Raw genomic sequence first — 115,087 nt, 5'->3', positions numbered from 1 at the left:
ATCCGCACCTTCGTCAGGGCGCCCTTGACGTCCGGCTCCAACGTCACCGGGGTGAGTCTGACATGGGCGGCGGCCAGCGCCTTCTGGGCAGCCGCGCCGCAGGGCACCTGCTCCGCGCAGAGGGCGACCTTCGTTCCCGGTCTGGTCAGATCGCCGAGCCCTTTCACGTGCTTCGGGTTGCCCTTCGGCACCGCGATCACCAGCTGGTTGCGGACGAACGTGGTCGGGCTTCCGGCCGCGTGGCCCTGCTCGGTGACGTCACGCATGTTGGTCGGCGCGGCTGAGGCGAACACGTCCACGGGCGCACCCTGGTCGATCTGCGTGGCCAGGGCCGAGCTGCCGCCGAAGTTCAGCCGGACCGTGGCGTGAGGATGCGCCGCCTCGAACTCCTTCGCCAGCGTGGTGAACGCCTCGGTCAGCGAGGCGGCGGCGAACACCGTGATCGTCCCGGAGACCTTGGGTGTGGCGGATTTCGCGGCCGCACTGGTGGTGCTCCTGTTGGGGGTGTCGGCGGCTTTGCCACCGGCGGAGTTCGTGCCGCCCCCGCAGCCGGCCAGGCCGACCAGCGTCGCCGTGGCGAGCGCGACCAGGCCGGCCCGCGTCGTGCGCAGCCAGGCACTCACGAGCGGCCCCCGCGCTCGACCACGACGTTCGTCGACTTGATCACCGCGACCGCCACCGAGCCCACCTCCAGGCCGAGTTCGTCCACCGCCTCCCGGCTCATCAGCGACACCACCCGGAACGGCCCGGCCTGGATGTCGACCTGGGCCATCACGGTGTCCTTCGCGACGGCGGTGACGATGCCGCGAAGCCGGTTGCGGGCGGAGGAAAATCCGGCGCCCTCCGCGTCCGGATCACCCGCCTGGGCGCGGGCGAACGCCGCGAGGTCCTGTCCGGCCACCACGCGGTGTCCCTGCCCGTCGCGGTCGGCGGCGAGCCGGCCGGCGTCCACCCAACGGCGCACCGTGTCGTTGCTGACGCCCAGAAGCTCGGCCGCCTCACTGATCCGGAAGACTGTCACGCCCTCACCATAGCGGGCGCAGGTGCGAGGTCGAACCACCAATTCTCCTCGCATCCGCGCCCGTCCAGCCAGGGTTGGGTCGCGCATCTGCCGTACGGGATCTCCGGCCGCCTCAGCCGTGACCGCCGACGGTGACCCGGCCGATCGTCAACGTCGGGTTGCCCTGCAGCACCTCACCCACCCGTCGTACCTGCAGGTCGAGATCCTCGCGCTGGGCCGCGGTCAGGTCCACGACCGGCTCGACGGTGATCGCGATCCGGCGGCCGCTTCGGCGCTGGTGCCACAACCCGCCGACCACCCCGTCGACCAGGAGCACCTGGAAGTTGCCGCCGAGCACCCGGTCGGCGGCACGCCCCGGGTAGAGGTGCTCGGGCGGCTGGTTACCGACCCGGTAGGCGTATCCGTCGAAGTACGGCAGCAGGCGTACTCCGCTCGGCACCTGGCCGGGCACGTCCGGCAGGTACGGCAGGTCCACCTCGCCGGCCGGCAGCCACGCAGCGTTCCCCTCGACGTCGACCCGGCACAGCTCACCGGCCGCGGATTCGAACACCGCACGGGCCCACGACACCGGCGCGTTCAGCCAGTGCGCGAACCGCTGTGGTGTCGACGGCCCGTACGCACGCAGATAGCTGCGAAGCAGCCGGGGCAGCGCCTCCTCCGCCGGGGCGGGCCGGAACGACGGGAGCCAGCGCCGTGGGTTGGTGTAGGTCACGTTGCGGCCGCGGTTCGGCCCGAAGCACAGCGTTCCCCGATGCCCCGCGAGGTGCTGGACCTGGCGCCAACGTGGCCAGTACGTCTGGAACGCCGGGATCACCGGATCCGCCGCCCATGACCCGGCGAGGTCCGCCACCGCCTCGGTGAGTTCGTCCACGGTGAGCTCGGCGTCCAGCAGCGCGGTGCCGATGGCCTCCACCACCGCCTCGGTCTGGTCCGGGCTCATCCGCACCGACTCCGGAAAGGGGCTGATGCCCGGCGGGAGTGCGGACAGCGCGCCGGTCCAGGTGGCGAGCTCGTCCGCGGGCAGGAGGTGAACGGTGCCACGCGGACCGAACGTCTTGATCAGACTGTGGTCGTTCCACAATGCGTGCCGGACGTCGACGCGGGTGGAGCCCTCGATCCGGAGCGCTATCCCGAGTTCGGCCGCGGACATCACCTGGGCGTGCGTACCAGCCATCGCCGTGACGATCTCGGCCGGCCGCACGCCCTTGGCCGGCTGGGACAGGGCGTGCACGTGCAGTCGGCGTGCACACACCTGCTGCCACGTCAGTTGCGGAGGGAGCGCGTTGGTCATGCCCGCAACTGTAGGAACCATTGAGGCCAGTTCATGACCTCAACAGCGGCGGCGCACGCCTACGTGTGCTGGTCGGGGTTGGTCCAGTAGAAGGCCTCCGGGTCGTAGACCGCCGGGGTCGGGTGGGTCCAGGCGTTCACCCAGCCGCCGGCGGCGAGGCTTTCCCGGGCCGGCACGTTGCGCAGGTCCTTGTGCACCACGGTCACCTGGGGCGCGTCGGCCACGCAGCCCATCAGGAACGGCCCTTCCTCGATGTGCACCTTGTAGATCTCCCACAGGAGCCGAATCTGCTTCATCCGGTCGGTCTCGACCCGGCCCTTCCGGTACAGCTTCCACAGCCGGTCGATCGGGGTGTCCGGCTCGGCCAGCAGCCACGGCGGCTGCCGCTTCCACGGGTCCTCGTGTGCCTGCGCCTTCAGCTTGCCCGGATCCGCTGTCTGCAAGGCGAAACCCTGCGCGTGCAGCGGCGCCCAGTGCGCGGGTGGCACCGGTACCACAGGGGCCGGGTAGATGAGTGGGGTGTCACTGACTTCCCAGGTGGTGTACGACATCAGCCGGCCGGCCTCCCAGCGCTCCCCGAACGTGGTCGGTGGGACCGGGTTGAGCTCGGTGTCGATGCCGATGGCGCGCCAGTTCTTCTTGATCACGTCGTTCTTGACGATGTTGGTCCGGTCGGTGTCCGCGGGATAGTCCAGGGTGATCCGCAGCCTGGAACCATCGGGCAACTCGCGCTTGCCGTCACCGTCACGGTCGACCACGCCGAGGTCGTCCAGCATCGACTTGGCCTTGTCCGGGTCGTACGTCAGGTAGGAGTCGCGCCAGCGCGCGTACGTCTTGCGGCCGGTGTCGTTGACGAGATACTCGTACGCCGTGGGGTGGGTGGTGCCGGTGGTCTTCTCGCCGGTGTTGAAGTAGACGGACTTGCGTACCTCCTCCCGGTCGTAGGCGTAGGACAGCGCCTGGCGGAACTTCGGGTTCCGGATCAGGGTGCGCAGCTTCGCGTCGGGATAGTCGTAGTTGAAGAAGAACAACGTGCCGGTGCCCGAACCCGAGTTCCACAGGTGCACCTGCATTCCGCTGCGCTTCGAGGACCGCTTCAGCGAGGACACGTCCGGCAGGCCGATGCCCACGAACGGCCCGTGGCAGTAGTCGACCTTTCCCTCCGTCACCTGGAGCTTGCGCACCTGCGGGTCGACGACCGTGGTGAAGGTGAGCGTGTCCAGGTAGGGAAGCTGGCATCCGTCGGGGGCGACCGCCCAGTAGTAGGGGTTGCGTTCGAACGTCACCGCGCGGCCCTCGCGGTAGGTCGCGAGCCGCCAACCGGTCATCGTCGGGCAGTCCGGATTGGTGGCCCAGTTGGCCTTGTCGTCGTGGGTGTTGAACCACGACTTGCTGGTGATCGCCTTGTTGTACTTCGGGTGGAACTGCGAGACGTAGTGCTTCGGCTGCATCCAGGTGGCACCGTTACCACGGTTCACCCACGCGGCGAGACGTTCGGGCAGGACCGGTGCGGGTGCGTCGAAGGTGAGCACCAGCGTGTGGTCGTCGGGTGCGGTGAACTTCGCCAGCGTGTCCGTGCCCGACCGCACGTCGTCCGGCGGCACCTCCGGATGCTCCTTGTTCAGGACCAGGTCCTGCCACCAGTACATGATGTCGGCGGTGGTCCACGGCTTGCCGTCCGACCAGCGCATCCCCTTACGAAAGTGCAGGGTCCACTCGGTGGAGTCGGCGTTCGGCTCCCAGCTGTGCACGAGGCCGGGGCCGATGTCGAGTCCGTCGTTGAGCCACCGCAGCAACGAGTGGCCGTACATGAATTCCTTGTTCGATCCGTCCTCGGTGCTGGTGCCGATCAGCAGCAAGCCACCGCCGTACTTGCCCGGCGACAACCACCGGTGTGGTACGACGTACGGCTGCTCTGGAGAGCGTTTCGCCAACGGCGGCAGGTCGCCGGACCGCACCCGCTTCGCCAGTGCCGGCGCCTCCTTCAACCTGCGGGGGACCTTCGGTGGTTTCGTCAACGAGCCCTTGCCCGTCGGCGGCGCCTTGCCGGACGCGCGGCCGCCGGTTCCACCCGACCCACCGCCCTCCCCCGCCGACGAGCACGCGGAGAGTGTCACGGCCACCGCCGCCGCGGCGGACAGGCGCAACACGTCCCTGCGGCTTGCTGTGGTGGTGGCCATCAGCGCGCGCGGAAGCGTTCGGCCAGCCTGGTCGTACGGGCGGCGAGGTCGGAGATCCGGGAGCCGTCGAAGCCGAACAGCGCACTGCGCAGCCGGTCCTCCAGCGGGTCGACCCAGTGCCGCGGGATCGCGCCGGCCCCCACCAGGGCACCGGCCACCGAACCGGCGGTCGCGCCGTTGGAGTCGGTGTCCCAGCCGCCGAGCACGGTCAACGCGATCGTCCGCGTGAAGTCTCCGTCACCCCACAGCAGCCCGGCCGCGACCACGGCGGCGTTGTTGATCGTGTGCACCCAGCCGTAGTGGCCGTACCTCTGCCCGATCTCGGCGCGGGCGGCCTCCCAGGTCAGGCCGCGGGAGTGCATGTCCAGCACGTCGCGCAGCGCCTCGGCGAGCCGCGACGCGGGCGGCACCACACCACAGGAGACCTCGAGCGCCTCCCGTACCGAACCCGCGGTGAACGCCGCGGCCACCACCGCGGCCGCCCACATCTCGCCGTAGACGCCGTTGGCGACGTGGGACAGAATCGCGTCCTGGTAGGCGAGCCGGGCCGCCGACGCGGGGTCGCCAGGGAACACGTAGCCGAACGCGTCGCCGCGGATCTGCGCCCCGATCCACTCACGGTACGGGTTGCGGTAGACGGCCGTGGCCGGTGCGCGCAGGCCGAGCGCGAGGTTGCGGTAGGCGACGCGTTCTGCGGTGTAGGTCTGGTGCAGCGGCAGCAGAAGGCGCCACGCGTCCGCCACGTGCTGGGGTGTGAGATCGGTTCCATGGTGTTCGAGAAGATGCAGGCCGAGGACCGTGTAGTCCACGTCGTCGTCGCGTGAGCTGCCGTGCACGTTGCCGCGTGTCGTCTGGGAGGCGTTCGGCAGGATCCGGTATCCCTCGGGCACCGGATCCATCAGCGGGATGTAGTCGTCCAGCGGCCAGGCGCCGGCGAGCTCGAGGTAGGAGCGCAGGTGCTCGGGCGTCCAGTGGTCGCCGGACTCGACCGGCTTGCCCAGCATGTTGCCGGCGACCCGTCCCAGCCACGCGCCGTGGATGCGGTTGGCGAGGTCCTCACCGGTGGGCGGCGCGGCCGGCGCCGGCTGGGTGAGGGTGGCGGCCAGCTCGGTCCAGTCGGTGGGCTCGACGTAGGACCACCCGGATCGGTCGCCGGTGGCCTCCTTCTTCGCCAGGTCGTCCAGCAACGCACCGAGTTCGGCCGCACTGCCGTCGGCGAGCTCGGCCAGCCGGCGCTCCTCCTCGTCCACGTCGAACCCGGTCTCGCGAAGTTGGCGGAGCTCCCACTCGGCGAGGTCGCGCAGGTCGATCGCGTCATGCATCGCTGGCCTCCTGGTGTGGCTGGCGCGGTGTGGCTTGTTTCGTACGGATGTACGGACACCGCGCGTCCACGTAACCCCGGCCCGTGAGCAGCGGTCAAGAAGAACGGGTCCGACCGCCGAATACGGCCAGTCCTCACCTGTCCGGTCCAGCCCCGGTCGGCCTCACCCCAGGAGCGCCGCGCGGTTGGCCAGGACGTACGCGATGTCCTCGCGGTAGCCGTCCGTGTGCCGCTCGTCGCGTTGCCGGTCGTACGCGGGATTGCCGGCCCGGACCTCCCGCTCGATCGTCGCGGCGATCGAACCAAGCCGGACGACCAGCAGGTCCAGCAACCGTGCGGGTGGGATGTCACCGCCGTACGCGATCGCGAACGTCCGCAACCGCGCCGCCTGGTCCGGCACCGGGTCCCAGCCGAATGCTCTCGTGGAGCGCGGAGCGGACAGCGGTACGAAGCGGTGTGCTGCATAGCAGAGGTCCCAGGCCCGGGACGACGGACCGGCGAAATCCCAGTCGATGATGGCGGCGACCTCGGCGCCTCGATAGACGAGGTTGTACGGCCCGAGGTCGTTGTGGCCGATGCAGTCGATCTCGCTCGGAAGGCTGGTGCGGACCTGCCAGGAACCCTCGTCGGGCGGCACGAATCCAGCCGTCGCGTCGTGCATCGCACGGATTGCCAATGCCACGTTGACAAGAGCCTCGCCGGACCGTTGGACGTCGGTCAGTGGGTAGGTCCCGCCCTCGCCCCCGACGAAGCCGAGCGTCTCGATGCGGCCGTCCTCGCTGACTGCCACCGGAGCGGGAGCCTGGCCGAAGCCGGATCGGCGAAGGTGCCGCAGCAGAGCGTGGACCTTGGGCGTCCAGGGCCCGGCGCGCCGCTCGACGACCTCACCTTTACGGACGGGCGCGGAGTGGAACCCGCCGGGCAGGATCTCGTTCACGCTCGCCGACACTAGTGGCGTCGGCAACCCGGCTGATGGCCGCGGCCACCGCGGCGCCCGTTGCGAGCGCCACGACCACCAGCCACGCAATCCGGGGCTGCGTCGCGGTGGCGACCAGACCGATGGCGGCCACGCCGACCGCGGCGCCGAGTTGGGCCGCGGTGTTGAGCACACCCGAGGCAGTTCCCTTCAGGTGTACGTCGACGGTGGTTCCCATGTCGTTCGCGGCCACCGAGGTGATCCCGATCCCCAGACCACCGGCCGCGGCGGCGAGGCCGATCCCGGCCACCTGCGGCCAGGCGGCATACACCAGCGTGCCCGCGGCGATGACCCCCAGGCCGGCACCCATGCTGCGGCTCCAGCCGAGGATCGCGACCAGCCGAGGTGCGAGCGCAGATCCGACCGCGGCGAGGATGCTGAACGACACCAGCAACATGGCCGCGCGCAGTGGTGTCAACCCCAGCTTGTCCTGGAGATACAAGGTGGCCACGATGACGGACGAGCTGGTCGTCGCGGTGGCGAAGAACGACCCGAACGCACCCCAGCGCAGGCCGCGGGTCCGCCAGGCCGCACGCTCCACCAGCGGATGGCGGGACCGGCGTTCGAGCACCACGAAACCGGAGGTTGCCAGCAGGCCCAGGGCGGTCACCACCGCACCGAGCACGCGCAACCTGTCCTCGCCGAGCATCGTCGTACCGGCCACGACACCCATCGCTCCCCCGACGAGCAGCAGCGACGACCGCCAGCCGATGCGTACTCCCGACGAGTCCGCGTGGTCGCGTGGGATCGTTCCCACGATGGCGGCGGCCAGCACGGCGGCGAGCAGGATGTCCAGCCAGAACACCGCCCGCCAGGACATGATCTCGGTCAGCACGCCGCCGACGAAGAACCCCGACGCTCCGGCGGTGGCGCCGGCCGCGCTCCACCCGGCGACCGCGCGCCGGCGCACCGGCCCCTCGGGTACGACCGTGGTCAGCAACCGCAGTGCGCACGGAACCGAGGCGGCCGCCGCGGCACCCTGCAACGCTCTTGCCGAGGCGAGCATCCACACCGACTCTGCCAGCGCACCAAGCACGGACGCGACGGCGAACAATGCGAGCGCCCAGAGCACCACCCGACGGTGGCCGAGGCGGTCACCGATGCGCGAGGCCACCATCAGCAGGCCGCCGAAGAACATCGCGTACGCGGTGACGACGAGCGTGCCCGCCGCGGGCGTCCCGCCGAGGTCGGCCAGCATTCGCGGCAACGCGGTCACCACGACCGTCACGCCGAGAACGTCGACGAACTGGACTCCGCACAAGGCCACGACAGCCGAACCGGATCCGGCCCCGTCCTGCTCGCCTGGACTCCGGACTCGGACCTGGGTGTTACCGGCTAAATTGCTCACACTGGAAACATGCCAGGTGCGCAGGCGACCCGCAACTGGTAAAACTGACTTTGATGGAAACATCATCGACTCAGCTGTCCGGCCCGAGGGAGCTGCCGATCGTCGGCGGCCACCTCGCGCTGGACTTCGCCAACACCGTCGACGACCCGCTGGGGCCGGAGCGGCACGACCATGCCGCGACCTACGACGACCTGCTGGCGTGGTCGACCAGAGTGGGGACGATCAGCGAGGCGCAGGCGGACCGGCTGCGCAGGTCGGCGCGGCGCCGGGCCGACGACGCCGCGCGGACCGTCACGCACGCGCATGACCTCCGCGACACGCTCAACGAGTTGTTCGGCCGGATCGTCGAGAGCGGGCCCGGCGGTACGCAGACCGCGAAGCACTGGGCTCGTCTTCGCCCGTACGTCACCGAGGCGATGGCGGCGGCCACCGTGGTCGAGAACGACAACGGCCACTCGAGCCCGCGCCCCGGATCGCCCGTGCTGCGATGGGCGTGGCCGGCATCCGACGACCTGGCCGTGGTCCTGCACCCGGTCGCCTCCGCCGCGGCCGACCTGCTGGTGAGCGACCAGCTTCACCGGCTGTCGCGATGCGCGCGCTGCCCCTGGTTGTTCCTGGACACCTCGAAGAACCACAGCCGCCGCTGGTGCGACATGAACGACTGCGGCAAGGCCCTGAAGATCGAACGCTACGTCGCCCGCCGCGCCGCGGCCCGCCGCAAGGGCGCGAACCGCGACGGCGCGAACCGCTGAACGGCGTTCCGCGAAACGCTGTCCAGATTGCCGCCCGGCGGCGTACGGGCCGTCAGGTGCGGCGCGGGACGATCGGCCCGAACGGGTTCTGCACGCGTGGGCCGTCGATGACCGGTCCGTCGTCGGTGAACTTCAGCCGGGAAAGCCAGACCAGGCGGCCGGAGGGCTGACCGTCGGGCTCCCACGCGTGGTAGACGTACCACCAGTGCGGGCCGACCTCGATCGGCATGCCGTGACCAGGCCCGGACGCCACCTCGTTGCCGGACAGGATCGGACCGTTCCCCTGCTTGGTCCACGGTCCGGTGACCTTGGGAGCCGTTGCCCAGCAGACGCCGTAGCTGTCGTTCCAGTACTCCCCGGTGGAGTAGAAGCAGTAGTAGGCGCCCTCGTACACGATCACGGAGGCACCCTCGATCGTGTACTTCTCGTACGGCTGGTCCATCCCGATGATCCGCTGCGGCTCACCGCGAAGCTCCAGGCCGTCGTCGGTCAGCCGCTGCAGGTAGATGTACGACGGGAGGCCGACAGCGTTGCCGTCGTTCTTCCACAACAACCACAGTGAGCCGTCGGTGTCGCGGAACGGCGACGCGTCGATGCTGCCGCCCTCGTCGGCCTGGCCGACCAGAGGTGCGGAGCGGTCGTCGACGAACGGGCCGGCAGGTGAGTCCGAGACCGAGACCGACACCGCCTGCTGCCCGTTGTCGGCGCGACGGGCGGTGTAGTAGGAGTGGTAACGATCCCCTATCCGCATCACTTCCGGTGCCCAGTGCCGGCCGGACACCGACCACTCGGCGATCACCGGCATGCCGTTGCCGACCTGGGTCCAGTGAACCAGGTCGGGCGACGTCAGCACCGGCATCGCCCCCATGCTCCCGGCGGTGGAGTACAGGTAGAAGGCTCCGTCGGCGAACAGAACCGCGGGATCGGGGTGGTTCGTCGGCTCGACGGGGTTCTGGTAGCCACGCGACTCGGCGTCGGCGGTGCCACCACCCATGAACGCGGCCGCGGCAACTCCTCCGGAAGCGGCCAGCAGGGCACGTCGGCTCATGGGACCGATGAACGGGGACGAGGGATCCTGCGGCATGCCTTCTCCTGTCAACTTGGCCGGCCCTGAAGGACCGGGCTTGGAGGTAGCGCCCAACTGGCTGCTGGGTGGACTCCGCCGTCCAGGCACCCCGTTATGGGATGGCAGGGACGCGTGACTCACGCCCCGCAGTCCACACGGTCGCGCCCCTGCGGGCGAGGACGCGGGAAGCGTTCCGGTCCGCGTGCGCAACGACGCCGCACGACCGGCATGCGAATCTGGCTTGGGAGATGCGGTTGAGCCGGTCCACGTGGCCGCATTCGGCGCACTCCTTGGAGGAGTAGGCGGGATCCACGAATACGAGCGGGACCCCGGCTCGCCGCGCCTTGTAGACGATGAAGTCTCCAAGCTGGGCGAAGGCCCAGGAGTGGAGTGCGACCCGTTGGGGCTTGCGGAGCCGTACCCGGGTGCGGATGCCCTTCAGCTCTTCGAGCGAAAGTCCGCCTCCGGTGCGTTGCGCCGCGGTCACGATCGTCTTGGCGATGATGTGGTTGGTGTTCTTGACGTGCCGCCGTTCGCGGCGGGCACGCTCCTTCAGCCGCCGTTTGGCGGACTTGGTGCGCCTTTTCTGGAGCTTGGCCCGCAGGGCGAGTTGCCGCTTGCGGTACCGGTTGAGCTGCCGCCCGGCGGCCTGGTAGCCGGTGGAGGTGGTGGCGATGTTGACGATGCCGAGATCCACGCCGATGAAACCGTTCGGCTCGTACTGCTCGGCCTCGGGAACTTCACAGGTCGCGATCAGGTAGAACACGCCGTTGCGTTCGATCAGATCGGACTCGCCCTTGCGGTACTGCCGGAGCACCTTCAACGCGTCCGCCGCGCATGCAAACGACACGTTCTTGATCCGGCCTGCGGTGGTCCAGATACTCACCGTCTGCGTGTCGTACTGCCAGCTCAAACAGCGGTCGTCATACGGCTGCGCGGCGTCGGGCCGGAACGTGATCGACTTGGACTCGGCCTTGATCCGGCGCTTGGAGCCCTTCGGGCCGAGGTTCCCGGCGCGCAGGTTGGCGTGCAGCGTGGTGTAGGCGTCCCGAACTTTCTTGATCACGTGTTGCGCGGCCTGCGCGCCCAGGCCCTGTTCCTTGAGCTGGGCGTAGGTGTGCTTGCGCAGTTCGTACTCACGCGGCACGTCATTGACAAACGCGACCTCGGAGACCCAGTTCGCGGCGTCATTGACCATGCGCAGAGTCGCCGACAGCGCGGATGCCTGCGCGGCATCCGGTATCAGCTTGACCTGCGCCACGATCTTCACGTGCGTGATCATAACATTGCTCTATGTCACCTCGATGGCAGCCAAACCCACATGTCCGTAGCACCGCTCGCCGTGGTGAAGGAGTACATCGAGAACCAGAAACGCCCTGGTTAAGGTCAACAGTGCACACCCGTAAACCTGCCTACGCGGGTCAAAGGTTGAGAAGCGATTCCTCCCGGGTCTGAAGACCCGGGGTTCCTCGCTAGATCCTGCTGAAAGGGACGCGGAGCGTCCGAGCCGTACGAGTGGCGCCGAGCAAACGATCATCACGAAGCTAGGTGATCGTTCATCCCCGCGCAACTTCGCCGGCCAGGTCCCTCCCTTCGACCGCGCGTCGCTCTCCCGCACGGACATCGACCGTGACCCGCTTGTCCCCGGTACGTACGACGATCCGCCGGTCGGTGCCGGCGGTCACGTACACCCACTCGATCGTGCCGTCGGTCCACTCCGCGTCCGTCGATCTGGAACGGCGGATGCGCGCAGAGCAAGCTGCGATAGACACCACCCGGTCCCATCGCCGGGCTCTCCGCAACGTCGTCCGGCATCGACGCGAGGAACGCCCGAAGGGCGGTGTGCGCTCCGTCGCCGTCTCGCAGCCGGGCGCGCAACGAGACCCGCCACGCCAGTGACCAGCCGGTCGAGTAGCCACCGCGCGCGATGAGGGTTCGCAGCGCGGCCTCCGCGAGGTCCGGAGTGGAGTCCGGCCTGATCCGTTCGGCCGGGTAGACGCCGAACAGGTGGGACATGTGCCGGTGCTTGGGCTCGGCATCGCACAGTTCGGTGGACCACTCCGCCACCCGGCCGTCGGCTCCGACCCGTTCGGAAGGAAGCCTGTCCAGGGCGTCGGCCACCCGCTCCCGCCAGTCCTTGTCCTGCTGGTCCTGCGTGTCAAGCCGTGCGTGCAGGTCGAGCGCGCGGTCCAGCAGGCCACGGATCATCGCCACGTCGGCGGTCGTCGAGATAGACACGGCCGCCGGCTCCCCGTCCGCTGCCACGAAATGGTTCTCCGGCGAGGTCGACGGCACCACCGCAAGCGTGCCGTCCGGCCGCTCGACCAGCCAGTCCAGGCAGAACGTCGCGGCGTGAACAGGCGTCCCGGCATCCCGGTGTCCTGGAGCTGGTAGCCGAGCCGCTTCAGCACCATGTCCCGGTCGGTGGTGACGTCCTCCAGCGTGGCGACCGATGCCATCAGGTCGATCACGGGCTTGGCGGCCAGTCCCGGCACGGAGGTGCTGCCCACGTGCTCGACGTCCAGGAACAGCCCGGAAGGTTGTCGACCAGCTCCGCGCGAGCGGTCGCTCCGCGTTCGGGCCAGGAAGGGTCGTAGTCCCTTATCTCGATGGTCATCCGCGCATTTCAGGTAGGACGGGTGACTGCAGGTCTTCCGTTCATGACAGAGAAAGCGGCGACGCCCCTGGCCTCCGGAGAGGACAGGGGCGTCGCCGATGGATGCGCCGCGGATTCCGTGCGGCTCGAAGTAGCGGCTACGCCGTCGCGGGCACGCGCTCGCGCTCCGGCCGCGGCTCCGACTCGTTGACCAGGTCGACGCGCTCGGAGTTGTAGATCGCCTCGTCCAGGATGCCCTCCCGCTTGGCCACCAGCGTCGGCACCAGCGCCTGCCCGGCGACGTTGGTCGCGGTCCGCATCATGTCCAGGATCGGGTCGATGGCGATGAGCAGTCCGACGCCCTCCAGCGGCAGGCCCAGCGTCGACAGCGTGAGCGTCAGCATCACGATCGCGCCGGTGAGCCCGGCAGTGGCGGCGGAGCCGAACACCGAGACGAACGCGATCAGGAGGTATTCCTTGATGCCCAGCGGCACGCCGAAGATCTGCGCCACCGTGATGGCCGCGAGCGCGGGGTAGATCGCCGCGCAGCCGTCCATCTTGGTGGTCGCGCCGAACGGCACCGCGAACGACGCGTACGACTCGGGCACGCCGAGGTTGCGGATGGCGACCTGCCGGGTCAGTGGCATCGTTCCCACCGAGGACCGGGACACGAACGCGAGCTGGATCGCGGGCCACGCGCCGGAGAAGAACTTCAGCGGCGAGAGCCCGTGCGCCCGGGCGAGGATCGAGTAGACGCCGAACAGCACCAATGCGCAGCCGACGTACACGTCGACCGTGAACACCGCCAGCGGGGCGAGGAGGTTCCAGCCGTACGTCGCGATCGCCTTGCCGATCAGGCCGAGCGTGCCGAGCGGCGCGAGGCGGATGATCCACCACAGCACCTTCTGCACGATCTCCAGCGCCGAACGGTTGAACGCCAGGAACGGCTCGGCCTTGTCGCCGACCTTCAGCGCGGCGATGCCGATGGCGGCCGCGACGACGACGAGTTGCAGGACGTTGAAGTCAAGCGACGTGGTGGTTCCGGCATCACCGGTCTCGGTGGTCGCGGTGAGGCCGAAGATGTTGGCCGGGACCAAGCCGCTCAGGAAGTCCAGCCAGGTGCCACTGCCGCCCTTGTAGGACGCGCCGTCGGGGGTCAGGCCGCTGTTCGCCCCGGGGTTGGTGATCAGGCCGATCGCCATCCCGATGACCACCGCGATGAGCGAGGTGATCATGAACCACAGCAGGGTCTGCCCGGCCAGCCGGGCGGCGTTGCGGACCTCGCGCAGGTTGGCGATGCTCGCGACGATCGCGGTGAAGATCAGGGGAACGACGGTGATCTTCAGCAGCTGAACGAAGATCGAACCGATCTGGGTGAGGGTCTCCGCGAGCCAGTTGACCTGGAACCCACGGGCGATGCCGCCGAGGATCAGGCCGAGCGCCAGGCCGATGAGGACCTGCGCCCAGAAGGGTACGGAGATGCGCCGTCTGGGCGCGCTGGTTTCGGTGGCCGAGTCGACCATGGTGCGGAGCCTCCGGAAGTAAAGGCGGGAAGAGATGGCGGGATCGCGGGTACTAAAGCGCTGGGCGTCGACACGCACAACTGGCCTGCCGTCGCAGATCGACGTGCAGGCGCCGCCAGAAGTACCGTCCGGTCATCGGCGGGTCCAACGCCCGCGCCTTGCCGCTGTATTCCGCGAGCGGCACCCGAATGTCCGACTCCGGTCAGTCGCCACCTCGTCACGTCACGGCGCGGTCGAACGCGAGCGTGTCGGTGAGCATGCGGTACGCCTGCTGCCGAGCCGCGGGCGGGAAGGTGTGCGGGCCGTCGAACACCCAGGGGACGAACGACTGCTCGGCCCCGTACGCCGCGTACACCTCGCGCACCTGATCCAGCCAGCGCGCCTCGCCCAGGTCGGGAAAGATCGCGTCCTGCCTGCCGGCCACCACCATCAGCGGTCGGGGCGCCACCAGAGCCAGCCAGTGGTGGAAGTCCAGCGGCATCTGCTCGACCGTCGCGTACAGGCCGAGGCGAGGAATCAGTGCGGTCTGGCGCCACCAGCGGTGCGGCGACGGGTCCCGCCGCAGCAGGTTGAGCCCGCAACTGGCGACGCCGGCCGCGATCCGCGGCTCGGCCAGCATGGCGAACACCGTCCCGTACGCACCGTGGGAGTGGCCGATGCACCCGATCCTGCGTGCGTCGACCTGCGGGAGCACCTCGAGCAGGTCGACCGCCCTGGACACGTCGAAGGCCATCTTCGCCATCACCGAGCCGTCGGGGTGGGCGGTGAAGAACTCCTCGGCCGATCGGTAGCGCGCGTTGGCGTGGCCGGCCTGGCGCTCACCGAACGCGATCGCGTCCGGCGCCAGGACGACGAACCCCCGGGCGGCGAGTTCGGCGGCGTACTGCACGTGGCCGGTGTTGCCGCTGGCCTCCAGCCCGACCACCTCCGCCTTGCCGGACGCCGTGGTCTGGTGCAGGGCGATGGCGGCGGGGCGCGACTCCAGGATGGCCACATCCCTCGGCGTCAGCAGCCAGGCGTATCCCCACTCGTCGTCGGTCAGCCGGTAACGCAGCCGGCGCATCGCGTAGGAGCGACCCGGCGCCGGTGGAGACACGACGAACTCCTCACCGAGGTACTCCCAGCCGACCGTGGCGGGCGGGACGTCGGTCACCGAACCGAGGACCTCGGCGGACACGGCCTGCCACCCGGTGCGAGCGTGCTCCCAGCGCTTCAGCCGCTCCTCCGGAGGGCACCGGTCCAGCAGCGGCAGCGGTTCGGCCGAGCCGGACTGCTCGCTGATCACCGGCTCCCACGACCGGCGCGCCTTCCAGGCCTCGAAGTCCCAGCCTCCGTCCGGCCAGTACCACAGGTACGACATCAGCCAGGTGCCCGTCTCGTCCGCGACCGCCTCAGTGCTCGTGGGGGTTCTTGTACGCCATCTGCTCCATGGCGCTGGTCGCCATGAACTGCAGGCGGTAGCTCAGCACCGCGTCGCTCAGGACGTTCACCAGGTCCGCACTGACCACCACCGGGGCGAACGGCGCGGTGACCGTGCCGATCATCCAGACGTTCTCGTCGTGCGCCCTGAGGATCTGCCGGCCGATGGTGAGGCGCTTCTGGTCGTCGACCTCGCCGGCCATCTGGTCGTAGAGCCGTTGCAGCCGGCGGAGGTGCGGCGGCGGCTCCACCCCGGCCTTGCCCCCGGTCTCGTACCACTCGCCGTAGGCGGGTGCCCAGTAGGAGGCTCTCGACGTCGGCACGTACCAGACGGGATCCACGTCCCACAGCAGCCCGGCGACCGTGTAGCCGGGAATGTCGAGCAGGTTGCCGGTGGCGCGTTCGGACCACAGCGGTCCGTTGACGGTCTGGAAGTTGGTCTGCACTCCGACCTTCTGCCAGTTCGCCTTGACGATCTCGTACGCGTCGGAGGCATCGGCCGTTCCGCCGTACTCGAAGGTGAACGTGGTGATGGAAAGCTCCAGCGGTTTGCCGTCGGGGCGCAGCCGGAAGCCCTTGCCGTCCCGCTTCGTCAACCCGGCCTTGTCGAGGTACGCGTTGGCCTTGTCGACGTCGTACGCGGTGAACCGGTTGCCGGATCCCTTGATGTAGTAGTCGTCCTGCGGCACCGCGCAGGGCTGACGCTTTCCGCCCGCACCCGCGTAGAGGATCTTGTTCATCTCGTCGCGGTTGAGCGCGTGGGACAGTCCGGCGCGGAAGTTGACGTTCTGCATCAGCCCGCGAAGCACCGGGTCCTTGTCGCTCTGGTTCATGTACATCGCGATCCACGGAGCGTCGCTGGCCCACCGCAGCAGCCGGAAGCCGTTCTTCTTCGCGGAGTCGGCGAGCACGGGCAGGTCGCGGACGTTCAGCGTCTCGAACTGGATGTCCAGGTCGCCGCCGATCGCCTGCAGCGCGATGGTCTCCGGGCTCAGCTTGGCCTGGGTGATGGTGTCGACGTACGGAAGCTGGCGCCCCTTGGTGTCGACCTTCCAGTAGTACGGGTTGCGTTCGGCGACGAAGCGAGCGTCGCTCGCGGTGAGCTGGTGGGTGAGCTTCCACGGTCCCATCGCCGGCCGGTCGGGGTTGTCACCCGGAGACGCCTTCGCCGTGAACAGGTCCGTCCACGTCTTCAGTCCGGCCGCCTTCACCAGCTTGTCAAGCTTGGCTTTCGGTGCATGGTCCACGTGGAACTGGCTGAGGTAGTGCTTGGGCGTCAGCAGACTGCCCTGGAACGCGCCCCGGAACGCCATCTGGCGAAGGAGAAGCCCGTGCGGCCCGTCGAAGGCGAATCGCACCGTGCGGTCGTCGATCTTGGAGATCACGCCCGGCTTGCCGTTGATGGTCAGCCAGGTGGGGAAGACGGGCGTGAGTTCCTTGTTGGACAGGATCGCCTCGTAGAAGAAGACGAGGTCGTCGGCGGTGAAGGGATGGCCGTCGGACCACTTCGCGCCCTCGCGGAGATGGAACGTGTAGACCTTGCCGTCCTCGGTGATCTCCCACGACTCGGCCAGGCCGGGTACGACGTCCGTCGAGCCGGGCGCCCACTCGACCAGGCCCTCCCGCGCGATGATGAGGAAGTGCGCGCCGGACTGCACCGTGGTGGCCATCCGGATCGTGCCGCCGTAGTTGCCGAGCTGTTCGAGGGGCTTGACGACGGCGGGCTTCTTCGGCAGCCGCTGCCCGAGCGGAGGCAGCTTTCCCTGCTTGACCTGGGCGGCCAGGGACGGCGCCTCCTTGGCGTCACTGCCTGAACCCGCTGCACCTTTCGAACTGCGTGGCTTCTTTCCCGAAGGGTCGGTCGACAGCAGGCTGCATCCGGACAGCAACCAGCTTCCCAGGAATGTGCCGCCGCCCCACTTCAGCAGGCTTCTGCGTTCGGGTCCTGCCGCGCGTGCCGATGTCATGTCCGATCGACTCCTTCGCCCGTCGCCGGCGGGTTCGACCGCCGGTCTCCGCGGCGAACCGATGATCAGTGTCAGCCTGACCGGCATATCGGTCAAGACCATAAGTAGCGAGTGGCCCCACTCGGACGCGAACCGGCTCGGACCCTACCCGCCTTCACGTCCTCGGAACAGCTTCCGGTAGGCGGTCGGCGTGGTGCTCAACGAGGCCTGGAAGTGCTGGCGCATCGACGTACCAGTGCCGAATCCCGACTCGCTCGCCACCTGGTCGATCGGCAGGGTGGTCTCCTCCAGGAGGGCGCGTGCCCGCTGGAGGCGTTGCCGGGCCAGCCAGCGCATGGGAGTGGTGCCGACCTCGGCCTGGAACCTCCGGTTGAAGCTTCGTACGCTCATCGCCGACCGGCTTGCCAGCTGTGCAAGGGTGAGCTGGTCGCCCAGGCGTTTCATCGCCCACGACCGCGCACCGGCTGTGGACGCGTTCTCGTCGGCGGTCAACGGCTGCCGCATGAACTGCGCCTGACCACCGTCGCGGTGGGGTGCCACCACCGTCGTCCTCGCCACCGCGTTTGCCACCGACGCGCCGTGGTCGCGCCGGATCAGGTGCAGGCACAGGTCGATCCCGGACGCCTCCCCGGCGGAGGTCAGCACCCGGCCCTCGTCGACGTACAGCACGTCGGGATCCAGGTGGACCGCGGGAAACAGACGCCGGAACCGCTCGGCCGACTTCCAGTGCGTGGTGGCCCGCCGGCCGTCGAGGAGGCCGGCGGCGGCCAGCACGAAAGCTCCCGTGCAGATGGACGCGATCCGTGCACCCGGCCTGATCCGCGCGAGGGCGTCGGCGAGGTCCGGGTCCAGGTGGGGGCGTTCGTCGGACTCGTGCGAGGCGGGGACGACCACGGTGTCGGCGCGGGCCAGCATCTCGGGGCCGTACGGGACCTGGACAGTGAAGTCGGCATCGGTTCGCACCGAGCCGGGAAGCGGGGTGCAGGTGACAACCTCGTAGAGCCGCGCACCGTCCGGTCCGGCGGCGTTGCCGAACAGCTGGTGCACCAGGCCCAGCTCCATCGGCAGGACGCCGTGCCGGACGAGCACGACGACCCGGTGCCTGGCACGCCTGGCCAGATTTTTTCGATCACTGTCCATCTGGCCATTGTGGCACCGGAGGTGGCGTCCCAGCATTGGACGCATGAAGGTGCTCTGGTTGTACGCACACCCCGACCCACGCTCGCTGAACGGCTCCCTCCGTGACGCGGGCCTGCGGAAACTCGACGAGCTGGGCCACGACTACCGGGTCTCTGACCTGTATGCCATGGGCTGGAAAGCCACGGTTGACAGCACCGACTACGGCGACCACTCGGCGGGTGAACGGCTGGTGGTGGCCTCGGCCTCGCAGGCGGCGTACCACTCCGGCACCCTCAGCCCGGACGTCGCGGCGGAGCAGGAGAAGCTGCGGTGGGCAGACACGGTGGTGGTGCAGTTTCCCCTGTGGTGGTACGGCATGCCAGCCATCCTCAAGGGCTGGTTCGACCGGGTCTTCGTGAAGGGGTTCGCGTACGGTGTCACCGATCCCGCTCACCCGGGCCGCACCCTCAGGTACGGGCAGGGGCCGCTTTCCGGCAAGCGCGTCTTGACGGTGCTCACGTCCGGAAGCCCGGAGGCGCCGCTCGGTCCGCGCGGCATCAACGGCGAGCTTCACCACGTACTGTTCCCGCTGTTGCACGGCACGTTCTGGTACACCGGCATGTCGGTGCTGCCGCCGCTCGCGGTGTACGCCGCGGATCGGCTCGGTGAACAGGGATACGAGCACTACGCCGCTCTGCTCAGGCGGCGGCTGGAGAGTATCGAGGACATCGAGCCGCTGCCGTACCGACAGCAGAACAGCGGTGACTACGACGACAACCTCGTCCTGCGTCCTGACCTCGCGCCGGGCCGTTCCGGCCTCGGGGTGCACTACACCGGCGATCATCCCGTCGGCGACGGCGGCCACCCCGACGACGAGAGCCAGCGACTGCGGGCCGCGGCAGGATAGGGTCGGACCTTCGTGGTTGGACGTCCCCGGCCACGCCTGTCCACGTCCCGCGGCGGAGGCCCAGCAGTGACCGAAAGCCACCAGCGCGCGGACCGACGTCGCCTGGCCAGGCGGATCGACCGGTTGGCGGCGGAGATCTCCCGCCGGCTCGACTCCGCGGGTGTGACGTCCCAGATCGTCGTACGCCCGGCACCGGCGTTTCCCGACCGCACCGACGTCCTGGTCGAGCTTGCCACCGGCAACGGGGTCGCGATCATGTGTGCGGTGCGGGAGGAACGGACCCTCATCCTCGCCGACTCCGGGGAGGAGTACGACCTCCCGTGGCGCGCCCTCCCGGCGTACGTCCGCGACCTGCTGCTCTTCCACCGTCCGCCCAGGCGGAAGCGGCGACGGCGCGCTTGACCCTCCGCTAGGGGGAGACGCGAAGGTGGGGTCATGAACGACGGCAGGCTCTACACGATCGGCGAACTGGCGCGGCTGACCGGGCTCACGGTCAAGGCCATCCGCTTCTACGCCGATCGCGGGATCGTGCCGCCGACCGACCGCAGCCCGGCAGGCTATCGCCGATACGACGCCGACGCCCTGGCGCGACTGGAACTCGTCCGGACGCTGCGCGCTCTCGGACTCGATCTGCCCACGATCCGCAGGGTCGTGGACCACGAGGTCTCCCTTCAGGGGATCGCGGCGGCACATGCCGAAGCGCTCGCGGCGCAGATCCGGTTGCTCCGCCTGCGGCAGGCGGTGCTGACGACGGTGGCCAGGCGCGGGTCCACTCCGGAGGAGACGAAGCTCATGCACCGGTTGGCCGAACTCACCGAGGACGAACGCCGACGCCTCGTCGAGGAGTTCCTCGACTCGACTTTCGGCGACCTGGGCGCCGAAGGGGAGTTCGCGGCGATCATGCGCACGATGACTCCGTGCCTGCCCGACAACCCCGAGCCCGCGCAGGTCGAGGCGTGGGTGGAGCTGGCGGAGCTGACGGGCGCCCCGGCGTTCCGGACCGGACTGCGCCGGCTGGCCGAACATCATGCGGCCGAGCGCATCCGGGACGGGGACGGCGGCGTACGACCGGATCTCGCCGCGGCGGTCCGGGACCTGGTCACTCCTGCGCTGCGTACTGGCATCGATCCCACCTCGCCCCAGGCGGCGCCGGTGGTCGCGGCGGTGATCGACCGGTACGCACACACGTCCGGCACTGAGGCGGACGATGTTCGCGGCGAACTGCTGCGGTGGCTGGTGGCGGCCAAGGATCCACGACGCGAGCGCTACTTCCAGCTACTCGCACTGATCAACGGATGGCCCGCCCCGGACAGCCTGGCGCCGGTGTTCAGCTGGCTCCACCAGGCTCTGCGCGCGCCGGCGGCCGTACAGCCCTAGGGGTCGGGTCGTTCCCCACCTCAGTCCGCGGTTGGCACTCGTCCGGTCTCGAGCATGCCGACCAGGCAGTCCCGGATCCAGCGGAAGAACCACCCGTCGAAGGCGCGCTCACCGTCACGCTTGTACCAGGTCGACAGCCGATGGGCGGCGCTGACGACGCAGGCCAGGTAGAGCCGACGAGCGTGGTCGTCCGGGAGTGCCCGCACCTCGGCGTACCCCTCCTCCACGAGCCGCAGGAGCTGTGCGGCCGGCGGAGTCTCCTCGACGTTCAGACAGATCGTCGCGAAGTCGAAGGTGTAGTCGGTGCCCCGGATCTCACCGAAGTCGATCAGTCCCGTGTACGTGCCGTCCTGCTCGAAGATGTGACCGGCGTCGAAGTCTCCGTGGGCCACCGACCCGGTCCCCTCGTCGGGACCTGCTTCGACGGCTTCCTGCAGAAGGCGTTCGACGGCACGAACCTGCTCTGCGCCGAACCCGATCGCGGCGAGTGGACCGACGACAGCCGGCGGATCGACGTACTCGGCGTACGTGCCGTGCTCCGCGTGCAGCGGCCAGCCGGGCCGGTCGTGCTCGCGGCGGATCCAGCCGAAGCCGTGCACCGGCACACTGTGGATCCTGGCCAGGTCACGTCCGGCGGAGCGGCCGATCTCGGCAACGGATCCCACGGACCCGGCGGCACTCAACTGTGCGCCGGGCACCTCCGTGGTCACCATGACCGACCGGGCCAGCGACTGGTCGAACGGCTCGTAGTGGACCACCGCGGGCACGCGCACCCCGGCCTCGTGAAGCACCCGATGCAGCTCGGCCTCAGGTGCAAGGCTGGCTTGCTCCTCCTCCGCGATCCGCGCGTAGAAGGTCTCGGCGCCCCGGTCGACCCGGTAGACCTGGGTGGACGAACCCGTCGGAGTACGTCGGCAGGTGAACTCCTGCCCTGGCCCGAAGATCTCGGCCAGCAACGCGTTCAGCGCGTGACGGTCCACGTCCGGCTTGCGCATCACACCTGGTCCCACCGCTGCCTCGGGCTGTTGCTCACGCCACTCGCTCCAGGTGCCACACGATCAGTGCCGGAGTGTCGCGGGCGGCTACCCGCGCAGCCTCGGGGCAGTAGCGCTGCGCGTCCGAACCGCCGTGGCCGCCTGGGACGTCTCCCCACCGGGGTTCGTGACACGCGCGGACCGTGAAGCCGGAAGCGAGCGCCGCCGTGAGGTAGTCCGACGGCAGGAACCGGCTGGCGGGCATCGCGAGCATTCCGTCCGGCCCAGCGACCGCCGCGACACCGCCGAGGTAGAGCGACAACCAGTGAATGTCGGACAGGATCACCTGCCCGCCGGGACGCACGACCCGGGCGAACTCGTTCAGCGCCGTCTCCAGCCGAGGCTGGTGGGTCAGCGCCAACGCGCATACCAGGGAGTCGAAGCTGTCGTCGGGGAACGGCAGGTCGTCAAGGTCGGCTTGCCGGAAGTCACCGGCCGGAACCTTTGCCCGGGCACGCGCCAGCATGTCCGGCGAGGAGTCGACACCGACGACCTCGTGTCCGAGTTCGGCAAGATACTGCGAGTGCCGGCCGGTCCCGCACGCGGCGTCCAGCACCCGGCCGACCTTCAGCGCGCCCAGCAGTTCACGCACCACCGGCTCCTCCCGCGCGATCAGCGGGTTGTCGCCGTCGTCGTAGGAGTGGACCCACTCGGCGTAGCCCTCGCGGGTGCCGATGTGGCCGACCGTACCGCCGGGCCGCGCAGCCAGGTCGGGGTCGGCCAGGATCGCACGGACCTCGTCGATGCGCGCCTGCACGAACTCCCGGCTCGGGCCCAGGTCGTCGCCGGCCTGGGCGCGCAGGAGAGCGACGCCCTCCAGGCCCAGCAGCCATCCGAGAACGTGTGTGTAGTGGGGCACGCGCACACCCTAATGGGAGTGCACCGGCTGGTTTGCCAGTCTGGTGTCCGAGCTGCTGGCCGGTGAGCACTGACACGCCCAGGTCTGTGTTTGAGACCTACGCCTAGATCGTGCCCCGTGCTGGTGGTCGGGGAGCGGTAGGGCTGGTGGGATGTCGTGCCGGTGAGCACTGGTCCATTAGGTCGCCTGGGTTCTCCCCGCGGGCTCGCGTGTGTGTTGGCGAGAGTGAGGGGAGGTACGGCTGGTGTTGTTCGTTGGAGATGACTGGGCAGAGTCTCATCACGACATCGAGATCGTCGATGAGGAGGGGCGGCGGCTGGCGCGGCGGCGGGTGCCCGAAGGTGTGGCTGGGATCGCCGCGTTGCACGGCTTGGTCGCTGATCATCTGCCTGATCAGGGTGAGCCGGTCGATGTGGTCGTCGGGATCGAGACTGATCGGGGCCCGTGGGTGCAGGCGCTGATCGCGGCCGGCTACACCGTCTATGCGGTCAACCCGTTGCAGGCGGCCCGCTACCGGGAGCGGCACGGGGTTTCTGGTGCGAAGAGTGATGCCGGGGACGCGCACGTGCTGGCGGAACTGGTGCGGCTGGACCGCGCCCACCACCGGCCGGTGGCTGGGGACTCCGCGCTGGCCGAGCACGTGAAGGTGGTGGCCCGGGCACATCAGTCGCTGGTGTGGTCGCGTCAGCGGCAGGTCAACACGCTGCGGTCCACACTGCGGGAGTTCTACCCGGCCGCGCTGGCCGCCTTCGACGATCTGGCCGGCCGCGACGCGCTCGCGGTGCTGGCGGCCGCGCCCACCCCGGACAAGGGTGCCCGGCTGACCCGGCGGCGAGTCGAGCAGCTGCTGTCCCGCGCCGGACGCCAGCGCAACGTGACCGCGACCGCCGAAGCGATCGTGGCCGAGCTGCGGGTCCCTCAGCTTCCCGCCCGGGCCGGGGTGGTCGATGCCTACGCGGCCAGCGTGAGCGCCCTGGTCGCGGTGATCGGCGAGTTGTCCCGCCAGATCCAGACCCTGCAAGGGGAGGTGGAGGCGGGTTTTGGCCGCCACCCGGACGCTGAGATCTACCTGAGCCAGCCAGGGCTCGGCACGATGCTCGGTGCCCGGGTGCTCGCCGAGTTCGGAGACGATTCGCACCGCTACACCGACGCCAAAGCCCGCAAGAACTATGCCGGCACCGCCCCCATCACCAAAGCCTCCGGCAAGAAACGCGTCGTCTTGGCCCGCCACGCACGCAACCGCCGCCTCGCTGACGCGCTCTACCAACAAGCCTTCGCCGCCCTGAACAGCTCACCAGGAGCACGCGCCTACTACGACACCCACCGCGCCCGAGGCGCCACCCACCACCAAGCACTACGCACACTCGCCAACCGCCTCGTCGGCATCCTCCACGGCTGCCTACGCCACCAAACCCCCTACAACGAGTCCACCGCCTGGCCCACAACCAGCCAAACCAACCAACAAGCCGCTTGACGCCCTACGACCGTGGGATGTCTAGGCGGAACGCCGACGACCGTCGATCCGGTTTGTTACGGGCCGTGCGGAGCAAACCGGCTCCTAGGGTTTGCTCCTAGGGTCTAGAGCAGGACGCGGTAACCGGAACGATCGAGCAGAGTCCGGATGTAGTCCGGCCTGTCGTGACCGACCGCGTGACGGACGACGAACGACAGCAGGTAGAGGGGAAGCAGGAACTCCCGGTCCTCCTTCGTCACCACGTCGCTGCCGTACCCGTCCAGCACCGCGTCCAGCGCCTCCGCCCCGTCCCACAACGGGACTCGGGCCAGGTCCCAGCGTGGGTCACCGGACTGTGCCTGACCGAAGTCGATGAGCCCTTCGTAGGCACCGTCAGGCGAACGGAAGATGTGCGTGGACATGAGGTCGCCATGCAGCAGACGCCCTTCGGTGACCTCGTCGAAGGCAGCCTGCGCTTCCTCGATCCGGGCCAGTAGGCGATCTCCCTGCGCGGTGGGGAGGTATCCGCCGTCGACCAGCCAGCGGATTCCTTCCGTACGGGCGAACTCGGCGAACGGGCACCACCGATCGGCCTTGCCGGCGGGCTTGCTGCCATCACCTCTGGGAGACAACGTACCGAAGCCGACCAGGCGGACCTCGTGCAGTGCGCGAAGGTCCTCTCCGGCGCGTGCCCAGACAGCCTGCTCCCCCGCTGGCAGCGACGACGAGCGCCGCGGCAGGGATTCCCCGGGAAGCCGTTGCAGGACAAGGCATTCGGGGTCGGCGCTGACGGCAAGCACGCTCGCCGTGCGGATGCCGCGCCGCGCGCATTCGGCGTAGACCCACGCCTCGACCGACGGCGAGCCTGGACTGTTCAGCCACCCAGGTGTCTTCGCCACCACGCGACGGCCGTCAGGCAGATCCGCGAACCACGCGTCCGGGCTGGACGTGCGGTCCACACGGATCGGCTCGATGCCGAGCAGGCGTAGGACCAGTCCCGCGAACCGTCGCTCCTCCGGCGACACGGCGTTGTCCTGTTTGCGGTCGTCACTCACGGCTGTCTCCTTCGTGTGCGGGCGGCGTGGGCTTCGCACACGTGAAGGAGAGCGCGCGAAGCCATGCCGCCGCGGTCCGTCTACGGACTGGGCTGGTCATGGCTCCGGGCGCTGTGGGTGACGAGTCACCGTGAGGCAGTGGTTCTCGAGCCGACCGGGGTGGTTCCTGTTGGGAACGGCCGCCGGCTCCCCGAAGTCCTGTGTCTTGGGTTGTTGGCGTCACGCTAGCAACGACGGTGGAGTTCGGCCATGAGTTTTGACAGGTCGCCGGACGACAGCTGTTGCAGGCGACGTTGCTGAAGCCGGCGTACCACCGGTGATCCGCGCAGCCGGGCAGCGATTCCACGTCGAGCGGAGGGGGATACGAGCGCTGGGCTTCGAAACTCCAGCCGCCACAGGAGTTCCTTCAACCTCGTCCCGCCGTGGTGGGTGAACGCGTCGTCCACCACCGCGTCGATCGAGGCCGGATCATGTCTCGGCATCAGGTGCAGGATGCAGGCCGGGCTGCGGGCCGGTGGGTGGAAGTCCTTCGGTGACAGGGTTTGAACGAGGCGCACCGTGAAGCTCGCCTGGGCCCGCAGGCTGAGTCGCCCGTACCGCGGCGACCCGGGTTCGGCGGTCGCGCTCACGCCGAAGGCGCGTCCCATGACCAGCGTCGCCGACGTCAGCGCGGGCACCCGGCGCAGCCAGTCCAGCAAGTGCTCGGTTGCCCGGAACGGCGGGTTGGCGATCACCTTGGTCACCGCGGGCAGGTCGGTGACGAGGAAGTCGTTCCAGATCAGTCGTACGTCATGAAAACGGCGCAACGGTTCGAGGTACGGCTCGAACCTGCGGTCGATCTCGACCGCGTAAAGCCTCGCCGGCTTGCGGCGAAGGACTTCGCCGGTGATCACACCGGTGCCGGCGCCGAGGTCGGCGACGACGTCGCGAGAGGTTGGTTCGGCCGTGTCGACCAGCGTGTGCACGGCTTTCGGGTTGCACAGCAGATGCTGGTCCAGGCGTGCGGTGTCCAGCGGCGGGTCGTTCGGAAAGAGGGCAGGGTCGAGCCGTTCATGCGGTCGCATCGGTGGCTCCGGGGCAGCGAGAAGTGACGCCGAGACCGGCGAGGGGTCGGTTCTCGCGAAGGCATCCACCAACGCCCGGCGGCGTCGTCTCGCGACGCGGCCGGGTGGACGCGGAACGGCTACACGACCAGCGGCCGCGACCACCGTGAGTGGATACCTACAGGCTCATGGCCCGGATGTTAGACAGCCTCGTGATCGCGGCGCGACCGGTTTCTGCTCGCTGACTGGTCTCTGCTCGACGACCCGTCCCTGCCCGGTGACCGGTCCCTGCCGGGCGAGCGGCGAAGTGCCGACTCGATCGCCCTGCGGATCTCGGCCTCGCTCGCCCCGAGCAGGCGGGCCTGTGCGACAGCGGCCGACGCCACCTCCCCCAGCCGGGCCCGCCGGTCCGCGCCCGACAGCTCCGAATGCCGGGCGGTGACCGTCGTACCCGCCGCGCGGCGCGACCGCACCAGCCCTGCCTTCTCGAGTTCGCGGTAGGTGCGGGCGACGGTGCCGGTGGCCAGCGCCAGGTCCGCGGCCAGTTGGCGTACCGGAGGCAGCCGGGTTCCGTCGGCGAGCGTGCCGGTCTCGATCAGGTCGGCCAACTGACGACGCAGTTGTTCGTACGGCGGAGTGGGATCGTTCCCGTCGACCCGCAGTTCGACGGTCATCCCCGCGCCCGCTCCCGCCCGCCGGTGAGCGGCGAGGCAGGCGGAGAACGGCGTCCCGGACTCGCCGCGCCGGCGCCGGGAAGCAGGAGCACGACCAGGCACCACACGAGACACACCAACGCGACCAGTCCCACCCCGAGCAGGCTCCAGCCCGCGACTTGCAGCGCGACCGGACCTCGGTTTGGCCCCAGGCCCGCCAGCCGGGCACCCGACAGCAGTGCCGTACCCGCGAGGCTGCCGGTGAACGCGACGCCCACCGCGGCGAGTACGGACTCCACCGAACGCCTGCGCACCACGTCGTCGACCGCGACGATCTCCGGCGAGGCACCGTTGCGCGGCCGCCGTACCGTCACCCGGACGGCGATCGCGGCGAGCACCAGCACACCAAGCAACGCGGCAGCCATCGGGACCGAGTAGTACGAACCCGGCCACGGACCCAGCGTCCCGTGGTCGCAGCCCTCCACGCACGAGTAGGTCAACGCACGGCCGGGCCGCCCGAGATTATCGGGCCCTGCCACCGCGCCCGCCCAGCCGAGGAACACCGCCAGCACCGCACCCGCCGCGGCGACGAGCCGGACCAGCCCGGCCGGCACGAAGTCGCGTACCCGCCGGATCTCCAGCCCCGCCGTACCCGGCGTCCTGGCGTCGTCGCGGGCGAGAAGATCAGCGGCCAGCACCCCGACGATCTGGACGGCCCCGAACACGGTCGGCGCCAGCGCGAACCCGCGGCCCAGCCCACCGGTCGAGGCGGCTACCACCGCGGCGATCGCGCCTCCCGCCAGCGCCAGCCACCGCCCGAGCAGGGTGGAACGGCGAAGTCGCGCGAGCCCCGGATGCGCGGCCTCGTCCACCGCCACCAGCGCCCGGCGGCGCGGCACCGCCCACAGCGCCACCGCCAGGCAGGCCACCAACGCCAGCAGCGGAAGGGCGAACGCGAAACCACCGGCCATGGAGGCGCTCCTTGTGTCAGTCACTTGATACAAGCGGAGCATAGACCCGGCCTTGGCGCTTGTGTCAAGCAGTTGACACAAGCGAAACCGGCTCGCGCCATGTCGGTGGTGGCGGGCAGGATCGGCGCATGACGACCACACGTGACGACGTACCCCCCGCCCTCGACGAGCGCTCGACGCTGCTGACCATGCTCGACTACACCCGCAAGACCGCCATCGCGAAGGCCGAGGGCCTCTCCGACGCCGACGCCGCGAAGGCCCCGCTGCCCACCTCACCGCTGATGACGGTCTCCGGGCTGATCAGCCACCTGCGCTGGGTGGAGTACTCCTGGATCCAGTGCCGGCTGCTCGGCCACGAGGACGAGGGCCCGTGGACCGAGGAGGACCCCGACCGGGAGTTCCACTACCGGCTCACCATGCCGCTGGCCGAGGTGATCGCCGACTACGAAGCGATGGCCCGCGAGCACGACGCCCAGATCGCGGGCTGGGATCTCGACATGAAAGCCGCTCAGCGGTTCCGCGACGGGCGGGAGTTCAACCTGCGGTGGATCCTGCACCATCTGGTCGAGGAGAACGCCCGTCACAACGGGCACATCGACATCGTCCGCGAGCTGATCGACGGCACGAAGGGCGACTGACTGCCACCGGCTGCGCACTGTTCCTCTTCTACCCCGAGGGTGAGGGCGGCTCAGGACGCGCGGCCGGCGGCGAACGCGACGATCTCCTCCAGGCTCGGGTCGTAGCCGTCGGTGGTGTCGACGGTGATCGTCGGCACCGGCAGGGACAGTCGTACGAACGACTCGTAGTGCTTCGTCGCCTCCTCCAGCGTCTGCGGCCCCTGGGCGTCGGCGTGTGCGCGCCGGGTCGGGGTGTCGGCGAAGCGTCGAAGGTTCCTGGCGTGGGCGGCCTCCACGTCCGCCGTGCACTGCACGATGCGGATGTCCGCGATCCCCTGCAGGGGCTCCAGGCCGCGCTTCCAGTTCCAGTCCTGGAACGCCGCCTCCGCGACCACGGTGACGCCGGCCTTCAGCAGGAGTTCGAGAACCTCGAAGAACAGCGGGAACGTCCGCCGGGTGAGTGGATCGCCAGGTGTGGCCCCGTCGAACTCCGGGTGGGCGTGCACCATGCCCTCCTTGATCTCGTCCCGGCAGATCGCCGGGCAGCCGACCGACCGCGCCACCGCGTGCGCGAGGGTCGTCTTCCCGAAACCGGCGGGGCCACTGATCACGATCAGGGTGGGGGTGCCCGCGTACTCGTGCTCGTCCATCTCAGGCTCGTCCATGGCCCCTGAGTCTGGTCCAGTCGATGCGCAAAAATAAGTCTTGTGTTGGCCCCTGCGCGCATGCGAGAAATAAGGGGTGGGGACAGGTCCGCGTCCGCGGACCCAGGCGAAAGGAAGATCCGGTGGCAGCTCCGGTGACGGAGGCGGCGATCGAGAAGGTTCGCCAACTCATCATCGGCGGCGAACTCGGACCGGGCTCCCGCCTTCCCCCCGAGGGGACCCTGGCCGAGCGGCTCGGCGTTTCCCGCAGCAGTACGCGGGAGGCGGTGCGGGCGCTGGTCACCGCCAGGGTCCTCGACGTACGCCGCGGTGACGGCACCTACGTCACGAGCCTGCGACCGCAACTTCTCCTTGACGGCATCGGATTCGCGGTCGAGTTGATGCGCGACGACTCCGCACTGGAGCTCATCGAGGTCCGGCGGGTGCTCGAGCCGGCGGTCACCGCGCTGGCCGCTGACCGGGCGACCGCCGACCAGCTGCAGCAGATCGGCGCCAGCCTGGGCCGGATGCGCCAGGCCAACGGCCACGAGGAGTTCGTCCGTTTCGACGCGGAGTTCCACGACCTGGTGGGCGAGGCGTCGGGCAACGAGACGCTGGCGTCGATGGTGCGGGGAGTGTCCAGCCGGTCACTGCGCGCCAGGGTGTGGCGCGACATCCTCGAGGCCGACGCCTCCGAGCGCACCATGGCCGAACACGAACGCATCTACGCCGCGCTCCAGGTCCATGACAGTGCGTCCGCACAGGCCGCGGCCCTGCTGCACGTGCGTTCCACCGAGATCTGGCTGCGTCAGGTACTGGACACCGACCGGCCGCAGACCTCTTGACACCCTCCTCGCCGACGTTACGGTTACGAAACATCCGATCTTTCCGTGCCGTAGGCAGGAGCGCCGTTCCGCGATGTCCACCGACAACTCCGCCGCGCCCTTCGCGGCCACCTTCGACTCCCTCCGTCAGTTCGAGTGCCCGGAATGGTTCCGCGACGCCAAGCTCGGCATCTGGTCGCACTGGGGCGCCCAGTCGGTCCCGATGTACGGCGACTGGTACGCGCGCAACATGTACATCGAGGGCCACGACCAGTACCGCCACCACCTGCGGATGTACGGCCACCCGTCCAAGGTCGGCTACAAGGACATCGTGGCGCGGTGGCGGGCGGAGAACTTCGACCCCGAAGGTCTGATGGACCTCTACGTCGCCGCGGGGGCGAAGTACTTCGTCGGTCAGGCCACCCACCACGACAACTTCTTCAACTACGACTCGCGAATCCACCGGTGGAACTCGGTCCGGATGGGCCCGAAGAAGGACATCACCAGGCTGTGGAAGGATGCGGCGGAGGCGCGGGGGCTGAAGTTCGGGCTCACCGAACACCACGGTGCCGCGTTCTCGTGGTCCAACCTGAACAAGGGCGCGGACAAGTCCGGCCCGTACGCCGGAGTGCCGTACGACGGCAACGACCCGGCGTACGAGGAGCTCTACCTGCCCAACCGCGAGCACTACGACCCCGAGCGCGGCGGGAAGCTCGACCTCGCCAACTGGTACACCGGCAACAAGCGCTGGCACCAGCACTGGCTGGAGGTGATGAAGGAGATCATCGACCTCTACCAGCCGGAGTTGCTGTACTCCGACGGACCGGTGCCGTTCGGTGAGAACGCCGGCTACGACATCGGCCTGCAGGCGATCTCCTACCTCTACAACGCCAGCGCCGCCCGCAACGGCGGAGTGAACCAGGCGGTCTACAACCAGAAGGACCGCCGCCCGGAGATCTACTCCGTCGGCGTCATGGACATCGAGCGCAGCCAGGAACCCGACATCAAACCCGAGCCCTGGCAGACCGACACCTCGGTGGGCGACTGGTTCTACAACGTCCGCGACGTCTACAAGACCGCCGGGCACGTGATCGAACTGCTGGTCGACATCGTGTCCAAGAACGGCAACCTGCTGCTGAACATCCCGCAGCGCCCCGACGGCACCCTCGACGACGAGTGCACCCACATCCTCACGTCCATGGCGCGCTGGATCGACGTGTGCGGCGAGGGCATCTACGGCACCCGGCCGTTCCGCGTGTCCGGCGAGGGCGTCAGTGCGGTTCACATCGAGGGCTTCCGCGAGGACGCGGTGAAGTGGGCGAGCACGGATTTCCGCTTCACCCGTAGGGGAAACACGCTCTACGCGTTCCAGATGCGGTGGCCGGAGGACGGCCGTACGGTGATCCACAGCCTGCGGCCGGACGACCGGGCGCGCTCGGTGCGGCTGCTCGGCGGCGGGGAGGTGCCGTTCGAGCAGGCCGGCGGCGTGCTCGTCGCTCAACTTCCCGAACTCCGGCCGGTGGACGAGGTGAACTGCCTCGCGATCGAGTTTGATCACCTGGGCGCGTAGGCCGCTCGCCCACTGACCGACAGACCCGGGCAGACTGGGGCGTCGAAGCCACTCGGAGCGCGTTTTCCGGCGAAGGAGAACTTCGATGTCCCAGCCTGAGTCCACTCGACCCGGCGCCACCCGTCCCAACGTCGTCGTGATGCACTGCCACGACCTCGGCCGGTTCCTCGGCTGCTACGGCAACGAGACCGTCGCCACGCCGCATCTGGACGCACTGGCCGCGGACGGCGTGCGCTTCGACCGGTCGTTCACCACGGCACCACAGTGCAGCCCGTCGCGGGCGTCGCTGTTCACCGGCCGCTATCCGCACGTCAACGGCGTGCTGGGACTGACGCACCAGGACTTCGCCTGGGACCTGCACCCCGGCGAACGCCACCTGGGGGGTCTGTTGCGCGACCAGGGATATCGCAGCGTGCTGATCGGTGTGCAGCACGAGTCCCGGGCGCGCTCGGACGAGGAGCTCGCCGCCCGGCTCGGCTTCGACCACGTGGACGCCGGAACGACCCGGGCGGAGCCGGTGTCGAAGGCCGCGGTCGACCAGCTGGGGCAGCTCGTCGAGGGCGACCGGCCCTTCTACCTGCAGGTCGGGTTCCTCGAGCCGCACCGGATGGCCGGGGACCGCGACGAGCCCGGGGTGATGGGCTTCCTGGGCAACCACCTGGAGCCCGACGACAGCCTGGGCGTGGCGATCCCGCCGTACCTGCTGGACACCCCGTCGGCGCGCACCGAGCTCGCGGAGCTACAGGGAGCGGTCCGGCACATGGACGCCGCGGCCGGGCGGGTGCTGGCCGAGCTGGACCGTCTGGGCGCGACCGACAACACGATCATGGTCTTCACCACCGACCACGGGCTCGCACTCCCCCGGGCGAAGTGTTCGCTGTACGACCCGGGGCTGGAGACCGCGCTGATCATCCGCTATCCCGCCGGCGGGTGGACCGGCGGGCAGGTGCACGATGCCCTGGTGTCCCACGTCGACCTGCTTCCCACACTGCTGGCGGCCACCGGCGGGGAAGCCGCTGACGACGTGCACGGCCGCAGCTTCCTTCCCCTGCTGAACGGCGAGGACTACTCCCGGCGGGAGGAGATCTTCGGGGAGATGACCTACCACGACTACTACGACCCGCGCCGGTGCGTCCGGACCGAACGCCACAAGCTGATCGCCAACTTCAGCTCCGCGCCGGCGTTCATGGATCCCAGCCAGGGCTGGATGCGGCGCTGCCGGCCGAAGGTGCAGACCGAGGGCCTGGCGTCCTACCACCCGTCGCTGGAGTTGTACGACCTGGAGGCGGATCCGGACGAGCTCACCAACCTGGTGGGCGAGCCCGACCAGGCGGCGGTCGTGGCCGAGCTGTCCGCGAAGCTGGCGGAGTGGATGACGCAGACCAAGGACCCGCTGGTCGACGGCGCGGTGACCTCACCGCTGCACACGAAGACGATGAACGCCCTGCTGCAATCCTGACCGGTGTGCCGTCAGTGTGGCGAGCGGCGGATCAGCCGGCCTGCCGCTCGCTACGCAGATGGTAAGCGGGCTTGGACAAACTCGGTACGACGAGCACGCGGGCGTCGGCCCCGACCTGGCCGCGTGCCTGCGCCAGCGCCTCCTCGACGGAGGGGACTGGAATCGCTCCCATACCCCGTGCGTGGCCGGGGCTGACCGCGCCCGCGACGTAGACCGCCTCTGCGTACTCGCGGGCCAGCCCGCCCATGTAGGCCATGGAGAACGCGTGGAACGGGTGGTAGCCGTAGGCGTTGCGGTAGCGGTCGAGGTAGCCCGCGTCGGTGCACAGCTCGTGCTCGTACTCCGCCAGGTCGGCAGGACGTCGCACGGTCTGCAGGAGTTCGTAGGTGCGTTCGTACGAAGGGAACTCCGCCTCGTTGAACCACCCGTCACACACCGACGCGGCGATCACCACCGGACGCGGTGTCAAGGCCGCCTTGGCACGGGCCACCGAGGCGCCGATCGCCTGCATCATCAGGACCGGGTTGGAGCCCATGCCGTTGCCGTAGTGGAAGCTGCGCGGCATCCCGAGGACGAGTACGTCGGCGGGCTCGCAGGGCAGGGTGAGCTCGGTCCGGCGGGTGGCGGGCGGCCAGGACGCCTCCTCCACGGCGGGGATGCAGCCGGCGAGCACCGCGACCTGTTCGGACCGGGCGTTCAGCACCGCGTCGACGGTGAAGAACGGCTGCGGCAGTGCCTCCTCGATCCGCGCCCCGATCGCGGCGAGCTGGTGCCGGAAGTGGCTGTGCGGCGAGATCGGCACGAAGTCCTCGCGGTGCAGGCTGGCCGGTGTGTGGTGACAGCGGATGGACCGCCAGGTGGTCAGCCCGGTGGCGGGCATCTTGTAGCCGCCGGAGAACCCGCCGTACGGGTTCCCCGCGGCGTGGCTGATCAGCATGGTCAGGTCGGACTCGACGACCCGGCGGTTTACCTCGACCACGTCGCCGAGCGCGGAGGGTTCGAGCGCGACGATGCCGTCGAGATCCTCGGCGTCGTGGTTGACGATCTGGCCGGGCTCGAAGAGATCGAGCACGTCCTGGCCGAGGTAGGCCGCGAACTCCTCGCGGGTGTTCTTGCGGTGCAGCCCGGTCGCACAGACCAGGGTGATGTCGGCTCGGCGTACGCCCGCGCGTTCCAGCTCCTCGACCACCACCGGGATCGCGACCCTGCGGTGGGCCGTGGCGTGCGCGCCGCCCTTCACCCGGTCGGGAAAGGCGATGGTCACCCGTGAGCCGGGCCTGACGAGCTTCGTCAGCGGCTCGGTGCCCAGCGGGTTTCGGACCGCCTCCCGGGTCGCGGCGACCGGATCCGCCAGGCCGGCCGGCTCGTGCGCCGCACTGCCGGAGTGAACCACCGTGGCGTGGTTGGGCAGGTCGACCTCGACGTGGCCGTCGCCGTACTCCAGCCGTACGCGTTGCACCTGATCCTCCTCACCGGGACTTCGTGCACCATAGTGGGCTCGTCCACGAGGAGGGCACGCATGGTCGAGGAGACAGGCGGCATCGGCAACACTCACGGCATCGGCACCGTAGGGATCGTCGGCACCGGCACGATGGGCGCGGCCATGGCCGACGTGCTCCGCCCACACCACCGGCTGGTCGTGTGGGACGTCGACGAGGCGAGCGTACGGCGGCAGGAGGCGGCCGGCTCCGCCGTCGCCACCGATGTCGCCGAGCTCGCCGCCGAGGCCGACGTCGTACTGCTGTCGCTGCCCGGCCCCGACGTCGTACGCCACGTGGTGACCGGCGCGCGCGGCGTCCTCACGGCAGCGGCCCCGGCCGGCCCCGGCCCACGGGTGGTCGCCGACCTGAGCACCGTGGATCCCGGCACGGCCAGGGCGATGGCAGCCGCGGCCGCCGAGGTCGGAGTGGGCTACCTCGACGCGCCCGTGCTCGGCCGCCCGCACCGGTGCGGCGCGTGGACCCTTCCCGTCGGGGGTACCGAGGCCGACCTCGCCCTCGCCCGGCCGGTGCTGGAGAAGGTGGCGTCCCGGGTGATCCGGGTCGGGGACGCCGGCGCGGGCAGCATCCTCAAACTGCTGAACAACCTGATGTTCGGCGCCATCAACGCGATCACCGCGGAGACGATGGCGGCGGCCGAACGCCTGGGCCTGGATCCACAGACGTACTACTCCACCCTCGCCGACTCCGGTGCCGCGTCGGTGAGCGACCTGTTCCGGGAGATCGCGCCCAAGATCGCCAACCGGGACTGGGCTCCGGCGTTCACCGTCGACCTGCTCGCCAAGGACAACCGGCTCGGGCTCGCCGTCATCGAGGAGGCCGGCATCACCGCTCCGGTCGCGCGGGCCGTGGTGGACCTCAACGAGGAAGGCCGCGCGGCCGGGCTCGGGGCGCTGGACACCAGCGCGCTCGTCCGGCTCTTCGAGGAGGGCGAGCGGCGGGATTGAGCCGGACGCCCGAGGGGCTGGCTCCTGCAGCCATGAGCCCCGACACCCCAGCTGTTGTCACTCGTTGCGAGCAGTCAGCGTAGGAGGTTTCCGGGTTTCCCGCTGCGGCAATCCACTCGCAGGCGGGAAGCCCTGGAACTCCGAAGCGCCAAGTCGTCAGGTCGTCGGGGAGTCCAGGCTGGCGACGGGCTCGGTGTTCGTACGCGGTGTGTCGGTCAGCAGGTGCCACTCACCGGTCTGCGCGTCCAGCCACCGAACGTCCTCGCGGTGGTACTGCAGCGCGTACGCCACCCGCGGCTGGTCGCTGTGGTTGGGCCCGGAGCCGTGCACGGTCCAGCGCGAGAACGCGACCGCGTCCCCGGCCCGCATCCGGATCGGCAGGGCGGTGGCCGGGTCGACGTCCACCTGGCGGTGGGAGTCGCCGTCGTCACTACCGCGCGCCTGCAACTGCTCACCCAGGTGCGACCGCGGCACGATCTGCAGACAGCCGTTGTCCGGCGTCATGTCGTCCAGCGCGACCCAGATGTTGATCGATCCCATCGCCGGGTCGTGCCGGGTGTAGCTGTTGTCCTGGTGCAGGTGGAACGTTCCGCCGCCGCCTCCGGCCTTCACCGCCGTGAACGGGAGATAGCGCACCGCGCGGCCTCCGACGAGCCGCGATGCGAGGGCCAGCGTCGCCGGGCAGTTGATGAGCTCGTCGAGCGCCGATCCGGCGACGTACGCAGAACACTGCCGCAGCTTGTCGCCCACCCCGCTGGCCCGCTCGAGCGAGGTGCGGGAGACGCCGTTGGCGTCGAGGACGTCGAGCGTCTCGGTCCGGAGGGCCTCCACCGCTGCCGAGTCGACGAAGCCGGGCAGTGGGAGGTAGCCGAACTGGTGGTAGAACGCGACCTCGCTGTCGGCCAGCGTCAGCTCCCGCACCACGTTTCCTCGTACGCCCGCAACCGGTGTGTTCATCGCCCAATCCCAGCACGCGAATCCCGCCGGTGCCGCATCTGCGACCAGTCCTGGACTTCGTCGATCACTCCGGACAGCAGCCCGTGACAGGGTGGGTAGCCATCCGCACGCGGGGTACACACCACCGAGATCGGAGGCTTCGTCATGGCCGCACATCGAGGCCGGAGGGCCTGGCTCCTGCTGACCGCGCTCGCGATGCTCGCCGCAGGCTTCGTGGGTACGGCGACCGACCGCGCCGCGCAGGCCGCGACCGGCGCGAGCGGAACACTCCTTCGCCCGAACGTCGGCCTCTACCCTCGGCTGGTCCGCCTGCAGCACTCGGGTCCCGCCAATGGAACCATCCTGGCCAGTGTCGTGACCTTCGACGGCAACACCGGTCTGGGCGCCGTCTACGCCAGCAAGGACGAGGGCCGGTCGTTCGAGCAGGTCGGTACGGTCGCCGACCCCGCCAGCGCGAACGGGAAGGGACTGTGCTGCGCGACGTTGTACGAACTACCACGGCGGGTCGGTGACCTCGCCGCCGGCACCCTGCTGTGGGCGTCCTCGGCCGGGCAGTCCACCGACCCACGGCAGATGAGCATCCGGATCTGGGCCAGCCGGGACCACGGCCGCACGTGGTCCCACCTCGCCACACCGGTGGTCGCGCAGAACACCGGTGGCCTGTGGGAGCCGGAGTTCACCGTGACCGAGGACGGCCGCCTCATGGTGTTCTACTCCGACGAGACCGACCAGCCGGCGCACAGCCAGCTTCTCGTCGCGCAGTCGTCGGCCGACGGCGTGCACTGGACCGGCCGGGTGCCGGTGGTGGCGAGCAGCGACCCGGCCGCGCGCCCCGGGATGTCCATCGTGCGGCGGATCGGCGGCGGCCGATACCTGATGACCTACGAGGTGTGCGGACCGTCGTACGACTGCAAGGTGCACTACCGCGAGTCGCGGGACGGGGCGCGGTGGGGCGACCCCGCTGATCTCGGCCCGACGGTCCGGGCAGCCGATGGTTCGTACTTCGAGCACACTCCGACGATCACCTGGGAGCCCGGACCGACGCGGGACGGGCGACTGTTCCTGACCGGTCAGATCCTCTACGCCGCCGACGGCACGGTCGCCGAGGGCAACGGGCACACGGTCTTCGTCAGCGACCACGGACCGGCCGGGCCGTGGCGGGCGATCCCAGCCCCGGTGAGCGTCCCCGATCCCTACAACAACTACTGCCCCAACTACAGCTCACCCCTGCTGACGGTGCCTCACGGCACCCGGCTGCTGGAGATCGCCACCGCCTACGACAGCGACGGCGTCTGCAAGGCCTACTACGCGACCGGTTCGGCCGCCGTTGGTCGCTGACCGGGCTGGGACACCGAGCCGGAAGCCTTGATTCGTTTCCGCGACGACAGTCAACTACGAGCAGGACCGACGTGGACAGCTTCAGGAACGAGGCTGGGGGTTGCCGTGGCCGAATCTCACGAGGAACCAGAACGCGACCGTGCCAGCACCGGTGGCACTGCCGGCCTGGCGTCGAACCTGGCGGCGGACATCGCCTCGGACCTCGCCTCGGGGGCGACCGCGGTGAGCCGCGCGCTGACCGGGACGTCGGCGAGCCGCATGTTGGTACGCCGGGGCTTCCTCCTCCGCAAGCTGTACGCGGATGTGGTCGGCGCTGACGGCGAGGTGCTGGTCGCCCACCTGGCGTGGCTGCGGGTCGCCGGGATACACACGCCCTACGCCGTCGTCGAACGCTACCCCGCCGGAGGAGGGCGGGAGGTGCTGCGCGGACGCCCGATCGCGGGCTCGCCCAGGCGGCGGCGGGACGGCGGGATGGAGTACTCCATCGGCATCCGGGACGGGCGAACCCTTCGACTGGTCCACCACGCACCGGTGCCCGCCTGGCACCCGTCCGACCCGCAGATCGGTCCGCGGGTGCACTGGCATGTGGCGGTGCCGTACGCGCGGGCCGACGTCTCCTGGGAAAGCGGTGGTGCTGGAGGCACCCGCATTTCCGGCTCTGTTTCCGGGGCCGGCTACGCCGACTGGGTGTGGCTGCGGCTGCCGCCCCGCCTGCTCGGGCTGCGGCGGCTGTGGTGGGGCCGAGTCCATCTGCCGGACAGGGCGGTCGTGTTCACCAGCGTCGACCGGGCGAACGGCGAGCGGTGGACGAGGGTCGCCGAGTGGCGGGTGGGCGGGGATGGAACCGGCGGGGATCCGGTCGAGGTCGTCGCGGACGGCGCGCCCCCGATCGCCGGACCCGGCGAGGACTCGGGCATTTGGACCGTCCCCGCTCCGCGCGGCCCGGTCTCCCTCGAACCACTACGGGTGCTGCACGAGGGCGAGCCGCTGGACGTCGACCGGTTCCCCGACTCGTTGGAGCGGTGGGGCAGCCGGCTGGCCAGCGGTGCGACGTATGAGATCCGCTGCCTCAGCAGGGCGCACGACGAGGCGGGCGCGACCGGCATGGCCGTGCACGAGTCGATCCGGTTCGGTCGCTGAGGGGCCGGGGCAAGCCTGCCTTGACACCAGCACGCTCGCGCTATCCGTAGGCACCCGTGGGCAGGAAACCGAGCAGCCGCCGTAGCCGCGGGTCAGCTCCGGCGTACACGTGGTCGGGCATCTGGTAGTTCATGAACGGGAAGTAGCGGTGGCCGATGAGGCGATGTGCGTACGAAACCTGGCTGACGTATCGCGTCCGCTCGCTGAGGTTGGGGTGGCCACGATGCCACACCTGGCAGCTGAACATGATCGCCGTGCCCGCCTTGCCGTACGCCGTCACCACGTCCTGTTCCCAGCGCGTTCCCTCCACGGTCGGCGGGCAGTGGGCGCCGAACAGGTGTGAGCCGGGCACGAACTGCGTCGGTCCGTGGCGCAGGTCGGTCACGTCGGTGAGGTAGTAGTTGCAGGTGAACAGGAGGACGGGCAGGCGCACGTTGGCCGGCGGCTCGCCGTGGGTCACGAGGTAGTGCGGAGGATCGTCCTGGTGCCAGGTCGAGATACCTGCCTGGGTCGGTGTCCGGAACGCGTTGTTGTGCACGACGTGGACGTTCTCCGGGCCGAGGCCGGGGCGGTCGGAGCCGATGAGCCGTTCGGCGAACGTGACGATCGGTTCGTGGTCGAACAGCCGCAGATGCGCCTTGCTGCGTTCGAACATGCGTACCTGGATCTCGACCTGCCCGGCGTTGTTGGGCGCGGCGCCGATCGCGTCGTCGAGGTCGGTACGAAGCTCCCGTACAAGATCATCCGGCAGGGCGTTCTCGACCACCAGGAACCCGTCGCGGTGGAATCGCTCGATCCAGTCGTCCAGCGGCGGATCAGCGTCCGCGCGGACCGGTGAGACGGCAGTGGTCATGATGCCGTCCCGAGCTGGTCCCACACACCGAGGACGTAGAGCGCGGCCGGACTCAGCCGGTTCCGCGTGCGTACGCGGAGGTACTCCGCCTGGTCGAGCTGCTGTGGCTGGTCGCGCCTGGTGAAGTAGGAGTGCAGCGCGCGCCGGGGCCGGTCGCTGTTGTTCTGCGTGCCGCCGTGCCACAGATGACTGTTGAACACCACCACCGTGCCGGCCGGCGCGAGCAGCTGGATCTCGTCCGGGTGGGTGGCTCGCGGGTCGCCGTTCAGCTCGTCGGCGGGACCGACGCCACGCTTGCGGTGCGAGCCCGGCACCACCCTCGTGGCGCCGTTCTCGGCGGTGAAGTCGTCCAGCAACCAGATCGAGTTGCAGACCTGGTAGCCCTGCCCCTCCTTCAGGACACCCCAGTCCGCATGCAACCCCTGGTGACCCTGGCCGGGCAGCGCCGCCCTGCTGTTGAGCGAGGAAAGTTTGAACTCACCGAGCACATGAGCGACGGCCGCGAGCACCACCGGATGGGTGAAGCACACCTCGAACATCGGGTCCTTGTTCACCAGGTCCGACAGCCGGTCGGTGCCCGCCTCCTGGTGCACCTCCGCACCCGCGCGGCTCCCCTCGATCCGGGACAGCTCGGCCAGCCGCTCCCCGAACGCGGCCACCTGCTCCGGCGACAGGATCCCGGGGAGCGGCGCGAACCCGTCGGTGTCGAGTTGCGCCTTCGTCTTCGCGTCGAGCAGGTCGTCGGTCACGCCGAGTTCCCTCAGCGCCGTCTCCATGTCCATGGCGTCCTTGACGTCCTTGCCGTTCATGCCCTGCCGTCCTCTGCACTCACGCCCGGCGGCTCATCCCGGCCCCTTCTTCGAAGCCTGCCGCAGGACGAGCGCCATCACCATGCACGAAACACGTATTCCCATGCACATTTCGAGCATCGAATCGGCAGCTCGACGGCACCACCGGCATGTGACGCTCGGCCGCCCGATCAGCGGTACTTATCCCAGCGGCTTGGGTCGGCCTCGAGCGCGGCGCGGTCCCAGTTGCCGCGTTCGGCCGCGGCCGCGTACGTCGTGTGCAGGAACCGCAGCAGGGTCTCGTCAGGATCGTCGGCGGTCCGCACCGCCTCGTACGGCAACAGGAACTGCTGGAACTGCGGGTTGTAGTGGGCCGCCGCCGGCTCGACGGGGTAGTCGGCGAAGCCGTCCGGCTCGGGATAGGCGTACGCGTAGAAGGCACCTTCCTCACCGCCCCCGGGCCAGAAGCCGCAGCTGCTGAGCTCGCGGGAGTACCCCTCCACCATCACCCAGTCGCCACAGTTGGGCGCACCGCCGGGATGCTCGGGTGCGGGCCGCCCGGAGAAACGGGTGCACGCCAGGTCGAGCGCACCCCAGAAGACGTGCACCGGGCTCACCTTGCCGACGAAATACGACCTGAAGATCCCGATGACCCGGCTCGCCTGGACGAGCTGGCGCCAGAACAGGTGAACGGCGTCCGCGTCGTAGGCGGAGTGCTGGGTGTCCTCGGCGAACGGGATCGCCGGCTCGACCTCGTTGGGCCGCGCGAGGATCTGGATCTCGAAGCCCAGCCGGCCAAGGGCCTGCATGGTCTGGCGGTAGAACTCCGCGACCGACTTCGGTTCGAGAGCGACGGTCTCCACGCCGCCGTCACTGGACCGGATGACGAGCTGGTGCGCGCAGAAGTCGAACTCGATGTCGAAGAGTCTGTCGCCGTACGGGATGCTGCCGGTCGTCAGCCCGCGCGGGCTGACATAGAGGGTGACCTGCCACCAGTGGTTCAGCAACGGCGCCTGTGTCAACCTGATCTTGCCCACGATCTGGGTCCACATGTGCAGCGTATCGCGGGTGTCGGTCCAGTCGTCCACGCGCAGGCTCGGCCACGCCTCGTGCTTGGCTGTCTGCGTCTTCTCCATGTCGCCGATCCCCTCGGCTCTCGTCCTCTGCTGGGCGTCTGCGAGACACGATAGGGCGGCCCCACACGTCCGCGTGTCGCAAAGAGCGTTCCAGCGCATCTTCTCGCGATGTTCTCGGAACGACAAAGCGCCGCTCCGCATTGGAAACGCGCAGACGCTGCGCCGGGCTGCCGGTCAGCGGACGGTCAAGAATTGCCCAACGTGGGAGCCGCGGGCCGAGTGTGTCCGTTGAAGTGATGGCGCACCCCGCGCGGTAAGAAACGGAGATCATCATGGGCCTGACCGGTGGCGGGTTCCTCGCTTTGTCTGTGACGGTCGCGATCGTCGTGATCGGCCTGGCCCTGTGGGCGCTGTCCCGGATCAACGGCCGGGGGCTTCGTCCTCTGCTCGCCCGGCTCGGCGTCCTGGTGGCTGCCCAACTGGCGGCGATCCTGGCACTGGGGGTCGTCGTGAACGACAACTTCCAGTTCTACACGTCGATGTCCGATCTCCTTGGTACGGCGAACAACCAGGCCGCCGCCGGCGACACTGTGGTCAAGAATGTCGACCCCCAGACGCCGGTCACGAGCGGAGCGGGCCAGAAGGGAAAACCGTACGACTCCGTGCAGATCCGTTCGGGGATTCTCCCGGCAGCGACGGCCAGGGACTCCGGTGAGATCCTCGACGTCACCGTTCACGGTGCCAGGTCCGGACTGAGTTCCCAGGCGTACGTCTACCTTCCTCCGTCGTATTTCTCCGCCACCTACGCACACAGGCGGATGCCCGGCCTGATCGTGATGCCCGGTTACCCGAGCACCGCGTCCAACCTGATCATGCGGATGGCCTACCCCTGGGCGTTGGAGTCGCAGATCAAGCACCACCACGCCCGGCCCATGGTGCTTGTGATGACGAACGAGACGGTCACGCCGCCGCGCGACACCGAGTGCACCGACGTGGAGCACGGTCCGAAGACGGAGACGTTCCTCGCCCGGGACCTCACCGACGCGATCTCGGCGAAGTTCCGCGTCGCCCGGCCGGGCGCCGGATGGGGGCTGATGGGTGACTCCACCGGCGGCTTCTGCGCGGTGAAGATGGCGATGAACTACCCGCACCGGTTCACCTCGGCGGTGTCGCTGTCCGGCTACTACCACGCGATCATGGACTTCACGACCGGTGACCTGTTCGGACGCAACCGGAACCTGCAGCACATGAACGACCCCGAGTGGCTGCTGGGCCACCGCCCGGCCCCGCCGGTCTCGGTCCTGGTCACGACCAGCAGGACGGAGAGCCGGGTGCTGCCAGACACCCGGAAGTTCCTGTCGATGGTCAAGCCGCCGATGCGGGCGTCGTCCATCATCCTGCCGTCCGGCGGGCACAACTTCGGCGCGTGGAAGGGCGAGATGCCGCCCTGCCTGGACTGGCTGTCGACACATCTGTGGACGGTCGCGAACGCAGGTCACCCGGCGACGTCGCCCAAGCGGTCACTGGTCAACCCGATGATCACTCGGCACCGCGCAGCTCCCCACCAAGGCAGTCACGCGTAGGAGCGCTGCCCGTCTGCCTGGCCGCTGCGCGCCGAACCGCCTACGGTGTGCTGGATGACCGAGCACGCGGTGCTGGCGGAGTCGGCGTACTGGCAGATCCTGCGTCCCGGGCACGCACTGACCGACGGCCACGTGGCGCTGCGACTGAACGACGGCGCTTCGCTCGACGAGGACGGGGTCGCGGCCGACCTCCTGCGCACCTACCGCACCGTCCGGTCGGGCCTGCGCTCCGGACTCGGGTGCGACGGGTTCGGGGTGAGCTTCGCCTGGACGTGGGTTCCGTACGGTGACGGGATCGGCGAGCCACGGACGGAATGGCCCCAGCCGGCGGTCCACATCTTCGGGCGTGCGCCGAACGAGCGGGTGAAGCCGGTCAGGATGATGGCACTGCCGGTCCACGAACGCCGTGCGGTCACGCCGGAGTCGGGGCGGGAGCACCTCGACCGCCGGCTGGCCGATGCGTTCGCCACCGATGCCGGCAGATCGCCGCTCCCCGAGTTGGGGGCGAGCCCGGCCGACTGCGACGGCTGCAGGCCCGAGGTGGCCCGCGACCAGGAACTCTGGCGCGCCGACGGCGTCCGCGTCATCCGCCCTCGCGTCCCGCAGACAGAAGCGAACGTCCTGGTACTCCCCACGCGTCACGTGGTGAGTCCGGCATCCCTGCTGCCGGCGGAGATCGTGTCGTACGTCAGCCGGCTGCGGGAGGTGCGCGCGTATTTCGCCGACAGGTTCGCAGCGACCGGGCTGAGCTGCTTCCTCAACGACGGCGCCCGCGCCGGCCAGGAAACACCCCATGTCCACGTTCACGTCTTCGGGCGTTCGGTGGACGAGCCGCGGAACCCGTTCGAGGTGCTCGCCCGGCGCATCGGAGTCGCGCGACCGTCGTGAATCACGCCCGGGCGGGCATCGCGTCTCCTAGCATGAGCGCGTACTGATCACCTTCGCAGTACGGGCCGCGCGCAGGGGGTGCGCCGCCGATCCCTTTCCGGAGGACATCGTGCGTGGAGTTGTGGAGCACATCGTCGGTGGAGGGCGTCGTGGGTGAACCACGCGTCCATCCGGGCGCGGACGTCGACGAGCGCTCGACGCTCGGCGAGGACACCACCATCTGGCACCTGGCGCAGGTACGCGAGCACGCCGTCCTCGGCACCGACTGCATCGTCGGACGCGGCGCCTACGTCGGGCCCGGCGTGCGGATCGGTGACCGGGTGAAGCTGCAGAACCACGCGCTGGTGTACGAGCCCGCCGTTCTGGAGGACGAGGTGTTCATCGGCCCGGCCGTGGTGCTGACCAACGACCTCTACCCGCGCTCGGCCGACGTCGACGGCAAGCTCAAGCGGCCCGACGACTGGGACGCACTGGGAGTCACGGTGCGCCGGGGTGCGTCGATCGGCGCTCGCGCCGTCGTGGTCGCCGGTCACACCATCGGCCGTTGGGCACTGGTGGCCGCCGGTGCCGTGGTGACCAGGGACGTGCCGGACTTCGCCCTCGTGGTGGGCGTGCCTGCGCGACGGATCGGCTGGGTGGGGCGAGCGGGCGAACCGCTCAGCCCGCTTGACGATTCCGGGTCAGGCGTACGTCACTGGCGCTGCCCTCGCACAGGCGAACGCTACCTGGAACGCGACGGATACCTGACGTACGACCAGTCGTGACCCGAACGCGGGAAGGTGGCCTGAGTCGGCCACCCCTGCGGTGGCGCACGACATCCCGCTGACACTGCTCTGCGTGACGATTCGATCCGATTCCACGAAAAACGCCCCAACGGGGCGAACGGTGTCCGAAGATCGTCGCAGTACCCCGGCAGTCGATCCTGACCCGGCAGGTTCACCTCTCACTTCGCGACGCGGCGAACAACGAGTGTGCCCGAAGCATGCCCGACAACACGACCAGAGCACCTCGACACGTCACCGCGGCGCGTCCCACGAACGACCCACGTACGACTGAGACTGCAGGAAGAGAAGGGACTCCGATGAATCCCATCGGCCTGGCCGTGATCGGCGCCGGCTACTGGGGCCCCAACCTGGTGCGCAACGCACAGGCGACTCCGGCCCTCCGGTTGGAATGGCTGTGCGACCTGGACACCGACCGTGCCCGGTCAGTTCTCGGCCCCTACTCCACGGTCGGTACGACCGATTCCTACGACCAGGTGCTCGCCGATCCGAACGTCGGGGCCGTGGCCATCGCGACTCCGGCCGCCACCCACTTCGACCTGGTGCGCGCAGCGCTGGAGGCCGGAAAGCACGTCCTGGTGGAGAAGCCGCTCACTCCTTCGTCCGCGGACGCGGCCAAGCTGGTCAACCTCGCCGAGGAGGCGGGGCTGACGCTGATGTGCGACCACACCTACTGCTACACACCGGCGGTACGCAAGATCCGCGAGCTGGTGCACGGCGGTGAGATCGGCGAGGTGCAGTTCGTCGACTCGGTACGCATCAACCTGGGCCTGGTACAACCCGACGTCGACGTGCTGTGGGACCTCGCGCCGCACGACCTGTCCATCCTGGACTTCGTGCTTCCGCCGGGGATGCGGCCGGTCGCGGTGGCAGCGCAGGCCGCGGACCCGATCGTCGCCGGGCGCGCCTGCGTCGCCTACCTCACGGTGTGGTTCGGCGGGGAGACGATGGCGCACGTCCACGTGAACTGGCTCAGCCCGACGAAGATCCGTACCACCGTGATCGGCGGATCGCGGCGCACCATCGTGTGGGACGACCTGAACCCGCAGCAGCGGGTCTCGGTGCACGACCGCGGCGTGGACCTCACCCCGGCAAGTCACCTGGATCCGGAGGAACGCCGCGCGGCCCTGATCTCCTACCGGGTCGGGGACATCCAGGTTCCCGCGCTGCAGGAGCGGGAGGCACTGCGGTCTGTGATGGAGGAGTTCGCCGCGGCCATCGGGGAGGGCAGGCCCGCGTTGACAGACGGGCGCGCCGGCCTTCGGGTCGTGCGGTTGCTGGAAGCCGCGTCGCGAAGCATCGCGGCCGGCGGATCGAAGGAACTCGTCGAGGGGGACGACTGATGATCGAGGGAAGCCGCTGCCTGGTCACGGGGGGCGCGGGCACGATCGGCTCGACGATCGTGGACCATCTGCTGGCGGCGGGAGCTGCCGACGTCGTGGTGCTGGACAACCTGGTGCGCGGCCGGCGGGACAACCTCGCCACCGCCCTGGAGTCGGGCCGGGTGACCCTCGTCGAGGGCGACATCCGCGACCGGGCGCTGCTGCGTGCGTCGATGGCCGGCACCGACCTGGTCTTCCACCAGGCGGCGATCCGGATCACCCAGTGCGCGGAGGAGCCACGGCTGGCGCTGGAGGTGCTGGTCGACGGCACGTTCGAGGTGATCGAGGCGGCCGCGGATCTCGGCGTACGCAAGGTGGTGGCCGCCTCGTCGGCGTCGGTGTACGGGCTGGCCGAGCAGTTCCCGACGCCGGAAACCCAGCACCCGTACGACAACGACACCTTCTACGGCGCGGCGAAGGCGTTCAACGAGGGCATGCTGCGCAGCTTCCACGCGATGCGTGGACTGGACTACGTGGCCCTGCGCTACTTCAACGTGTACGGCCCGCGGATGGACATCCACGGCCTCTACACCGAGGTGCTGATCCGCTGGATGGAGCGCATCGAGTACGGCAAGCCGCCGCTGATCCTCGGCGACGGCCTGCAGACGATGGACTTCGTCTACACCGACGACATCGCCCGGGCCAACCTGCTGGCCGCCCAGGCCGACGTGACGGACCAGGTGTTCAACATCGGGTTCGGCGCCGAGACCAGCCTGCGCGAACTGGCCGAGGCGCTGATGCGGGTGATGGGCGCCGAAGACCTCGGCCTGGAGTTCGGTCCCGCACGCGCGGTGAACGGCGTGAGCCGGCGGCTGGCCGACATCTCCCGTACCCACCAGGCGCTGGGCTGGAAGCCCGAGGTCGACCTGGACGAGGGTCTGCGCCGGCTGGTGGCCTGGTGGCGGGCCGAGCGGCGGGTCCCTGCATGATCGTCTTCTTCGCCGGTACCGCGTACGACGGGTTGGCGGGCACCGACCGGCACCTTGCCGACGCGCTCGCCGCGCTGGCGCCGGTGTTGTACGTCGACCCGCCGTGCTCGGTGCTCACGCCGTTGCTGCGTACGCGGCCGGCGGCGGCGATGCGCGCCCGGTCGATGCTCGGACCTGCGCTGCGGCAGGAGAATCCCGGCCTGTGGCGGCTGGTGCCGCGGGTGCTTCCTGGGACCAGGCGCCCGGGAATGCACCACGTCACCACCAGGTGGACCCGTGCCAAGGTGCGGCGCGCGGCGGCCCGGCTCGGGCAGCCGGTGACGGCGGCGATCGCCACCGTGCCCGACGACCTGCTCCGCGCGGTCGAGGGCGTGCCCACGATGTACTACGTCACCGACGACCTGGCGGCCGGCGCGGAGCTGCTGGGGCTGCCGCGTCGACGGCTGCTTGCGGCCGAGCGGCGTCAGGCACGGACCGCCGACACTCTCGCGGTGGTCTCGCCGGTGCTGGGAGAACGCTTCGGCGCCATGGGACTGGACGCGGCAGTGGTGCCGAACGGCTGCCTGCCCAGCGCTTACGAGGGGGTCGAGGAGGCGGCGTGGCCGGACGACGTACCGCGGTTCGACCGTCCGGCCGCGGGGTTCGTCGGCACCATCAACGGCCGGATCGACCTGGACCTGCTGGAAGGGGTGGCCGACGCCGGGCATCCTCTCCTGCTGGTCGGCCCGCGGGACCCGTCCTGTCCGGCGGAGCGGTTCGCCGCACTGACCGCGCGGCCGGACGTGGTGTGGACGGGAATGCGGCCGCACACGGAACTCCCCCGCTACCTGCGGGCGATCGCGGTGGGGTTGACGCCGTACGTCCTGAACGATTTCAACCGGGCGAGCTTCCCGCTGAAGACGTTGGAGTACCTCGCCGCCGGGCGCGCGGTCGTCTCGACCGCGCTGCCCGCGACCGACTGGCTGCGCGAGGACACCGAGGGCGCCGCCCTGATCAGGGCCGAGTCCTCGCGCGAGGCGTTCGTGAAGGCGGTCGGTGACGAGCTGGCCGCTGCAGCCTCGGCCGAGAACGGCGAAGCCGAGCACAGCATGGCCGGACGTCGCCGCGCGTACGCCGCGCGGCACGACTGGAAGCATCGGGCCCGCGAGATCGCGGACCTGCTGGACCAAGTGGGGGGACCACGTGATTCCGGTGATCAGGCCCGTCCTGGGCGATGAAGAGGCGGCGGCGGTCGCTGAGGTGGTGCGCTCCGGCTGGGTGGCGCAGGGCCCGCGGGTGGCCGCGTTCGAGGAGGCGTTCGCGGACCGGATGGGCGCCGCGTACGGCGTTGCCACCTCGTCCTGCACGACCGCCCTGCACCTAGCGTTGCTGCTGGCGGGGGTGGGGCCCGGCGACCACGTCGTGGTCCCGTCGCTGTCGTTCATCGCCACCGCGAACGCCGCCCGCTACGTGGGCGCGGAACCGGTGTTCGCCGACGTCGACCCGACCACCGGCAACCTCACCGGCAAGACCGTCGAGGCGGTGCTCACCGAACGGACCCGCGCGGTGATCGCGGTGGACCAGGCGGGCGTCCCGGTGGACCTGGACGAGCTCCGGGCGGTGTGTGACCCGCGCGGCATCCCGGTGGTCGAGGACGCCGCGTGTGCGGCCGGCTCGAACTATCGCGACCGCCCGGTGGGAGCCGGAGCAGAGTTGGCCGCGTGGTCGTTCCACCCCCGCAAGCTGCTGACCACCGGCGAGGGCGGCATGCTGACGCTCGCGTCGGAGGAAATCGCCCGGCGGGCCCGCCGGCTACGCGAACACGGCATGAGTGTCAGCGCCGCGGACCGGCACGCCAGCGGCAAGGTCGTCATCGAGGAGTACCTCGAGACCGGCTACAACTTCCGGATGACCGACCTGCAGGCGGCGCTGGGCCTGGTCCAGCTCACCCGACTGACCGAGGTGGTCCAGCGGCGCCGTGACCTGGCGGCTCGCTACCAGCGGCTGCTCGCCGACGTGCCCGGCGTCCTCACCGTGCGCGACCCGCTGTACGGGCGGACCAACTACCAGTCGTTCTGGATCGTGCTGCCGGAGGACTTCCCGGTCGGCCGGGACGCGCTCCTGGAACGGCTCCTGGCCGCGGGTATCTCCGGGCGGCGCGGGATCATGGCCGCGCACCGCGAACCCGCGTACTCCACCTCGACTTCGGGGCGGGCAGCCGACCTGCCGGTGACCGACCGGCTCACCACCCGCTCGCTAATCCTGCCGTTGTTCCATGAGATGACCGAGGAAGAACAGGACCGCGTGGTGCACGTCATCGCCACCGCGGCCGGCCGATGAAGATCCTCGTCTACCCGCATGCGATGGAGCTCGGCGGCAGCCAGCTCAACGCCGTCGAACTCGCCGGGGCGGTCCGCGACCTCGGCCACCAGGTGACCGTGATCAGCGATCCGGGACCGTTGGTGCAACGGGTGGTTGACACGGGCCTGGAGCACATCCAGCTGCCCACCGACCGTCGGCGTCCCTCCCCCGCCACCGTGCGGCGGTTGCGTTCCCTGGTGAAGGAACGCGGGTTCGACGTCGTGCACGGGTACGAATGGCCGCCAGGGGTGGAGGCGTACTTCGCCGCAGGTCGTCGCCGCGACGTCGCCGCCACCTGCACGGTCATGTCGATGTCGGTCGCGCCGTTCCTGCCCGCGGACCTGTCGCTCGCGGTGGGTACGGCACAGATCCGGCTGTCGGTGCTGGAGCAGCGCTTCCAGCGGCGCCGTGGCGGCCGGCACTCCGGCCGTGGCTTCGGCTTCGACCCCGGCCTGGTCAACCTGCTCGAGCCACCGGTCGACCTGGCGGCCAACCGGCCCGGGCACCCGACCGACGCGTTCCGCGCGCAACACGGGCTTGACGACGCCGAGGACGCCGGCCTGCTGGACGTGGTGGTGGTCTGCCGGCTGGTGCCAGAGCTGAAGCTGGAAGGCGTTCTGACCGCTGTCGACGTGGTGGGTGAGCTGGCGCGCGAACTGCCGCTGCGGCTGGTGGTCGTCGGCGACGGGTCCGCGCGCGAGCAGGTGGAGGCTCGGGCGGCCGCCGCCAACGACCGGGCGGGCCGCCGTGCCGTCGTACTCACCGGTGCCCTGGACGACCCGCGGCCCGCCTACGCGGCTGCGTCGGTCACGCTCGGCATGGGTGGTTCCGCCCTGCGTGCACTGGCGTTCGGGCAGCCGCTGATCGTGCAGGGCGAGGAGGGGTTCTTCGAGCTGCTGACCCCGGAGTCGAGCAGAACCTTCCTGCGCCAGGGGTGGTACGGCCTGGGCGGTGACGGCGCGGCCACGCTGGCACGGATCCTGCGTGTGCTCGCCGCCGACGAGGCTCGGCGCAAGGAACTGGGCGACTACGGCCTGCACCTGGTCGCCGAGCGGTTCAGCCTGGAAGGCGCCGCCCTGCTTCAGGAGGCCATCTACCTCGACGCGCTGGAACGCGCGGGCAGTGGCAGACGACCGCGGGCCACGCGGGAGGCGGTACGCACGGTCGCCGGCGTCGTCGCGCACAAGGTGCGCCGCCGGCGAGAGCGACGTCGCGGAACCCTGGCCACCGACGACTTCAACGCGCTGGCCAACCGGGAGACGCAGCGGTGAGCAGGTTCGCGATCCGCGACGACGACCCGTTGTTCGCCAGGGCATTCCGGGCAGCCGGCTGGAGCTTCGTCAACACCGCCGTCTCCCGGCTCGGGACGCTCGCCATCGGCATCGCGCTGGCCCGCATCCTCGGCCCACAGGAGTTCGGGACGTTCGCGGTGGCGATGGTCGCACTGCTGGCCATCCTCAGCTTCAACGAGCTCGGTGTCTCCCTGGCGATCGTCCGCTGGCCGGGCGATCCGAAGGAGGTCGCGCCGACCGTCGCGACGATCTCGGTGGTCACCAGCGTCGCGATGTACGTGGTCTGCTATCTCGGCGCACCGGCGTTCGCCGCGGCGATGGGTGCGCCGGACGCCGCGGGAGTGGTTCGCGTCCTGACGTTCAACGTCGTGATCAACGGAGTGGTGGCGGCGCCGGTCGCCCTCGTGCAGCGCGCGTTCCGCCAGGACCGCAAGATGATCGCCGACCAGGTGAACAACTGGCTGGGCACAGCCGTGTCGATCGCGCTCGCGCTGGCCGGCATGGGCGCGATGAGCCTGGCGGTCGGCCGGCTCGTCGGTGCGCTGACCTCCGGAGTGCTGTACGTGCGCTTCTCGCCGGAGCCGCTGCGGCTGGGCTTCGACGCCGGCGTGGCCCGGCGGCTGCTGCGGTTCGGCCTGCCGCTGGCGGGATCCAGCATGGTGATGTTCGCGGCGGGTAGCGTCGACCAGTTCGTCGTCGGCAAGGTGCTGGGCGCGACCGCCCTCGGCTTCTACGTCCTCGCGTTCAACCTGTCCAGCTGGCCGGTGCAGATGTTCTCCCAGCCGGTACGCGGAGTCGCACCGGCCGCGTTCGCCCGGCTGCAGGGAGACCTGCCCGCCATGCGGCGTACGTTCCTGTCCACTGCCGGGCTGCTCGCCGGCCTCACGCTGCCGGTGTGCCTGTTGCTGAGCGGATCCGCGCAGCCGCTGATCCACTTCGTCTACGGCGCCTCCTGGTCCACCGCGGCGCACGGACTGGTGTGGCTCGCGCTGCTCGGCGCGTTCCGCATCCTGTTCGAGCTGATGTACGACTACTTCGTCGTGCTGGCGCGCACGCGGGCGGTGTTCACCATCCAGCTGCTCTGGTTGATCGCGCTGGTGCCCGCCCTGGTGGTCGGGGCCCGGCTCGGCGGCATCGCCGGGGTCGGTGTCGCGCACATCCTGGTCGCCGTGGTGCTCGTCCTACCCCTGTACCTGTGGGAGCTGCACCGCCACGGCATTCGCCTCGCTGCCGTCACCAGAGGGCTCGGCCTGCCGGTGCTGGTGGCCGCCGGGGTGGGCGCAGTCGCGACCCTCGCCCACCGGGTGATCCCATTCGACCTGCTGGCACTGGCGTTGGCCGGCGTGGTCGCGGTGGCCGCGGTGGCTGCCCTGCTGTACCGCATGCGCGGTGTGTTCGCCGACCTGAAAGCGATGGAGCAACCCGATGCCGGCACCTCGTGACCTGTTGATCGTCGGCAGCGGCGGCTTCGCCCGCGAGACGGCACAACTCGTGGGCGTCCATCCCGGCTGGCGCCTGACCGGCTTCTGCGACGACGCGCCGTCGACCCACGGCACGGTCGTGGACGGAGTGCGAGTGCTCGGCCCGGTCGACGACATCGTCGAGGAGACCGTCCGGCGTACGGACGCACAGCTCGTGGTGTGCGCCGGCAACCCGCGCGACTACGGCAGCCGCGCCCGGATCGTCGCCCGGCTGGAGCGGCTGGGAGTGCGACCGGACCGGTACGCCACCCTCGTCCACCCGGCGGCGTCGGTCGGGCCGTCGTGCACGCTCGGGCCCGGCTGCGTGCTGCTGGCTCAGACGGTGCTCACCGCGTCCGTACGACTGGGTGCGCACGTCGCGGTGATGCCGCACGTCACCCTCACCCACGACGACGTGGTGGAGGACTACGTGACCCTCGCGTCCGGCGTACGCCTCGGTGGCGGCGTCCGGGTCGGCGCCGGAGCCTACCTAGGTGCGGGCGCGATGGTACGGGAGAAGCTCGCGATCGGGACCGGATCCCTGGTGGGGATGGGATCTCTGGTCCTCGCCGACGTTCCGGCCGGGCAGGTCTGGGTGGGTTCTCCAGCTCGCTTTCTGCGTTCCACGTAAGCAACATCTCTGGGGGGATGACATGACAACTGTTCCGTTCGTCGACCTGCGTGCCGCGCACGCCGAGATCGAGACCGAGGTCCGCGCGGGCTTCGACCAGGTGCTGGCTGCCACCGCCTTCGTGAAGGGGCCGGACGTCGCGGCGTTCGAGGAGGAGTACGCCGCGTTCTGCGGAGTCTCGCACTGCGTCGGCCTCGGCAACGGCACCGACGCGATCGAGCTCGCGCTGCGAGCCGCCGGGGTGGGTCCGGGCACCGAGGTCGTCGTACCCGCGAACACCTTCGTGGCCACCGTCGAGGCGGTCGTGCGGGCGGGTGCGCAACCTGTGCTTGTCGACGTCGACAAGGACACCTTGCTGATCGATCCCGAACAGGTGGCGGCTGCGATCGGCCCGAGGACGCGGGCGATCGTGCCGGTCCACCTGTACGGGCGGCTGGCGCCGGTCGCCGAGCTGCTCGACCTCGGGCCCACCGTCGTGGAGGATGCGGCCCAGTCACAGGGCGCGGTCCGCGACGGCCGCCGGACTGTCGGCGCGATCGCGGCGACCAGCTTCTACCCGGGCAAGAACCTCGGCGCCTACGGTGACGCGGGCGCCGTGGTGACCGACTCCCCCGAGCTCGCCCGCGCCGTCCGGCTGCTCGCCGACCACGGCAGCGAACGCAAGTACGTCCACGAGACGCTCGGGTTCAACTCCCGGATGGACACCCTGCAGGCCGTGGTGCTGCGGGCCAAGCTGCGCCGGCTGCAGAAGTGGAACAGCCAGCGTGCCGATGCCGCCACGCGCTACACCGAGATGCTGGCCGGGCTGCCGGGACTGGTGCTGCCGGAGGCCGGTTCGGACGGCGAGCACGTCTGGCACCTGTACGTGGTGCGGGTGCCCGACCGTGAGCAGGTGGCGGCGGTGCTCGGCGAGCTCGGTGTGGCGTACGGCATCCACTACCCGGTGCCGGTCCACCTGACCCCGGCGTTCCGGTCGCTCGGCCACGAGGCGGGCGACTTCCCCGTCACCGAGGAGGCCGCCGGGCACATCCTGTCGTTGCCGATGTTCCCCCAGATCACCGTGTCGCAACAGGAACAGGTCGTCCAGGCGGTCCGCAAGGCTCTCGGGTGACCTGACGCCCTCGCGTCGGCCGACCTCGGCCCTTGTAAACCCGTACAGGCCGCGACCGTGGTGCCACTCACCACGGTCGCGGTCTGTTTGTTGGCGACGGCTACCTGACCAGGCCCGCCAACTCAGGCCTTGCGGTGGCGGCCCTCACGTTGCTTCGCCGGACCTCGCGTCGTCCGCTGCGCAGAACGCCGTGGCCCCCGTCTCGCCGCCCTGCGCGTCCGCTGCAGTTCCCCCTCCGGAACGCCCGCCGGCCCGGTGTGCGGTCCGGTGTGCGATCCCGTGCGCAGCCCGGTGTGCGGCTCGGTGTGCGGCTCGGTGTGCGGCTCGTTCTCCGGTTCGGTCTTCGGCCAGTACTGCCCCTCGGCCGACGACGCGATTCGGGGCCGGACCGGTGTCGTGGGAAGCGAGCCTGGTGTTTCGGTGAGGCGCGGTTCGATCCCGGGTGCGGCCGTCGCCGACAACCCGGCCGCGGGATCCTCCCTGGCCAGCCGCCACAGGGCGGCGCAGCAACCCAGCACGAGGAACGTCAGGTTGGTGACCATCGGGAAACTCATTGCGTCGAACGTCCCGAACGAGAACGCCGCGACCGCCACCGTCGCCGCGAAGCACTGCGCCAGGTGGCGGACCTCGGGGTTGGTGCTGGCCCGCCGCGCGCCCCGTGCCAGCAGCCAGCCGGCCGCGAACAACGTCAGCAGCGCCGCGACACCGACCAGCCCGGTCTCGATCGCGGTGCCGAGGTACTGGTTGTCGAGGATGCGGTACGTCTGGGGCAGGTAGGTCCCGAGGCCGCGGCCGAACCACGGCTGGTGGGTCACCGACGCCAGCACGGCACCGTAGTCGTCGGTACGCGCGGTCGTGCTGGAGTCGTTCCCGATCGAGGTGACCAGGTTGCGGATGGTGCCCATCAGTCCGGGCACCACCGCCTGCATGGCAACGGTTCCACACCCCAGCACCATGAGCGCCACCACGCGCACCTTCCCGGGCCAGACCGGGACCATCACCACCGCGGCGACCACCATCCCCAGGATCGCCGAGCGGGACACCGTCATCGGAATCGTCGCCAGCAGGAGGAACACCTGCAGGCGGTGTCGCCACACGGTGCCGGGCCGGGCGTGCAGCAGACCGTGCACTGCCAGGGGTAGCAGCATCGTGAGCACCACGCCGAGCTCGATTGGGTGCGTCGCGGTCGCCATCGGCCGGTTGAACTCGTCTCGGCGCAGGACACTGGAGAAGTCGGCGTTCGCCGTCAGGCCGGGCACCGCGAGGTAACCCGCGATGTCGATCCCGGTGAAGAACTGCAGAAGTCCCAGCGTGGCCACGACCGACCCGCCGGTCACCAGCCGGTGCCGCAACACCTCCAGGCGTTCGAGCCGGGGAATGCCGTCGGCGGCCAGCAGTGCCAGGCCCGCCCAGCCCGCCGTGAGGATCAGCCCGCGGTCGGCGGCGTTCACCTCGAGGGCCGCCCTGGGCTCGACGTGCATGACCGCATAGCTGGCGAGCACCGAGACCACGAAGAACATCACGACCGTACGCAGAGGCTGCCGGCCCCGCACCGGTGTGGTGTTCGGCGTGATCAGCGCGCTGAGGTACCACAGCAGGCACGCCACGGCCATCAGCCCAGCAGGGGTTCCGGCCCCGCCGAGCGGGCCGACGACGTACCTGCTGGGAAGCAGCATGAGAATGGCGACGAAGACACTCAGCACCGTGACCGGGTCGATCCGGCCGTTCGCAGCCCGGGCCCTCCGGTCGACGCTGCCGCGCTCGGTGCCGTCCCGCTCGGTGCCGTCCCGCTCGGCGCCGTCCCGCTCGGCGCCGTCCCGGTCGGCATCCGGCCCGTGACCGGTCGGCGGGACGAAGAGCGGGCTGGTCACCGCCCGGCTCAAAGGTCCTGCTCCGGGGAACCGGTTCTTGGCGGAACGATCTGCGCCCGGCCCGTTCCTACGAGATGGTCGGCACGTGACCCGTGGTCGGCGCGCGGGCTGCGCGCGGGCTGGGTCGTGCGGTGGCTGCGCCTGGTGGGGTCGCCGTCGAGCGCGTCGGCGGGCCCCGCCGGGCGACTCCAGGCGTCGGGCGACTGAGCTTCTCCGGGCGCCGAGGACACCGGTGTACGGACGTCCACCGGTGTGCCGGGCGAAGCCTGTGGCCTGCGCCGCCGCCTGGCCGCCATCGCCTCCACCGACAACGGCGTCACGATCGTGGTGACCAGCCCCGCGAACAACGCCATCGCGAGCGTTCGGAGCTTGCCCCTGGCCTGCCGGGTGGGTGGTGCCGTGGACACGTCGGTGATCCGGATGCGCGCGTGGCTGTCCACCCCCTGCTCGGACTGGATCTGGGCCAGCCGCTGCACCACCAGTTCGTTGACGGCGGCCTGGGTGGCGCGGACGTTCGCCCGATCGGACCCGGTCACCACGATCGACAGGACCGGTCCGGTGGAGTCGAGCGGCCGCGCCACCTCGTACTCGGAGGTGAGTTTCCTGGCCTTCAACTGCTCGGCGACGCCCGGTGCCATCACCTCCCGGCCGACGACCTCGGCGGTGACCGCCAGGGAGGAGTCGAACAGCAGGTACGGGTTTCCGCCCGCCTGCTTGGACTGGAACTGTGAAGCCAGCAGCACGACCGAGGACTGCGCTTCGTAACTCCACGGAAGCACGACGTATCCGGCCGCCACCCCCGCGATCGTCAACAGCAGAAGCGGAACGGTCAGCATCCATCGTCGTAGCAGGATGTTCACCGAGTCGAGCAGATCCACCGGGCCCCCTAGTTGTTGCCCGTGTTGTCGATCCACCGACAAGATCGCGGGCCATCACCGATGATACGAAGTACGCGGTTCACAACTGGGCGAATAGGTAATTCCGGGTGTGAATCGTGGTCTTACGAACGGAGCCCTGGGGGGGCCATGACCTTGCGCGACATCTGGACGGCTGCGTTCCGCCGGCCCTTGCTGGCTCTTGCCGTGGCCGCTCTGTGCGGGCTGTGGAGCTTCCACCAACTCTCCGCACCGACGGTCTACGAGACGCGGGCCGTGGTCACCCTGCTCAGCCCGAAGGCCACGTTTCCTCGCAACGCCTACGCCGGCTTCACTCAGGGCCTGGTGATGCTCGCGGAGGCCTCCGCGCTGTCCGCTGCGAACCCCGCCACGCGCGCGCAGATCCGCCGGGCGGGTGGCACCGGTGACTACGCCGTGGTGATGGCCAACCGAGGCAACGAGGAGCTCCCGATCCACGACCAGCCCGACCTGTGGGTGTCGGCGCGATCCACCGACGCAGCCGAGGCCGAACGAACCCTCACCGCAGCGATGCGGGTGCTGCGTACGCAGCTCCGGGAGCGCCAGGAAGACGCCGGGGCCACCACCGCCTCACTGGTCACCTGGCGGGTGACCGGTGGCACCGGCGGCCCGGTGGCGTTGCATGGCAGCCGGAGCCGGCAGCTCGCCGGGCTGGGACTGATCAGCATCCTGGTCAGCACCTACACCGTCGTGCTCGCCGACCGGAGGAACCGGTGGTCGCCCCGGTCGCCCCGGTCGCCCCGGTCGATCTGGCCGTTCGGGTCGCCGGGCCGGTCAGGCGCCCGCACCGCAGCGCGTAGAAGTAACCGCAGCCACGCGACCGCGGGTTGAAGTAACCGCAGCTGTGTGACAGGCGCATAAAGTAACCGCAGCCACGCGACCAACGGGTTTAAGTAACGGTGACATCACGCCGACGGATTCCGGTCGGGCAATTATGGGGATCCTTTGCCGGCTGCTTTGCATTGCCGCGTGAATGGTCAAACCCCCGAGTACCTTGGAGCGACGCGTGATCTTCTGCAATCACGAGCACGGACCGCGCTCGACAACCCATTTCGACGGGGCGAGCGGCTCGTGATTGTCGGCATTTGGAAGGCGGTTCCCATGCGACACCCACTTCGCGTCACCCTACTTGTCCTGATTCTCTCGATGACAGTGGGGCTGGCCTTCCTCCTTGCGCCGCCACCCGCATCAGCCGACACTCTCTTCGGATCCCTCGTGCCGGTGACGGACGCAGATCCCGACACCGCCGCCGTCGAACTCGGCGTGCGCTTTTCGTCGTCAGTGCCGGGCACGATTACGGGAGTCCGCTTCTACAAGTCCACGGTCAACACGGGAACTCACGTCGGTTCGTTCTGGAACAGCGCCGGGCAGCGGCTCGCCCAGGCCACCTTCACCAACGAGACCGCCAGCGGCTGGCAGTCGGTCACCTTCACCACGCCTGTCGCCATCACCGCCGGTGCGCTTTACACCGCGTCCTACTTCGCGCCACGCGGTCGCTACGCCGCGACCGTCAACGGGTTCGCCACGCCGTACACAAGTGGGCGGCTGACCGTCCCCGCGGGCGGCGGCAGGTACAAGTACGGCGGTGGCTATCCGGTGGACAATTACCTGAACACCAACTATTTCGTCGACATCATGTTCACGCCGTCGTCGACACCATCGCCGACTCCGACTCCGACGCCGACTCCGACGCCGACAGTTCCCGGTGAGACGACGCTGGCACTTCCACCCATTCCGTGGGAAGGCGGGCCCGCGTACTGGAGGAACTTCCCGAAGGCCAACGCCGCCGGCTGGAGCAACCCGAGCTTCTTTCCCATCGTCGTCTGGTTCAACGGCATCAGCAGCAATGCAGAAGCCATCTACGACAAGAGCATCGGCATCAACTCCTACATCGGCATGTGGGAGGGCACGCCCTACAGCCTGTTCGCCGACAACGGGGTCTTCTGGCTGGGCGGGAAGCTGAACAGCAGCTTCAACGACACGAGCCGGAACTGGGTCGGTCAGTTCCTCGACGACGAGGTCGACGGCCGCTTCCCGCCGACGGAGGGCCTCGCGCTCCTCAAGTCGCTGAGTGACCAGGTGATCGGCACCGGGCGCTTCCGCTACGCCAACTTCACCCAGATGATCATCAGTAGCGACATGCCTGCGGCGACGGCCGCGCAGTACGTCAACCCGTACACCGATGTCGTCTCGGTCGACATGTACTTCTACACGGTTCCGTACTGCGACTGGCGGCCCTATCGGGACGTCTACATCACCCCGATCGACCAGGCTCACTGCCGGACCGCCTCCAGCTACGGCAAGACGGTGAAGTCACTTCGCATCCGGGACACCGCAGATGGCAGGCTCCAGCCGATGTGGCAGTTCGTCGAGAACCTCAACGGCGGCCCGGGCGGAGGGCCCTTCGTGGCCGACATAACGCCGGCCCAACTAAGGGCGGCTGTCATGAACTCGGTCATCAACGAGGCCCGTGGGATCGTCTACTTCAACCAGAGCTTCACCGGCCCCTGCCAGGGCAGTGCGATCTTCCGTCAGACACAGGTCAACCCGTCGTTCTGCGCCGCGCCCCAGGTCGATGCGGCAAGAATCGTGAACGGCCAGATCAAGGCCCTGGCCCCGGTGATCAACACTCAGTCCTACTCCTACTCGTTCGGCTCGGGACTGAACACCATGCTCAAGGCCTACAACGGGTCGGTCTACATCTTTGCGATGATCGACGGCAGTTCGAGTCCCGGTACCCGGACCTTCCAGCTGCCCGCCGAGGTGAAAGGCAGGACCATCACCGTACTGAACGAGAACCGCACGCTGACCGCGTCGTCCAGCGGGAGCTTCACCGACTCCTTCCCGGCGGAGACGACCTACCACATCTACAGACTCGCGAAATGACGATCCCGCACACAGGCGGGGCAGACCGACGCAGGGGGAAATGAAGAATGGTCGTGGAAACAGCCCGGATCGCGCACGCCGTGCTCACTCGGTTCAACCTACCTTCGGCCGGAATCGAGGGCACCGTGCGCGCCCGGGAGGGCTGGCTTCGATCGCGTCTGGAGTTGTTCGAGACCTACACACTGCCCGCGATGCGGGGGCAGATCGACCCGCCGGACACGTGGCTGATCTATTTCGACCCGGAGTCGCCCGACTGGTTGAAGAGCGCGATCGATCGACATGTCGCCGAGGGCCGGTACGTCGCGCTGTTCCGCGAGTCCGTTCCCAGCGAACAGCTCGCCAAGGACCTGGCGTCGCACCTGCCCGAAGCAACGATGCTGTTGACCACGAACCTCGACAACGACGACTCCATCGCCTACGACTTCGGCAAGCGCCTGCACCAACTTGCCCCGGTGTCCAGCGCACACGCGGTGTTCTTCCGCGACGGCCTCATTCGTGCCGGCGCGCGAACGTACCTGCGCAGGGACCCGGACAACGCCTTCTGTTCCGTCCTCGAACCATGGTCGCAGCAGCCGTCGACCTGCTGGCTGGACTGGCACAATCTGCTCAGCTCACGGATGCCCACGATCGTCCTGGACGGCGATCCGGCCTGGCTGCAGATGATCCACGACGGAAATGTCAGCAACCGGGTCCGCGGCCGGGTAGTGGATCCGACGCGGTTCCAGCCGTTGTTCGGTCACGGCCTGAGCGGAGCGCAGGCGCCCCGACTGCGCCGGAGGGCGGCGGACTTCGCGATTCACCGGCCCTTGCGCAACTCGCGCGACGCCGTTCGAACGCTGGGAAAGAAGATCGTCCTGCAGGCGGGGGGCAAAGAGCAGCTGGATCGCCTGAAGATGATGACAAGCCGACGGGCCAGATGATCCTGAATTGATGAGGACCTCCGGGTGAGGTGTGGAACTGCCTCGGCTGTCCGCACCGCCCCTGGAGGTCCTCGACGGGCATCGCGCGTGCTTGCCTGCGGCTGACCGCGCACGGCCGCCGGGGACAGTCAGCGAAGCGCGTCCAGCTCGTCGAAGGCGCGATGGCCGCGCTCGACCAGCCCTGGAACCGCGTCGTGGCGTCCGTGACGGATGGGAAACTCGAGGCTCACGAGGATCTTGGTCGCTGCGAGCACCGCCGCCCCCTCCCAGCCGGCGAGGTCGAGGATTCTCCTCCACAGCCGCCTTCGGACACCGTCCAGCGGATCCTGGAAGGATTGCCACACGAGGTCGATGAGATCAGTCGCTCGCGTGCCGCTACCGGCGTTCCCGATATCCACGACCGCCACCACGGCTCCGTCGCGGACCAGGACATTGCCGGGGTTGAGATCGGTATGAACCATGTCCGGTGCCTCTCGTGGTGGTGGGATTTCGGCACACACGAGCCGCAGGCGCTCGACCAAGGCCGACACCACCGAGGAGTACCCCGAAAGCCCGGCGACAGCCCTCGACAAACTCGGAGCCAGGTCTTGGCCGTGCTCCTGACCGGTGGCCAGCCGCCAGGCGTACGACCAGTGGTCGTAGGGCTCGGAGGCCTGGCCGGCCTGGAGTTCGATGATCTCCATCAGCTGCTCGACAAGGGATGAGGTCAGCTCTGGCACGGGAGCCGCGTCAACGAAGTCCATCAGATGCCACACATGACTGGCCGTGGCCCCCACTCCGAGCCAGGCCGGGGTGGGATAGCCGCGCCTACGCATGTGCTCGACCACTCTCTGCGCTCGCAACCACTCGTCCAGTTGGTTGGGGTGCCTTTGTGCCCGGGGCACTGCCTTGAGCACTGCAGGTGCCCTTCCGGCCAACTGGACGCGTATGGCACCCACATCGAGGCCGCCGGGTAGGCGACTGAGAAGAGTGACTTCCGCCCCGACCACCCTGGCCACGTCGTCCAGGACCTCGACCGGCAGCTCTTCGGGGCGGGCGCCCTGGTTCATCGACTCATAGGGGCGGCGGCAACGGCGGGAGCGCAGCACATGCACAGCACCTTACGGCCGCGGCGCGTTTCGACGTGACCCACCATGAGCCCCGCGACGTTCCCGGTCACAGCACTAGGCAGCAGCTACCCGCTGGGTGTCGTCCCGCTCCCACGACCGGTCCGGGCCTGCTGCCTGCGCGGGCTGGACGCGCGCCAGCAGGACGAACCCCGCGTAGGCAACGGCGTCGGCCAGCATTCCGAGGCCGCGCACGGAGGTCAGCAGGACTCGCAGGCCACCGACCTGGACCGACGACGCCTCGACGACGCCCGTCGCGGCCAGCTCGGCCGGCCCGCGGCGGACCCGGCGAAGTGTTCGCAGCAGCGCCCGCGCGGTCCGTGGACACCGCACTGCCGTGCCACCCGTCGTCCCGAAGGTGATCTCGGCTCGATCGAACTTGCTGTCGACGTAGACGTCGTCGGCCACGACGTCAGGGAACCGGCCGACCCGGGCATGCCCGGCCTCGGTCAGCGCGTATGCGCCTGCACCCCACAGGTGGGCCGACAGCTCCGGCATTCGTTCCCGGGCCCGGTAGTAGGCCCGGACGAGCGCGGTGCAGTCGTCGGTCAGATACCGGCTGCGCGGTCTGCCGGCCAGTGCACCGGGCTCGGTGAGTCGTTCGAGCAGCTCGGCCACCGCGTCGGTGCTGATGACGATGTCGGCGTCGAGATAGAGCCGGGGCCAAGCCGTTGCCGCCTGGTCCCCGGCGTTGAGCGCGGCTGTCTTCGAACCCTCGGACAGCTCGATCACCTCCACGCCCGGGATCGAGCGGACCAGTTCGGCCGTACGGTCCTTGCAGCCGTTCGGCACGACGATCACCTGCAGACCCCGGGACATCAACGGGCGCAGGGGTTCCAGGGTCCGCAGGATGTTCGACTCCTCGTCGTGCGCGGGGATGATCACAACTCCCCGCGCCGTACGGCTCACCGTCCGGCTCACTGTCCACCTCCCCGGATGTCGCCGACGAGGCCGGGCCAGGACGAACGGTCGAGCAGATACCGCAGCGACGTCCGGTGCCGGCTCTGCGAGAGCCGGAGCAGCGACGCCAGGACCAGGGTCGCGCGAAACGCCGTCGCCGGCGCCGCACCGTGCCAGGCCTCGTAGTAGCGCACCTTGTTCACGGCGAGGAGAGCCTCGAGCCGGTCCGAGGCACCCGAGCCGCCGCGCCTGTGCTGCATCGTGGCGTCCGGCTCGAACCACACCTCCGCACCCAGTTCGCGAACCCGGCGGAGGAAGTCGACCTCCTCGGAGTACAGGAAGTACGACTCGTCCCAGCTGCCGACCCTCCACGCCAGGTCGGCGTCGACGAGCATCGCCGCACCGGTGCCCCAGTCGATCGCGTGCGGCTGCCGGTACCGGCGCGGATCGAGCTCGATCTCGCTGAACAGTCCGGACCGCCCGCGCAGCCGCTCCCCGAACAGGCTGTCACCCACCACGCGCGCCAGCGAGGGCTCGCGACGGATCGAGGCGTAGAGCTCCCCGTTCGCCTCGAGCAGCCGCGGCAGTACGACACCGACACCCGGACGAGCGAGCCGATCACGAAGCGTACGTACCGATTCGGGCGCCAGCTCCAGGTCCGGATTGACGACGAGTACGGCATCGGAGGGCCGGGCGTACTTCAGCGCGACGTTGATCCCGCCCGCGTAACCGAGGTTCGCGCCGGTGGGAACCGCAATCACGTCCGGGTGCCGGCTGAGCCGGTCCAGCGTGTCGTCGGTCGAGGCGTTGTCGACCACGATCATCCGCATCGACTGGTCGTCGAGCTGGCGGCGTACGGAACTGATCAGCGGCTCGATGTCGTCCGCACTGTTGTGCGTCACGGCGATCACGGCGACGTCCACGTGCGAATGCGCCGGTGCGAACTCCCCGGTCGGCACCGTTCGCGGCAGCACCGGGTGCTTGGACATCGCCGGCTCGGAGAAGTAGGTCGTGGCCATCTTCACGTAGCTGTCCCGTCGCAGGGACACATACGCAGGCGGCCCCTGGATCAGGTATCGCCGGGTCAGCCGACGCGGTTCGTTGGCCAGCCGCCAGGCCCACTCCAGGCCGTGGTCGGCGATCCAGTCCGGGGCCCGGTTGACCCGGCCGGCGAGGAAGTCGACCACGGCACCGAAGGCCAGGCAGACCGCGGCGCCCGAGGCGTGGGCGTGCGTGGCGATCCAGCGCTCCTGGCGTGGCTTGCCGAGACAGACAGCGAGGATGTCCACGCCGGCCGCCCGGATGTCGCGCGTCAGGGCGGCCGCGGCGTACTCGTCGTCGAGCTGACTCCGCGTCGGCGCCCAGTAACCTCCGACCCGCAGCGTCGGCCAGCGTTCGGCCATCACCGGCGCCAGGGCCTGGTGGGTTTCGGGCGAGCCGCCGAGGAAGCCGACCGAAAGCCCCTGCCGCTCGGCCTCGTCGAGCAACGGCCAGATCATGTCGCTGCCTGCGAGCCGCGGCCACGGCCGTCCGGTGAGCTCGCCGGCCCGGCGGACCAGCGGTGCCCCGTCCAGCAGGGTCAGCCACTCGACCCGGCCGTCGATCGACAGGTTGATCACACGTTGCCGCTGGCGCCGAGCGGAGGTACGGCCGGAACCGAAGTGATGCAGGTGGTCGAGATTCGCCGAGACGACGGCGAGCACTTCCTCGTGAGGAGTCATCGCGTGGTCGATGATCAGCGAGACCGCATCGTTCTCGTCCAGCAGGTCGGTGGTCACCCCGGCCAGCTGCACGCGCGGCCAGCTGCTCGGCAGCGGTCGCGATCCGTGCTCGACGCGGCGCGCCGTACGGATCTTCACACTCGGTTGTGCACCCATCGAAAACACCCGATCTCTGAGTTGCTCGAATTCCTGCTGCCCGGACCGAACGGTCGTCCGTGCTCTCTCCCGACCGCTGTGCCCACCGCCGGGCCGGCCGGTACGCCCGATACCGCAGGGAGTGGTCAGGCCGACGGGTTCGGCGCGGTGGCGCCGTCGCCCGAGTACCCGGTCGGCGGTCCGTCGAAGACCAGCGGACGCACCGGGGTGAGGAGGCTGGGAACTGCTCGGGACCTGCTGGGACCTACAAGGACTGTTCGGGGATCTCGACCCGTCACCTCGTCGGTAAGAGTGGCCCGAAGGGCTCGCGCACCAACGTAATGGGAACGTTCCCAGTCCGTGCGGGAACGACGAAAGATCGGCTGCCGTCGGGCGCTCGAAGCTGCTGTTCAGCTTCACGGACGAGACGACGGACGGCAGGACGCCTTGTCAACATGGGCCTGCGCGCCACCGGACGACGAGCCGACTCGCGGGCAACCGCTGGTGCCGGATGCTTCGCCCGGCGGCACTTTCGAAGTGAGGTCATAGCGCTCCCCCCAGATCGCTGAGGCGAGCATAAGCGAGAATTCGATCAGGGGAGGCGGAATCGGCACAAGATCGGAACTTGCTGACCTACTTCGACGATCTGGGCCGAATCACCTCGCGAAGCGCCTTGTGACACTAGGATTTCGCGGGTACTCCGACTGCCCGGAGCCACTGCGGCGCGGCCTGGACCATGCGCGCGACGTCGGCAACGTCGCGGCCGTCGGTGTCGACGCAGAAGTCGGCGATGTCGTCGCGTTCGAACTGTGCCGACAACTGCACGGCGCGTCGCGTGAGCTTGTCCAGGTCGGCTCCGTGCTCCCTCCCGCGGCGGACGATGCGAGCAGTCAGCTCCTGCTGACCTGCCCGCAACCGGCCCAGCACGGGAACGGCGTGCGGAACGGCGTCCGCGTACAACGCGAGATGGTCCCGCGACTCGATGACCCCGGCGGCGAGCACACATCGCGCTCCTGCGGCCTGGTAGTTGCGCCACACCGCGCCGAGGTTGCGGGCCTTCATCCGTTCGTTGTGGGGGTCGTCCTCGGGAACGGGCCAGCACGCGCCGAGCAGATCCAGGTCCACCAGCGCCGGATGGTCTCCGCTGTCGACCAGCTGCCCGAAGATCTCCCATGCCACCGTCGTCTTGCCCACGCCGGGAGGACCGGAGAGGAGCAGAATCGGCACCGCTTGAGCGCGCATGGCCACGACGTTATCCACTTGCCGCACCTCCGCACGATCCGTTTTCACCCTCCTCTCTCAGAGGGAGTGTCCGATCAACTGTGGATCCTGGTCTGGCATCACACCCGGACGGCAGCAGATGATCTTCCGCCGTTCTGACGGAGGGACCGGCGGTGCGACCCCCCACGGGCCGCACCGCCCGCACCCCTGCTCCCTCCCGTCGGCAGGTCAGCTTGCCCAGTCGGCGACCCTCGTGTCGGCGCGGAACCGCAGCGCCGGATCGACGTACCGGGCCTCGGCCACGTCGTACAACGCGTCCGTGGAGGCACGCTGGCCGGCGTACTCCCCCGCGAGTATCGCGATCTCCTCCTCGCTTGCCGGGAGTCCTGCCGCCGCCAACATCACCTTGACGTCGACGCGGCTGCCACCCACGACCTCGCCGGTGTTTTCGATCGAGTCCATCAGTCCACTCTCCGTTCGTTCAGGCAGTTCGCTCGGGAAGCACGGTCGCCGCCCACCCTCAGGCGGCAAGCGTCTCGGTCCGTGTGGGCGTCCGCAGGTGCCAGTCGGTGGACCGCTGGAACGCCGCGCCCACTTGCAGGATCCCGGCCTCGTCGAACGGCCGGCCGGCGAACTGCACCGACAGCGGCAGGCCGGTCGCGGTGAAGCCGAGGGGTGCGGCGAGCACCGGGTTGCCCACGCAGTCCCAGTACGGCGTGAAGATGTGCCCGAACATCGCCTCCACGTCGAGCCGGCCGCCCTCGTCGCCGAGGTCGTTGTATGCCGGAGCGCCGATCGCCGTCGTGGGCGCGGCCACCACGTCCACGTCGGTGAGCAGCCGTGCCAGGGCGTTCTGCGCCACTCGGCGTACCCGCTGCGCCTGCACGTAGTCCGCACCCGACACCAGCGCTCCCCTGGCGATCGTGCTCCGGGTGGAGGCGAAGTAGTCCGCCCAGCGGCCGGCGAGATCGTTGCGGTGATACGCGAGCGCCTCACAGCACATCGTGACCAGGTTGGCCGACAGCATCTCGTCCCAGTACGGCAGAACAACCTCGACCACCGTCGCGCCCAGACCGGAGAGCACGTCCAGCATCGCCTCGAACGCGCCCGCGAGCGCCGGGTCCGCCGAGTCCGGAAAGTGATGCACACGGTCCACACCGATACGCACACCGTCCAGGGCACCGCCGAGGCCATCCAGTTCTCCGAGGTCGCCGAGGTTCAGCGGCCGGTCGACACAGTCCGGGTCGGATGCGTGGTAACCCGCGATCACCTTCAGCACCGATGCGCAGTCCTCGGCGCTGCGCGCCAACGGCCCCACGTGGTCGAGGCTGTAGCCCAGCGGGACGCACCCGGACTTCGGCACCCGGCCGAACGTCGGCATCAGCCCGGTCACGCCGCAGAACGCGGCCGGGATACGGATACTGCCAGCGGTGTCCGTACCCAGCCCGGCCAGGAACGCGCCCGCGGCCACGCCGTTTCCCGTACCCGAGCTCGAGCCACCGGGCCAGGTACGCGGATCCCACGGGTTGCGGGGCACCGGAAAAGGCTTGGCCGGGTCGACCATGCCCACGGCGAACTCCATCGTGGTCACCTTGCCGGTGATCACCGCGCCGGCGGCCTTGAGCCGGGCGACGACGGGGGCGTCCCGCCCGGCACCCCAGGCCGGGTCGTGCACGAGACTCTGCGCCGTCGTCGGTCCCTCGGCCATCGCCAAGATGTCCTTGACACCGAACGGCACGCCCTGCAAGGGCCCGCGGTCGACACCCGCCGCGAGATCCGCGTCGGCCCGGGCCGCGCTCTCCCTGGCCAGGTCGTCGAAGCGGGTGAGATAGATGCCCAGCTGTCCGTCCACCTCGTCCGCTCGGGCGATCGCGGCCTCGGTCAGCTCCGCACTGGTCACCGAACCCTCCCGCAGCGCACGTGCGGCGTCGGTGAGCGTCGTCGGCAGGTCGGTGCCGAGTTCCGCTGGTTGGGTCGACATGGGTGTCCTCCGGTTCGGATGTGACGAGAGTGGTTCAGGCTCGGCCGGCGCGGGAGAGGAACAGGAACCGGTCGCCTCTGGTGTGGATGAAGGCCAGGTCGAACGCCTGTCCGTCGCAGTCTCTGATCAGTTGCTCCATCGTCAGCAGCGGCGCGCCCACGCCGACCCCCACCGCTGGGGCGGTCACCTCGTCGGCGAGCGAGCAGCTGATGACGAACTCCGACTCCCCGAAGGCGATGCCGGCGTCTGCCAGCAGGGCGTACCAGTCGGAGACGAACGGCGTGACCCGGATCCGTTCGGCATACGGGAAGAGCACGTAATTGGTGGCGATCGCGCCAGGCTCCTCCCCGAGCAGCGCGATGTAGTCCAGGCGAAGGCACGGCGTACCCGGAGCAACCTCCAGCCGGGCGGCCACCGTGTCCGGAGCCGGAATCGTCGACACGTCCAGGACACGTGGGCGCATCCGCCGGTTGAAGATGCTTTCCTGCGTGGGTGTCCCGGCCCCATGCGCCTCGCTGAGCTGGGTCATCACCGCGTCCACCACGACGTAGGTGCCGACTCCCTGGGTGCGCGCGATCAGCCCCTCCGAGCGCAGCAGCCCCAGCGCCTGGCGGACCACCGCCCGCCCGACCTTGTGCCCTGCCATCAACGCGGCCTCGCCGGGAAGCTGGCCGTCGGGGTACGCATGCCGGAGAATCGCCGCGCGCAACAGGTCCCGCAGGCGCCGTACCTCGTGTTCTGGTGCGGACCCCCGACGATGTGGATACCGAGCCGCCGGCACGACACCAGAACCTACGAACGCCTGATGTACGCCGAATCTCGGCGCCGTCACCGCCCTGTTACACCGTTGACCGGGCTCGACCGCCGGGTCGGGGATCACGGTGGTCACGGGGCCACCTCGGTCGCCGTGACCGGGACCTGCCGGCCGGGCATCCCCAGCATCGTCGGGCCCGAGACAGGCCGCCACGCATTCGGCTTGCACTGGTCGTGGCAGGCACCCTCGGTGGAGCAGCACAGGGAGCAGATGGCGCCCTCGTGGAACGGGCAGGTCGCCATGTCCACGACGTCGTATGTGCCCTCGCACACCGCGCAGGTGAGCTCCGCGGTGCCCGCCGGGAGGTCGCTGGTACGGGCGACGTACCAGCGCCCCCTGGTGGCGGCCGCGACCACCGGCGGCAACCCGAAAGCCAGCACCAGCGCGAAGAACGGCGAGACAGCCTGTGCGAGCGTGCCGAACGCGCCGTAGTAGGCGGCCATCGCCACGCCTGCCGCGACCACCATGGATCCGAAGCCGACCGGGTTGACGTTGAACAGATGTGCCCGGTGGAACTCCACGTGTGGCGGGCTCAGTTTGAGCAACCGTTTGTTGACAACCAGGTCGGACACCATGGCCGCGATCCAGGCGATGCCGACGTTGGCGTACCACGCGAGCACCGTGACGATGTGGGTGAAGATGTTCACCTCCATCAGCACCAGCGCAAGGCCGACTTGCAGGAACACCCACGCCGCTCTGCCGGGATGGCGGTGCAGTAGCCGAGAGAAGAAGTTCGACCACGACAGCGAACCGGAGTAGGTGTTCATGATGTTGATCTTGACCTGGGAGAGCAGGACCAGGACGACCGCGAGTACGAGGGCCAGAGTGTGGTTGCCGGTCAGGCGTTCGTACACGACGGTGAACAGGTCGACGGGTACGGCCGCCTGCTCCGGGCCGATCCTGGTCTCGGCGTACCCCACCAGCAAGGTGGAGGCGAAGAAGACGACCACGAAGACCACCGACAGTCCCGGGCCACCGAACAACACGGCCAGCCGCCACGGCCAGCGCCGGCCCGGAGCGGGGTCGGGCATCAGCCGGAGGTAGTCGCCCTGCTCGCCCACCTGTGCGGCACCGGACAGGTTGGCCGCCGCGATGGCGAAGACCGCGATCAGGGAGATGCCCGCACCCGCGACCGGCAGGTGGGTGTTCGGGTGCACCATGTTGTGCACGCTGTCCGGCGCCGTCACCGCGGCCGCGATCGCCGCCACGACGAGGGCCACCCAAAGCGGCCAGGTCCATGCCTGGAACTTCGAGGTGAACGTCATGCCGTACAACGTCAGCGGAATCATCACCACCGACACGAGGACGTACGACAGGTGGATGTCGAGGTGGGTGGCGGCTGTGACCGCCTGCCCCATGATCGCGCCCTCGTAGGCCAGGAAGATCAGTGTGTACGTCGCATACACGAGGGACGTCAGGGTGGAGCCGAGGTAGCCGAACCCGGTTCCGCGCGTGAGCAGGTCGATGTCGAGGTGCTGCCGGGCGATGGCGAACGCCACCACCACCGTCAACGGGAACGTGCACGCCATCGCCACCAGGAAACCGATGAGCGCGTTGCCGAACCCGAACTCGTTGACGAACGCCGCGTCCAGCGCGTAGCCGGCCATCGCCGACATGCAGACGAGGCAGCTCAGGAAGACCATCCACGGTGACCACGAACGAAACGACTTCGGCGCGTAGCGCAGCGAGTAGTCCTCCATCGCAGGGTTGTTGGCGAGGTCCATGTGCCCTCCGGGTGCGGGATGTTGGTGCCCCGAACGCTAGGAAGCGCGGATTGCCGCTAGATCTCGCCGAGCTTTGGGCCTGGTTACGCCAGCGCTGTGACCTGTCGGCCGTTCCTGGCCTGGGACGATGCGGCACCGCCAGGCCGATACGCCGGATCGCGGGAGAGTTCGGCCGTCGCTGCTCCTCGGCTCCTCGGCTACTCGGCTACTACTGTGATGGACCTGCCGCCCCCGACGGGAGGACCCGCCATGAGCCACCGCGACGAGAGTCGTGCTCCTGCGAAGCCAGCGCGGCCGGCCCGGTTCGGTCCGATCCGTGAGATCCCACCGTCCGGCGTGTTGCGGGCGATGCCCACGTCCGCCGCGGTGACCAGGTGGCAGGTCGACCGGTTCGGCGGCGACGAGGAGCACTATCCCAACGGCGGCATCTGGCGGTTCACGGCGCACGCGCCGAGCGTCGGCACGTCCGGCACGTCCGGCACGACGTCGGCCGGCGGCAACCCCTTCGCCACGATGGTGAAGCGCACCGGGGCCGAACACCTCGGCACCGACCCAGTGTGGCGTGGCCGCCCAGAGCCGGAGGACCCGCAGTGGTGGGGACGGGAGGCGACGTTCTACGAGTCGGACCTCGCCACCTCCGGATGGACTTCCGGCGTACGAGCCGCGCGGTGCCATGCCGTCGACGACCACGACGGCTGCCGCGACGTGTGGCTGGAGACGGTGGACGTCCCGGCGAATATCGACGTCTGCGAACGCGCCGTGGCCGGTCTGGCCCGGTGGCAGCTCGCCACGGCCGGCGCGCGGCACCCGTGGCTGTCGGAGGACTGGATCCCCACCCACGTCCGCCGGCGTGGCCTGGACAACGCCCGCACGCTGGCCCATCCGGCCTGGCCGTCGGCGATCGAGCGTGGTCTGGACCCGTGCCTACGCGAGGCGGTCGCGGACCGGATCATCGACCCGGTGGAGATTCGTCAACTACTGCAGGGATTCCCCCCTCTCCTGACCCATTACGACTTCCACAATGCCAACATCGGCGCCGTCGGGGACGAGGTCGCGATCATCGACTGGGCGTACGTCGGCTGGGGGCCGGTCGGTCACGACGCGGGCCACCTGGCGGCGGACGTCGCGGATCGCGAGCTGCCCCCGGACAAGGTGTGGGACCTCCTGCGGTCGGCGTACTGCGACGCCCTGACCGAGGCGGGGTGGCCAGGTGACCTGGCAACGGTTCGTCGTTCCATGACCACGTCGAACGTCCTGCGCCTGGGCTGGCAGATCGACCACGTACTGAACATCATTGGCGACCTGCCCGACGAGGCGATTCCCTCGGTGAACGCCCGGCTTCGCTTCTTCGCCGAGCTGCAGTCCTCGCCGGAGATGGCGCGGTGAGCCGACGCAGCCGGCCGCCGCGGTGTGTCCCTCCGCTGTCAGCGACGAACGATCCCGGTCGACCGTCCAACGTGCCGTCGCAAGCCGTGGTTGACGACGCCTTGTCAAAGCGCCGTTGACAGGGGACGCGTCATGTTCAGGGACGTGTCACAGCCTGTCCTTGGCGTCCTTCGTCCCCACCACCATCACCAGCGCGGCGACGACAAGCGCCACGGTCATGAGGGTTCGGTGGTGCGCCTGGAATGCCCACAGCGCAAAGGCGAGAGTCGCGATCCAGTAGATTCCCCACCGTGTCATGTCAACTCCAGTGTTCATCTTCCTCGCATCGTGACACTGGGTGGGGACCGCCGCCACGTTTTTACCGAAGTACGGAGACACGGCGCGCTCCCCGCGATTTCGTCGGTCAGTTGCCACATGCCTGACCGCCCCGCGGTGCGGTCGGCCCTCTCTCGCAGCCTGTTGACAGCCTGGGACCTCGAGGCGTATACAACTGCCTAGTTGTACAACCGAACGGTTTATCGTCGACAGGAGTCCCATGCTGATGGATCTGATCGCCGCAGAGCGCGGTGCGCTGGCCGACGTCCTCGGCAAGCTCGACGCCGGTCAGTGGCGGGCACCGTCGCTGTGCACCGGGTGGACGGTGAGCCACGTGGTGGCCCATCTGACGATGCCGTTCCGGATCTCCGAGCAGGAGTTCACCGACGCGATGCGACGGGCAGGTGGCCGGTTCACGGTGGTGTCCGACGAGATCGCCGAACGCGACAGCCGGCTTCCGCCGGCGCAGTTGGCCGACGCGTTGCGCGACAACGTGCACACCAACTGGAGCCCGCCCGGCGGCGGGCTGGCGGGGGCGCTCAGCCACGACGTCATCCATGGCCTCGACATCGCCCGGCCGCTCGGCATCCAGTACCCCATTCCCGACGCCGCGCTCACGACGGTGCTCGACCTCCTCACCGGCCCCGAACACGCCGGCGCCGACGGAGCCAATCCGTTCGGCTTCCGGCTGGACGGCCGCCGCCTGTCGGCCACGGATCTGGACTGGTCGGCAGGGTCCGGTGAGACGGTGGCCGCGCCGGCCGGGGACCTGGTGCTCCTCGCGGCCGGCCGGCGACTGCCATGACGGCCACCGACGACCTGACGGCCACCTTCGCCGCGCTGGCGGACCCGACCAGGCGAGCCATTCTGAGCCGCCTTGCCGACGGGGAGGCCACGGTCAACCAGTTGGCCGAGCCCATCACCCTGACCCAGCAGGCGGTGTCCAAACACCTCAGGGTACTCGAGCAGGCCGGTCTCGTGTCGCGTACGCGGGTCGGGCAGTCCCGGCCGTGCCGGCTCGAACGCGACCGGTTCGACGCCGCGGCCGACTGGATCGACCGTCACCGCCGGATGTGGCGGGACCGCTACGACCGGCTCGACGAGCACCTCGCCGCGCTACGGGACGACAGCCAGGAGTCCGACACATGACCCGGCCCGGCGAGTTCACCTACCGGCGTGTCCACCGGGCCGGCAGGGAGCTTCTCTTCGACTGCATGACGAAACCCGAGCACCTGGCCCGGTTCTGGGGACCGGCCGGCACCTCCACGCCGGTCGACGGCATCACCGTCGACCTTCGCCCCGGTGGTGTGTTCGAGACGGTGATGGTCAACGACAGCGACGGCAGCCGCTACACGATGCGCGCCGTCTACGTCGAGGTGCGCCGGCCGGAGAAGCTGGTGTGGACCGAGCCCGACGTCGAGGGTGGCATGACGACCACGATCACCTTCGTCGAACTCGACGACGAACGGACCGAGGTCGTCACCCATCAGACCAACGTCCCGCCGATGTTCGGCCGGCCCGAAGCCAGGGACGGCTTCCTCACCAGCCTCGACCGCTTCTCGGCCTACGTCGAGACACTGTCCGGAGGTTCCTCCGGCTGACCACATCCGGTCTCGCCACCGGGCCGCCGATGAGCGTTCATCCCGACGTCGCCCCGCCGCGGCGAACGCGGGCGTCCACCGAGCACAACACCACCAGCGCACACCTGATGTGGGGCGACCACGCCACCGACGACCTGCTGATCGTCAACGGCGAGGAGATCACCACCCGGTCCGGGCACTGGGCGGCGATCGGCCTGCCTGGCGGCCAGTGGATCGACTGGCGCTACCGAGCGGGCGACCCGCAGGACTTCCGCAGGTTCGTGGACGAGGTGCACGCCAACGGCGGCCTGGTGACCGCGGCCCATCCGTTCGCCAGTTGCTTCGCGTGCAGCTACGAGTTCAGCTACGAGCTCGCCGACCTGGCCGAGGTGTGGAACGGCCCGTGGGACCTGGAGGACGACCGGTCGGTCGCGACCTGAGACGGCCTGCTGCGGACCGGGCGGTGGATCCCGGCCATCGGCGACTCCGACGCGCACAGCCGAACAACATCGTGGGCCTTCCGCACACCGTCGTACTCGCCGACAGTCTGCGTGCCCGCGACCTGCTCGCAGGGTTGAGGGCCGGCCGGTCGTACCTGGTCGAGTCCAAGGACGTCGAGGTGACCTTCACCGCGAAGGCGGATGGGCGTACGGCGAACATCGGCGGCCGGCTGCCCGTCGACATCGGAACGCCGGTGGCGGTGGAGGCAGGTGTTTCCGGAGCCCCGGGCACGACACTCACCCTCCACGACCAGAACGGCCCCAAGCGGACCCTGACCGTCCCGGACTCCGGCACCGCCACCCTCGCCTGGACGACGTACTCCCGTTACAGCCAATGGGTTCGGGTCGAGGTACGCCGAGCGTCCGGGGGCGTCAACACCACGGTGCCGAACGCCATGGTGGCGATGACCAACCCGATCTTCCACGGCAGGGACTGAGGGCTGGCCTGCTACGCATGGCTGCCTTGCATTCCGCTCGCGCAAGGCAGCCTTGCCTCCTGCGTGGTCGCCCAGCGTGCACCGGACGCCGGTCAGCCCTGCTCCGCGTCCAGGAACGCGAGGACGGTCGTGGCCCACAGCGGCGAGTCGACGATGTTGTAGTGGGTGAGCCCGGGCAGGATCGCCAGCGCGTGCCCGCCCTTCGGCCGCCCCTCCCCCATCCAGCCGCCGTCGCGCAGACCGCCGTCGAGGAGCTTGAACACCTCGACGTAGTGGCTCGGCGGGGCCATGTCGGCGTCACCGGCGACGAGCATCGTCGGCACCTGCAGACCGCGTACTTCCTCGGTGTAGTCGAAGTCCTGCGCCATCGCGACACCGATCTTGTCCAGCAGCCGGCCGAAGTCCTCAGGACGGGGCGCCACCCGCTGGTAGAGCTCGTACATCGGGGTGTCCTTCATGAACTCCGCCGCCGCCGCGTTGATCTGGCCCTGCTGGGCCAGCATCTCCGCCGGAACGGCGTCCCGGCGTACGTGCGCCGAGGTGGCGACCAGGCGGCCCACCTTGCCGGGGTACTTCGCGGCGGTGTGCAGGGCGACACCGCCACCGAGGGAGAAGCCCACGACGTCCGGGCGGTCCAGGCCGAGGTGGTCGATCAGGGCCGCGATGTCGTCGGCCATCAGCGGGATCTCCAGCGGCCGGTCGATGTCCGCCGTACGACCGTGCCCTTGCAGATCGGGAAGGATGACCTGGTGGTGCTCGGCGAGCGAGGGCAGGACCGACCCGAACATCTCGCCCGACCCGAGCCCGCCGTGCAGCAGGATCATCGGGCGTCCGGCCCCGTGTGTCTCGTAGTAGAGGTGGAGGCCGTTGACGTCGGCGTACTCACCCTTGCCGCTCGACTGGGAGGTCCATTCCGTGCTCACAGGTGTGCTCCTCACGCTTCCGTTGGGTCGGTTGCTTCTCAGTTGCTCATCAGACCGGGCACCCACCGCGAACTCATCGGTGAATCGCCGGACAGTTTCACCGATGTGTGAGGAGTTCGGGGAACGGCTGGGGCGTGGGCGGCTTCCTCGTGGCGAAGGGCCCGCCTACCCGCCCGAAGTCAGGCTGACCGCCGCTCGCTCCGGCGACCTGTGCGGCGCGCGCGCCAAAGGCTCCACGGCAGCACCAGCCCGACCGCGACCGGCATCACCCACCAGGCCGGTAGGCCCGAACGCGCGACCACGGCCGTCACCCCAAGCGCGATGACGACAGCCACCGCGACCCGCCAGTCGTCGCCGACCACGAAGTCGTACCAGAACGCGCCGAACGCTCGCAGTCGGCCGATCACGGCTCGCTCACCTCCGCCTGTGCGGTGACCGGAGCCGCGACCGGTCCGCCCACGGTGCGCATCACGAACACCAGCCCGATCGCTAAGACCGCCACTGCCGGTACGACGACAAGCAGGGCCGCGTCCTGGCCGGGCCAGCGCGCACCGGCCCCCTCGCTGCCCCAGAAGATTCCGAACGCCGTCAGCATCACGCCGACGGCGAACTTCAGGGTGTTCTCCGGAACCCGTGCGAGCGGGGCATGGACGGCGAAGCCTGCCCCGGCAACCACCACGATCGCCGACAACGCGGCCAGAGCGGCCAACGGAACGTCGTGCTGGTTGCTGCCGAACGTGACCGCGATGAACGCGACCTCCAGTCCCTCGAGCAGGACCCCCTTGAACGAAAGCGTGAACGCGTACCAGTCGCCGACCAGGCCACGCCGTTGAGCCTGCGCCGACCGGGCCGCCGCCAGTTCGGTCCGGAAGATGGCCGTCTCGTCGTGCAGTGCCTTGTGACCGCTGGCACGCAAGACCGCCTTGCGCAACCACTGCAGGCCGAACACCAGCAGCAGGCCGCCCACGACGAGGCGCAGCCCGGTCAGCGGGACCACGGACAAGGCCGGGCCGAGTACCGCGACCACGGCCGCCAGCACCACCAGAGCGGCGCCGACGCCGTAACCCGCCGATCTCCACTCCCTGGCCGTTCCCGCCGCCAACACGATCGTCAGGGCCTCGACGGCCTCGACCGCGCAGGCGAGAAACACCGCGAGGAAGAGGGCCCCACTCGTCACAGCGACCTCCGGCAGGTCGGCAACATTCACGCAGTACGCCGAGATCGTAGCTACGGTCAGCTTCGATCGGTGACGTGCCGAGTAAAGGTTTGTCCACGGTCAAGTCGGCCTTGGCAGGCTGGGCGCGCAGCCACCTCCCGTACGGATCCGGCATACGATCGGTTGTGGGTGACGAAACTGATGCGTTGCCCGGTTGCTGACGTCGGGAGGTCAGCATGCTTCTCGCAATAGTGCTTGTTGTCGCGTTTGCCCTGGTCGCGTTCTTCGCGAGCGCCCGGGTCGTACGCCAGATCGAGCGTGGTGTGGTCTTCCGGCTCGGCCGGGTGCTCTCCCCCGCACGGCAACCCGGCTTCACGATGATCATCCCGTTCGTCGACCGCATGCGGAAGGTCAACATCCAGGTCGCGACGATGCCGGTGCCCGCCCAGGAGGGGATCACCCGTGACAACGTGACCGTACGGGTGGACGCGGTGGTGTACTTCAACGTCGAGGACCCGATCCGGGCGACCGTGAACGTTCAGGACTACGACTTCGCCGTCTCCCAGGTCGCGCAGACCTCCCTGCGTTCGATCATCGGGAAGAGCGAGCTCGACGACCTGCTCTGCAACCGCGAACGCCTGAACGAGGGACTCGCGTTGATGATCGACAGCCCGTCGGTCGGGTGGGGAATCACCATCGACCGGGTGGAGATCAAGGACGTCGCGTTGCCGGAGACGATGAAGCGGTCCATGTCGCGGCAGGCCGAGGCCGAACGCGAGCGCCGTTCCAGGATCATCACCGCCGACGGAGAGTTCCAGGCGTCGAAGAAGCTCGCCTCGGCGGCCACGGAGATGGCGGACACGCCCGCGGCCCTGCAGCTGCGCCTGCTCCAGACCATCGTCGAGGTCGCCGCGGAGAAGAACTCGACCGTCGTCCTCCCCTTCCCCGTCGAGTTGCTGCGGTTCCTCGACACCGCGGCCGGCGGACTGGTCCAGCAGCTGTCGACCGCGACGTCGGCGCGCACCCCCGACAGTGACTCGGCCGAGGTCGAGTCGTCCGTTCCGTCCCGGCCGGCCGTGCCCCGCCAGACGCGTTCGGACGAGGTCGAGCGGCAACCTCACCGCTGACCGCCGCGCCACTCAGGCCTGGCAGGATCGTCCGGCATGAGCCGGGCAGCGTGGGGCACGCATGCGGTCGAACTCGCCGGTGACCAGGCGACCAAGCGGTTTCCGGAAGCCGACGGAGGATGTGGCGAACGAGAGTGGCGTGCGCTGACACTGTTGCACGAACACGCCCCCGGCCTCGCACCCGAACCCGTGCGGGCCACGCGTGACGTCGACGGATCGACGGTGGTGATGTCCCGGCTCCCGGGCACTCCACTGCGCGGCCTCCTGTTGAGCAGCGAGCAACTTGCGGCCCTGGCGACGGCCATGCACACGGTCCACACGGCAGTGCCCGTCGACGTTCTCCGGGGGCAGGTCCCGATCCGGCCCAACCAGCAGGCAGGACTCGTCACCCACATTCGTCGGTGGGCGGCCACACTCCAGGTGCCCCTCGGCGGCCCGCTTCAGGCTGCCATGAGTGCCGGGCTCGCCTGGCTGGATCGGTCGCGGCTCGTCGCGGACGGTGCTCCTGAGGTCCCGCCGGTCTTCGGGCCAGGAGACGGCAACCTGGCCAACTATCTCTGGGACGGCAGCCGGGTCCGGATCGTCGACTTCGAGGACTCCGGCCGCAGCGACCGGGCCTTCGAGTTGGCGGAGGTCACCGAGCACGTCGGTAGCTGGGTGGAGCAGCCGCTGGACGTCGCCGGGTTGCTCGGCCAGTTCGAGTTGACGCCCGACGAGTCCGCTCGGCTTCGCGAATGCCGTCGGCTCCTCGCTCTCGTCTGGCTGTTCCTGCTGAGCTTCGACGTCGACAACCTCCGCAATCCCCCAGGCACAGTGGAACGCCAGGCCGAACGCCTGATGGCACTACTCGACTGATCACCGTCGGCGTGCCCTCGACTTGATCAGTGGCACCTGACGTTCCACGACACCTCCGGCATGAAGCTGGGGCCGGAGTGCACGCTGAGCAACGGCGCCACGAAGACGCTCTCCTGCGTCTGAGGCCGGCACGACAGAGAGGCTCCGCGAGGGGTGTCAGTCGATCGGCGCGCCGTGACGGCGTAGGAGGTCGTCGACGCGGTCGTCGCCGGTCGGCTGGCTGACTGCCTCCACCCGCGCGCCTGCCGCCAGCAGGCGCTCGACGATGGTGAGACCGTAGGGATGCGTGCCGTTGCCGACTGCCCAGGCTGCGCACCCCAGCACCGTGGCGTGGTGGTAGTTGTCACTGTCCTCCAGCGGTGCGCCGCGGGCGAGCAGGACAGCCACCGTCTCGACGTGGCCGTTGACGACCGCCCAGTGCAGGGCAGTGAGCCCGGCCATCGCGCGTACGCCCGGGTCGACGCCACCCCGCGACAGGAGGTCGACGACGCGAGTACGCCCCAGCGCACCCGCGACCACGAATGCCCAGGCGAGGTTGGCCTCCGGGCGTCGCGCCAGCTGGGGCCGGAGCCCGACGAGCCGGACGTCCGACCGCAGCCGGCCGTCGTCGTCCAGGTAGGCGCGCACGAGATCCTCGCGGCCGAGGCCGGCAGCCGACACGATGTCGTCGATCCGCGCGCCCCGGCGTACCAGCGCCTCGGCCGCTGGCGGGTACTGGTGTGCCAGCGCGGTCAGCAACGGCCGGTTGTCGTCCCCCGGACCGTTCACCGCCGCACCGAAATCGACCAGCGTGTCCACCAGCGGAACCTGCATCCCCGCCTGCGCCGGATGGACGCTGGACACGAGCATCTCCATCGTGGTCGCGTCCTCCGCCCCGTACATCGACGCGCCCGCATCCGCCGCGGCGCCCCGTCCCAACAGCAGCCGGGCGACCTCGACCGCGTTGGCCGGAGTCTTCTGCCGGTACGTCTCCACACCGTTGGCGGCGACGTAGTGCAACAACGTCGCCCGGTGCGTACGCGTCGACCGCGCGCGGACCAGACCCGGGTCGGAGTCCACCAACTCCGTCAGGGCGCCGAGGTCGCCGGTGATGATCGCGTCCACCGCGGCCTCGTACCTGCCGACTGCACCGTCAACCAGCCCTTGCAGGTGGGCGGCGAACCGCGGCCAGCTCGCGAAGCCGTGTTCCCGGGCGATCACGAACTGCGCGTCGGTGAGAGTGGGACCGGACCTGTCCCGCGGACGACCCGAACCGCCACCGGCGGGCAACTCACGGTTGACACGGTCGATCGCGTCCGGATCACCGGCCCGGTAGGCCCTCAGTAACTCCTTGGCCTGCTTGCGGTACTGCTCCAGGCTGGGACGAGGCGGGAGCGACCAGGCATGGATGACGTCCATACGAACCTCTTTCGTACGTCGCCTGGGGTCCGCCCGGGTCAGGCTGAAAGAAGGTTCGCCACCTTCGACGCTTCGGGTGGGTGGGCACTGCCCTTTCCGCGGACCGGTCGCGCCCCTCGCGCGTACCGGCACGCTAATCTCCGAGCCCCGGCCCCGTCAACCACCGTGCACGGCGCTCACCTCCTGGGTCGCCCGGGCCGGGGTCCGGGACAACAGAACGGCCCCGGCGGCACAGACCACCGCCGGCACGAGCAGGCTCCAACCGGGTCCGTACGTCGTCATGATGCCGGTGGCGGCGGCGGCGAGCGCCACCATCACCAGCAGTTTCGCCCACCAGCGCTGCGAACCTCAGCGGGGATCCTCACCGACCAGGCCGTCCACCGACTCCCGGATGAGGTCCGCGTGGCCGACGTGCCGGGCGTACTCCTCGACCATGTCCGCGAGAAGCCTTCGCAGGTTGGGTGTTCGGCCGTCCGGCCAGGTGAAGGAGGCCAGGCGGTCCAGGCCGCCGTCGGCCATCGCCTCCGCCACCAGGACGCGGGATCGGTCCACGGAGTCCCGCCACAGCGCCATCAGGGGCTCGGGGCTGTCGTCGGCGGCCGTACGCCACTCCCAGTCGGGGTCGGCGTCCCAGTCGACGGTGTTCCACGGCGACTGCGGGGGCCGGCCGTGCAGCTTGACCGAGAACATGTCGTCCTCGACCGCCGCCAGGTGTTTCAGCAGCCCGCCCAGGGTCACCGTGGACGGCCCGAGGGTTGCCCGCAGGCCGGCCTGGTCGAGGCCGCCGCACTTCCACGCCACGTACCCGCGAAGTCGTTCGAGAGTGCCGAGGAGGGTGTCGGTTTCGTTGCCGGCCACGGGGGGTTCGCGCAGGATCGCGCCGCTGTCGGTGGTCATGGGCCCGGACGCTACCGTGGGTCCCGGACGTTTCGCTGCCGGGACCGGAGCTGGTGATGAGCAAGCGATGACCGACGACCTGAGCCCCACCTCCCGCGCCCTGCTGGCCCTGGAGCTCATCCAGAACAGCCCGGGCATCACGGCCCAGCGGCTGGGCGAGCGGCTCGGGGTCACCGAACGCGCGGCCCGCCGCTACGTCGCGATCCTGCGGGAGGCGGACCTCCCGATCGAGTCGGTCAGCGGTCCGTACGGCGGTTACCGGGTGGGGCGCGGCCTTCGCCTCGCGCCGTTGATGTTCAGCGCCGCCGAGGCGGCCGGGCTGGTGATGGCCGTCCTCGAGGGTCACCGAGGGGCCGCCGACCCGGCCGACCTGGTGGGCAGCGCTCTGGCCAAGATCGTGCGGGTGCTGCCAGAGCGGGTGGCCGAGCCGGTCCGCGGTCTTCGCGACACGCCCGCTCCCCGCCCCACCGACGAGCCGTCGGCCAGCCCGGAGCTGACCACCCGGCTGGTCGAGGCGTGCGCGGCTGGGCGCCGGCTGCGACTGATCTACCGCCTGGGCCGCGACAGGGACCGGACGATGGACGTCGATCCCTGGGCCGTCGTACTCCGGCACAGCCGGTGGTACCTCCTGGGCTGGTCCCACACCAGGTCGGCGCGACGTGTGCTGCGGGTGGACCGGATCGTGTCGGTGGAGTCGCTGGCCGAGTCGTTCACCCCGCCGGCGGACCTGGATGCCCTGCGTACGTTGGAAGAACACCTCTCCCAGGGATGGACGTACGAGGTTGACGTCGTGGTCGACGCGACGGTCGAGGAGACCTCGCGCTGGGTACGCCGAAGTCTCGGCCGGGTCGAGGCAGACGCCGACGGGCGAACCCACCTGCGCGCGACGACCGACGAACCCGAGTGGTACGCCCGCCAGCTCGCGGCCATCCCAGCGCCGTTCCACGTCCTCGCCTCCCCGGAACTGCAGCGAGCCGTCACAGCTCTGGGGCAGCGCCTGACCCAGGCCGGCGGATGACCCAGGCCGGCGGCTGAGCGGGCGGTCCCGCTACCGCGGCTGACGTAACCCCGCGACGAGCAGGCCGACCAGTCGGCGCGCGTCGTAGCGGGGATCGTTGTCGGCGCCGATGCAGAGGTTGCCGACCCCACGCATGAGCTCGTACGCCTCCACTCCGTCCTCGATCTCGCCGGCCGCGGCCGACGCGTCCAGCAGTTGCCCGCACACGGGCAGCAGCCGGTCGAGGAAGTAGGCGCCGAGAGTCTCCAGCCCGGCGGTGTCGGACCGCATCACGGCGGCGAGTCCGTGCTTGGTCACCACGAAGTCGACGAAGAGGTCGATCCACTCCGACAGTGCGGCGTAGGGGCTCTCGCCGGACTCCAGCAGCTTCGGGCCGGCCTCGGCGCAGGCCTCGACCTGGTGCCGGAAGACGGCGATGATCAGGTCCGCGCGGGTCGGGAAGTGCCGGTAGATGGTCCCCGTCCCGACGCCTGCTCGGGCGGCGATCTCACGTACCGGCGCCTCCACGCCGGACGCCACGAACACGGCGGCGGCCGCGTCCAGCAGGGCTTTCTCGTTACGCCGGGCGTCCGCCCGCTTGGACCGGGTCTGTCCGGAAGCGGCGCCCGGCCGCTGCCCGGCATCGGTCTCCCGCCCCTGCCCGCCGTCGCTCACCGAACCGCTCCCTTCCACCACGCACGTCCGGAACCACTCCGCCCGCCGACCTTGCAAAACGGCACGTCGTTCCGTATCTTTACCGGAGCAATGTTCCGCTTGCATCATGATGCCACCTCGGCCACTCAGTGGAGGAGTCCCCCATGCAGTACCGCACCTTGGGCCGCACCGGAGTCCAGGTCAGCACCCTCGCGCTCGGCGCGATGAACTTCGGCCGAGCCGGACGTACGACCCAGGACGAGGCCACCGCCATCGTCGACGCCGCTCTCGAGGGCGGCGTCAACCTGATCGACACCGCCGATCGATACGGCGACGGCGAGTCGGAGGAGATGGTCGGCAAGGCCATCGCCGGCCGCCGTGACGACATCGTGCTGGCCACCAAGGCCGGCCTGCCGATCGGCGAAGAACGCAACCACCGTGGGAGTTCGCGTCGCTGGCTGGTCACCGAACTCGACAACAGCCTGCGCCGGTTGGGAGTCGACCACGTCGACCTCTACCAGATCCACCGGTGGGATCCGACCACCAGCGACGAGGAAACCCTGTCGGCGTTGACGGATCTGCAACGCGCGGGCAAGATCCGCTACTTCGGCAGCTCGACCTTCCCGGCCTACCGCATCGTGCAGGCGCAGTGGGCCGCCCGCGAACACCACCTGAGCCGGTACGTCACCGAACAGCCCAGCTACTCGATTCTGCAACGAGGGATCGAGACCCACGTGCTGCCGGTGACCGAGCAGTACGGCCTCGGCGTACTCGCGTGGAGCCCGCTGGCCTCGGGCTGGCTGTCCGGCGCGGTCCGCGCGGGCCGGGAGATCACCACGAACCGTTCGGAACTGATCCCCGAACGCTTCGACACCTCGATCCCCGCCAACCGGGCCAGGCTGGAAGCGGTCGAACGCCTCGCCGAGGTCGCCGCCAAGGCCGACTTGACAATGATCCAACTGGCGCTGGGCTTCGTGACCGCGCACCCCGCGGTGACGAGCGCGCTCGTCGGACCCCGAACCCTGGACCACCTGCACTCACAGCTCGCCGCGGCCGACACCGTGCTCTCCGCCGACGTCCTCGACGCGATCGACGAGATCGTCGCGCCCGGTGTCGACCTGGCACCACAGGAGAAGTACGACACACCGCCCGCACTGCTCGACCCGTCCCTGCGCCGCCGCTGAAAGGCGAGTGTCCTGATGCCACGCACCCAGCCCACATCCCCACCCAGCTTCGGGATCATGACCGCACCCTCCCAGGTCGACTACGCCGACATCCTCCGGGTCTGGCGGGAGGCGGACGCGATTCCGCAGATCGAGCACGCCTGGCTGTTCGACCACCTGATGCCGATCTTCGGCGACCCGAACGGACCTACGTACGAAGGCTGGACACTGCTCTCCGCACTCGCCGCCCACACCCGGCGGCTGCGGCTCGGTGTGCTCGTGACCAGCAACCGTTTCCGCCCACCCGCCATGCTGGCCAAGATCGCGGCCACCGTCGACGTGGTTTCCGGGGGACGGCTCGACTTCGGCATCGGTGCCGGCTCACGGCCCAACCATCCGCTGGCTCAGCGTGAGTACGAAGCACACGGGCTGCCGTTCCACGACGCCGAGCACGCCGTCGGGAGTCTCGCGGAAGCCTGCACGGTGATCCGGCGGTTGTGGACCTCCGAGCAGCCCTTCGACTTCGACGGCACGTACGTCCGACTCACAGGTGCGTACGGAAACCCCAAGCCCGTCCAACGTCCCCACCCCCCGATCATGATCGGCGGGCGCTCGTCGGCGACACTGCGCGTGGTGGCCGAGCACGCCGACCTGTGGAACATCCCCGGTGGCGGTCCCGTCGACGACCTCGTTCGACGAAGTGCCCTGCTGGACAAGTACTGCGCCGAGATCGGCCGGGACCCGGCCTCGATCGTCCGCTCGATCCACCTGCCGGTCTCCTACGACCACCCGGCCCTCACCCGCGACGCGATCGCCCAGGCTGTCGGCGCCGGCTTCGGGCACGTCATCCTTGGGCTGTCGGCGCCCTACCCCACCGACGTCGCGCGGTGGGTCGCCGACGAGCTCATCGGCTGACAGGTCAGCGGTCGTTCGGTGCGCGCCGGGCGAGGCTTTGCAGGCGGGCGTTGTACTCCGCCAGTTCGGCGTCGTCGTCACGGGCCGCGGCCCGGTCGGTGCGCCTGGCCAGGCGCTGGTCGCTGCGCCACCAGTCGAGGAACACCACCACCAGGACCAGCGCGGTGGGCACCTCGGTGAACGCCCACGCGATGCCCCCGCCGGTGGACTGGTCCTGCAACGGCGAAACTCCCCACCCGGCAGGCGGATGCGCGAAGTAGCCGGCGATCAGGGACGAGGACATCATCACCGCGATCCCGAAGACGGCATGGAACGGAACGCCCACGAACAACTCCGCCAGCCGAACCGGATGGCCCACCCGGTGCGGGCCGGGGTCGACGCCGAGGATCGGCCAGAAGAAGAGCAGGCCGACGGCCAGAAAGTGAACCAGCATGAGGTTGTGGCCGGCCCAGTTCGACATCGCCGCGTCGAACACGGGCGTGTAGTACAACCCGTACAGGCTGACGAGAAACAACGGCAGGTTGAAGAACGGCGACGCGAGCACCCGCGCGACCCTGCTGTGCAGTACGACCAGCAACACCTCGCGCGGACCGCGGCGCCCACGCCGGGCGGGTTGCAGCGCGCGCAGGGCGAGCGTCACCGGTGCTCCCAGAAGGAGAAGCACCGGTGACAGCATGCTCAGCACCATGTGCTGAACCATGTGCACGCTGAACAACCGCATGCCGTACCCGCCGATGCCTGTCCCGGTGACGGCAACGACGGTGAGCAAGCCGGTCACGAAGACGATCCACCTGCCGACGGGCCAGCGCACCCCTCGACGCCGCGCGGCCACCATGCCGACGGTGTACGCCAGCAGGGCGACCGCGCAGCCGACCGGAAAGACCGGGACGGGTTGCGGATGCCAGGCGAGCAGCCGGGAGAGCGTCGGCGCGAGCATGGGCATCCACATCGGCCCGCTCATGCCGCCGCTCATCCCGTCCATGCCCCTCACCTCGATCAGACGTGCGCCGCCGGTCGCGGAGCGAGATCACCCAGCCGGTCGGCGTACTCGGCGGGCACCAGCACGCTCAGCCGGTCACCGCTCTCCAGGACCGTGTCGCCGGTGACCGGCACCGCGGCGTCGTCACGGCGGATCGCCATCACGCGGGTGGTGGGCGGCCAGTTCACCTCGCTGATCCGCAGCCCGGCAAGGTCGGCGTCGCCTCCGGCGCTGCCGTCGAGGGTGAGCCCGACCACCCGGAAGCCACCGAGCTTGCGCGGCTCGGAGCGGGCGTCCTCGGCGACGTCGGCGAGCCGGCGCCGGTACCTCGTCAGCACCTGCCTGTGGTTCAGCCAGCCGACGAGTTCGGTCCCGTCGTCGGCGAGCACCGGCAGGCCGTCGTCCTCGGCGTTGTCGAGCATGCTCAGCGCACTGGCCAGGGTCTGGCCACCGGACAGGGCGGGCACGGCGGAGGCGAGGTCCCCGGCCGTCGCGTCGAGTTCGTTGTCCCGGGCCGCGGCCTCGGCCTGACGTACCGAAATCGTCCCCCGGTAGGCGCCCTGGGCGTCGACGACGGGCACCGCCGGATCGCCGCCCTCCGCCAGCCGGGACAGTACGTCGTCCAGCGGAGCGTCGACGGCGAGCGGTGCCGGCACCGGCCGCATCGCCTCCGCGACGGTAAGCGTCTCCAGCAGGCTGGCCGAACGCCCGCGCAGGATGTCGATGCCCCGGCGGCGGAGCTTGAGCGTGTACATGGTGTCCCGGGACAGCCGCTTGGACAGGGCGGTCGCCACCGCGACCGCGGCCATCAGCGGAAGGATGATCGAGTAGTCGCCGGTGAGTTCGAAGATGATGATCACGGCGGTGATGGGTGCCTGCGAGGTCGCGGCGAAGACCGCGCCCATGCCGACCAGTCCGTACGCGCCGGCCGATCCCACCAGCCCCGGCAGCGCGGCGTGCGCGGCCAGGCCGAACGCACTGCCGGCCATCGCGCCGAGGAACAGCGACGGGGCGAACACTCCGCCGGAGCCTCCGATCGAGATGGTGAGGCTGGTGGCGACGATCTTGCCCACCAGCAGCACGAGCAGGAACCACACCACGTAGTGGCCCTCGACGGCGCCGGACAGCACGGGGTAGCCCACGCCGTACATCTGCGGCAGCACGAGCAGCACCCCGCCCAGCAACAGGCCGCCGACCGCCGGGCGCAGCCACTCCGGTCCCCGCCAGATCCGGTCGGCGAGATCCTCGAAACCGTAGAGAATCCTGACGAACGCCAGCCCGACGAGCGCGGCGAGCACACCGAGCAGGACGTACGTCACGAACTCCGCGGGCGAGGTGAGGTGGAACGCCGGCAGGTGGAGGAACGGCGCGTCGCCGAACACCGCGCGCCCGATCACCGCGGCCGTCACCGAGGTCAGGACCACCGCGCCGAACGACTCCGCGCCGAAGTCGTTCAGGATCAGTTCCATCGCGAAGAACACCCCGGCGATCGGGGCGTTGAAGGTGGCCGAGATGCCACCGGCCGCGCCGCAGGCCACCAACAGGCGCAGGCGTTTCTCCGGCAGACGTACCAGCTGGCCCAGGGTGGACCCGAGCGCCGAACCGATCTGCACGATCGGGCCCTCCCGGCCGACCGAACCACCGGAACCGATGCACAGTGCGGAGGCCAGCGCCTTCACCACCGCGACCTGCGGGGCGATCCGGCCGCCGCGTTCGGCGACCGCGAGCATCACCTCGGGGACCCCGTGCCCGCGGGCCTCCCGGGCGAACCGGTACACGATCGGCCCGTAGATCAGGCCGCCGACGACCGGGGCGAGAACGACGAAAGACATGCCGAGGCGGGGTAGGAGGTGGTTGGCCGCGTGTCCGGCGCCTGCGTAGTCGGCGTGGCCGCTGAAGAGTTCGGTGAACCACACGATCAGGTAGCGAAAGGCGACGGCGCCCAGTCCGGCGCCGACACCGACGGTCAGTGCCAGCGGCACCAGCCCGGCGGGCGTTCCCCGCAACCAGTCGAAGCCGCGACGCAGCCGGCTGGACGGACGCCGGACCACGACAGGTGAGATCGATTCCACACTCACAGGCGTTGCTCGCCCTCCACTTCTTCGTTCTGTTCGTTGCGCTCGAGCTGTTCGAATCCCAGCCACCACTGCTGCTCGGGCACCTCACCAGCGGCGTTCGCCAACGCACGGAGTCCGGCCACGGCGCCGGTCTGCTCCTGCGGCGACATCCGCTCGACGATGCGGCGGATCTCGGCACGCCGGCGACGGGTCACCTTGGCGACATAGCGCCGTCCGGCCGGTTTCAGCGTCACCTCGACCGCGCGACGGTCACCGGGAAGGGGCTGCCGGTCCACCAGGTCCGCCTTCACAAGGCGGTCGATCAGCCGGGTGGCGGTCGAGGGTGTGACGCCCAGCTCCGCTGCCAGGTCGACCGCCCGCTGCGGCCCACGGCTGGCCAGAACGACCAGCGCGCGGTACTGCGGAAGCGTCACGTCACCGAGATCGGCCACCGAACGGGCGGCCACCGCCACCAGCGCACGGCTGGCCGTGATCAACGCGTCGACCACACCCTCGGGGTCCTCGGCTGATTCATGCACTGGGCGATTATTGCATTCCGCAATGATCCGGTTCGATCCGGCTCCCCCGGCTCTGCGCTGCTCAGGACCTTCGAGGCAATCAGGGCCTTCAGGCGCTCAGGAACTGGTGCGATGAGCTTTCCTCGTTCAGTAAGGTCGACACGGAGCCGAACGGCGTGATCGGGGAGGTCGCTGCACTCGTGGTGACGGAGATTCCGGAGGAGCTACGGCGGGCGACCATCCCGCGCGAGGGCGGAACCGCGTGGCTGGCGTCGTTACCTGCCCTGCTGGACGAGCTTCTGCAGCGCTGGAACTGCGTGCCCGATGGCCCGGCGGTCGGCGGCAAGGTCGGCATCGTGCTTCCGGCCAAGTCCGGCGCGTACGGTGACGTCGTACTCAAGGTGTCCTTTCCGCACCCGGCCAACGTGCACGAGCCGGAGGCCTACCGGACGTGGCGCGGCCGCGGAGCCGTGCAGCTGTGGGAACGCGACGACGAGCGGTTCGCGCTGTTGCTGGAGCGCGTGGGCGCAGAGCGGCCGTACGAAGTGCTACCGGTCGACGACGCGATCCGGCTCGCGGGAGTCCTCGTTCGCCGGCTCGCCGTACCCGCTCCCCCGGACCTGCCGCGCGTCTCCGACTGGGCGCCGGAATGGGCCGAGATCGTCGACCGGGCGGCGGGCCGGCTCCCCGCTCGCGTCGTGGACACCGCCCGCGACACGGTGCGGGACCTCTGCCATGACCAGCCGGACACGATGGTGCACGGCGACCTGCACCTGAACAACGTGCTGCGAGGCGTACGGGAACCCTGGCAGGTCATCGATCCCAGCGGGTGGGTCGGCGACCCGGCGTTCGACGCCTCGACCCTGCTCCGCACCACCGCAGTCGGAGGCCGCGAGGTGGGGCTCATCGCCCCGGAACACTTCGAACCAGCCGTGCACCGGTGGTTGGCGATCTTCGCCGAGGCGGCCGAACTCGACCGGGAGCACGTACGCCGGTGGGCTCAGGTCCGTGCTGTCGTCCGGGCCCAGCAGCACTTCGAGTGGAAGACCCCACGGCACGACCAGGAGACCAACGACGAGTTCGCGAGCATCCTGACCTGAGCCGGCCCGCTCACGCGGACCGCTTCGGAGGCTGGGGCCGGCAGCCTTTCACCGGACGGGAACCGGAGATCATCACCATCGCGAGACTGACGGAGGCCGCGTCGTGACCGTCAACCAGAGCTTTCTCCTGCGTCAAGCGCTGCCTGACGATGCGCCGGCCATCGCCGAGATCTGGAACGCGGGCTGGCACGACGGCCACGACGGGCGGGTGCCCGAGGAACTGGTCTCGGCGCGTGACCCGGAGTCGTTCCGCACCAGGGCGGCGCAACGAGTAGCTGACGCCACGGTCGCCGAATCCTCGGGCGAGGTCGCGGGGTTCGTCATGGTGGTATCCGACGAGGTGGAACAGATGTACGTCGCCGCTCACCATCGGGGAACCGGCGTGGCCGGTCTGCTCCTCGACGAGGCCGAACTACAGATCCGTGCGGCCGGGCACGAGGAGGCCTGGCTCGCCGTCGTTCCCGGAAACGCCCGGGCGCGCCGTTTCTACGAACGCCACGGTTGGCGCGACGCCGGCCCGTTCGACTATGCGGCCGCCGGTGAGCACGGCCCCATCCCCGTGCCCTGCCGCAGGTATGTCAAGCACCTGACAACCGAACGCTGACCTCGGAGCACGCGGACGGAGTTCGGCCCTTCACGCCCACAGCTGGCTCACCTACTGGGAACACCACCCATAACCAGGAAACGGTCGAGCAGTACAGGAGGCGCCTTGTTTTCTTCTCTAGGTAACGCGACAACCATGCACCGACCAAATTTTGGCCGATTGGGGACGGACGACTTTTGTCGGCGGACAGGCGACCACGTTTCCGAGGAGTCCTTTCGACAAGTAGCCGTTGACACCCAATTCGCTCGGCCGTATCTTTCTCGCACCCAGAGAATGAGGCAGACAGAGAATGATTGACCCATTCCGAAGCAGCGGTCTGAACGTCGTCTCTCGCAAGCGCCTCACCGACCAGACCGCAGCAGCCCTTCGCGACTACATCCTGACCAACCGCCTTGCGGTCGGCACCCGCCTTCCAGCAGAGCCCAGCCTCGCCCAGTCGCTCGGGGTCAGTCGCAACGTGCTCAGGCAGGCGGTCGCATCACTGGAGGCACTGGGGATGCTGCGCGTAACGCAGGGCAGCGGCACCTATGTCGCCGACGTCGCCGACACGGAGGTGTTCGCGCAGATCGCCGCCTGGATGGGCTCGGACGACCTGACCGAGCAGGACTACCTCGAGGTCCGCTCCATCTGGGAGCGCGGAATCTATGAGCTGGTCATCGACCGGGCATCCCCGTCCGACCTGGACCGTCTCGACGAGGTCAGTTCGGCGATGGTGAACGCCGAGGACACCGGCAAGGCCGCCGCGCTCCACGAGGAGTTCCACGACGTTCTGCTCCGTGCCACCGGAAACCAGTTCCTGGTAACGATCGGGACCATCCTCCACAACTTCTTCTGGGAGTTCGGTTACCGGCGGGCGCTGGTCCGAAAACCACCGGTGGAAAGGCTTCTCGAGAGTCACCGTTCGATAGTGCAGCTGCTACGGACGCGTGACCCAGGAAACATCCGTCAGATGATCGACCTGCACCTGTCGCCAGATGACGGCGACGAGCGCGCCGAGGAGAAGGAGGGGCGCGCCACCTAGCAACGGTGGAACACGGGGTGCTCATTCACTTCCTGGCGTCTTCCAGGACGTGGTCGGGGGTTGAGGTGACTGCTCGCGGATTCGAGGTCTGCCACGTGTGGCCTCGGACCACAGAAATGATGGAGGTACGGCAATGAGCGATCTATCGAGCGGACAGTCCGCACGCCTTCCACACCTGACCCGCCGAGGGTTCCTGGTAGGTGCCTCGGCACTGACCCTCGCCGCCTGTGGCAACACCCAGAAGGCCACCAGCGGCGCAGGAAGCAAGAACGCACTCGGCCTGAAGCTTCCCGCCGGTGCGGCCTCCGCCGGCGACCAGTACTACGTCCTGCCGTTCGATTCCACGGGCGCCAGCTACAAGGCCCTCGACTTCTACGAGAACGTCTACTCTCGCGCCCCGCTGGCGGACCAGTTCAACATCCCCCTGGTACGGCTCAACCAGAACTACCAGATCGTCCCGGGCGCGGCCGGCGGCTGGGAGCAGTCCGCCGACAAGAACAGCTGGACGTTCCATCTCCGCAAGGGGATCATGTGGTCCGACGGCAAGGAGCTCACCGCCACCGACTACGTCGAGACGCTGCGGTATTCCGCCGATCCCAAGCACGCATGGGACTTCAGCTGGTTCTGGTCCGGTGTCATCAAGAACTACACCGACGCGGTCGCGGGCAAGGTGCCGACCAGCTCGATCGGTGTGAAGCAGGGGAAGGACAAGTACACCCTCGTCATCGAGACCGAGGGACCCGTCGCCTACATCCCGTCCGCCTGCCTCTACACCACGCCGCTGTCGGCCGCGGCACTGCACAAGTACGGTTCGGGCAGCTACAACATCAACCCGGCGACCTGTGTCACCTGTGGGCCGTACACACTCACCAAGTTCGACCCCACCGCCCAGGTCGTTCTCGGGCCGAACAAGAAGTACACCGGCCCCTTCAAGCCGCCGATCGACACCCTGGTGGGCAAGATCTACGCCGGCGGCGACATGCTCCCGCGCTTCCAGACCGGGCAGGTCGACCAGCTGAGCGTGACTCCGCTGGACCTGAAGATCGCGGCCAAGAACCCGAAGACGAAGGCCCTCCACCTCTACAAGAACCCGAACGACTTCGAGATCTGGTACACCTTCTTCGACACGAAGAAGGCACCCTTCGACAACGTGAAGGTCCGCCAGGCCCTGGCACACAGCGTCGACCGGGACTCCCTGATCAAGAGCCTGCTCGCACCTCTCGCCACTCCGGCGTACGGCTACCTCACACCGGGCTACCCCTTCGCTGTCGAGGATCCGCTGAAGCCCTACACCAACTACGACCCCGCGAAGGCCAAGTCCCTGCTCGCGCAGGCGGGATACCCCAACGGCAAGGGCTTCCCTCCGGTGAAGTTCTACTGGTGGGCGAACGCGGTCTCCAACACCGAGGCGGTCGTGCAGGCGCTGACCCACACGTGGAACTCCACACTCGGCATCAACATCCAGCTCCAGCAACTGGACAAGACCACCTTCTACGCAAGGATGAACAAGAAGCCGACCGAGATCCAGATGGGCTTCGTGTCCTACGGCATGGACTACTTCGACGCGTCGAACATGCTCAGCGTCTACAAGAGCGACGGCCGGCACAACTGGAACAACGCGCAGTACGACAAGCTGCTGGCGAAGGGCGCGGCCGAGAGCAAGCCCCCAGCGCGCCAGGAGATCTACACCGAGGCGCAGGTCCAGTTGACCAAGGAAGCGCCGGGAGTGTTCATCTTCCACCTGCTCTACGGCTACTACTACGCCCCTTACATGCAGGGCAAGGCCCTGTCGAAGAACAAGAACGGCTACGACGGCATCCAGTGGCCCGGGTTCGGCGCGACCAGCGACTCCCTCCAGGGGCTCTACGTCGCACAGAACAAACAGAACTGGCCCCGCCAGAAGCCGAGTGGCATCTCCTGACCCGTCGCATCGACCGCGGAAGGTGGTGCGGCCTTGGTTGCCTATCTCGCCCGAAGGTTCCTGACCCTGCTACTCGTTATGTTCGTCGTGACCATGCTCATCTTCGGACTCATGCACGCCGTGCCCGGTGGACCGTTCGACCAGACCCAGCAGCCCCTTCCGGGTCCCGCCATGGCGAACGTCATGCGCAAGTACGGACTGGACCAGCCGATCTGGCGGCAGTACCTCAACTGGCTGTGGGCCCTCCTGCACGGCGACCTGGGCATTCCGTTCGAGCAGCCGACGATGACGGTGACCGGGCTGATCGCCAAGGCCTGGCCGATCACGCTCGTCATCGGCGGCCTCACGATCCTGGTCTCCTACGTCGGCGGCCTGGTGATGGGTTGTGCCGCGGCGTTGCGGCACAACACCTGGCTGGACTGGCTGCTCACCTCGGCGGTGTCGACCGTGGGCGTGGCGCTGCCCAACTACGTCGTCGGCTTCCTGCTCATCTCGCTGTTCTCGGTCAAGCTCGGGTGGTTGCCCGTGGGCGGCTGGGGCCAGCCGCAGGACCTCATCCTTCCTGTCATCGCGTTCTCGCTGTATCCGATGGCGCTGATGGCCAGATACACCAGGGCAAGCACCCTCGAGGTGACCTATGCCGACTACGTACGCATGGGACGGGCGCGCGGGTTGTCCGAACGGCGACTCACCGTGCGCTACATCCTGCGTACCGCACTCATCCCCCTGATCACGATCATGGGCCCGAACATCCCGAACATCCTCACCGGGTCGATCTTCATCGAGGCGACCTTCGCTCTTCCCGGGCTCGGGAGCTACTTCACCACGGCCAGTCTGCACCGCGACTATCCGCTGATCCTCGCTCTGGTGCTCATCGTCGCGGTGCTGTGGGGGACCTGCTACATCCTGAGCGACGTCGCCTACACACTCGTCGATCCTCGGGTGCGACTGGAGGGACTCTCCCGATGACCGTGGCACTGGAACGCTCGACCGCACGGCGCTCGAAGTCCGGATTCTGGCACGCGGCGTGGTACCGCTACCGGCGCAACCGGCTCGCGCTCGTCAGCGGCGTCATCGCCGTGCTCATCCTGCTGGTCGCCACGCTGGCACCACTCATCGCCCCGTACGGCTACGCCGCCCAGGACCTCAGCCAGTCCCTGGTCGGCCCGAGCCTGCACCACCTGCTGGGCACCGACGAGTTGGGCAGGGACCTGCTGAGCCGGGCGATCTACGGCGCGCAGACCTCGATGACCATCGCCGTCGGCGCGCCGCTCGTCGGCGCACTGATCGGAATCCCGATCGGAGTCGCGAGCGGGTGGTTCGGTGGGATCGTCGACGCGATCACCCTGCGGGCCTTCGAGATCTTCACGATGGTGCCGCAGATTCTGCTGGCCCTGTTGCTGATCGCGCTGTTCGGGTCCGGCGTACTGAAGCTGCTGCTCTTCCTCGGGGTGACGGCGTGGGTCGGGTTCGCCCGGCTCGCACGCGCGCAGTACATCGCGCTGCGAGACCGTGACTTCGTGGTCGCCGCCAGAGCCATGGGTGTGCCGACGTGGCGGATCATCACCGTGCACGTGCTGCCGAGCGCGGTCGGGCCGCTGATCGTCTTCTTCGTTCAGCAGATCCCGGCCACCGTCTTCGCCGCGGCGGGGTTCAGCTTCCTCGGACTCGGTGTGCAGGATCCGATCGCGGACTGGGGAAAGATGATCAACGACGGTCAGCAGTACCTCACCATCAATCTCACCGTCGCCCTCCTGCCCATCGTCTGCATCGCGCTCGCGACCCTGACGTTCAGCTTCGCCGGGGACGGTCTGCGCGACGCCCTCGACCCGACCTCGAGGTAGCCGGACATGCGCGACGACCAGCAACCACAAAGCCTCGACAGCCGGCCGCTGCTGGAGGTCAAGGATCTACAGGTCTCCTTCCGCCTGGAGCGCAGCACCATCTACGCCGTACAGGGACTGGACCTACGGGTGGGCGCCGGTGAGCGGCTCGGCGTCGTGGGTGAGAGCGGCTCCGGCAAGAGCGTCACGGCCCAGTCCGTCTTGCGCATGGTGCCCTCACCCGGGCGAATCACCGGGGGTGACATCGTGTTCGCCGGAGAAAGCCTGCTCGCCCAACCCGAGCATCGAATGCGGCACATCCGCGGCCGGCAGATCGGCATGATCCCGCAGAACCCCATGACGTCGCTCAACCCCGTACTGACCGTGGAAGACCACTTCGACGAGGTCCTGTCACTGCATCTGGGCCTGTCCGGGGCCGAACGCCGCGACCGGACGGTCGAACTCCTGCGGTCGGTGGGGATCCCCGACCCCGCGACCCGCATGCGCGAGTACCCGCACCGCCTGAGTGGTGGTCAGCTGCAGCGGGTGATGATCGCGCTGGCGATGGCGTGCCGGCCGCGGCTGCTGATCGCGGACGAGCCGACCACCGCCTTGGACGTCACCATCCAGGCGCAGATCCTCAAGCTGTTCGACGATCTGGTCGCGGAGTCGAATGTCGGAGCGATCCTGATCACGCACAACCTGGGCATCGTCGCCGGGCACTGCGACCGGGTCGTCGTGATGTACGCCGGCAGGGTAATGGAGACCGCCACGGTCACCGATCTGTTCGCTCACCCCGCTCACCCCTACACGCTGGGTCTGCTGCGGTGCGTGCCGAGGCTGACGGCGACCAGGACCCGTAAGTTCCATGCCATTCCCGGCCTGCCTCCCCGCGTGACCGAGCGAGTCGACGGCTGCCCGTTCGCCCCGCGTTGTGAGCGCGCCACCGACACCTGTCGTACTCGGACTCCTCCCCTGGACGACATCCGGCCGGGTCACTCGATCGCCTGCTGGCACCCGGTCACCGACGCAACGGAGGTCGCGTGATGACGTCGACACCCACCACCCCCACGACCGCGGCAACACCGGTGCACACCGTGCAGAATCCGCTGCTGGAGGTGGAAGGGCTGGTGGTCCACTACCAGGTCCGCGGTGCGGGCACGGTGGTCAGACGGCGGGAGACCGTCCACGCGGTGGACGGAGTCGACCTCTCCCTCGGCACGCACCAGACACTCGGCCTGGTCGGTGAGAGCGGTTGCGGGAAGAGCACCACCGGCCGTTCGGTCCTGCTCCTCGAACGTCCGACCGCGGGTTCAGTCCGGTTCGAGGGGCGGGACCTGACGAGCATGAGCCGTCGAGAACTCAGCGGACTCCGCCGGCGGATGCAGATCGTCTTCCAGGATCCTGTCGGCTCCCTCAACCCACGGCACACCGTGGGCCAACTCCTTCGTGAACCTCTCCACGTACACCGTCTTGTTCCCAAGGAACGCCAACGCGAACGCGTGGAGGAGCTCCTCGACCTCGTGGGCCTTCCCACGGATGCGGTCTCCCGCTTTCCGCACGAGTTCAGTGGCGGGCAGTGCCAACGGATCGGGATCGCGCGGGCCCTCGCGGCCGAGCCGTCCTTCCTCGTTCTGGACGAGCCGGTGTCCGCCCTCGACGTGTCGATCCAGGCGCAGATCCTCCAGCTGCTGACAGATCTGCAGGACCGGCTGGGTCTGTCCTACCTCTTCATCGCCCACGACCTCGCCGTCGTCGGGCAGATGAGCGACCGGGTGGCGGTGATGTACCTCGGGAAGATCGTGGAGATCGCCGAGCGCGACTCGCTGTACGCACGACCTCATCATCCCTACACACAGGGCCTCTTCTCCGCCGTCCCTGTTCCCGACCCGATGCTCAGCCGGAAGCACGGGGACACCGTCGTGGGTGGTGAGGTTCCGAGCTCGCTGGCCCCTCCCGCCGGCTGCCGGTTCCACACCCGGTGCCCGCTGGCCCGGGAGCGCTGCCGTACCGAGGAACCGCCGCTGGAGCAGGTCGCGTCCGGCCATCGGGTCGCCTGTCACTTCGCTGACGAGGCCGTACGCAACAACCCGTTCGACGTGGCACCCACAGTCGAGCATTGAGTCCGAAACGCCGTCGAATCATCGCAAACAGGGACGGTGCGGCCTGGCGGATCGCGGGGCGGCGTCAGGCGTGCGACGCTGAGAGTCACAGCCCAGCCGTACGCACGAGATCCCGAGGGAGCCGACCGTGACGCAGACGCTCCTTCGGGGCCGCTCGGCCGAGGTGGACACGACGCTGCGGGTGCTCGCGGAGACGGCGACCACGGGCCGGTCCACCGTGCTGGTCGTCAGCGGCGAGGCCGGGCTCGGCAAGACCGCCCTGGTGGAGAGAGCGCGCGCCCAGGCCCAACGCGACGGCTTCACCGCCTGTGTGGGCAAGGCCGAGGAGTTGGACCGTATCTCACCGATGGCCACGCTGCTGCTGGCGCTGCGGGGCGGTCGCACACCATTACTGTCCGAAGGCGACCTGGCCGCGGTCGGCCCGCTGCTGGACCAGCAACTGTGGCTGGTCGACCGGATCGCCGCACCACTTGAGGAACGCGCCCAGCAGACGCCGATCCTCATCGCCGTCGACGACGTGCAGTGGGCCGATCCGCTCACGTTGTTCGCCCTGCGGCTGCTGCCGCCCCGGCTGTCCTCCTCGCCCATCGTGTGGCTGCTCACTGCCCGCGACACGCCGGCGACGAGTACCGAACTGTCCCAGGTGATACCGCGCGACCTGCCCGTCCATCAGATCACCCTGGAACCGTTGAGCCCGACCGCGATGAGGGAGCTCGCGACCGACCGCCTCGGCACCGAACCAGGTCCCCGGTTGGCTCGTCTACTCCAAGGCACGGCCGGAAACCCGTTCCTGGTGACCGAGTTGCTCGAAGGCGTGCTGAGCGAGGAGATGGTCGAGGGAGGCGACGTCACCGAGTCGGGTCCCGGCGTACCCACCAAACTTCGTACGGCGTTGCGAAGGCGGCTTTCCGGACCGTACAAGGACGTGTGGAGCCTGCTCCAGGCCGGCTCGGTCCTGGGCGGTACCTTCTCCATCGACGACGCGGCCGCGCTGCGGCGCGTACCCGTCTCCGATCTCCTCCCCAGCCTGCACGGCGCACTCGCCGAGGGCATGCTCGTCGACACCGGGCTGCACGTGACCTTCCGGCACGACCTGATCCGGGAGGCCGCCTACGAGGACCTGACCCCGACCGCGCGCCGCGTGCTGCACCGTTCCGCGGCCGAGCACCTGCTCGCCACCGGCCGTACTCCCGTCGACGCCGCGCACCATCTGATGGCGGGTGCATCGGCCGGTGACCGGGATGCCGCGAACGTCCTGCGCCGCGCGGCCGCCGAGGTGGCGCCGCAGTCTCCGACCACGGCGGTGAGCCTGATCACCCATGCCTACAACCTGCTGCCCCGTCGTGATCGGCTCCGCCTTGAGGTGGGGCAAGAGGTGGTTGACATCTTCGTCCGCGCGCGACGGGTGCAGGACGCCATCTTCACCGCCGACGAGCTTCTGCGTACGTCACCGGACGCAGAGACCGCCGCGCGCATTCATTCCCGGCTCGCCCGCCCGCTGTGGGATCTCGGTCTCGACGAGCGACTGCTGGACCGGGTCACCGAAGCGCTGGAACTGGACGGGATCTCCCCGCAGGTGCGTGCCCTGCTACTGGCGCAACGGGCACTTGCGCTGTCCCGGTCCGACGAACCCGACGCGGCCGTGCGCGCCGCTCATGTGGCCCTCGCCGACGCCGACGAGGCGGGAGACGTCGACGCGCGTACGACCGCCCTGCGGGCGCTCGGGCATGCCGCGGCCACCGACGGCCGGTACGCCGACGCGCTGGACTTCTTCCAGCAGGTACGCGCGGTCCACGGCGGACCTGCTCACGCTGGCGAGCTGCGCGCTCTGGCACTGCTCGACCGGTACGACGAGGCACGCGACGGCCTCAGCCGGTCCCGGCGCGAGGCTGAGGAACACGGCGGAACGTGGGAGGTGCCGGCGTTCGGCTGGTTGGAGGCGGCCGTCGACCTGGCTGCCAGCCGGTTGGACGAGGCGGAGGCCGGTGCGCGCACGATCGTACGACTGGCCGAGGACCTGCAGGAGTACGGCTACCGGCTCCAGGCGTACGCCCTGCTGACCCGCATCGCCCAACTGCGCGGCGACCTGCGGCAAGCCGGAGAGTACGCGGCCGAAGCCAGGCGGTGGACGAGGTCCGACGTCCGGCTGGCCTCTGCCCAGGGGACGCTGTCACACGCTCAGTGGCTGGACGCGTCCGGTGACGCCGCCGGCGCGACCCGACTACTCGCGGCGGCCGCGGACTCACCAGCCGCGCTCACCCGGCACACCGCCGCGGGTTACGCCGACCTGCCGACCGTCGTCCGCATCGCCTTGCGGGGCAAGGACACCGCACTCGCCCAGAGGGCTGCCCTGCTCGCCCAGCAGTACGCCGACCGCAATCCAGGGGTCGCGACCGCGGCAGGAAGCGCCCTGCACGCCAAGGCGTTGCTCGAGGACGACGTGGATCTGTTCGGTGAGGCGGTCGCCGTGCTGCGGGACAGCCCCCGGCTCCTCAGCCGCGCCTCGGCTGCCGAGGACCACGGCCGGGCGCTCGTCGCGCACGGACGCCGCGAGCTGGGTGTCGCGGAACTCGACCGGGCATGGGACGCCTACGTCGCCCTCGGCGCGACCGGTGAGGCACGCCGGGTCCAGCGCCGCCTCCAGTCGACCGGTGCACGTCGGCGCCGCTGGATGGCGACGACCCGTCGTCCCAGAACCGGCTGGGACGCGCTCACCGACACCGAACGCCGGGTCGCCTCCCTGGTGGCCGAGGGGCGTACGAATCGTGACGTCGCGCAGACACTGAGTCTGTCGCCGAACACCGTCGGCACCCACCTGCGCTCGATCTTCGGCAAGCTCGGCGTCAGCTCCCGGGTCCAGCTGACCCGGGAGGTCCTGAGCCGGCCGTGACCTGGACATTCCTCTACGAACGCGGATGATCCTCGCGGTCACACCCTGCGCAACACCGTCTTGACATAGGCGTACGAACGCGGACCATGCGCCGCCCCCGACGGGTTGGCCTCACCCGAACACGTGAGGCGGATGCACACCTTGCCGCGATCCCGGCGGTTCGGCCCTCACTCATTTGGCTCGAACTCGTGATTCACCCGATCACCCTCGCGCGCTTTCCTGGGTTGTGCAAGCAGAAAGCCCCACCGCACCAGGGACTTTCGACCCCAGTACGTAGTCCATCGCCCGCCCGTGGCCCGGGCCAGTCCCAGGCCGCCGCCCGACGACGAAAGCAACGCCGATGATCGTTACCATCCTGAGCGCCGTGGCCACCTCGATCGGCCTGGCACAGGCATGTGCCCTGCTCGACCAGACCCGCAAGCTGCGCCGCGCGGGCAGCGCGGACGAGGTCTCCGTCGCCTTCCTCACCGCATCGCTGGTGGGGAACGTGGTCTGGTTCGCGTACGGCGCGTTCCAGGTGGACCTCGCACTGTTGGCCGTCAACAGCGCGGGGCTGCTCGGCGGGGCCGCCACCCTCGGTACGGCGCTGCGGTTGCGCCGTCGTTGTCGGGCGGCCGCCAAGGCCTACGTGCGCGCTCGCGAGCCGCACCCCGTGCGAGTGACCGCGCGTCCCGCCGTATCCGCGGTCGTGAGCCGCAACGTCCCCAAGCCTCGCCGCGCGCAGGGGGTGCCCGCGCAGAAGCGGCAGAACTGCCGGATGGCCCCCGCACGGATCCCCGCGACGTCCGCACGCACCGTGTCAGCGCGCACCCAGACCCCGCACGACCAGCCGAGCCGGACCACGGCCGTCCCGGCGACAACGATCCCGGCCGAGGCGCCGTCTCCCGTCCTGGCCACACCGCACACGCACCGCTGGATGCGGCAGATGTGCACCCAGGTCGCCGCGGCCGTCTCGGCCTGACCAGCCGGCTGCCTGGCCCGTGAGGCTCCCGGGCCAGGCAGCCTCCAACCGGGCATCGGCCGGACCGCGACCAGGTTGGGATACTCGTCGGATGCCGGAACTGGTGACGACCCTCGCGGATCGCCCCGAACTCGAGGCGGCGATGTGGGCCATGCCTGACACGTGGCCGGTGTTCATGGGGCACGACGAGATCGCAGCCGCTCTGTTCCATCACGTGCCGTCCACGTTCCCGCATCTTTGCTTGGTCGCCACCGACGGCGATGAGGTGGTGGCACGGGCGTTCGCGGCTCCGTTCGCCCTCCACGCGGAACGCCGTGGCACGCTGCCGACGGGCGGCTGGGACCGCGCCCTGACCTGGGCCTTCCGCGACCATCGGGAGGGCACGAAGCCCGACACCGTGACCGCGCTGGAGATCGCGGTACGCCCGGACCACCTGGGCGCCGGGATGTCCCAGCACATGCTCGGCGCGCTACGGACAGCCGCGGCGGCCGCCGGCTTCGACGAACTCGTGGCACCGGTCCGCCCGAACGGCAAGCACGCCGAGCCACACACCCCGATGGCCGAGTACATCGCTCGTACTCGCGACGACGGGCTGCCCGTGGATCCTTGGCTGCGCACGCACGTACGCGCGGGCGCGACGATCGACTCGGTGGCCCCCAGGTCGATGGTGATAGCCGGCTCGCTCCGCGAGTGGAGGGAGTGGACCGGACTGCCGTTCGACGAGAGCGGCGAGGTGACGGTGCCCGAGGCGCTCGTCCCGGTGCAGTGCCAGGTCGAGCACGACTACGCGGTCTACGTCGAGCCGAACGTCTGGGTCCGCCACCGGCTGTCGGTCTGACCGGCGCCGCTCCGGTTGACAGTGTGCACTCGCCCAATCACGCTGACTGAAGGTTTGCAGCGACAGTGACGCCTCTGCGGCCGGGCCACTGTATGAGAGGGCGAGCCTCGGGTTTCAGAGCCTCCGAGCCTTAGCCCAACGACGCGGAGATCGACGTCATGGGGGCGCAGAACGGGGAGGTCCCGTCGCCGGAAGTTCCGTGCGATAGGCCCAGCGGCATATCGATGGACCGACTACGGACATGCATTGAAAGCGGCGCTGGTCTCGTAGTCGGTGAACACCTGCCCACGTGGACTCCACTTGACGGAAGTCCGCCTCCACCGGAACTGATTGTCCACGCCGACGGCCTCCGGCAGGTACTGCTCGACCGAGCGCTCAGTTCGCGAGCCGATCCACGCGGGCTCACGATCTACGGTGCCATCATCGTCGGCGAGATCGACCTGGACTTCGCCACGGTCATCTTTCCCCTTCGACTGATCTGTTGCCGAGTCACCGGGGTTGTCAAGCTCAGCTACACACACCTCTGCGAGCTGGCCCTCAGCGGGACCCACCTTCAAGGAATCGACCGACAAGGAAGGTGTCTGGCTGGTGACGGACTGAATGTGAGCCACGATCTCCGCCTGGACGAGAGATTGACCGCGGCCGGCGCCATCGCACTGCGGGGGGCGTACGTCGGAGGCCAGATCTATCTGGACGCCGCCGTTCTGAGAGGAGCAGACCGCGAAGGTAACAGTCTGCGCGCCAACGGGCTGCAAGCGATGAACAACGTCCTCGTGCGCAACCTATTGACTTCTGCCGGCGGGGTCATGATCGCCGGTGCACATGTCGGTGGCAAGCTGGACTTCAGCGGTACGACTCTGAACGGCTGCGACATTCAAGGAAACAGCCTGTCCGCCGACGGCTTGCTGGCGGACAACACCGTCGCGCTAGGAGCGGGATTCTCAGCGGCGGGAGCCATCCGTCTCCCCAGAGCCCGAATAGGCGGGTATCTCGACTTCAGCGACGCCTCGCTGAAGGGCACCGACCGGAACGGCGACAGCCTTGTCGGTGAGGGGCTCCACGCGAAGAACGCCGTGTTGCTCACCGGCGGGTTCACCGCGGTCGGTCGGGTGAACTTCGCGGCGGCGAGGATCACAAGTCTCGTCGTCGGAGCAAGTCGTAGTTCACTCCCGAGAGTCGGCGACATCACCGGCTGGCGGTTGGGAGACGTCCACGGTGTGATCCGTGATGACCGAAGCGCGGCGGCCGCGTGGCTGAGCCAGCAGTCCGCAGCGCAACCCTGGCAGGAACTCGCGGATATCTATGCACGTAACGGCCAGCCGACCGACGCACGGTGGATCCGCTACCGGTCCGCGGTGAACTCGACTCGGAACGCGAAGTTCTCGGCGAAGATCTCCCGGCAGGCCTACCGGTGGACCACCGGCCACGGCTACTACCCGGGCGTCGCCCTGGCCTGGCTCGCAGTCATCTTCTGCATCTCGTTCACCATGGCGCACTTCTGGGATGACGCCTTCACCACAACCCCGACGGCTGCGATCGAAGCTGATCTCGCAGCGCGTCGGCTGCCTCAGACCGGTCTCGCGCCGAACGCCCTGTGCAGGCCGCAATGGAAGCTCGACTGCCTCGACCCCGTGACCTTCGCGCTGAGCTCGACCTTCCCCGGCGTCGCGGAGGAGTCCGCGTGGGACCCGCCCGACAACGGCTGGATGCCGCCGCTGTTGTTCCTCCTGCGCCTGGCTGCCTGGGTGTTCACGGCCCTGCTGATCGCCGGCATAACCGGACTGTTGCACAAGCAGACCTAGTGGCGGCGCTGGTTGCCCGGCACCTTGCGTCGCCCGCGTCCACAAGCGGAACGGCCCGACCCGGACCAGGTCGTTGACCGGACCAGGCGCCGACCATAGCTTGCAGAACCGTGACCAACCGAAGGATCTCCCGTAGGTCGGTGCTGGGTGGTGCCGCGGCAGTTGCGGCGGGCGCGGCCGCGTCGTCGATGGCGTCACCGGCCCAGGCCTCAACTCGGCCTTCCATCGTGGAAGCGGTGCCGGTCACCGACTTCCTCGACTCGATCTGCGCCTGTGCACACATGGGGCAGGGCGTCGACGATCCCGCCCGCCTTGCGGACGCCCTGGCCTACACCGGCATCCGCAACATTCGCGACAGCGACAACGTGTCGGCAGCATTCGTGGACGAGCTGATCTCGGTGCACGAGCGGACCGGCGCCAGGTTCGTGATCGTGCGCAGTGGTCCTGACGAGGCGTGGCTGGCCGACCAGCTCGAGGCGTCCCGCCGGCTGGCCCGCGCCGGAGCCCTGCTCGCACTGGAGGGCCCGAACGAGCCGAACAACTGGGCGGTCACCTTCGACGGCGACACGTCCGTGTGGGACCAGGACTTCACTCCCGTCGCCCGCTGGCAGCTGGAGCTCTACCGACGCGTGAAGGCCGACCCGCTGCTGCGGCGCTTCCCGGTCCTCCACTCCAGCGAGGCCGGAGGCTCCGAGCCGAACAACGTCGGCCTGCAGTTCCTCACCATCCCCGAGGGTGCTGGAACGCTCATGCCTGCCGGTACGCAGTACGCCGACTTCGCCAACGTACACAACTACATCTGCCGCAAGCCCGCGATCATCGACAACATGGCGTGGGAGAACGCCTCTCCAGACTTCGAGGACTGGATCGACGGTATCTACGGCGAGTACGGCGTGACCTGGCGGGAGGGCTTTCCCGGATACACGGCGGCGGCGGACCGGGCAGCGCTGCCGAAGGTGTCCACCGAGACGGGCTGGGCCACCCAGGGCACGAACAGCCTCACCGAGGACGACCAGGGACGGCTGCTGCTCGCGCTCTACCTCTCGCAGTACTCCCGCGGTTACCAGCACACGTTCGTCTACATGCTTCGCGACGATCCCGCGCAGGGCTATTGGGGATTTGTCGACCCCGACTACCAGCCCAAGCGCTCGGGCATCTACCTGCACAACCTCACGTCGGTGCTGGCGGACAGCGCCGACTCGGCGCCCGCGGGCGGGCTGGCCTACTCGATCAGTGACCGTGCGCCCACCACCCACGACCTGTTGCTTCGCAGAAGTGACGGCGACTTCTTCCTCATGGTGTGGAGCGAGCGAGCCGCCGGCTCGGAGTCGGCCACCGTGCACCTCGCCGGCCCTCCGCGGCAGGTGCAGGTCTACGACCCGACGGCGGGTACGACACCGATCCAGACCTTCGCCGGGACGAAAACCGTGCCAGTGACGTTCACCGACTACGACGTCCGGATCCTCAGGGTCCAGGGCGGTGTTGCGGTCAGACGGCAGTCGTAGCCACCGCGGAGAACAGGCGTACGAGCCACACGCACACCTCCAACCGGCCCCGAGGAAAACGCCAGGAGGCACGCCCGACCACTGGCTGTGGCCTGGCGCGCCTCCGCTGCGACTGGGATCGATCTCACCTCCGGTGTGGGAGCGCTACCGCACGGATGATCTCCTGGGTCAGCTGGTTGCCGTTCGCGTCCTGTGCGTGGACGCGGAACGACAAGTAGCGGGACTTCGCCGGCGCGTTCGGCGGCAGGTCGACCGAGTAGCGGCCGTCGCCGTGACGGACGGTCCGCAGGTGCCGCCACCGGCCGCCATCGTCGTAGGAGACCTCGAACGTCAAACGGTTCACAGGAATGTTCACCCCCGCCTGGTGGCCGACCCTCACCTTCACCTGGTTCGACCCGCGCGCCGGCGGTGTCAGTTCGTTGCGCAGGTCGACCCCGACGTCGTACCCGAGGGTCAGCAGCGGCACTGGCTCGGCCGCGTCGGTGGCCGCGGACCGGAACGTCCACTCCGAGCGGCTGCGGGTGGACAGCTTGGCCCACCGTGCGCGGTTGGCCACGTCGAACGACATCCGGTAGGTGTCCTCGGACCCGGTGGGAAGTGTCACGTAGCCGAAGAGTCCACCGGGGATGTGTTCGGTCTCCCACACCGTCTCCTCACCCCGCGAGAGCCTGAACATCGTGGCGAAGCCGTCGTCGCCCTCGGTCGACGCCGCCACCGAGGGGTGGTTCGCGCCGTCCACCATCCCGACACCCTGGAACAGCGACGGGAACGACTCACCGAGCACCAGCCGGTCGCGGTCGCGCACGACCGGGAAGTTCGGGTTGAGGCCGGTGGCGACCGGTGCGCCGAGCCACGACTGGGTGGCGTGTTCGCGTGGCGCGTAGGTCGTCAGCGGGGTGTTCAGCTGGAGTTGCGCGACCTCCGGGTGCGGTTCGTGGTAGCCGTACGGCTGTTCGGGGGTCGTCATCACGTACGACCATCTCGTCGTGGGGTCCGACGTGTGGTAGACGACGCGCGAGCGCGGCGCTTCGTACAGCGGGCGCTGGAAGGTGATCGACATCTCGTCCTGCGGCCGGAAGGCGAACGCTCCCTCGCTGTAGGTGATCTGGTCGGTCGCCAGGCTGTGAATGTCCTCGTCGACGCGCACCAGGTCCGACCGATCGGCGCTGTAGTGCGGTCGCGCGGGGATACCGTGCCGCTCGGCGTAGACCAGGTCGTAGACGTAGGGGCTGGCCATGGTTCCCGTCGCCCGTACTGTCAACTTCCCCTTGCCGAGCAGACCGAGCAGCGCACCGCCTTCGGCTCCGGTGAGGCGTACCGTCGGCACCTTGAGCGCGAGGTCGGCGTAGCCACCTGGGTTGCCGTTGGCGCCGGGACTGTCGTTGTAGACCGCCACCATCCGCGCACCTGCATCGGCCGCGGCGTTCGACTGTTCGGCCACCGGCAGGTCGTCGCTGCGCCGGACGAGCGCCAGGGCGCCCTTCAGGTCAAGGCCGGCAAGGTCCTCGGGCCGCCCCTGACCCGCGTCGACCACGCGCAGGTTGGCCGAACCGTCGAGCACCGGGAACTGCTCGCTGAAGTCGCTGAACCAGTTCATCGGGTAGTACTGCGGGTCGAGCTTCACGTCCTTGGCTCCCGGCACCGACAGGGTGACGTTCGGCGCCTCCAGCCGCCACCTCGAGGTGGCCTCGAAGGACCCGAGCGACGGGTCACCCATCGGCTGCACGAAGAAGCGTTCCTCGCCCTGCGACCCGGGTGCGTTGAGGACGGCGTCACTGGCGACCGTGCCGTCGGGAGCCGTGCGGTACCACCTGAGTTCGACGGCGCCGCCGAGGTTGGCCCTGGCCTCCGGGTTCGCCGGGGTGTCAACCTTGACCTCGACCGCCTTGCGAGCGTCGAGGGTCAGCGTGGTGTCATCGGTGATCTTCAGCTCCGGGTCGCCGACCAGTGATGTGTCGAGGCCGTCGCCGTAGCCGTTCGACGGTACGTCGGCAGGACGCGTGTGGACGAAGGCCAGCACCGAGTACGTACCGGCCGGCACCCGCACACAGACCTCGATCGTCGGATCCTCGGCCCTGCACGTCTTCGTCATCGTCTCGCCGGTGTCGACATCGACGACGGGCGAGCCGTTGAGGGAACCGACCCAGGCCAGCGCGGGCCGGCCGTCGCGGGCAATGCCCTTGAGCCGCAGGTCGAACAGCTGCGGCTGGCCCACGAACCCGGTCGGCGTGTGCAGCGACTGCGCACCCGGAACGTCCGCCACCAGGACTCCGGTGTAGCTGCCGGGCTCGGCGGTTCCCGGGTCGACGACGACCTTGGCCGTGCCGACCGTGCCGGGCTGGACGGTCAGCTGGGACGGTTCCACCGACGCGTAGCCGACCTGGGCGCCGGTCTCGTCCCGAAGCTGGACGTGCAGGTTCAGCGTCACCGGCTGGCCGGAGACGTTGCGGTAGCTCACGTCGCGGTCCACGGGGGCGGTCCCGCCGCCGGCCTTCAGCGCGACGACGCCGAAGTCAAGCGACCCTTGCTCGGCGAGCACCGGACTCTTCAGCACGCGGGCCACGTCGACCCGGCCGGCGCCCTGCTGGTACTCCCGCAGCCCCGCGGTGGGCACGGCGGTGGACATCAGCGCGGCCTTGAGTTCCGTGCCGGTCAGCTCGGGACGGGCCTGCGACAACAGGGCCGCGGCGCCGGCCACGTGCGGGGTCGCCATGGACGTTCCGGACAGCTCGAGGTACGGCCCCGATCCGCCGAGCTGGGCGTCCTTGGCACGGGCGGCCCAGATACCCACACCGGGCGCGGTGATGTCCGGCTTGAGGGCGAGGTTGACGGGACCGGGACCGCGGCTGGAGAAGTCGGCGAGTTGGTCCTGCCGGTCCACCGCACCGACCGTCAGCGCGCTCGGCGCGTCGCCGGGCGCCAGCACGCACGCGTCGCATCCGTTGTTGCCGGCCGCGACGACGAACAACGTGCCGTCCTCGCTGCTCAACCGGTCGACGGCCGCCGTCACGAGGTTGCTGCCGTACTCGGAAGGATCCGAGCCGAGGCTCATGTTCACGATGTCGGCATGCTCGACGCCGGCGGCCCACTCCATCCCGTCGATGATCCAGGACGTGGCGCCGTAACCGTCGTCACCCAGGACCTTGCCGTTGACAAGGTCCGCGCCGTACGCGACGCCCTTGCGGGCACCGTCGGAGGCCGCGCCCGATCCACCGACGATCGACGCGACGTGCGTGCCGTGCCCGAACCTGTCGCCGGCGTCCCCGGTGTCGGTGAAGTTGTGCGAGGCGCTGACCCGGCCGGCCAGATCCGGGTGGGTGGTGTCGCTGCCGGTGTCGAGTACGGCGACCTTCACCCCGGCGCCGGTGTAGCCGGCGTCCCAGGCGGCAGGTGCGTCGATCTGCTTCGTACTCCGGTCCAAGGCCACCCTGACCCGCGCGTCCAGCCAGATCTTCCGTACGCCCGCAAGCGGTCCGGCCTGCGCAGCGGTCAGTGACGACGTACGCCGGCCGGTCTTCTGCGCGGCCTCGGCGAGTTCGAACACCGCCTTCCCCAGCTTGGCCACCTCGTCCTTGGCGACCTCGGTGGCGACGCCGTCCACACTGTCGAGCACGCGACGCTCACGGCCCCCGGGGACTGTCTTCGTGCGGTAGGTGCGCGGCGCGTTCTTCGGATAGGTGAGGATCAGCGGAAGAGTCCGGCTGGCCGCGTCGTCGTAGCCCTGCTTCGCCAGCGCCGTCACGTCGAACAGCGCCGGGTCGAGTACGTCCGACCGCAGCAGAGGGCCGATGTCGGTGGGGATGACGGACGTCCGGCCGTCCCTCGTGCTGACCTGGAACTGCGGAACGACACCGCTGGGCCGCGGCGCAGGCTCCACCGTCGCGGTCGTCCGTCCACCCCCGACCGAGCGGAGCCGGACGCGGTCCCCGGTGATCAGGGTGACGGTCGCGGGCTCCGAAGACGCCACGGGCGGCGTACTGGCGTTGGTCGCGTTGGTCGCGTTGGTCGCGGTCGCCGCCGTCGTGCTCGTGGTCGTCGTAGCCGTGGCGGGTTCGACCGAGGTTGCCGCCGCGGCCACCGTCCCGGGGTGCCCGGGAGATCCGGCCACCGCGAGCGCGACCACCGCCGACGCCGCGAGCACTCGGGGAAGGACGCGGCGAAGAGCTCCGGAACGGGCACTCGGACGAAGACGGAGAACGACCTGACGGCCGAGGGCCCGACCGGCCATGGCATGACCTCTTTCTTGCGTTGTCACAGGGGTTCGAAGCTCTCGTCGTCGGCCGACTCGTCGTCGATGTACGACGGGGCGGGGTCGGCATCAGCATTCGGCGAAGGAGCATCGGGCTCGGGCGGATCCGTCCACGGCAGAGCGCGCCGCCCGCTCGGGTCCGAGGGCACCGGCGTCACCGAGTCGCCTGAGGCCGAGTCGCCTGAGCCCGAGTCACCTGCGCACAAGTCACCTGCGCCCGGCTCGTCGTGCCGGCCCTCGTACTGCTGGTTTTTCTGATCGTCACCCTGGTCACCGCCCACCCGAACACGATGGGGTCTGGCTGAACTTTCAGCGACCGGGCAGATGACCTATTGGTTGTCCGGTTCCGGCAGCGGCACCTGCGGACGAGCTACCGTACGGCCGGCCACACGGTCCACCGCGATCAGGCCGGCCTCCGAGGCGGCGATCGCCGCAGCCGTACGCGTGGACACGCCCAGCTTGCGCGTCGCGGCGCGCAGATGATGGCCGACCGTACGCGGCGACAGGAACAGCGTCTCGCCGATCTGCCGGTTCGTCAGCCCCCGGGCGACCAGGCCGACCACCTCCAGCTCCCGCGGCGACAGCTGGTCGCCGTAGCCGCGCGGGCCCCGCCGCCAGGTCCGGGCCACCTCGACTCCGTGGTGACGTAGTAGCCGCGCCACCCGGTCGGCGTCCCATCGCGCACCCAGCGACCGCAGGTCCCGCTCGGTCTCGGTCAACCGCGCGAGACCCCGGCGTTCCTCGCCCGCGGCGACCAGGCACCGGCCCTCCCCTTCCCTGGCGAGAAGTTCGTCGTACGGACGGGGCAGAGCCCGCCACGCCGAGCCGGCGTCGGCGAACAGCGCGGCCGCCTCGCCCACCCGCCCTCGCGCCTCGGCGACGACCGCCCGGCACACCGTCAGCGCGGCCGCCGGCGCGGGTCCTCCGCGGCCACCCAGTCCGGCGTCGAGCCTGCCCACCATGTCCGCGGCCCGATCGACCTGACCGCCGCCGATCAGCGCGGCCACCGCCACCGGTGCGATGTCGGTGGCCCACCACCACACGCCCTTGCGCTCGATCGTGGTGACGTCCCCCGCGAGCACCGCCAGCGCCTCGTCGTTCGCGCCCTCGGCGACGTGCAGCCGGGCCAGCGCCGCCGCGGCCGGCATGGCCAGCGGGTCGACCACCCCGAGCCGGGCGTACTCCTCCGTGACCTCGGTGAGGTGCCGCCGTGCGGTGTCGCGTTCGCTGCGGGCGAGGGCCACCAGCCCGAGGATCTGCCGTGCCTGCAGCTGGTCCAGCGTCACCGACGTCTCCGAGGTGGCCAGCTCGTTCGCCACGGTGTCGAGGTCGCCCCAGTTGCCGGTGTGCCAGTCGAGGAACGCTTCGGTGACGCGGACGGTCGCCCGCAGCCGCTGGTAGTCCGCGGCCTGCAGGTGTTCCAGGGCGGACGCCAGCCGCGGGCGTACCTCGTCGTAGCGCCCCCACACCACCGCGAGCTGGGCGGCGTTCAGCAGACCCCGCGCGACGACCAACCGCTCCGGAGGGCTGGCGGCCTCCCGCGGAAGCTCCGCCACCGCCTGCCATCCGGCTTCCTCGCCCAGCAGCAGCAGGCAGCTCGCACGGTTGACGGCGAACGACAGCCGGTCGACCTCGGAGGTCGACGCGGGCAGCGCCTGCGTCCCGCGTTCCAGCCATTCCAGGTGACGAGCGGCCGGCCAGTCCGGGACCAGCGGCATGGCCAGGTTGAGCATCGCGCGCATGGCGAGGTCGGGACGGTGCCCGAGGTCGTCGACAGCCGCCTCGATCACGGCGTAGGCCTCGGGTTCCTCGCTGATCTCGCGCAGCATCCGGCCCAGCAGCAGCCGAAGCTCTCCTCGTGCGGCCGGCGTGGCGACGCCGGCGGCCAGGGCGTTTCGCAGCGCGTCGACGACCTGTGCCGCGAGGTCCCCGAGGGCGGCGGTGCCCAGGTGGGCCGCCTCCCCGAGCTTGCGGGCCAGTCGGGTACGCCGGTCGACCGGGTGGTCGCCGGCCGCCAGCAGCTCGAGCAGCACGGTGACGGCGAACCGGTCGTCGCCGGACTCCAGCGCGAGGTCGGCGCTCGCCTCCGCGTACTCCGTCCACGCCTCGTGCTCCCCCGCCTCCCGGAAGTGCCGGGCCAGTCGCGCCACCGGCGGCGGGTCGAGGCGCCGCAGCCGCTCGGCCGCCTTCCTGTGCAGGTGGCGGCGGCGCGAGACGGGGATGGCCTCGTCCACGGCCTGTGAGGCGAGTACGTGCCGGAACACGAACCGGCCCGGCCCGGCTTCGCGCAACAGACCCGACGTCAACGCGGCGGCCACCCCACGCCGTCCGGCCTCCGCGTCCAGCCCCGGCACCTCGGTGAGCGTCGGCTCGTCGGCGGGGGTGGCCAGGACCGCGGCCGCCTCCAGCACCGCGCGGGTCTCCGGGGCCTGGCGTTCCACGCGTTCGAGTACGGAGTCGCGCACGGTCGGCGGCACCTGAAGCTCGTCGAGCACCCGGCGGGTCCACTGTCCGCCCCGCTCGACGATGTCCCGGCGGTCGCGCAGCAGGTGCAGGCACTCCTCCAGGGCGAGCGGCAGACCGTCCGTACGCGCGTGCAGGAACTCCGCGAACTGCTCCGACACCTGCTCGGTGGCGAACATCGCCGCCACCAGGTCCCGCGTACCGCCGACGTCGAGAGGCTGCAGGTCGATCCGCAGCTGGGCCATGCCCACCGGTCGCCTGGTCACCAGCCGCCGCAGCAGAGAACCCGCCGGCACGTCCGCCGGCCGGTAGGTGAGCACCACAGGGATGCGGGTGTGACCGGTGGCGTACGTCGTCAACAGCCACTCCCACGTCGCGGTGTCGGCCCAGTGGACGTCCTCCACCACCAGCACGTCCACCCGCAGGCACTCCAGCAGTTCGGCGAACGCGCGGAACAGCCGGTGCCTGGTGGCGATCGGATCGGTGAGTACGTCCACCGCGGGTGGCAACCGGTCGGCGAGCTCGGGAAACACCGGGCGCAGCGCGCCGCCCAGCGGGCTCAACCCCAGTGGGCCCTCCGGTGGGATCAGCCGTCGTACGCCGTCCACCACCGGTCCCAGCGGGAAGGGCTCCGGCAGCGGCGGGCAGGCCGCGGCCAACACGACCCGACCACTCAACGCGGGCGAGGCCAGGCATTCGCGGACCAGGCGGGACTTGCCGACGCCGGCCTCACCCCCGACCAGCACCATCGCGGCCGGTCCCCGCAGTGCATCGACGAAGGCGCCCACCTCGGCCGTCCGCCCGACGAACGCCGAACCCGGCGTGGCCAGCAGTGAGGTGGGTGCCGCTGCCGACGTCGTTGTCGAGGCTGTCGGCGTCGTGGCTGTCGGTTTCGATGCTGTCGACGCTCTCGGTGTCGACGCTGCCCCGGTCGGCCGTACCGCACACATCGCTCGAACGTACTACGGCGATGGCCGCGCCCGGCACCCTAATCCGGTTGCCTCCCGCGTGCGGCCTCGACAGACTCCGCGACGTGGAGGACGACGAACTGACGCGGTTACTGACGAACGAGCGCTACCCCCGCTCCGGGCGCTACTCCGCCCGCTGGATGGTCGACAACGCGATGGGGCCGAACCCCGTGTGGCTGGCCGAGGCCTTGGCGGAGGTCATGCCGCTCAAGCCCGGCATGCGGGTTCTGGACATGGGGTGTGGGACGGCGCTCACCTCGATCTTCCTTGCCCGGGAGTACGACGTGCGGGTGTGGGCCACCGACCTGTGGATCGACGCCGCGCAGAACTGGTCCCGCATCGAGGAGGCCGACCTACGTGGCCGGGTGCATCCGGTGCACGCCGAGGCACACGCACTTCCTTTCGAGGAAGGCTTCTTCGACGCCCTGGTCAGCATCGACTCCTATCACTACTTCGGCACCGACGACCTGTATCTCGGCTACTACGCGGGGTTCGTCAAGCCCGGCGGTGCGATCGGCATGGTGGTCCCCGGCCTCGCCGAGGAACCCGCGTCGTATCCGCCGGCACATCTGGCGCCCTACTGGAAGTGGGACTTCTGCTCCTTTCACAGCCCGGACTGGTGGCGCCGGCACTGGGAGAAGACCGGCCTGGTCGACGTCGACCTCGCCGACCGGCTGCCCGGCGGCTGGGCGGACTGGCTGCGCTGGAACGAGGTGTGCGACCGCGACTGGGGCGAACCGCGTGAGGATGCGGAGATGCTGCGTGTCGATCAGGGACGGCTGCTGGGCTTCAGCCGGGTGGTCGCGCGGCGACGTTGAGAGCTCCGGGGTGCGTCCAGCCGTCAACCGGAGGTTGGCAGCGACGAGGAAACCGCGGGCCTGGCTGGGATCGTTCCCACGGCCGGTGCCGCCTTCCCGAGAGTACGCAGGGCAGCGTCGGCCCAGGGGCCCTGCACGAGAACGACCACGTGGTCCAGACCGAGTTCGGCCAGGGCCGCGCAGCGTTCGGCGATCTGGTCCGGCGCCTCCTCGGCTCCGAGCCGCGTGCTGACGGTCTTCTCGATGTCGCCATAGGGGCGTCCGATCTCGGCTCAGTGCTCGGGCGTTCGAGTTGGTGATGGCGTCCGTCGAAGGCACGCTGGTCGCCTGCCCACATCTGCAGTGCGAGGCGCAGCGTGTGCTCCAGATGCTCGAAGCGTTCCCTCGTCGGCGGTAGCGGCAGCCCCATCCAGCACGCCTCCTCCTCGTGGTAGCCGGCTCCGATACCGAGCCACGCCCTGCCACCGGAAAGGACGTCGAGGGTCGTCACGGCCTTGATCAGCAATGCCGGTGGCCGAAAGGTCCCGGCGGTGGCCGAAGGTCGCGGCGGTGACCGCCGTGCCCAGGCGCACCCGGCGTGACCGGGCAGCGAGGAACCCGAGCGTAGGGCGCGCCCGGCATCTCGTCCTCCGGCGAGGTGCCGGGCGCGCCCTGGAGCAGGTGGTCGGGCACCCACACGGTGTCCAGGCCGAGTTCGTCGGCGACGTGCACGACCTCACCCAGATGGCCGGCCAGCCGGCTCGGCCCGTCGGGCCAGGTGTCGCCCGGGCCACCGATCGGCCTGCAGCTGACCAACACCTCGTGCGCCGTCAGCCGGGCGTTCGACGCTGCGCTGGCCGCTGCCGGTGGCTCGCTGCCGACCTGGCAGGTCCTGCTGGCGTTGAAGACGTGATCGACTGCGAACCAACGTGAGCTCGCGGCCGCCGTGGGCATCCAGGGAGCGACCCTGACCCACCACCTCAACGCCATGGAGTCCGACGGCCTACTGACCCGCCGACGCGAGCCGTCCAATCGGCGGGTTCACCTTGTCGAGCTCACCGACGAAGGCGAGGCGGCGTTCCACCGGCTCCGGGATGTCGCCGTCGCCCACGACCGTCGGCTTCGAGCCGGCCTGGACGATCGCGAACTCGACGTCGCACGGGACGTCCTGGCTAGCATGTTGGCGAACGTCACCGAAGCCGCTTCGGCCGGCGACCACTAACCTCTGGCGCCGTCGACCGGCTTCACGTCGGCTTACGCGGGCTTCATGGGCGAAGGATGCGCTGCTGCGGGTCCACCCACTCCGGCGGCACGTACTCCGGGTGGCCGTGGGTGCCCATGCGGACTTGCCATCCTTTGTGGTGGACGGTGACGTGGTGGTAGCGGCACAACAGCACGCCGTTCGCGAGATCCGTCGGGCCGCCGTGGTCCCAGGCGGTCATGTGATGGGTGATGCAGCGTGGTTCGGGGATGTTGCAGCCGGGGAAGTGGCAGTGGCTGCCGTCGCGGATCGCGAGGGCTCGCCGCTGGTGTTCCTTGAAGAACCGGTCGGAGCGGCCGAGGTCGAGGACGTGCCCGTCTCCTGCGAGGACGACGGGGATGAGGTCGGCCTCGCACGCCAGCCGTCGCACGGTGGCGGCGGAGATGGGTGTGCCGTCGGTGCCGAGGTAGCGGGCCGATCCGCCGCCTCCGCATTTCGGGCACCCGTCGTGCGGGTCGATATTCGGTTGTGGGCTTTGGCCGGGTGTTCGGGGTGGTGGGATCCCGTCCGCGAGCGAACCTGTGTCGGGTGATGGCTGTTTCGGCTTACCTGCTTGTCCTCCTGGGCCTTCGTCTTGGCCTGCTGCCTCCCGCGGTGTCGGTTCACCGGCGTGGCCAGGCTTCTTGGCCGCACTCCCAGCGGTGTTGGTCGCCTTCGCAGTCCCGTACTT

At 69.5% G+C, this 115,087-nt stretch carries 106 protein-coding genes (1 of these 106 cut by a window edge); 52 read left to right on the top strand and 54 right to left on the bottom strand.

The window, feature by feature from the left end; translation table 11 throughout:
* From modA to ABZV93_RS00500, 7 genes are all read right to left on the bottom strand, one after another.
* Positions 1–623: the 5' portion of a molybdate ABC transporter substrate-binding protein gene (gene modA / locus ABZV93_RS00530; RefSeq protein WP_354928014.1), read on the bottom strand. 223 nt of this gene lie to the left of the window's left edge; 623 of the gene's 846 nt are visible here — the first part of the coding sequence; the start codon lies at positions 621–623; the stop codon falls past the left edge of the window.
* Positions 620–1,021 carry a TOBE domain-containing protein gene (locus ABZV93_RS00525; protein WP_354928012.1) on the bottom strand — a complete coding sequence of 134 codons (402 nt, stop codon included), beginning with the start codon at positions 1,019–1,021 and terminating at the stop codon, positions 620–622. The genes modA and ABZV93_RS00525 overlap by 4 nt, the downstream gene beginning before the upstream one ends.
* 112 nt (positions 1,022–1,133) lie before the next feature.
* Positions 1,134–2,312, bottom strand: coding sequence for a winged helix DNA-binding domain-containing protein (locus ABZV93_RS00520; RefSeq protein ID WP_354928009.1), 1,179 nt, complete (start codon positions 2,310–2,312; stop codon positions 1,134–1,136).
* 59 nt (positions 2,313–2,371) lie between these two features.
* On the bottom strand, positions 2,372–4,492 hold the full coding sequence (locus ABZV93_RS00515; RefSeq protein WP_354928006.1) for an ABC transporter substrate-binding protein: 2,121 nt from the start codon (positions 4,490–4,492) through the stop codon (positions 2,372–2,374).
* Positions 4,492–5,814 (bottom strand): ADP-ribosylglycohydrolase family protein, encoded by a 1,323-nt coding sequence (locus ABZV93_RS00510; protein ID WP_354928003.1) that lies wholly within the window; start codon positions 5,812–5,814, stop codon positions 4,492–4,494. Before ABZV93_RS00510 ends, ABZV93_RS00515 begins: the two co-directional genes overlap by 1 nt.
* Before the next feature lie 162 nt (positions 5,815–5,976).
* Positions 5,977–6,750: a phosphotransferase gene (locus ABZV93_RS00505; RefSeq protein WP_354928000.1), complete on the bottom strand. Its 774-nt coding sequence runs from the start codon at positions 6,748–6,750 to the stop codon at positions 5,977–5,979.
* The gene (locus ABZV93_RS00500) at positions 6,704–8,200 is read right to left on the bottom strand and encodes an MFS transporter (protein ID WP_354929704.1); all 1,497 of its coding nucleotides are present in this window, start codon (positions 8,198–8,200) and stop codon (positions 6,704–6,706) included. The genes ABZV93_RS00505 and ABZV93_RS00500 overlap by 47 nt, the downstream gene beginning before the upstream one ends.
* On the opposite strand from ABZV93_RS00500, the gene ABZV93_RS00495 reads away from it, so the two are divergent.
* Entirely contained in the window at positions 8,191–8,889 is a 699-nt protein-coding gene (locus tag ABZV93_RS00495) for an ABATE domain-containing protein (RefSeq protein ID WP_354927997.1), read from the top strand. The two genes, ABZV93_RS00500 and ABZV93_RS00495, sit on opposite strands and share 10 nt — an antisense overlap.
* A gap of 52 nt (positions 8,890–8,941) precedes the next feature.
* Here the strand turns inward: ABZV93_RS00495 and ABZV93_RS00490 are convergent, their stop codons facing one another.
* The 9 genes from ABZV93_RS00490 to ABZV93_RS00450 all read right to left on the bottom strand — a co-directional run bounded on the left by ABZV93_RS00490 (position 8,942) and on the right by ABZV93_RS00450 (position 18,600).
* Positions 8,942–9,937 carry a glycoside hydrolase family 43 protein gene (locus ABZV93_RS00490; protein ID WP_354927994.1) on the bottom strand — a complete coding sequence of 332 codons (996 nt, stop codon included), beginning with the start codon at positions 9,935–9,937 and terminating at the stop codon, positions 8,942–8,944.
* A 130-nt stretch (positions 9,938–10,067) separates the two neighbouring features.
* Complete coding sequence (locus ABZV93_RS00485; protein WP_354927991.1) at positions 10,068–11,225, bottom strand: transposase; 1,158 nt, start codon at positions 11,223–11,225, stop codon at positions 10,068–10,070.
* Positions 11,226–11,491: 266 nt separating this feature from the next.
* Positions 11,492–12,193 carry a hypothetical protein gene (locus tag ABZV93_RS00480; protein WP_354927988.1) on the bottom strand — a complete coding sequence of 234 codons (702 nt, stop codon included), beginning with the start codon at positions 12,191–12,193 and terminating at the stop codon, positions 11,492–11,494.
* A complete protein-coding gene (locus tag ABZV93_RS00475; RefSeq protein WP_354929701.1) occupies positions 12,160–12,426 on the bottom strand; it encodes a hypothetical protein in 267 nt (88 codons plus the stop codon). Before ABZV93_RS00475 ends, ABZV93_RS00480 begins: the two co-directional genes overlap by 34 nt.
* Positions 12,427–12,709: 283 nt before the next feature.
* Positions 12,710–14,074 carry a dicarboxylate/amino acid:cation symporter gene (locus ABZV93_RS00470; RefSeq protein ID WP_354927985.1) on the bottom strand — a complete coding sequence of 455 codons (1,365 nt, stop codon included), beginning with the start codon at positions 14,072–14,074 and terminating at the stop codon, positions 12,710–12,712.
* A gap of 52 nt (positions 14,075–14,126) precedes the next feature.
* The gene (locus tag ABZV93_RS00465; RefSeq protein ID WP_354929698.1) at positions 14,127–14,210 is read right to left on the bottom strand and encodes a putative leader peptide; all 84 of its coding nucleotides are present in this window, start codon (positions 14,208–14,210) and stop codon (positions 14,127–14,129) included.
* An 81-nt stretch (positions 14,211–14,291) separates the two neighbouring features.
* Positions 14,292–15,434, bottom strand: a complete 1,143-nt coding sequence (locus tag ABZV93_RS00460) for a dienelactone hydrolase family protein (protein WP_354927982.1) — start codon at positions 15,432–15,434, stop codon at positions 14,292–14,294.
* A gap of 31 nt (positions 15,435–15,465) precedes the next feature.
* The gene (locus tag ABZV93_RS00455) at positions 15,466–17,460 is read right to left on the bottom strand and encodes an ABC transporter substrate-binding protein (protein ID WP_354927979.1); all 1,995 of its coding nucleotides are present in this window, start codon (positions 17,458–17,460) and stop codon (positions 15,466–15,468) included.
* Positions 17,461–17,604: 144 nt separating this feature from the next.
* On the bottom strand, positions 17,605–18,600 hold the full coding sequence (locus tag ABZV93_RS00450) for a helix-turn-helix domain-containing protein (RefSeq protein WP_354927976.1): 996 nt from the start codon (positions 18,598–18,600) through the stop codon (positions 17,605–17,607).
* A 43-nt stretch (positions 18,601–18,643) separates the two neighbouring features.
* Between ABZV93_RS00450 and ABZV93_RS00445 the strand changes: the two genes are divergently transcribed.
* The 3 genes from ABZV93_RS00445 (at position 18,644) to ABZV93_RS00435 (ending at position 20,863) form a co-directional block, all read left to right on the top strand.
* A complete protein-coding gene (locus ABZV93_RS00445; protein ID WP_354927973.1) occupies positions 18,644–19,486 on the top strand; it encodes an NAD(P)H-dependent oxidoreductase in 843 nt (280 codons plus the stop codon).
* A 66-nt stretch (positions 19,487–19,552) separates the two neighbouring features.
* Positions 19,553–19,888 carry a hypothetical protein gene (locus ABZV93_RS00440; RefSeq protein WP_354927970.1) on the top strand — a complete coding sequence of 112 codons (336 nt, stop codon included), beginning with the start codon at positions 19,553–19,555 and terminating at the stop codon, positions 19,886–19,888.
* A 33-nt stretch (positions 19,889–19,921) separates the two neighbouring features.
* Entirely contained in the window at positions 19,922–20,863 is a 942-nt protein-coding gene (locus tag ABZV93_RS00435) for a MerR family transcriptional regulator (RefSeq protein ID WP_354927967.1), read from the top strand.
* Between the two features lie 20 nt (positions 20,864–20,883).
* On the opposite strand, the gene ABZV93_RS00430 is transcribed toward ABZV93_RS00435, so the two are convergent.
* Together ABZV93_RS00430 and ABZV93_RS00425 are read right to left on the bottom strand one after the other, a co-directional pair.
* Entirely contained in the window at positions 20,884–21,858 is a 975-nt protein-coding gene (locus ABZV93_RS00430; RefSeq protein WP_354927964.1) for an aminoglycoside phosphotransferase family protein, read from the bottom strand.
* 34 nt (positions 21,859–21,892) lie between these two features.
* The gene (locus tag ABZV93_RS00425) at positions 21,893–22,756 is read right to left on the bottom strand and encodes a methyltransferase domain-containing protein (protein WP_354927961.1); all 864 of its coding nucleotides are present in this window, start codon (positions 22,754–22,756) and stop codon (positions 21,893–21,895) included.
* A gap of 244 nt (positions 22,757–23,000) precedes the next feature.
* On the opposite strand from ABZV93_RS00425, the gene ABZV93_RS00420 reads away from it, so the two are divergent.
* The gene (locus ABZV93_RS00420; RefSeq protein ID WP_354927958.1) at positions 23,001–24,230 is read left to right on the top strand and encodes an IS110 family transposase; all 1,230 of its coding nucleotides are present in this window, start codon (positions 23,001–23,003) and stop codon (positions 24,228–24,230) included.
* A 104-nt stretch (positions 24,231–24,334) separates the two neighbouring features.
* On the opposite strand, the gene ABZV93_RS00415 is transcribed toward ABZV93_RS00420, so the two are convergent.
* The 4 genes from ABZV93_RS00415 to ABZV93_RS00400 all read right to left on the bottom strand — a co-directional run bounded on the left by ABZV93_RS00415 (position 24,335) and on the right by ABZV93_RS00400 (position 27,931).
* On the bottom strand, positions 24,335–25,264 hold the full coding sequence (locus tag ABZV93_RS00415; RefSeq protein ID WP_354927955.1) for an aminoglycoside phosphotransferase family protein: 930 nt from the start codon (positions 25,262–25,264) through the stop codon (positions 24,335–24,337).
* 224 nt (positions 25,265–25,488) lie between these two features.
* Positions 25,489–26,328: an rRNA adenine N-6-methyltransferase family protein gene (locus ABZV93_RS00410; RefSeq protein ID WP_354927952.1), complete on the bottom strand. Its 840-nt coding sequence runs from the start codon at positions 26,326–26,328 to the stop codon at positions 25,489–25,491.
* Between the two features lie 179 nt (positions 26,329–26,507).
* The gene (locus ABZV93_RS00405) at positions 26,508–26,981 is read right to left on the bottom strand and encodes a GntR family transcriptional regulator (RefSeq protein WP_354927949.1); all 474 of its coding nucleotides are present in this window, start codon (positions 26,979–26,981) and stop codon (positions 26,508–26,510) included.
* On the bottom strand, positions 26,978–27,931 hold the full coding sequence (locus ABZV93_RS00400) for a hypothetical protein (protein WP_354927946.1): 954 nt from the start codon (positions 27,929–27,931) through the stop codon (positions 26,978–26,980). Before ABZV93_RS00400 ends, ABZV93_RS00405 begins: the two co-directional genes overlap by 4 nt.
* 128 nt (positions 27,932–28,059) lie before the next feature.
* On the opposite strand from ABZV93_RS00400, the gene ABZV93_RS00395 reads away from it, so the two are divergent.
* Positions 28,060–28,569, top strand: a complete 510-nt coding sequence (locus ABZV93_RS00395) for a DinB family protein (RefSeq protein ID WP_354927943.1) — start codon at positions 28,060–28,062, stop codon at positions 28,567–28,569.
* Between the two features lie 50 nt (positions 28,570–28,619).
* On the opposite strand, the gene ABZV93_RS00390 is transcribed toward ABZV93_RS00395, so the two are convergent.
* Positions 28,620–29,213 carry an AAA family ATPase gene (locus ABZV93_RS00390; RefSeq protein ID WP_354927940.1) on the bottom strand — a complete coding sequence of 198 codons (594 nt, stop codon included), beginning with the start codon at positions 29,211–29,213 and terminating at the stop codon, positions 28,620–28,622.
* Positions 29,214–29,335: 122 nt separating this feature from the next.
* Here ABZV93_RS00390 and ABZV93_RS00385 point away from each other — a divergent pair, with 122 nt between their 5' ends.
* The 3 genes from ABZV93_RS00385 to ABZV93_RS00375 all read left to right on the top strand — a co-directional run bounded on the left by ABZV93_RS00385 (position 29,336) and on the right by ABZV93_RS00375 (position 33,045).
* Positions 29,336–30,037, top strand: a complete 702-nt coding sequence (locus tag ABZV93_RS00385; protein WP_354927938.1) for a FadR/GntR family transcriptional regulator — start codon at positions 29,336–29,338, stop codon at positions 30,035–30,037.
* Between the two features lie 73 nt (positions 30,038–30,110).
* Positions 30,111–31,586: an alpha-L-fucosidase gene (locus ABZV93_RS00380; protein WP_354927935.1), complete on the top strand. Its 1,476-nt coding sequence runs from the start codon at positions 30,111–30,113 to the stop codon at positions 31,584–31,586.
* 85 nt (positions 31,587–31,671) lie between these two features.
* Positions 31,672–33,045, top strand: coding sequence for a sulfatase (locus tag ABZV93_RS00375; protein ID WP_354927932.1), 1,374 nt, complete (start codon positions 31,672–31,674; stop codon positions 33,043–33,045).
* Between the two features lie 31 nt (positions 33,046–33,076).
* Here ABZV93_RS00375 and ABZV93_RS00370 read toward each other — a convergent pair whose 3' ends face one another.
* Positions 33,077–34,504 carry a lactate racemase domain-containing protein gene (locus tag ABZV93_RS00370; protein WP_354927929.1) on the bottom strand — a complete coding sequence of 476 codons (1,428 nt, stop codon included), beginning with the start codon at positions 34,502–34,504 and terminating at the stop codon, positions 33,077–33,079.
* Between the two features lie 60 nt (positions 34,505–34,564).
* Between ABZV93_RS00370 and ABZV93_RS00365 the strand changes: the two genes are divergently transcribed.
* Positions 34,565–35,491 (top strand): NAD(P)-dependent oxidoreductase, encoded by a 927-nt coding sequence (locus tag ABZV93_RS00365; protein ID WP_354927926.1) that lies wholly within the window; start codon positions 34,565–34,567, stop codon positions 35,489–35,491.
* A 156-nt stretch (positions 35,492–35,647) separates the two neighbouring features.
* On the opposite strand, the gene ABZV93_RS00360 is transcribed toward ABZV93_RS00365, so the two are convergent.
* The gene (locus tag ABZV93_RS00360; protein WP_354927923.1) at positions 35,648–36,448 is read right to left on the bottom strand and encodes a phytanoyl-CoA dioxygenase family protein; all 801 of its coding nucleotides are present in this window, start codon (positions 36,446–36,448) and stop codon (positions 35,648–35,650) included.
* Positions 36,449–36,592: 144 nt separating this feature from the next.
* On the opposite strand from ABZV93_RS00360, the gene ABZV93_RS00355 reads away from it, so the two are divergent.
* Both ABZV93_RS00355 and ABZV93_RS00350 read left to right on the top strand, forming a co-directional pair.
* On the top strand, positions 36,593–37,786 hold the full coding sequence (locus ABZV93_RS00355; RefSeq protein ID WP_354927920.1) for a sialidase family protein: 1,194 nt from the start codon (positions 36,593–36,595) through the stop codon (positions 37,784–37,786).
* A 105-nt stretch (positions 37,787–37,891) separates the two neighbouring features.
* Positions 37,892–38,926, top strand: coding sequence for a hypothetical protein (locus ABZV93_RS00350; RefSeq protein ID WP_354927917.1), 1,035 nt, complete (start codon positions 37,892–37,894; stop codon positions 38,924–38,926).
* 40 nt (positions 38,927–38,966) lie between these two features.
* On the opposite strand, the gene ABZV93_RS00345 is transcribed toward ABZV93_RS00350, so the two are convergent.
* From ABZV93_RS00345 to ABZV93_RS00335, 3 genes are all read right to left on the bottom strand, one after another.
* Positions 38,967–39,779 (bottom strand): phytanoyl-CoA dioxygenase family protein, encoded by an 813-nt coding sequence (locus ABZV93_RS00345; RefSeq protein WP_354927914.1) that lies wholly within the window; start codon positions 39,777–39,779, stop codon positions 38,967–38,969.
* On the bottom strand, positions 39,776–40,588 hold the full coding sequence (locus ABZV93_RS00340; protein ID WP_354927912.1) for a phytanoyl-CoA dioxygenase family protein: 813 nt from the start codon (positions 40,586–40,588) through the stop codon (positions 39,776–39,778). Before ABZV93_RS00340 ends, ABZV93_RS00345 begins: the two co-directional genes overlap by 4 nt.
* Positions 40,589–40,758: 170 nt before the next feature.
* The gene (locus ABZV93_RS00335) at positions 40,759–41,703 is read right to left on the bottom strand and encodes a DUF5996 family protein (RefSeq protein WP_354927910.1); all 945 of its coding nucleotides are present in this window, start codon (positions 41,701–41,703) and stop codon (positions 40,759–40,761) included.
* Between the two features lie 272 nt (positions 41,704–41,975).
* Here ABZV93_RS00335 and ABZV93_RS00330 point away from each other — a divergent pair, with 272 nt between their 5' ends.
* The 11 genes from ABZV93_RS00330 (at position 41,976) to ABZV93_RS00280 (ending at position 54,041) form a co-directional block, all read left to right on the top strand.
* Positions 41,976–43,226 carry an alpha/beta hydrolase-fold protein gene (locus tag ABZV93_RS00330; protein WP_354927907.1) on the top strand — a complete coding sequence of 417 codons (1,251 nt, stop codon included), beginning with the start codon at positions 41,976–41,978 and terminating at the stop codon, positions 43,224–43,226.
* 54 nt (positions 43,227–43,280) lie between these two features.
* The gene (locus ABZV93_RS00325) at positions 43,281–44,114 is read left to right on the top strand and encodes an HIT domain-containing protein (protein WP_354927904.1); all 834 of its coding nucleotides are present in this window, start codon (positions 43,281–43,283) and stop codon (positions 44,112–44,114) included.
* Between the two features lie 149 nt (positions 44,115–44,263).
* Positions 44,264–44,878: an acyltransferase gene (locus tag ABZV93_RS00320; protein ID WP_354927901.1), complete on the top strand. Its 615-nt coding sequence runs from the start codon at positions 44,264–44,266 to the stop codon at positions 44,876–44,878.
* Between the two features lie 317 nt (positions 44,879–45,195).
* A complete protein-coding gene (locus ABZV93_RS00315; RefSeq protein ID WP_354927898.1) occupies positions 45,196–46,239 on the top strand; it encodes a Gfo/Idh/MocA family oxidoreductase in 1,044 nt (347 codons plus the stop codon).
* Positions 46,239–47,207, top strand: coding sequence for an NAD-dependent epimerase/dehydratase family protein (locus ABZV93_RS00310; RefSeq protein ID WP_354927895.1), 969 nt, complete (start codon positions 46,239–46,241; stop codon positions 47,205–47,207). Before ABZV93_RS00315 ends, ABZV93_RS00310 begins: the two co-directional genes overlap by 1 nt.
* On the top strand, positions 47,204–48,424 hold the full coding sequence (locus ABZV93_RS00305; protein ID WP_354927893.1) for a glycosyltransferase: 1,221 nt from the start codon (positions 47,204–47,206) through the stop codon (positions 48,422–48,424). Before ABZV93_RS00310 ends, ABZV93_RS00305 begins: the two co-directional genes overlap by 4 nt.
* Entirely contained in the window at positions 48,399–49,526 is a 1,128-nt protein-coding gene (locus ABZV93_RS00300) for a DegT/DnrJ/EryC1/StrS family aminotransferase (protein WP_354927890.1), read from the top strand. Before ABZV93_RS00305 ends, ABZV93_RS00300 begins: the two co-directional genes overlap by 26 nt.
* Entirely contained in the window at positions 49,523–50,818 is a 1,296-nt protein-coding gene (locus ABZV93_RS00295) for a glycosyltransferase (protein ID WP_354927887.1), read from the top strand. The genes ABZV93_RS00300 and ABZV93_RS00295 overlap by 4 nt, the downstream gene beginning before the upstream one ends.
* Complete coding sequence (locus tag ABZV93_RS00290) at positions 50,815–52,281, top strand: oligosaccharide flippase family protein (protein ID WP_354927884.1); 1,467 nt, start codon at positions 50,815–50,817, stop codon at positions 52,279–52,281. The genes ABZV93_RS00295 and ABZV93_RS00290 overlap by 4 nt, the downstream gene beginning before the upstream one ends.
* A complete protein-coding gene (locus ABZV93_RS00285; protein WP_354927881.1) occupies positions 52,265–52,930 on the top strand; it encodes a NeuD/PglB/VioB family sugar acetyltransferase in 666 nt (221 codons plus the stop codon). Before ABZV93_RS00290 ends, ABZV93_RS00285 begins: the two co-directional genes overlap by 17 nt.
* Before the next feature lie 22 nt (positions 52,931–52,952).
* Complete coding sequence (locus tag ABZV93_RS00280) at positions 52,953–54,041, top strand: DegT/DnrJ/EryC1/StrS family aminotransferase (RefSeq protein ID WP_354927878.1); 1,089 nt, start codon at positions 52,953–52,955, stop codon at positions 54,039–54,041.
* Positions 54,042–54,163: 122 nt separating this feature from the next.
* Here the strand turns inward: ABZV93_RS00280 and ABZV93_RS00275 are convergent, their stop codons facing one another.
* Positions 54,164–55,912 (bottom strand): O-antigen ligase family protein, encoded by a 1,749-nt coding sequence (locus ABZV93_RS00275; protein ID WP_354927875.1) that lies wholly within the window; start codon positions 55,910–55,912, stop codon positions 54,164–54,166.
* Positions 55,913–55,920: 8 nt separating this feature from the next.
* Complete coding sequence (locus tag ABZV93_RS00270; protein WP_354927872.1) at positions 55,921–56,790, bottom strand: hypothetical protein; 870 nt, start codon at positions 56,788–56,790, stop codon at positions 55,921–55,923.
* 147 nt (positions 56,791–56,937) lie between these two features.
* On the opposite strand from ABZV93_RS00270, the gene ABZV93_RS00265 reads away from it, so the two are divergent.
* From ABZV93_RS00265 to ABZV93_RS00255, 3 genes are all read left to right on the top strand, one after another.
* A complete protein-coding gene (locus ABZV93_RS00265; protein ID WP_354927869.1) occupies positions 56,938–57,657 on the top strand; it encodes a hypothetical protein in 720 nt (239 codons plus the stop codon).
* A gap of 138 nt (positions 57,658–57,795) precedes the next feature.
* A complete protein-coding gene (locus ABZV93_RS00260; RefSeq protein ID WP_354927866.1) occupies positions 57,796–59,712 on the top strand; it encodes a DUF4082 domain-containing protein in 1,917 nt (638 codons plus the stop codon).
* 47 nt (positions 59,713–59,759) lie between these two features.
* Positions 59,760–60,632 (top strand): glycosyltransferase, encoded by an 873-nt coding sequence (locus ABZV93_RS00255; protein WP_354927863.1) that lies wholly within the window; start codon positions 59,760–59,762, stop codon positions 60,630–60,632.
* A 128-nt stretch (positions 60,633–60,760) separates the two neighbouring features.
* Here the strand turns inward: ABZV93_RS00255 and ABZV93_RS00250 are convergent, their stop codons facing one another.
* The 8 genes from ABZV93_RS00250 to ABZV93_RS00215 form a co-directional block, all read right to left on the bottom strand.
* Positions 60,761–61,681, bottom strand: coding sequence for an aminoglycoside phosphotransferase family protein (locus ABZV93_RS00250; RefSeq protein ID WP_354927861.1), 921 nt, complete (start codon positions 61,679–61,681; stop codon positions 60,761–60,763).
* Positions 61,682–61,795: 114 nt separating this feature from the next.
* Positions 61,796–62,659, bottom strand: a complete 864-nt coding sequence (locus tag ABZV93_RS00245; RefSeq protein ID WP_354927858.1) for a glycosyltransferase — start codon at positions 62,657–62,659, stop codon at positions 61,796–61,798.
* Entirely contained in the window at positions 62,656–64,515 is a 1,860-nt protein-coding gene (locus tag ABZV93_RS00240; RefSeq protein WP_354927855.1) for a WecB/TagA/CpsF family glycosyltransferase, read from the bottom strand. Before ABZV93_RS00240 ends, ABZV93_RS00245 begins: the two co-directional genes overlap by 4 nt.
* 660 nt (positions 64,516–65,175) lie before the next feature.
* A complete protein-coding gene (locus tag ABZV93_RS00235) occupies positions 65,176–65,736 on the bottom strand; it encodes a hypothetical protein (RefSeq protein ID WP_354927852.1) in 561 nt (186 codons plus the stop codon).
* A gap of 207 nt (positions 65,737–65,943) precedes the next feature.
* The gene (locus ABZV93_RS00230) at positions 65,944–66,177 is read right to left on the bottom strand and encodes a hypothetical protein (protein ID WP_354927849.1); all 234 of its coding nucleotides are present in this window, start codon (positions 66,175–66,177) and stop codon (positions 65,944–65,946) included.
* A gap of 58 nt (positions 66,178–66,235) precedes the next feature.
* Positions 66,236–67,696, bottom strand: coding sequence for an amidase (locus ABZV93_RS00225; RefSeq protein ID WP_354927846.1), 1,461 nt, complete (start codon positions 67,694–67,696; stop codon positions 66,236–66,238).
* Positions 67,697–67,730: 34 nt separating this feature from the next.
* Positions 67,731–68,477, bottom strand: coding sequence for a GntR family transcriptional regulator (locus tag ABZV93_RS00220; protein WP_354927843.1), 747 nt, complete (start codon positions 68,475–68,477; stop codon positions 67,731–67,733).
* A 104-nt stretch (positions 68,478–68,581) separates the two neighbouring features.
* Positions 68,582–70,234, bottom strand: coding sequence for a hypothetical protein (locus ABZV93_RS00215; protein WP_354927840.1), 1,653 nt, complete (start codon positions 70,232–70,234; stop codon positions 68,582–68,584).
* Positions 70,235–70,582: 348 nt separating this feature from the next.
* Between ABZV93_RS00215 and ABZV93_RS00210 the strand changes: the two genes are divergently transcribed.
* Positions 70,583–71,620, top strand: coding sequence for a phosphotransferase (locus ABZV93_RS00210; protein WP_354927837.1), 1,038 nt, complete (start codon positions 70,583–70,585; stop codon positions 71,618–71,620).
* A gap of 147 nt (positions 71,621–71,767) precedes the next feature.
* Here the strand turns inward: ABZV93_RS00210 and ABZV93_RS00205 are convergent, their stop codons facing one another.
* Positions 71,768–71,917, bottom strand: coding sequence for a hypothetical protein (locus ABZV93_RS00205; RefSeq protein ID WP_354927834.1), 150 nt, complete (start codon positions 71,915–71,917; stop codon positions 71,768–71,770).
* A gap of 238 nt (positions 71,918–72,155) precedes the next feature.
* On the opposite strand from ABZV93_RS00205, the gene ABZV93_RS00200 reads away from it, so the two are divergent.
* The 5 genes from ABZV93_RS00200 to ABZV93_RS00180 are packed head-to-tail and all read left to right on the top strand — an operon-like array spanning position 72,156 to position 74,452.
* Positions 72,156–72,740, top strand: coding sequence for a maleylpyruvate isomerase family mycothiol-dependent enzyme (locus tag ABZV93_RS00200; protein WP_354927831.1), 585 nt, complete (start codon positions 72,156–72,158; stop codon positions 72,738–72,740).
* On the top strand, positions 72,737–73,084 hold the full coding sequence (locus ABZV93_RS00195; RefSeq protein WP_354927828.1) for a metalloregulator ArsR/SmtB family transcription factor: 348 nt from the start codon (positions 72,737–72,739) through the stop codon (positions 73,082–73,084). The genes ABZV93_RS00200 and ABZV93_RS00195 overlap by 4 nt, the downstream gene beginning before the upstream one ends.
* On the top strand, positions 73,081–73,536 hold the full coding sequence (locus tag ABZV93_RS00190; RefSeq protein WP_354927825.1) for an SRPBCC domain-containing protein: 456 nt from the start codon (positions 73,081–73,083) through the stop codon (positions 73,534–73,536). Before ABZV93_RS00195 ends, ABZV93_RS00190 begins: the two co-directional genes overlap by 4 nt.
* A gap of 29 nt (positions 73,537–73,565) precedes the next feature.
* Entirely contained in the window at positions 73,566–73,955 is a 390-nt protein-coding gene (locus ABZV93_RS00185; protein WP_354927822.1) for a CehA/McbA family metallohydrolase, read from the top strand.
* 23 nt (positions 73,956–73,978) lie between these two features.
* A complete protein-coding gene (locus tag ABZV93_RS00180; RefSeq protein ID WP_354927819.1) occupies positions 73,979–74,452 on the top strand; it encodes a hypothetical protein in 474 nt (157 codons plus the stop codon).
* A gap of 92 nt (positions 74,453–74,544) precedes the next feature.
* Here ABZV93_RS00180 and ABZV93_RS00175 read toward each other — a convergent pair whose 3' ends face one another.
* The 3 genes from ABZV93_RS00175 to ABZV93_RS00165 all read right to left on the bottom strand — a co-directional run bounded on the left by ABZV93_RS00175 (position 74,545) and on the right by ABZV93_RS00165 (position 76,552).
* Entirely contained in the window at positions 74,545–75,375 is an 831-nt protein-coding gene (locus tag ABZV93_RS00175; RefSeq protein ID WP_354927816.1) for an alpha/beta hydrolase, read from the bottom strand.
* 179 nt (positions 75,376–75,554) lie between these two features.
* Positions 75,555–75,782 carry a hypothetical protein gene (locus ABZV93_RS00170; RefSeq protein WP_354927813.1) on the bottom strand — a complete coding sequence of 76 codons (228 nt, stop codon included), beginning with the start codon at positions 75,780–75,782 and terminating at the stop codon, positions 75,555–75,557.
* Positions 75,779–76,552 carry a hypothetical protein gene (locus tag ABZV93_RS00165; RefSeq protein ID WP_354927810.1) on the bottom strand — a complete coding sequence of 258 codons (774 nt, stop codon included), beginning with the start codon at positions 76,550–76,552 and terminating at the stop codon, positions 75,779–75,781. The genes ABZV93_RS00170 and ABZV93_RS00165 overlap by 4 nt, the downstream gene beginning before the upstream one ends.
* Before the next feature lie 215 nt (positions 76,553–76,767).
* Between ABZV93_RS00165 and ABZV93_RS00160 the strand changes: the two genes are divergently transcribed.
* Entirely contained in the window at positions 76,768–77,658 is an 891-nt protein-coding gene (locus tag ABZV93_RS00160; RefSeq protein WP_354927807.1) for a slipin family protein, read from the top strand.
* 36 nt (positions 77,659–77,694) lie between these two features.
* Complete coding sequence (locus tag ABZV93_RS00155) at positions 77,695–78,513, top strand: aminoglycoside phosphotransferase family protein (protein ID WP_354927804.1); 819 nt, start codon at positions 77,695–77,697, stop codon at positions 78,511–78,513.
* A gap of 156 nt (positions 78,514–78,669) precedes the next feature.
* Here ABZV93_RS00155 and ABZV93_RS00150 read toward each other — a convergent pair whose 3' ends face one another.
* From ABZV93_RS00150 to ABZV93_RS00140, 3 genes are all read right to left on the bottom strand, one after another.
* The gene (locus ABZV93_RS00150) at positions 78,670–79,911 is read right to left on the bottom strand and encodes an ankyrin repeat domain-containing protein (RefSeq protein WP_354927801.1); all 1,242 of its coding nucleotides are present in this window, start codon (positions 79,909–79,911) and stop codon (positions 78,670–78,672) included.
* A 156-nt stretch (positions 79,912–80,067) separates the two neighbouring features.
* Positions 80,068–80,226 (bottom strand): hypothetical protein, encoded by a 159-nt coding sequence (locus tag ABZV93_RS00145; protein ID WP_354927798.1) that lies wholly within the window; start codon positions 80,224–80,226, stop codon positions 80,068–80,070.
* 33 nt (positions 80,227–80,259) lie between these two features.
* Complete coding sequence (locus ABZV93_RS00140) at positions 80,260–80,808, bottom strand: DUF664 domain-containing protein (RefSeq protein ID WP_354927795.1); 549 nt, start codon at positions 80,806–80,808, stop codon at positions 80,260–80,262.
* Between the two features lie 67 nt (positions 80,809–80,875).
* On the opposite strand from ABZV93_RS00140, the gene ABZV93_RS00135 reads away from it, so the two are divergent.
* Entirely contained in the window at positions 80,876–81,826 is a 951-nt protein-coding gene (locus tag ABZV93_RS00135; protein ID WP_354927792.1) for a WYL domain-containing protein, read from the top strand.
* Positions 81,827–81,856: 30 nt separating this feature from the next.
* On the opposite strand, the gene ABZV93_RS00130 is transcribed toward ABZV93_RS00135, so the two are convergent.
* Positions 81,857–82,480 carry a helix-turn-helix domain-containing protein gene (locus tag ABZV93_RS00130; RefSeq protein WP_354927789.1) on the bottom strand — a complete coding sequence of 208 codons (624 nt, stop codon included), beginning with the start codon at positions 82,478–82,480 and terminating at the stop codon, positions 81,857–81,859.
* 143 nt (positions 82,481–82,623) lie between these two features.
* On the opposite strand from ABZV93_RS00130, the gene ABZV93_RS00125 reads away from it, so the two are divergent.
* A complete protein-coding gene (locus ABZV93_RS00125; RefSeq protein WP_354927786.1) occupies positions 82,624–83,643 on the top strand; it encodes an aldo/keto reductase in 1,020 nt (339 codons plus the stop codon).
* A 57-nt stretch (positions 83,644–83,700) separates the two neighbouring features.
* On the top strand, positions 83,701–84,537 hold the full coding sequence (locus tag ABZV93_RS00120) for an LLM class flavin-dependent oxidoreductase (protein ID WP_354927783.1): 837 nt from the start codon (positions 83,701–83,703) through the stop codon (positions 84,535–84,537).
* Positions 84,538–84,541: 4 nt separating this feature from the next.
* On the opposite strand, the gene ABZV93_RS00115 is transcribed toward ABZV93_RS00120, so the two are convergent.
* Genes ABZV93_RS00115 through ABZV93_RS00105 form a run of 3 tightly spaced genes read right to left on the bottom strand, consistent with a single transcriptional unit; the run spans position 84,542 to position 88,112 of the window.
* Positions 84,542–85,519 (bottom strand): cytochrome c oxidase assembly protein, encoded by a 978-nt coding sequence (locus ABZV93_RS00115; protein WP_354927780.1) that lies wholly within the window; start codon positions 85,517–85,519, stop codon positions 84,542–84,544.
* Positions 85,520–85,533: 14 nt separating this feature from the next.
* Positions 85,534–87,594 carry a chloride channel protein gene (locus tag ABZV93_RS00110; protein ID WP_354927777.1) on the bottom strand — a complete coding sequence of 687 codons (2,061 nt, stop codon included), beginning with the start codon at positions 87,592–87,594 and terminating at the stop codon, positions 85,534–85,536.
* Positions 87,591–88,112, bottom strand: coding sequence for a MarR family transcriptional regulator (locus ABZV93_RS00105; RefSeq protein ID WP_354927774.1), 522 nt, complete (start codon positions 88,110–88,112; stop codon positions 87,591–87,593). The genes ABZV93_RS00110 and ABZV93_RS00105 overlap by 4 nt, the downstream gene beginning before the upstream one ends.
* Positions 88,113–88,267: 155 nt before the next feature.
* Between ABZV93_RS00105 and ABZV93_RS00100 the strand changes: the two genes are divergently transcribed.
* From ABZV93_RS00100 to ABZV93_RS00040, 13 genes are all read left to right on the top strand, one after another.
* A complete protein-coding gene (locus ABZV93_RS00100; RefSeq protein ID WP_354927771.1) occupies positions 88,268–89,191 on the top strand; it encodes an aminoglycoside phosphotransferase family protein in 924 nt (307 codons plus the stop codon).
* A gap of 103 nt (positions 89,192–89,294) precedes the next feature.
* Positions 89,295–89,795, top strand: coding sequence for a GNAT family N-acetyltransferase (locus ABZV93_RS00095; protein WP_354927768.1), 501 nt, complete (start codon positions 89,295–89,297; stop codon positions 89,793–89,795).
* A gap of 289 nt (positions 89,796–90,084) precedes the next feature.
* Positions 90,085–90,816 carry an FCD domain-containing protein gene (locus tag ABZV93_RS00090; protein WP_354927765.1) on the top strand — a complete coding sequence of 244 codons (732 nt, stop codon included), beginning with the start codon at positions 90,085–90,087 and terminating at the stop codon, positions 90,814–90,816.
* Positions 90,817–90,949: 133 nt separating this feature from the next.
* Complete coding sequence (locus ABZV93_RS00085; RefSeq protein WP_354927763.1) at positions 90,950–92,737, top strand: peptide ABC transporter substrate-binding protein; 1,788 nt, start codon at positions 90,950–90,952, stop codon at positions 92,735–92,737.
* A gap of 33 nt (positions 92,738–92,770) precedes the next feature.
* On the top strand, positions 92,771–93,706 hold the full coding sequence (locus ABZV93_RS00080; protein ID WP_354927760.1) for an ABC transporter permease: 936 nt from the start codon (positions 92,771–92,773) through the stop codon (positions 93,704–93,706).
* Complete coding sequence (locus ABZV93_RS00075; RefSeq protein WP_354927757.1) at positions 93,703–94,581, top strand: ABC transporter permease; 879 nt, start codon at positions 93,703–93,705, stop codon at positions 94,579–94,581. The genes ABZV93_RS00080 and ABZV93_RS00075 overlap by 4 nt, the downstream gene beginning before the upstream one ends.
* 6 nt (positions 94,582–94,587) lie before the next feature.
* Positions 94,588–95,607: an ABC transporter ATP-binding protein gene (locus tag ABZV93_RS00070; protein ID WP_354927754.1), complete on the top strand. Its 1,020-nt coding sequence runs from the start codon at positions 94,588–94,590 to the stop codon at positions 95,605–95,607.
* Complete coding sequence (locus tag ABZV93_RS00065; protein WP_354927751.1) at positions 95,607–96,683, top strand: ABC transporter ATP-binding protein; 1,077 nt, start codon at positions 95,607–95,609, stop codon at positions 96,681–96,683. Before ABZV93_RS00070 ends, ABZV93_RS00065 begins: the two co-directional genes overlap by 1 nt.
* A 127-nt stretch (positions 96,684–96,810) precedes the next feature.
* Positions 96,811–99,573, top strand: a complete 2,763-nt coding sequence (locus ABZV93_RS00060; protein WP_354927749.1) for an AAA family ATPase — start codon at positions 96,811–96,813, stop codon at positions 99,571–99,573.
* A 340-nt stretch (positions 99,574–99,913) separates the two neighbouring features.
* Positions 99,914–100,534 carry a SemiSWEET family transporter gene (locus tag ABZV93_RS00055; protein WP_354927746.1) on the top strand — a complete coding sequence of 207 codons (621 nt, stop codon included), beginning with the start codon at positions 99,914–99,916 and terminating at the stop codon, positions 100,532–100,534.
* Positions 100,535–100,625: 91 nt separating this feature from the next.
* On the top strand, positions 100,626–101,372 hold the full coding sequence (locus ABZV93_RS00050; protein ID WP_354927743.1) for an N-acetyltransferase: 747 nt from the start codon (positions 100,626–100,628) through the stop codon (positions 101,370–101,372).
* 158 nt (positions 101,373–101,530) lie between these two features.
* Complete coding sequence (locus ABZV93_RS00045) at positions 101,531–103,174, top strand: hypothetical protein (protein WP_354927740.1); 1,644 nt, start codon at positions 101,531–101,533, stop codon at positions 103,172–103,174.
* A gap of 236 nt (positions 103,175–103,410) precedes the next feature.
* Positions 103,411–104,679 (top strand): hypothetical protein, encoded by a 1,269-nt coding sequence (locus tag ABZV93_RS00040; RefSeq protein ID WP_354927737.1) that lies wholly within the window; start codon positions 103,411–103,413, stop codon positions 104,677–104,679.
* A 124-nt stretch (positions 104,680–104,803) separates the two neighbouring features.
* Here ABZV93_RS00040 and ABZV93_RS00035 read toward each other — a convergent pair whose 3' ends face one another.
* Positions 104,804–108,820 carry a S8 family serine peptidase gene (locus ABZV93_RS00035; RefSeq protein WP_354927734.1) on the bottom strand — a complete coding sequence of 1,339 codons (4,017 nt, stop codon included), beginning with the start codon at positions 108,818–108,820 and terminating at the stop codon, positions 104,804–104,806.
* 437 nt (positions 108,821–109,257) lie between these two features.
* A complete protein-coding gene (locus ABZV93_RS00030) occupies positions 109,258–112,341 on the bottom strand; it encodes an AAA family ATPase (RefSeq protein WP_354927731.1) in 3,084 nt (1,027 codons plus the stop codon).
* A gap of 83 nt (positions 112,342–112,424) precedes the next feature.
* Here ABZV93_RS00030 and ABZV93_RS00025 point away from each other — a divergent pair, with 83 nt between their 5' ends.
* Entirely contained in the window at positions 112,425–113,177 is a 753-nt protein-coding gene (locus tag ABZV93_RS00025; protein WP_354927728.1) for a methyltransferase domain-containing protein, read from the top strand.
* Here the strand turns inward: ABZV93_RS00025 and ABZV93_RS00020 are convergent.
* Both ABZV93_RS00020 and ABZV93_RS00015 read right to left on the bottom strand, forming a co-directional pair.
* Complete coding sequence (locus tag ABZV93_RS00020; protein WP_354927725.1) at positions 113,149–113,667, bottom strand: LLM class flavin-dependent oxidoreductase; 519 nt, start codon at positions 113,665–113,667, stop codon at positions 113,149–113,151. The genes ABZV93_RS00025 and ABZV93_RS00020 overlap by 29 nt on opposite strands.
* Positions 113,668–113,675: 8 nt before the next feature.
* A complete protein-coding gene (locus ABZV93_RS00015) occupies positions 113,676–114,110 on the bottom strand; it encodes a hypothetical protein (RefSeq protein WP_354927722.1) in 435 nt (144 codons plus the stop codon).
* Between ABZV93_RS00015 and ABZV93_RS00010 the strand changes: the two genes are divergently transcribed.
* Positions 114,103–114,378 carry a hypothetical protein gene (locus ABZV93_RS00010; RefSeq protein ID WP_354927719.1) on the top strand — a complete coding sequence of 92 codons (276 nt, stop codon included), beginning with the start codon at positions 114,103–114,105 and terminating at the stop codon, positions 114,376–114,378. The two genes, ABZV93_RS00015 and ABZV93_RS00010, sit on opposite strands and share 8 nt — an antisense overlap.
* 43 nt (positions 114,379–114,421) lie before the next feature.
* Here the strand turns inward: ABZV93_RS00010 and ABZV93_RS00005 are convergent.
* Positions 114,422–115,087 (bottom strand): DUF222 domain-containing protein (locus tag ABZV93_RS00005; RefSeq protein ID WP_354927716.1); only part of this gene is annotated, 666 nt, incomplete at its 5' end.

Origin of the sequence: Actinopolymorpha sp. NPDC004070 (genome assembly GCF_040610475.1) — a bacterium.
Taxonomy (GTDB): domain Bacteria; phylum Actinomycetota; class Actinomycetes; order Propionibacteriales; family Actinopolymorphaceae; genus Actinopolymorpha.
Note: the sequence above shows the minus strand (reverse complement) of the source record. Positions and strands in the feature narration are given on the sequence as shown.

Bases quoted from the DNA above. Each gene is read 5' to 3' on its own strand.
- ABZV93_RS00465 (WP_354929698.1), bottom strand. From the start codon at position 14,210: ATGACCGGACGGTACTTCTGGCGGCGCCTGCACGTCGATCTGCGACGG.
- ABZV93_RS00345 (WP_354927914.1), bottom strand. From the start codon at position 39,779: ATGACCACTGCCGTCTCACCGGTCCGCGCGGACGCTGATCCGCCGCTG.
- ABZV93_RS00500 (WP_354929704.1), bottom strand. From the start codon at position 8,200: ATGTTTCCATCAAAGTCAGTTTTACCAGTTGCGGGTCGCCTGCGCACC.
- ABZV93_RS00155 (WP_354927804.1), top strand. From the start codon at position 77,695: ATGAGCCGGGCAGCGTGGGGCACGCATGCGGTCGAACTCGCCGGTGAC.
- ABZV93_RS00435 (WP_354927967.1), top strand. From the start codon at position 19,922: ATGAACGACGGCAGGCTCTACACGATCGGCGAACTGGCGCGGCTGACC.
- ABZV93_RS00200 (WP_354927831.1), top strand. From the start codon at position 72,156: ATGCTGATGGATCTGATCGCCGCAGAGCGCGGTGCGCTGGCCGACGTC.
- ABZV93_RS00280 (WP_354927878.1), top strand. From the start codon at position 52,953: ATGACAACTGTTCCGTTCGTCGACCTGCGTGCCGCGCACGCCGAGATC.
- ABZV93_RS00405 (WP_354927949.1), bottom strand. From the start codon at position 26,981: ATGACCGTCGAACTGCGGGTCGACGGGAACGATCCCACTCCGCCGTAC.
- ABZV93_RS00295 (WP_354927887.1), top strand. From the start codon at position 49,523: ATGAAGATCCTCGTCTACCCGCATGCGATGGAGCTCGGCGGCAGCCAG.
- ABZV93_RS00490 (WP_354927994.1), bottom strand. From the start codon at position 9,937: ATGAGCCGACGTGCCCTGCTGGCCGCTTCCGGAGGAGTTGCCGCGGCC.
- ABZV93_RS00335 (WP_354927910.1), bottom strand. From the start codon at position 41,703: ATGGAGAAGACGCAGACAGCCAAGCACGAGGCGTGGCCGAGCCTGCGC.
- ABZV93_RS00330 (WP_354927907.1), top strand. From the start codon at position 41,976: ATGGGCCTGACCGGTGGCGGGTTCCTCGCTTTGTCTGTGACGGTCGCG.
- ABZV93_RS00450 (WP_354927976.1), bottom strand. From the start codon at position 18,600: ATGGACAGTGATCGAAAAAATCTGGCCAGGCGTGCCAGGCACCGGGTC.
- ABZV93_RS00455 (WP_354927979.1), bottom strand. From the start codon at position 17,460: ATGACATCGGCACGCGCGGCAGGACCCGAACGCAGAAGCCTGCTGAAG.
- ABZV93_RS00395 (WP_354927943.1), top strand. From the start codon at position 28,060: ATGACGACCACACGTGACGACGTACCCCCCGCCCTCGACGAGCGCTCG.
- ABZV93_RS00495 (WP_354927997.1), top strand. From the start codon at position 8,191: ATGGAAACATCATCGACTCAGCTGTCCGGCCCGAGGGAGCTGCCGATC.
- ABZV93_RS00460 (WP_354927982.1), bottom strand. From the start codon at position 15,434: ATGTCGTACCTGTGGTACTGGCCGGACGGAGGCTGGGACTTCGAGGCC.
- ABZV93_RS00255 (WP_354927863.1), top strand. From the start codon at position 59,760: ATGGTCGTGGAAACAGCCCGGATCGCGCACGCCGTGCTCACTCGGTTC.
- ABZV93_RS00510 (WP_354928003.1), bottom strand. From the start codon at position 5,814: ATGCATGACGCGATCGACCTGCGCGACCTCGCCGAGTGGGAGCTCCGC.
- ABZV93_RS00390 (WP_354927940.1), bottom strand. From the start codon at position 29,213: ATGGACGAGCCTGAGATGGACGAGCACGAGTACGCGGGCACCCCCACC.
- ABZV93_RS00235 (WP_354927852.1), bottom strand. From the start codon at position 65,736: ATGCGCGCTCAAGCGGTGCCGATTCTGCTCCTCTCCGGTCCTCCCGGC.
- ABZV93_RS00030 (WP_354927731.1), bottom strand. From the start codon at position 112,341: ATGTGTGCGGTACGGCCGACCGGGGCAGCGTCGACACCGAGAGCGTCG.
- ABZV93_RS00090 (WP_354927765.1), top strand. From the start codon at position 90,085: ATGATTGACCCATTCCGAAGCAGCGGTCTGAACGTCGTCTCTCGCAAG.
- ABZV93_RS00195 (WP_354927828.1), top strand. From the start codon at position 72,737: ATGACGGCCACCGACGACCTGACGGCCACCTTCGCCGCGCTGGCGGAC.
- ABZV93_RS00445 (WP_354927973.1), top strand. From the start codon at position 18,644: ATGAAGGTGCTCTGGTTGTACGCACACCCCGACCCACGCTCGCTGAAC.
- ABZV93_RS00410 (WP_354927952.1), bottom strand. From the start codon at position 26,328: ATGCGACCGCATGAACGGCTCGACCCTGCCCTCTTTCCGAACGACCCG.
- ABZV93_RS00315 (WP_354927898.1), top strand. From the start codon at position 45,196: ATGAATCCCATCGGCCTGGCCGTGATCGGCGCCGGCTACTGGGGCCCC.
- ABZV93_RS00115 (WP_354927780.1), bottom strand. From the start codon at position 85,519: ATGGACGGGATGAGCGGCGGCATGAGCGGGCCGATGTGGATGCCCATG.
- ABZV93_RS00250 (WP_354927861.1), bottom strand. From the start codon at position 61,681: ATGAACCAGGGCGCCCGCCCCGAAGAGCTGCCGGTCGAGGTCCTGGAC.
- ABZV93_RS00365 (WP_354927926.1), top strand. From the start codon at position 34,565: ATGGTCGAGGAGACAGGCGGCATCGGCAACACTCACGGCATCGGCACC.
- ABZV93_RS00045 (WP_354927740.1), top strand. From the start codon at position 101,531: ATGGGGGCGCAGAACGGGGAGGTCCCGTCGCCGGAAGTTCCGTGCGAT.
- ABZV93_RS00055 (WP_354927746.1), top strand. From the start codon at position 99,914: ATGATCGTTACCATCCTGAGCGCCGTGGCCACCTCGATCGGCCTGGCA.
- ABZV93_RS00355 (WP_354927920.1), top strand. From the start codon at position 36,593: ATGGCCGCACATCGAGGCCGGAGGGCCTGGCTCCTGCTGACCGCGCTC.
- ABZV93_RS00150 (WP_354927801.1), bottom strand. From the start codon at position 79,911: ATGGACGTCATCCATGCCTGGTCGCTCCCGCCTCGTCCCAGCCTGGAG.
- ABZV93_RS00125 (WP_354927786.1), top strand. From the start codon at position 82,624: ATGCAGTACCGCACCTTGGGCCGCACCGGAGTCCAGGTCAGCACCCTC.
- ABZV93_RS00240 (WP_354927855.1), bottom strand. From the start codon at position 64,515: ATGGGTGCACAACCGAGTGTGAAGATCCGTACGGCGCGCCGCGTCGAG.
- ABZV93_RS00285 (WP_354927881.1), top strand. From the start codon at position 52,265: ATGCCGGCACCTCGTGACCTGTTGATCGTCGGCAGCGGCGGCTTCGCC.
- ABZV93_RS00225 (WP_354927846.1), bottom strand. From the start codon at position 67,696: ATGTCGACCCAACCAGCGGAACTCGGCACCGACCTGCCGACGACGCTC.
- ABZV93_RS00120 (WP_354927783.1), top strand. From the start codon at position 83,701: ATGACCGCACCCTCCCAGGTCGACTACGCCGACATCCTCCGGGTCTGG.
- ABZV93_RS00215 (WP_354927840.1), bottom strand. From the start codon at position 70,234: ATGGACCTCGCCAACAACCCTGCGATGGAGGACTACTCGCTGCGCTAC.
- ABZV93_RS00065 (WP_354927751.1), top strand. From the start codon at position 95,607: ATGACGTCGACACCCACCACCCCCACGACCGCGGCAACACCGGTGCAC.
- ABZV93_RS00340 (WP_354927912.1), bottom strand. From the start codon at position 40,588: ATGAACGGCAAGGACGTCAAGGACGCCATGGACATGGAGACGGCGCTG.
- ABZV93_RS00375 (WP_354927932.1), top strand. From the start codon at position 31,672: ATGTCCCAGCCTGAGTCCACTCGACCCGGCGCCACCCGTCCCAACGTC.
- ABZV93_RS00380 (WP_354927935.1), top strand. From the start codon at position 30,111: ATGTCCACCGACAACTCCGCCGCGCCCTTCGCGGCCACCTTCGACTCC.
- ABZV93_RS00430 (WP_354927964.1), bottom strand. From the start codon at position 21,858: ATGCGCAAGCCGGACGTGGACCGTCACGCGCTGAACGCGTTGCTGGCC.
- ABZV93_RS00140 (WP_354927795.1), bottom strand. From the start codon at position 80,808: ATGACCACCGACAGCGGCGCGATCCTGCGCGAACCCCCCGTGGCCGGC.
- ABZV93_RS00085 (WP_354927763.1), top strand. From the start codon at position 90,950: ATGAGCGATCTATCGAGCGGACAGTCCGCACGCCTTCCACACCTGACC.
- ABZV93_RS00360 (WP_354927923.1), bottom strand. From the start codon at position 36,448: ATGAACACACCGGTTGCGGGCGTACGAGGAAACGTGGTGCGGGAGCTG.
- ABZV93_RS00050 (WP_354927743.1), top strand. From the start codon at position 100,626: ATGCCGGAACTGGTGACGACCCTCGCGGATCGCCCCGAACTCGAGGCG.
- ABZV93_RS00190 (WP_354927825.1), top strand. From the start codon at position 73,081: ATGACCCGGCCCGGCGAGTTCACCTACCGGCGTGTCCACCGGGCCGGC.
- ABZV93_RS00070 (WP_354927754.1), top strand. From the start codon at position 94,588: ATGCGCGACGACCAGCAACCACAAAGCCTCGACAGCCGGCCGCTGCTG.
- ABZV93_RS00325 (WP_354927904.1), top strand. From the start codon at position 43,281: ATGACCGAGCACGCGGTGCTGGCGGAGTCGGCGTACTGGCAGATCCTG.
- ABZV93_RS00015 (WP_354927722.1), bottom strand. From the start codon at position 114,110: ATGCCCACGGCGGCCGCGAGCTCACGTTGGTTCGCAGTCGATCACGTC.
- ABZV93_RS00265 (WP_354927869.1), top strand. From the start codon at position 56,938: ATGACCTTGCGCGACATCTGGACGGCTGCGTTCCGCCGGCCCTTGCTG.
- ABZV93_RS00210 (WP_354927837.1), top strand. From the start codon at position 70,583: ATGCCCACGTCCGCCGCGGTGACCAGGTGGCAGGTCGACCGGTTCGGC.
- ABZV93_RS00470 (WP_354927985.1), bottom strand. From the start codon at position 14,074: ATGGTCGACTCGGCCACCGAAACCAGCGCGCCCAGACGGCGCATCTCC.
- ABZV93_RS00075 (WP_354927757.1), top strand. From the start codon at position 93,703: ATGACCGTGGCACTGGAACGCTCGACCGCACGGCGCTCGAAGTCCGGA.
- ABZV93_RS00305 (WP_354927893.1), top strand. From the start codon at position 47,204: ATGATCGTCTTCTTCGCCGGTACCGCGTACGACGGGTTGGCGGGCACC.
- ABZV93_RS00160 (WP_354927807.1), top strand. From the start codon at position 76,768: ATGCTTCTCGCAATAGTGCTTGTTGTCGCGTTTGCCCTGGTCGCGTTC.
- ABZV93_RS00310 (WP_354927895.1), top strand. From the start codon at position 46,239: ATGATCGAGGGAAGCCGCTGCCTGGTCACGGGGGGCGCGGGCACGATC.
- ABZV93_RS00520 (WP_354928009.1), bottom strand. From the start codon at position 2,312: ATGACCAACGCGCTCCCTCCGCAACTGACGTGGCAGCAGGTGTGTGCA.
- ABZV93_RS00400 (WP_354927946.1), bottom strand. From the start codon at position 27,931: ATGGCCGGTGGTTTCGCGTTCGCCCTTCCGCTGCTGGCGTTGGTGGCC.
- ABZV93_RS00205 (WP_354927834.1), bottom strand. From the start codon at position 71,917: ATGACACGGTGGGGAATCTACTGGATCGCGACTCTCGCCTTTGCGCTG.
- ABZV93_RS00135 (WP_354927792.1), top strand. From the start codon at position 80,876: ATGACCGACGACCTGAGCCCCACCTCCCGCGCCCTGCTGGCCCTGGAG.
- ABZV93_RS00515 (WP_354928006.1), bottom strand. From the start codon at position 4,492: ATGGCCACCACCACAGCAAGCCGCAGGGACGTGTTGCGCCTGTCCGCC.
- ABZV93_RS00230 (WP_354927849.1), bottom strand. From the start codon at position 66,177: ATGGACTCGATCGAAAACACCGGCGAGGTCGTGGGTGGCAGCCGCGTC.
- ABZV93_RS00185 (WP_354927822.1), top strand. From the start codon at position 73,566: ATGAGCGTTCATCCCGACGTCGCCCCGCCGCGGCGAACGCGGGCGTCC.
- ABZV93_RS00145 (WP_354927798.1), bottom strand. From the start codon at position 80,226: ATGGTGGCGCTCGCCGCCGCCGCCACCGGCATCATGACGACGTACGGA.